The following is an 82,989-nucleotide window of genomic DNA, read 5'->3' as shown; positions in this document are numbered from 1 at the left end:
CGGCCGATTCCGGCTCCGGCGGATCGGGTTCCAGCAATGTCGGCGGCACCGGATCGAGCGCGAGCGAGCTGATCAACGCGGCCCTGTGCACCCTCAAGGGCGGCAAGTGGGTCCCCCTGATCGACATTTGCCTCTAGCAGTCCGCTAGCGGTAAGCCCCACCGCTACCCCGGCCGCCGATCGCACACCGCGATCGGCGGCCTCTGCGATCCCAGATCGCCGTAATTGCCTTGTGGCACAGCCATTCCGGGATATTTTGCCCCTAATGTTGGGGGCACTATTTGAAGCATTAACGCTTCACAAATCTGTACAGTGCGACACACCACTCCCCCTGCAAGGAGAGCACTTGTCGAAATCCACTGTCGCACAGCAAATCCCGCGAATAGCGCTGGCTGTGTTCGCCCTCACCGCCGCACTGTCCACGGGTACCGCACAGGCCGACCCACTCACCCTCGATCAGCCCGATCCGGCCGCATCGATCGCGAGCACCGATAGCGCGGGGAGCGGCTCGGGGACGGGCTCGGTCGCCACGCCCGGGGCAATCCTCGCCAGAATGGCCTGCGACCTCTCCGGAGGCTACAACCCTCCCTACATCGAGGAAGCCGGCTGCGACTACAGCGGTCGGTATGGACAGTCGACCGGTTCGGCGATGAATACGACTCGCGCCCTGGGCGAACTGCCGCACTCGCTGTTCTGCTCGCTCAGCGCAGGTGTGTCCGAAGCCGATTGCATGCCCCCACTGCTCGGCGACTGACCCCCGCTATACGATCCGGCCGGTCACCATGGTGACCGGCCGGATCAGTTCGTCCTACAGCAGTTCTCGCTCAGTAGCGGTAGTGCTCGGGCTTGTACGGGCCCTCGACGTCCACGCCGAGGTACTCGGCCTGGTCCTTGCTGAGCTTGGTGAGGGTGCCGCCCAGGGCCTCGACGTGGATCTTGGCGACCTTCTCGTCCAGGTGCTTGGGCAGGCGGTAGACCTCATTGTCGTACTCCTCCGGCTTGGTCCACAGCTCGAGCTGCGCGATGACCTGGTTGGAGAAGGAGTTGGACATGACGAACGAGGGGTGGCCGGTGGCATTGCCCAGGTTCAGCAGGCGGCCCTCGGACAGCACGATGATGGCGCGGCCCGAATCCGGGAACGTCCACAGGTCGACCTGCGGCTTGATGTTCAGCCGGTGCGCACCCGAACGCTCCAGGGCGGCCATATCGATCTCATTGTCGAAGTGCCCGATATTGCCCAGGATGGCCTGGCCCTTCATCGCCTTCATGTGCTCGAGGGTGATGATGTCCTTGTTGCCGGTCGAGGTGATCACGATGTCGGCATCGGCGATGGCCTGCTCGACGGTGACGACGTCGAAGCCGTCCATGAGCGCCTGCAGCGCGTTGATCGGGTCGATCTCGGTGACCTGCACGCGCGCGCCCTGGCCCTTGAGCGATTCGGCACAGCCCTTGCCCACATCGCCGTAGCCGCAGATCAGCACCTTCTTGCCGCCGATGAGCACATCGGTGCCGCGGTTGATGCCGTCCACGAGGGAGTGCCGGGTGCCGTACTTGTTGTCGAACTTGCTCTTGGTGACCGAGTCGTTGACATTGATGGCCGGGAAGGGCAGCTCACCCGCGGCGGCGAACTGGTACAGCCGCAGCACACCGGTGGTGGTCTCCTCGGTGACGCCCCTGATGCTGTCGGCGATCACGCTCCACTTGGCCTTGTCGGTCCCGAGGCTCGCGCGCAGCAGGTTCAGGAACACCTTGTACTCGGCCGAGTGGGTCTCGTCCTCGGGCGGCACCACGCCGGCCTTCTCGAACTGGGCGCCGCGCAGCACCAGCATGGTGGCGTCACCGCCGTCGTCGAGAATCATGTTCGCCGGTTCGCCGGGCCAGGTGAGCATCTGCTCGGCGGCCCACCAGTACTCCTCGAGGCTCTCGCCCTTCCACGCGAACACCGGAATGCCCTGGGGCTCTTCCTCGGTGCCGTGCGGGCCGACGACGATGGCCGCGGCGGCGTGGTCCTGGGTGGAGAAGATATTGCAGGAGGCCCAGCGGACCTCCGCGCCGAGGGAGACCAGGGTCTCGATCAGGACGGCGGTCTGCACGGTCATGTGCAGCGAGCCGGAGATACGCGCACCGCGCAGCGGCGCCACGTCGGCGTACTCGCGGCGCAGTGCCATCAGGCCCGGCATCTCGTGCTCGGCGAGCCGAATCTCCTTGCGGCCGAACTCGGCCAGCGAGAGGTCCGCCACCTTGTAGTCGATCCCGTTGCGGACGTCGGGGGTCATCATGCTGGTCACTGCGGTCGTCATCTGCCTCTCGTGCCTCTCCTGGTCGGCCTGTCTTCCGCAAGCAAGGCTAGTCGGTGCCGCGCGGACGCGACACCGCGACGCAAGCCTCGCACCCCCCGGAGGCGAGAGCCCCAGGGTTGCCGACCTATGCGGCAGCCGCCATCCCGTCGCCGTGCCGCGCCAAAATGCGGTCGCGTTTGCGCGGCTGGATATTGGCGCGGCTGATATCGCCGCTGTAGTGCGACACCACCCGCTGATCCATCACATTGCGCCACAGCGGCGGGAAGAGCGCCAGCAGAATCATGGTCGCGTAACCGGCTGGGAGCTGCGGTGATTCCTGGGTGGAGCGCAGAGTCTGGTACCGGCGTCCAGGATTTGCATGATGGTCGCTGTGCCGCTGCAGATGGAACAGGAAAATATTGGTGACCAAGCGGTCGCTGTTCCAGCTGTCGCTCGGCGAGCACCGCGCCCACTTGCCATTGGCCCGCCGGCGCCGCAGCAGTCCGTAGTGCTCCACATAGTTGACCGTCTCGAGCAGTGCGGCGCCGATCACGGCCTGCAGCAGCAGATACGGCAGAATGCGCCAGCCGAAGCCGCCGACCAGCCCACCGAAGAGCACCACCGTCATGGCCCATGCCTGCAGGACATGATTGTGGATGCTCCACCAGCCCTGCCCTTTTCGGCGCAGCCGGTCACCCTCGAGCCGGATAGCCGAACGGAAGCCACCGATCACACTGCGCGGCAGGAATTCCCACAGCGTCTCGCCCATGCGGGCACTGGCCGGATCCTCCGGAGTGGCGACGCGGACGTGATGGCCGCGATTGTGCTCCACGAAGAAATGGCCGTACGCCGACTGCGCGAGAGCCACTTTCGAGAGCCACCGCTCCATCCTCTCGACCCGGTGCCCGAGTTCGTGCGCGGCATTGATACCGATTCCGCTGACAAACCCGAGAGTTGCTGCGAGCCCGAGCTTGTCGATGACGGACAGCCCGGTACCCGCCCACATGACGGCCGCGATGTACAGGCCGGTCAGCTGGACGGGAAGGAACAGATAGGTGCACCACCGGTAGTACCGGTCGTTGGAAAGTAGTTCGTAATCCTCATCCTTCGGATTGGTGCCGTCTTCCCCGACGACCCAGTCCAGGACGGGTATGACAATGAGAACGATGATCGGTCCGATCCACCAGAACACCTCGAAGCGGGTCCAGTAGACCAGCTGCGACGGCAACAATGCACTCATAGGAGCGATCAGCCCCAACACCCACAGGTGACGTTTGGGATCCGGCGAACCCGACCGTTTGCCGACCAATTGCAAGTTTGCCCCGCTAATTAGATACCTCAGAACTTCGCAGGTAGATATGTACAGACTCTATCCCCGTTACAACAGCCGTTCGACGCCAAAGGTGGCAACTGTTACACCATGGGCCGGTACCGGTCTGGCAACCGGCCCTGTGATGACGGTCACCGCATATCTCAGGCAAACCGGTGGTGAATCGGAGCTCAGTGCAACCACAAATAACGCACTTGCGGTCGTCCGGTGCGACCGTAGTCCGTTCGCCGTTCCACCACGCCGTCTTCGGCGAGACGCTCCAGGTATCGCCACGCGGTAACCCGCGAAACGCCGACGACGCACCCAGCCTCCCCCGCCGACACCCCTGCGGGCGCCGCGCGCACCGCCCGCGACACCTCCTCCATCGTCTGTGGCGCAATACCTTTCGGCGAGGTAGCCCGTTGATCCGGGGTACGCAGCATGCCGAAGGCGCGGTCGATCTCCTGCTGCGAGATCGCCGCCTCGCCCGCCGGTAACGCCGCCCGATATTCGAGATAGCGCTCGAGCTTCTCGCGGAATGCCGAGAAGGTGAACGGCTTCAGCAGATACAGCACCACTCCGTGTGCGACGGCGGCGCGCACCATGGCGAGATCGCGCGCGGATGTGACAGCAATGACATCGGGGCGCGGCCGCAGGCCGGCCAAAGCCGCTGCGACCGCAAGACCGCTCATATCCGGTAAACCGATATCCATCAACACCAGATCAATGGACTCGTTACTCTTCTGTGATCTTCCGGCGGCGGTCAGGGCGTCCCGCCCGGTGTGCGCGACGCCCGCCACCTCAAAACCGGGCAGTCGGTCCACGTAGGAACGGTGCGCCTCGGCAATAGCCGGATCGTCTTCCACGATCAGGACTCTGATCACCGGTACCTACTCCTCACCCGAACCCGCACCCATACCCTCGGCCTGCCGCACCTCGACCGGGCACGGAAAGCGCACGATAACAGCCGCTTCGGGCTCCCGCCTCGCCCGCAGCTCCCCGCCGTACCGCGCCACCAGCCGCCGCACGAGTGCCAGACCCAGGCCGTGATGGTCGGTCTTGGTGGAATAGCCACGCTCGGTCGCCCGGCTGAACAGCTCCTCGGACATGCCCGGACCACTGTCGGCCACCCGGACATACAGCTCGGCATCGTCGCGGCGGACGGTGACCTCCACCCAGGCGTCCTCGTCCCGCCCGACGGCATCGAGGGCGTTGTCGACGAGATTGCCGAGCAGGGTGACCATTTCGTGCGCGGTGAGCGGATCGGTGGAGTCCAGCAGGGTGTCACCGGTGACGGTGAGCTCCACGCCGTATTCGGCCGCCTGCTCCACCTTGCCCAGCAACAGGGCGACCACCGCCGGTTCGGCGACCGCACCGGCGAGCCGGTCGATGAGCGCCTGCGAGAGTTCCAGCTCCGCGGTGGCGAAGACGACCGCCTCCCGGGACCGGCCCAGCTCCACCATGGTGACCACGGCGTGCAGGCGATTGGCGGCCTCGTGCGCCTGGGCGCGCAGTGCGTCGGCGAAACCGCGCACCGAGTTCAATTCGCCCAGTACGTCCCGTAATTCGGTGTGATCGCGGAGCGTGAGCACCGTGCCCATGCGGCGACCGCCATGTTCGACCAGATCCTGATTCACCACCAGCACCCGTTCCGGCGTCACATGCATTTCGTCGCGCACCACCTCCGAGCCCAGCCGTTGCAATGAGATCGGCAGATCGGCCCGAAGCACCGGACCGTCCGGCAGTTGCAGCAGCCGCCGGGCCTCGTCATTGACCACCTCGGCATGCTCACCCGACTTGTCGAAGACCAGCAGGCCCTCGTGCACGGAGTGCAGCACGGCATCGTGATGCTCGTAGAGCGTGCGCATTTCGGCGGGAGCCAAACCGAGGGTCTGCCGCAACAGCCTGCGGCGCAACAGCAGTGCGCCCAAGAGCGCCAGCACGAGTCCGGCTCCGGCCACGGTCAGGATGGCCGGTAGCTGCGCGCGCACCTGAGCGCCGATGTGGACGCGGGTGATGCCCGCCGACACCAGCGCAACAATGCTGCCGTCGGCATCCCGGACCGGGGTCACCGAGCGAATGGACGGGCCCAGCGTTCCAGCGAAGGTCTCGGTGAAGGTCTCCCCCGCCAGCGCGCGATCGATGGTGCCGCTGAACGGTTTACCGATGCGGTCCGGATCGGTGTGCGTGTAGCGGGTGCGGTCGGGGGCCATGACCACGATGAAATCGACGCCGGTGCTCTTGCGAATGCTCTCGGTCACCGGTTGCAACAGCGCCGTCGGATCGGGACTGTGCACTGCGGTCAGGGTCGCGGGCGAGCGGGCGACCGCCACCGCGATATCGATGACCTGCGCCCGGGTGGCGTCGTCCTGGGCGTGCCGGGTCTGCAGCACCACCAGCGCGGTGCCGACGCCGATGACCACCGCCAGCACCGCCAATTGCACCGCGAACACCTGCCCGGCGACCGAGCGCCCGCGCCGGCTCCGCGCCCCACGCTCCGTTCTACGACCGATCACTGCGCCTCCGTGCCGTGAACAAAACTTACGCAACAGTGACCGGCGTCACCGCTCGGGCTCATCATTCTTCACGAACCGGCGTGAGCGGGCTCACACCGGGATGATGGAGAGGCTTCAATGAGTACAGCGACGAGAACATCGAGCGATACGCCGGCCGCGCCGCGCCGCGATCGCACCCACTGGTTGTATCTGGCCGTCATCGTGGCGGTGCTGGCCGGCATTCTGGTCGGCTGGCTGGCACCGGGTTTCGGCAAATCGGTGGGCGAGCTCGGCACCCTGTTCGTGAACCTGATCAAGATGATGATCTCACCGGTCATCTTCTGCACCATCGTGCTCGGCATCGGATCGGTGCGGGCGGCGGCCCGGGTCGGCAAGATCGGCGGCATGGCCATCGGCTATTTCCTGATCATGTCGACGGTGGCCCTGGCCATCGGCCTGGTGGTCGGCAATCTGCTGCATCCCGGCAGCGGACTCGATATCGCCGCGCACGCCAAGGAGTCGGTCCAGTACGCGAAGGATGCCCAAAGCGCGGGTGGCACCTGGACTTTCGTCAAGGACATCGTCCCGACCACCCTGGTCTCGGCGCTGACCGGCGGCAAGGTACTGCAGACGCTGTTCGTCGCACTGCTGGTCGGCTTCGGCATCCAGGCCATGGGCAGCACCGGTGAACCCCTGCTGCGCGGTGTGGCACTGCTACAGAAGCTGGTGTTCCGAATCCTGACCATGATCCTGTGGCTGGCGCCGGTCGGCGCGTTCGGCGCCATCGCGAATGTGGTGGCGCGCACCGGACTCGACGCGGTGAAACAGCTCGCACTGCTCATGGTGGCGTTCTATCTCACCTGCGCGGTCTTCGTTTTCGGCATCCTCGGGGTGCTGCTGCGCACGGTCGCCGGCGTGTCGATCTTCAAGCTGGTGCGGTACCTGGCCCGCGAATACCTGCTGATCGTGGCCACCTCCTCCTCGGAGTCCGCACTGCCGCGGCTCATCGCCAAGATGGAGCACCTGGGCGTGGAACGCACCACGGTGGGAGTGGTTGTGCCGACCGGATATTCGTTCAATCTGGACGGCACCGCCATCTACCTGACCATGGCCACCCTGTTCGTCGCGGACGCCATGCACAAGCCGCTGTCCTGGACCGAACAGCTGGGGCTACTGGTCTTCATGATCGTGGCGTCCAAGGGCGCGGCCGGTGTCACCGGTGCGGGCCTGGCCACGCTCGCCGGCGGACTGCAGAGCCATCGCCCCGAACTGCTCGACGGTGTCGGATTGATCGTCGGCATCGACCGCTTCATGTCGGAAGCCCGTGCGGTGACCAACTTCTCGGGCAATGCGGTGGCCACGGTGCTCATCGGCACCTGGACCAAAACCATCGAACCGGACCGGGTGCGCGCCGTCCTCGACCGGAAGCTGCCGTTCGACGAAACCGCCATGGTGGACGACCATCCGGCGACCACGGGAACCGAAACCCCTGCCGCCGCAACGACCGCCGACCCCACCGCCGTACCGGTCCAGAAGACCCCGGTTCCGGCCTGAGCCACCTGAATCCGGACCCGCTGCCGCGTAATGCCCTTGCGCCGCAGCGGGTCCGCTGCTGTCAGCGCAGTACCGCGCCGATGCTCAGCGTGGCGGCAATGGCATTGGCCAGCTCCGCGCCCTTCACTTCGAAATGGCGGGAGTAGTAGGTCAGATGCTCGGCGTGCTCGTGGAAGTGGTGCGGGGTGAGCACCGCCGAGAACACCGGCACATCGGTATCGAGTTGCACCCGCATGAGCGCGTCCACGACCGCCCCGGCCACGAAGTCGTGGCGGTAGATGCCGCCGTCGACCACGAGGGCGCAGGCGGCGATGGCGGCGTACTCGCCACTGGCCGCCAAACGCTTGGCCTGCAGGGGGATTTCGAACGCACCGGGTACTTCGATCACATCGACATCCGGGTACCCGTGCTCGGCGAGACCGGCGCGGCAGGCTGCCACGGACTTGTTCACGATCTCGGCGTGCCAGCGTGCGGCAACCACTGCGATCCGACCAGCCGTCGCATTGGTGGGTGACATGACTATCTCCTGTTCGCGTTGTCACCCAGGGCATGACGACGCGAACGCGCCGATCCGCGAGGGCGGAGCGGCGGAACCGTCGCGTTCTCTTTCATCCGGACTGTGACCGTCGGCTCCGGATTCACACCGGATCTGCTGACCCGAGCGGTCCGTGAACCGCTCGGCGCTCGCGGGCTCGTGCGCACCGGATAGGCCGGACGCCATGACCGCCGGTGGGGATTTCCACCCCGCCCTGAGAACGTCTTACGAATCGGACTCTAGGCGCTCGGCGGGGTGGAATCAATGTGAGCCGGCCCCGGTATCCGGTGACCGGTCACCACCGTCAGCGCAGTAGGACGTCCGAGTCCGCCGGCAATCCGCCCACCGGCCACCAGCGCAGATCGGTGGATTCCGAACTACGCACGGGGACGGCGTCTTTCGGCGCCTTGATCTTGAACAGCAGATCCAGGTGCCGGGTCGGGACGCCCAGCGAGCAGGTGATCGGGTGCGCCTGCGCGCCGTACAGCCCCGGTTCGAGGGTGAGGTCCGCGATCCCGGATTCCTCGATGGCCTCCCGGAACGCGGCCGCCGCCACCGACTCGTCGGACTCCTCGCAGTGCCCGCCCAGCTGGATCCAGCGACCCACGCGCGGATGCAGCGTCAGCAGCACCTCGGACTCGTCGTGCGAGAGCACGATCGCCGAAGCGGTGATATGCCCCGGCGCATGCTCGCGCAGGCAGCCGCGCGGCGCGGAACCCAGGAACGCGAGCATGGCCTCCCGCAGCGACTGCTCCGGACCCGCTGCCGGAGACCAGGTTTCGAGCAGCTCCAGCGCCGACGCGTGCAGGGACTCCGCACTCATGACGGCCCTCCCACCGCACCGAGTCGGGCAACGCTGACCCGGGCTCGCCTGCCTCGAATGCCGTCGGCCACGGCCACGCGCACAGCTCCACCAGCCCAATGCCCGGCTCGCGATTCACCACGGGTGCCGTCGGCCACCGGCGCGCTCACAGCTCCACCAGCCCAATGCCGGGCTCGCGAGCCTCTCGGGGCGCGAGCGGCTCGAGCGGGTGGCCGATCGCAATGGCTCCCAGGGGATTCCAGTCCTCGGGCAGACCCAGCACCTCGCGGGTGATGTCGGGCGCGAAGATGGTGGAGCCGATCCAGCAGCTGCCCACCCCCTTGGTGGCGAGCGAGACCAGCAGGCCCTGCACCGCCGCGCCCACCGCGACATTGAACATGGTGGATTCATTGGCGCGGCGGCGCGCATCCGGATAGTCGTGTGCGCCGTCGGGCACACAGAACGGGATGATCACCTCGGGTGCGTCGAAGAGGATGCGCCCGCGGCCGACCCGCTTCTCGGCGCGCTCGTGCGACAGACCGTCGGCGGACAGATCCGCATGCCACTTCTCCGCCATGGCCTCGAGCAATTGATCGCGCAGGCCGCGCTTGCGCAACCAGACGAACCGGACCGGACGGGTGTGATGCGGCGCGGGCGCGGTGAGCGCCTCGCCCACGGCGGCCCGGATGACCTCGGGATCCACTGGGGTTTCCGCGAATTGGCGCACCGAGCGGCGCATCAGCAGTGCCTGGCCGCGTCCGAGCTCGATGGCCTCCTCGGTACCCAGCCAGAAAAGATCATCGACCCCGCGGCGCGGCAGATCCGCGGCGGTGGAGCCGTCGTCGGTGTACCCCAGCCCGCGCACCACCGCGACCGGCACCGCACCGAGCTTGCCTTTCACCAGGTCCGCGGCGGCCGCCAGTTCATCGGCGATCGCGACCAGGGTGACGTGCAGTTCATTGCCCTGCCCGTCGATCGCGCCGTCGTAGTCGTGCAGCACCCGCAGCCCGGAAGAGCCGATGGCGGCATCGATCTGGCCATTGCGCCAGGCGCGCCCCATGGTGTCGGTGATGACCACGGCCACCTGCACGCCGAGGCGTTCGGCCAGGGCGGCGCGCAGGGCCTTCGCGCTGGCATCGGGATCGACCGGCAGCAGCACCAATTCGCCCCGCTCGACATTCGACCCGTCGACCCCGGAGGCGGCCTGCACGATGCCCAGCCGGCTCTCGGTGATGAGGGTGCGGTTCTTGCGCGCCAGCACCCGCACGGCCTCCTGCAGCACCAGCTCGCGCCGGGCCGCATCACGCTGTTCGGGATCGGCCGGGGCCGCGACGATGCGCCCCTCCACCTTGGACACGATCTTGCTGGTCACCACCAGCACATCGCCGTCCTGCAGCCAGGGCGCCTGTGCCGCAATGTGTTCGGCGATATCGTCGCCGGGCCGGAATTCCGGCAGCCCGAAAATCGGCCGAATGCTCAGCTCCCCGCCCGATGCGTGATCGGGCATCGCTACCTGATCGGGCAGCGAGGCGTTCGGTTCGGTACTCACGAATTCACTCCCAGCACTCAAGGTTTCACGCCGGCGATGTCCAGGGCCTCCCGCACCATTTCGGCGGTGGCGGCGGGGTCGGACATGAGCAGGGGCACACTGCGGACCTCGACGCCGGGGACGTCGGCGGTATCGGTGCTGTGCACCAGCCACCCGTCCAGAATGCCGGTGGCGGTGCGGGCGCCGTAGTAGTTGCCGACCGCTTCGGCGGTGGTTTCCACACCGATGACAGAGAGGCATTCATCGGCCATGCCGCGCAACGGCTTTCCACCGACCACCGGAGAAAGACCGATCACCTTGGCATCGGTGGTGCGCAGCGCACTGCGAATACCGGGCACCGCGAGGATCGATCCGACGCTCACTACGGGGTTCGAAGGAGCCAGTAAAACGGCGTCCGCGGCCGCTATGATTTCGGTCACACCGGGGGCGGGTTTTGCTTGGTCTGCCCCAATAGTCACGAATCCATGGGTCTCAACGTTCGCCCGGTAGCGCACCCACCACTCTTGAAAATGGATCGCGCGACGTTCGCCAGGGTTCTCCGGGTCCGCGATAACGACGTGAGTTTCAGACCTGTCGTCGGTGGCGGGCAGCAGCTTCACACCGGGTTGCCACCGGTTGCAGAGGGCCTCGGTCACCGCCGAAAGGGGGTAACCCTGACGCAACATTTCGGTGCGAATGAGGTGGGTGGCGATATCGCGATCACCCAGGCCGAACCAATCGGGCTGAGCGTTGTATTTCGCCAGCTCGTCCTTGGCGTTCCAGGTCTCGTTCGCATGGCCCCAGCCGCGTTCGGTATCTATGCCGCCACCCAGCGTGTACATGCAGGTGTCCAAATCCGGGCAGATCCGTAGGCCGTGCATCCAGACGTCGTCGCCGACGTTCACAATCGCCGTTACTTCGGCGCCGGGGACCAGCTCGCGCACGCCCTGCAGGAACCGCGCGCCGCCCACTCCGCCGACCAATACCGCGATCCGCAGACCGGTGCCGGGGGCGGTGTCCGCTTGTTCTCGAGTCACATCCGCACAGCCTATGCGTTTCGGGTGCGAAGTTGCCTCACGGGATATTTGCTGTGAATTTGCTGTTTGATCTGCGGATACCTTGCCGAAGCGGGTCGCAGATGGTAACGGAATAGCTTCGGCAGCTTGACCACCACCGCGCCCGGCGTGTCTAATCACAGGCATGTCATTCCGGGTCCGCGCGAGAGCTCAAGGCGCGGACGGCTTTTCGAACATGCGTTCGTATCATCGGAGTGGCGAACAGCTCGGGGATGGCCGCGGGACTACGTCGCGGTGTTGGGCCGTCGGTGGGATCGGTTCCGACGGATTAATCATTCTGCGCTAACACACAGTGAGGAGGCGGAGCGATGGCCGATGAGCTGGCCCCGTCGAATTTTCCAGGCGGTGTATCGCAAACCGATTCCACAGCTGGCGCAGCACCTGATTTCTGCGCCGACACATGGAACGGACTCGAGGGGGGTGAACCGATGACGATACGGCCGGGGGGCGGCCAGTGGGCGCGGGCGCAATATCAGCCCGAACCACCACGCCTGAGCCTGATCGTCACGGGCACTGATGAAGCGTTCGACAGTTTTTCACGCGGCGGTCGCGCGATGACCGAAGCCGAGCAGTGGCAAGAACGGGCGCTCTGCGCACAGACCGATCCGGAGGCGTTCTTCCCCGAGAAGGGCGGCTCCACCCGCGAGGCCAAGCGCATCTGCATGGGCTGCGAAGTCCGCGACGAATGCCTCGACTACGCCCTCGCCAACGATGAGCGCTTCGGCATCTGGGGCGGCCTCAGCGAACGCGAGCGGCGTCGCCTGAAGCGCGGCATCATCTAGCTCCCCCGCCTCCCCGGAACTTCAGCGCCTGAGTGAGAGCCGCCGGCCGTACCATTCGCGTGCCGGCGGCTAGGCGCCGAAACCATTTCGGGGGTACCCCGGGAGTTACCCCGACCTCACGAAATCTGTTGTGGCGGTTGGGAGAGCTTCATTCCTCGGGTTCGGGGTCGATCACATCCGGATCGACTCCGAGGTAGGTGGCGATCTGCTGGACGAGAACTTCGCGCAGCAGGTCCACCAAATCGTCGGGATCACCGGCCCGTAGTTCCAGCGGTTTGCGGAACAGCACCACGCGGGCCCGGGTCGCCTGGCCGTAACGGTCCACCCCTGCCGGGATGAGGCGCGACAGGGGCACCGGGCCGTCGGCAACGACCTCGTCCGGCCAGGTCACCGAATCCGGGTGCAGCGGACGAATTTTCGGCACATCGTCCACGGCGATATCCAGCTTGGTGAGCTGGTCGTGCCAGCGACTCTCCAGGGGCGCGAACGCCTCCAGCACCAATCGGTCGAACTGCTGGCCGCGGGTGCGGCGGGCAGGCACCGTCGGCGGCAGCATCGGCCCGCGCACACCCCGCCCGCGGCGGATGACCGACCGCGCGGTGGGCGGTCGCCTCTTACGTGAACGGGTCATGACACGAATCTAGCTCCAATCGATCGCCCGGCCTGCGTCGGCGCGTGTCGCGAGTGGACCGTGCACGGTTCGGATCGGGGTGAGGACCGCCACGTTGAGCGTGTCTATCCCCCTCGGAGCGCCAGGAGGGTTACCCTGCATGGCGTGATTCCCATGCGTCGTTGCTGCCGTCCAGGTTGCAAGAATCCGGCTGTTGCGACGCTCACCTATGTGTATTCGGACTCGATGGCGGTGGTCGGTCCACTCGTCACGGTCGCCGAACCGCACTCCTGGGATCTGTGCGAAACGCACGCCTCCCGGATCACCGCGCCGAAGGGCTGGGAGCTCGTCAAGCACGAGGGCGGGTTCTCCTCCAGCACCCCCGACGACGATGATCTGACCGCACTGGCCGAGGCCGTCCGCGAAGCCGGATTACGGCGCCGCACACCGGAACCCGATCCGCGCGGCTACTCGGACTATCCGCCCTCCCAGCAGCGCCCCAATCGCACCGGCAGACGCGGTCACCTACGTGTCCTACCGGACCCGCCCAACTGAGTGTCAGCTCCTCGGACATGCGCAGCAACGCCGAATTCACCTTGCAGGACACAACTACTAGTGTGTTCGGCATGACAGAGCCACGCTCCGCCGAGTCCGTAAATGCAGTCATCAAGGCATATGACGTCCGCGGGGTGGTCGGCGAACAAATCGACGCGGCATTCGTCACGGATGTGGCCTCCGCCTTCGCCCGGCTGATGCGCGCCGAGGGCGCGAAGCAGGTCGTGATCGGCCACGATATGCGCGACTCCTCCCCCGAACTGGCCGCCGCCTTCGCCGACGGCGTGCTCGCGCAGGGCCTCGATGTGGTCCAGATCGGCCTCGCCTCCACCGACGGTCTGTACTTCGCCTCCGGCCATCTCGAATGCCCCGGCGCCATGTTCACCGCCTCGCACAATCCCGCGAAGTACAACGGCATCAAGATGTGCCGGGCCAAGGCGCTGCCGGTCGGCCAGGACACCGGGCTGCGCACCATCGCCGACGAGGTCATCGCCGGCGTACCGGCCTACGACGGCCCGCGCGGTACCGCCACTGAACAGGATCTGCTCGCCGCCTATGCGGCCTATCTGCACAAGCTCGTCGATCTGAGCGACTCGCGCCCACTGCGCATCGCCGTGGACGCGGGCAACGGCATGGGCGGCTTCACGGTGCCCGCCGTGCTGGGCACGCTGCCGCAGTACATCATCGAGCCGCTGTACTTCGAGCTCGACGGAAATTTCCCCAATCACGAAGCCAATCCGCTGGATCCGAAGAATCTGGTGGATCTGCAGGACTACGTCCGCAAGACCGGCGCCGATATCGGCCTGGCCTTCGACGGCGATGCCGACCGCTGCTTCGTGGTGGACGAGAAGGGCGACCCGGTGTCGCCGTCCGCCATCACCGGCCTGGTGGCCGAGCGCGAACTGGCCAAGGAGCCGGGCGCGACCATCATCCACAATCTGATCACCTCGCATTCGGTGCCCGAGCTGGTCGCCGAACTCGGCGGCAATGCGGTGCGCACCCGGGTCGGCCACTCGTTCATCAAGCAGCAGATGGCCTCCACCGGCGCGATCTTCGGCGGCGAGCATTCCGCGCACTACTACTTCCGGGATTTCTGGGGCGCCGACTCCGGCATGCTGGCCGCCCTGCACGTGCTGGCCGTACTCGGCTCGAAGGATCGGCCGATGTCCGAGCTCGCCTCCGCGTATGCAACATATGCGGCCTCCGGAGAGATCAACTCCACAGTGGCTGATGCGAAGGAGCGGACCATGGCGGTGCTCGAAACGTTCGGCAAACGGGCTCAGTCGGTGGACCGCTTGGACGGAGTAACCGTGCAACTGCCCGACGGCGCTTGGTTCAATCTGCGTGCCTCCAATACCGAACCGCTGCTGCGGCTCAACGTCGAAGCCCGATCGCAGGACGAAGTAGACCAACTCGTCACCGAGATCCTGAGCATCGTCCGCGCCTGACTGGAATAGTGGAATCACAGAGCTTGGATTCACCAGCGTCTGGTGACCCGATGAGGGGAGGTGGCAACGCCCGATGATCGCTGGGACACCTGTACTCGACCTCGATGACGTCGCCTCGCTGGAAGCGGCCGACGCCGGGGGAACCTTGCGTTCTGCCGCATCCGGCGGCGCGCTGGTACGCGCGACCGCCGCGGCATTGGCCGAGAACGCGCTGACACGGCTCACGGATCTAAGACCGCGCAGTCTGGTCATGCTCTCCGGCAGTGGGCGGGCCGCCCGCGCCGCCGGACTGCTGGTGGCCGCACTCGGGGATCGGACGAGCATGCCGCTGGTGGCGGTCACCTCGATTCCGCCGTGGGTCGGACCGCTGGATGTGGTGCTGGTGGCGGGCGACGACGCCGGCGATCCGCGCCTGGCCGAGGCCATCGATTTCGCGGTGCGCCGGGGTGCGGAGGTCGTGGTCGCCGCTCCCGACGAGGGACCGCTGCGCGCCGCCGCCGCCGGCCGCGCGACCATGCTGCCGCCCCGGGTGCGGGTACTCGACCACAATCGGCTGCTGCGCTATCTGGCCGTCGGCATTGCGGTGCTGGCCGCCGTCGACCCCGGTCGCACCGGGCCGCTGCTACCGGAATTGGACGCGCTCGCCGATCTGCTCGATGCCGAGGCGCTACGGGACGGTCCGCAGCACGAGGCGTTCCACAATCCGGCCAAGACCCTCGCCACGCGCATGCAGCAGCGCAAGCGCATGGTGCTGTCCGGCGATTCGCCCGCCGCCGCGATCCTCGCCGAACACGGCTCCGAAGTGCTGCTGGCCGCGGCCGGGCAGATCACCGCCGCTGCCAACCTGGCGGAAACCGTTGCAGCGCATGGTCGACTGGTGGAAGCTGCAGGCGTGTCCGTACCCGGTTTCGATCCGCTCTTCCATGACGAGCAATTGGACGGCCCGGCCCCGGTGGAGCAGGTGCGGATCTTCGTACTGAGCGCCGACCTGGACCAGGTGGCCGCGCGGCGACGACTCGCGGTCTTCGGTTCCGATGCCGGGCTGGTCGATGTCGACCTGGTGAATGTGGATGCGGAAGCCGCCGCCGTGCATGCGCTGGAGGCCGGTCAGCCGGTGCCACCCACGCGCGGTGGTGAGCTGGAACAGCTTGCAGTGCTGTCGCTTCGGCTGGAGATGTCGGCCGCGTATCTGCGACTACTCTCGCGTCCGGCCTCGACCCAGGGACGCTACGACGGGGGACGTTACTAGTGCTCGAACTCGTTGGTGCGCTGCGCTCCTACGCCTGGGGCTCGCGCACCGCGCTAGCTCAGTTGTGCGGACGACCGGTTCCTTCCGCACATCCGGAGGCCGAACTCTGGTTCGGCGCACACCCCGCCGACCCCGCACAGGTGCGGATCAACGGGCACAGCCGATCGCTGCTGGAGGTGGTCAGCGCCGACCCGCAACGCGAACTCGGCTCGGTCGCGGGCGAATTCGACGGGCGACTGCCATTCCTGCTGAAAATCCTCGCCGCAGAGGAACCGCTGTCGCTGCAGGCGCACCCCAGTCTCGAACAGGCGCGCAACGGTTTCCAGCGGGAGAACCGCGCCGGCATCTCGCTCGACTCCCCCATGCGCAATTACCGCGACGAGAACCACAAACCGGAACTCGTGGTGGCGCTGGACCGGTTCGAAGCACTCGCGGGCTTCCGCGATCCGCTGCGCACCGTGCGGCTGCTGCGGGCGCTGGAGGTGCCGGAGCTCGAGTCGTTTGCGGGACTGCTGGCCGCCCAACCGGATTCGGCCGGGCTGCGCACTCTGTTCACCACCTGGATCGCGCTGCCGCAGGCGAGCCTGAGCATGCTGCTGCCCAAGGTGCTGGACGGCTGTGTGCACTACCTGTCCGAACGCGATCCCGGAGCCAATGGTTCGCGCCGGGAATTCACCGCCGAAGTGCGGACCCTGCTGGAACTGGCGGAGGCCTATCCCGGTGATGCCGGGACGCTCGCCGCGCTGCTGCTGAACCGGATCACCCTCGAACCCGGTGAGGGCCTGTTCCTGGCCGCCGGAAACCTGCACGCCTACCTGCGCGGCGTCGGCGTGGAGATCATGGCGAATTCCGACAATGTGCTGCGTGGCGGCCTGACGCCCAAGCACGTGGATGTGCCGGAACTGCTGCGCGTGCTGGATTTCGAACCCCTGGATCTGCCGATCATCGAGCCGGAACTGCTGGGCGACGGTGTTTTCCAGTACCACACGCCCGCACCCGAATTCGCGCTCAGCCGCTACGAACTGACACCCGGATCGGAGCCGATTCCGGTGCCGCGCTCCGGGCCCGGCATCGTGCTGTGCACACACGGCACGGTGCGGCTGTTCCTCGGTGGACAGGAGCTGCGGGTCGAATGCGGCCATGCGGCCTGGATTTCCGCGGCGGACGGCGATATTCGCGCCCAGGCCATCGGGGATGCGGCGCAGCTGTTCTGCGCGACGGTCGACGAGGACTGAGCCCGGCCTGGGTAGGCTGTCCCACCAAGCACGTTTTACGACAAAACGGACAACGGTTCGGAGGGACGGCACATTGTCAGCGGGTGGCGGTAAGAAGGCGATCCTGGCGGCGCTCAGCGCCAATGCCGGTATAGCGGTGGCGAAGTTCATCGGCGCGGCCATTACCGGATCGGCGTCCATGCTCGCCGAGGCCGTGCACTCGGTGGCGGACACCTCCAACCAGGGTCTGCTGCTGCTGGGTCAGCGGCGCGCCGCACAGCAGGCCGACCAGCTGCACCCGTTCGGCTACGGCCGCAATCGCTACTTCTACTCGTTCGTGGTCGCGCTGGTGATCTTCGCGCTCGGCTCGGTGTACGCGATCTACGAGGGCATCCACAAGATCGAGCATCCCGAGATGCTGTCCAACGCGTTCGTGGCCATCGCCATCCTCGGCTTCGCCATCGTGCTGGAGGGGTACAGCTTCACCACCGCCATGCGAGAGTCCAAGCCGCTCAAGGGCGATGCGAGCTGGTGGCGGTTCATTCGCAACTCGCGCAATCCCGAGCTGCCCGTGGTGCTGCTGGAGGACACCGGCGCGCTCATCGGCCTGATCTTCGCGTTCGTGGCCATCAGCCTGACCGAGCTGACCGGCGATCCGGTGTGGGACGGTATCGGCACCCTGGCCATCGGCATCCTGCTCGGCATCATCGCCGTCATCCTCATTGTCGAAATGCAGAGCCTGCTGATCGGTGAGGGCGCGACGCCGGAAGAGGATCGCGCCATTCGCGCCCAGCTCGTCGACGATCAGCGCATCGACAGTCTCATCCATCTGCGCACCCAGTACCTCGGCCCCGAGGAGATGCTGGTGGCCGCCAAGATCGCCATTGTCCCCGGTCTGGAAATCACCGATATCGCGGCCGCCATCGACGCCGCGGAAGCCCGTGTCCGCGCGGCGGTTCCGGCCGCCCGCGTCATCTATCTGGAGCCGGATCTCTACCGCACCCAACCGGCCTAGGACCAACCGAGTCGATCACTGCGTGGAATCGACGATGAAACTTCGATTCAGACCGAGCAGCACTCGGTCCGCCGTAAGCAACCGCAGCATCTCGACCTGCGCCTGCGCGACGATCAGTCGATCGAATGGGTCATGCCGCACAAGTTCCGGAAACTCGCGAATCCCCTCGGCGTGCTCGCCTGTAACGTCGAGCACAGCCAGGCCCTGTGTGCCGATCACCTCGGTGAAGTTGGCCGGGATCTTTAGTTTGCCGAGCATCGCTTTGATGGTCAGCTCCCAAATCGTCGCGGCGGATACGTAAACCTCGGTGGCCGAACTGATCATCCGTCGTGCATGCTCGCCCAGCCGCGGATTGTCGTCGAGCAACCACAGTGCCGTCTGACTATCAAGCAGAAGCATCGGCATCATCCCCATAGAACATCCGCTGAATGTCGGGGTCGATGCCGAATGCGCTGTCGTCGTACGCTAGTTGGCCTTTGAGACCGCCGAATGTCACCGGTGTCCCCCCATGCGGAACCAGATCGGCGATCGGCTTGCCGGCCTTGGAAATCACGATGCGTTCCCCCTTCGCTACACGTTCGAGAAGCCGGGATAGGTGTGTCTTGGCCTCATGAATGTTTACCTGCGTCATCACCCAAGGATAGTGGACTAAGTCTAGTCCAGTCCACTATTGCCCGGGTGCGATCCAAGCAATTCCAGCGGGTCGGTGTGGACGCCGAATTCACGGCGGAGGGCGTGGCGGGCGGCGTAGTAGCCGTTCATACCGTGCACGCCGGGGCCGGGCGGGGTCGCCGAGGAGCAGAGGTAGACGCCCGGGATCGGGGTGCGGTACGGGTTCCAGCGCGGGGCGGGGCGGAAGACGGTCTGGCGCAATGTCATTGCGCCGGCGGAGATATCGCCGCCGACGTAGTTGGCATTGTGCGCCGGCATGGTGGCGGCGGTCTGCACATGGGTGGCCAGGATGAGATCGCGGAAACCGGGGGCGAAACGTTCCACCTGCGCGGTGATGGCCTCGGCCATATCCCGGGTGGAACCGTTCGGGACGTGGGCGTAGGTGTAGAAGGTGTGCTGCCCGGCGGGGGCCCGAGTGGCGTCGACCACGCCGGGTTGGATGGCGAGCACGTACGGGCGGTCCGCGTGTTGCCCTGCGGCCACGGCCTTTTCGGCGGCGACCGCCTCGGCGCGGGTGCCGACCAGGTGCAGGGTACCCGCTCGTTCGCAGCCGCGCGCCTGCCACGGCACCGGGCCGGAGAGCGCGAAGTCGACCTTGCAGGCCGCGCCGCCGTAGCGGAAATTTTCGAGTGACCCGGCGTATCGGCTCGGCAACCGGTCGGCGGCGATGCGCTGCAATTCGGCGGGCGCCAGATCGAGCAGAACGGCGCGCACCTCACCGAATTCGTCGATGGAGTCGATCCGATGTCCGGTGCTGATGCGCCCGCCGTGCCGGCGCAGATCGGCGGCGAGCGCATCGCTGATGGCCTGACTGCCGCCGCGCGGGACGGGCCAGCCGCGCACATGCGCGAGTGTGCCGAGCAACATGGCGACCCCGGCGCCCGGAATGCCGCGCGGTGGCCGAATGGCATGTGCGGCAATGCCGGTCAGCAGGGCAGGGGCGATCTCCTCACGAAAGCGCAGATTCCACAGGGGCGTCGACTGTTCGACCAGACGCCGGGCGAAGCGCACACCCACCATCGGATCGAGTGGCGGATGCCGCAGATCCGACATCCCCAGTGCGACCAGGCCCTCCCAGTCCCGCACCAGCGGCCCGAAGAGCCGCCGCCAGGAACCGCCGTCGCGACCGAGCCCGTCCACCGTCTGCTCGAGATCGCGCCATGCCAGTCCGGCGTGCCCGCCGTCGAGCGGATGCGCATAGGACACCTGCGGTGCGAGCAGGTCCACCCCGTGCGCGGCCAGGTCGAAGGCGCGGAAGAACGGCGACGCCACCGCCATGGGATGCGCGCCCGCGCACAGATCGTGCCGGAACCCCGGCAGCGTGACCTCTCCGGTCCGGCAGCCGCCGCCGATCGCGTCCGAGGCCTCGTAAACCTGCACGTCGAGCCCCGCCCGGGCCAGGATCACCGCCGCCGCAAGCCCATTGGGCCCCGATCCGACCACCACCGCGTCAGCCATGATCACAGCCTAGGCGCGGTCGGCGCCGGTCCGGCCCGCTCGGGCTCAGCGCACCCATTGGGCGACAAGAATTTCCAGTCGCTGAGCACGAAAGTCGGGCCGCAGCCGACCGCCTCGATCCAGCGTGGCCAGGCCGTGCAGGGAGCTCCAGGCGACCTCGGTGAAGGTTTCGACATCGTGCGGTGCGGCGAAGGGCGCGAAGGTCAGGGCCAGTTCCATGAAGGCGTCCTTCAGCGGCTGCCCGGCCTCGTCCCCGAATTTCAGGTTCGTGCGCAACAGGAACATCGCGTCGTAGAGGGCGGAATTGTCGCGGGCGAAGGCGAGATAGCCCTCGGCGACCGCGGTCAGGGCTTCCTGCGGCGTGGCCGCGGCTTCCCGGATCGCCCTGGTCGCCACGGCGAATTCACCGATGCCCTGTTCGGCGACCGCGGTGACAATGGCCTCCCTGCCGGAGAAGTGGCCGTAGAGCACGGGCTGGCTGTATTCGATGGCCTCGGCCAGGCGGCGAATGGTGACCGCGTCCCAGCCTTCGGTTTCGGCCAGCCGGCGGGCGGCATCGATGATCCGCTGATGGCGTTCGGCGCGTTCGCGTTCCTTGCGTGTCTGAATTGCGCTCATGAACAAATCCTAGCATCGCTAGACAAACTACCCATGCATGCTTTAGCGTTGTGCATATCAGTTAGCGGCGCTAGATTTTGGAGCACAGATCATGACCATGAACCGCATCGCCACCGCCCTCTCCCTCATCGGCGCGGCCTTCATCATCTATGTCGGCATCAGCTACGTCCTCGCGCCGGAGACCACCGCCTCCGGCTTCGGGCTCCCGGAATGGCCGCACGGCGACGCCGGCGCCTTCCTGAACCTCAAGGGCATTCGCGATATCACCTCCGGCATTGTCATCCTCGCCTTGCTAGCCGCCCGCCAGCGCTTCGCCTGGCCATCACCATGCTGGTCGCCGCGCTCACCCCACTCGGCGACATGATCACCGTACTGAGCCACCACGGTTCCACCGCAACGGCTTTCAGCGTGCACGGCCTCACCGCCGCCCTGGTCGCCCTCACCGGCTTCCTCCTGCTCCGCGAGCACCGCACCGCCACCGCCGCTCTCACTGCCGCCGCGAGTGTGAGCCCCGCCACTGTCCGCTGAACTCGGCGGACCCGCCCAACGAGAGAGCCGCCCCGGTAGCACCGGAGGCGGCTCTCTCGTTGCAGGACAGGCGATATCAGTCCAGCAGGCTCGCGAGGAAACCGATCCGGACGGCCAGGGCCCGCCGCGCCGCAGGCGTTTTCGCACCCACCGCGTCGTAGTTGTGCGGCAGCCCGGGCCATAGGTGCGATTCCACGTGGGTTCCAGCCGTCACCAACCGGCGCGCGTAGTCGAGGGCTTCGTCGCGGAAGATATCGAGGTCCCCGACCTCGATGAAAGCTCTTGGCAACTCGGCTAATTCGGTCGCCCGCGCCGGAGCCGCGTACGCGGGCACCGCATCGGTGCCCGCGAGATCACCGAGCCGTGCGCGCCACGCCGTGCGATTGAACTCGTAGGTCCAGGTGCTGAAGGGCGCAATCGCAGGATCGGACACGGTATTCCGATCGTCCAGCATCGGGCAGACCAGCAATTGCAGGGCCAGCGCCGGTCCGCTCCGATCCCGCGCCAGCAGCGCGACGCCCGCGGCGATACCGCCACCGGCGCAGTCGCCCCCGATCCCGATCTGCTCGGGATCGATCCCCAATTCTGTTGCGTGCTCGGTCAACCAGACCAGCACCGCGTACGTGTCCTCCACCCCGGTCGGATGCGGATGCTCCGGCGCGAGCCGATAGTCGACGGCCACGATCTGAATCCCGGCCTCGGCCGCGTAGTAACGGCACAGCCGCTCATACCCGTCGAGCGTCCCGGAAATCCCGCCGCCCCCATGCACATACAGCAGCGCCCCGGTCGACACCTCGCCCGCCCGGCGATACACCCGGACCGCAATCTCGTAGCCATCCCCCGCGACCACCGGGTGCTCCAACACGGTGACGTCCGCTCCGGCCGGTGCAACCACCCCATGCGTCAACGCGTCAACCATGGCCCGTATCTGCCGATAGTCCGTCGCATCCACAGCGGGCGAACTGGTCGCCCACCCCTTGACCGCCGCTGCGACTTCCGGATCAGGCCACAATGTCATGACCCCAGTGTTATCGCCGCAACCCTCCAGACAACATCTGCCCCACCCTTACGGCGCGCCGCCCACCCGCGATCAGTTCTGAGCGCGCCGTCTCCGCGTGGCGCGAGTCAAGTCCAGATCAATCTTGAACGGCTCGTCGAGCTGAAGGCGATCGTGGTGAATTCCAGTGAGCGAGTAGACCTTCGATGCCAGATCGAGTTCATAGGTGTAGAAAACAGCTCGGTCGTTGACATTCTCGACCCGCCAGAGGTGCGGAATTTTGGCCTCCGCATACAACTGCGGCTTGCGCTTACGGTCGCGCTCCACCGAATCCGGTGACATCACCTCGATCACGAGGACAACATCCTCGGGATGGTAAGTGGTCTGATCAAGACCGGCATCAGCCTCAGCTCGCGCGACAAGAATGTCGGGTTCAGGGCGTTGACGCGGGCCGAGGGTCACCGTCATCTCACGGCTCACCTCTAGATCCTCTGGAGCCTGCTCATTCAATTCCTGGTCGAGAAAGTTGATGACGAGCATATGGAACTTCGCCTGCGGGCTCACGAAAACGAGACTCCCGTCGATCAGCTCGGTGTGCGAGGGCAGATCGTGCATACGGTCGAGGTCTTCCGCGAAATACCCCTCGGGCGGCGGCACCGGCCAGCCCGGCACCGGACGATCGCTCGGCGGCAACGGATCGGCAGTCATCTGTCCTCACTCCACGCAGGTGATCGGGTGACAGGCCCAGTATGGCACCGCAGCGACGGTACTCGGTGGTCAGCGTGTTTCGGAGGCGAATTCGCCGGACCTGATCGCGGCCCAGGCGTGTTGTCCGTGTCGATTACGCGAATCAGCCGCCCCGGGGTGGGGGCGGCTGATTCGTAGTGTGGTTGTCAGACGTCGGTGGAGAAGCGGATCCCGCCGTCCGGGATGTCCACGCCGGGCCAGACTCGAGCGCCGCGCAGGAGTTCACAGCGGGCGCCGATGCTCGCGCCGTCGCCGATGACGCCGTCGCGGACGAGTGCCCGGGGACCGATGCGAGCGCCGAAGCCGACGATCGAACGTTCCACCGTCGCACCGGCTTCCACTCGGGCGCCGTCGAAAAGGATTGCGCCGTCGAGGCGGGCGCCAGCGCCGACCTCGGCCCCGCGACCCACTACGGTGCCGCCGATGAGCAGTGCGCCGGGCGCCACACCCGCGCTCGGATGCACGAGGGATTCGCCGCGCTGCCCGGGCAGAGCGGGCGAGGGCGCGATACCGCGCACAAGATCGGCGGAGCCGCGGACGAAGTCCTCGGGGGTGCCCATATCGCGCCAGTAGGAGGTGTCCACATGGCCCTGGATGTGCGCGCCCTCGGTGAGCAGCGCCGGGAAGACCTCGCGTTCCACCGAGACCGGGCGGCCCGCGGGAATCTTCTCGATGTATTCGCGGCGGAAGACGTAGCAACCGGCATTGATCTGGTCGGTCGGCGGATCCTGGGTCTTCTCCAGGAATGCGGTGACACGGCCGGTCTCGTCGGTGGGCACGCAGCCGAAGGCGCGCGGATCGCCGACCCGCACCAGGTGCAGGGTGACGTCGGCCTTGCTGGCGTGATGGGTCTCCAGCACACCGTTGAGGTCGGTGCCGCCGAGCACGTCGCCGTTGAACACCATGACGGTGTCGGCCCGCAGTTTGGGCAGCACATTGCGAATACCGCCGCCGGTGCCCAGTGCTTCGGTCTCGGTCACGTACTCGAGTTCCAGCCCGAGCTCCGAACCGTCACCGAAGTGATCCTCGAACACCTCCGCCTTGTAGGAGGTACCGAGTACGACGTGCGTGATGCCGGCCGCGGCAATGCGGGCCAGCAGATGCTGCAGGAACGGCAGACCGGCCGTCGGCAGCATCGGTTTGGGAGCGGACAGGGTCAGTGGCCGCAGGCGGGTGCCCTGGCCTCCGACCAGGATTACCGCATCAGTCGACCCGGCAGTACTGCCGCTGTTCGCCATTCTCTCCCCTGTTGTCAGTTGGTAGCAGCGTCCGCCTGATCGCGTTCGCGCAGTGCGGATCGAACCGCAAGCCTGCAGCGGATCGCAAGTCCGGCCTTCAGCGCGCCGCGCAGTGGAGCCTGCCACCAGTGCGGATGCCGATCTGCCTGGAAACGGTAGGCGCTGGCGTGGTGGGCCGGCAGCATAGTCTCCGGATGGCGTCCGGCGGCGTGTCCCTTGGCGTGCGTGACCTCAGCGGACGGCACGAAAACATTGTGCCAGCCCGCCTTGCCCATGCGATCACCGAAGTCCACATCCTCCATGTACATGAAGTACCGGGAGTCGAATCCGTCGATGGCGTCGAAGGCCGCGCGGCGTACCAGCAGGCAGGAGCCCGACAGCCAGCCGACGGTGCGCTCGGAGATCTGCTCGTTCTCCTGGCGGTAGCGGCGGGTCCAGGGGTTGCCCGGCCACACCGTGCCGAGGATGGCGTGACCGGCGCCGTCTGCCAGACCCGGCACCTTGCGCGCGGACGGGTAGACGCTGCCGTCCAGCTCGAGGACCTTCGGTCCCAGGGCTCCGGCGCGCGGCCAGCGGCGAGCGGCGGCCAGGAGTTCATCTATCGAATCGGTACCCCAGCGAATATCGGGGTTGACGATGACGATGAATTCGATGTCCGGGTCGATCTCGGTGACAGCGCGATTGATGGCGCCGCCATAGCCGATATTGCCGCCGGTGCGCAGCAGCCGGACATTGGCATTGGCTTCGGCGACCAGCTCCGGCACGCCGTCCACCGAGCCGTTGTCGGCAAGGATGACCTGCGGCTTCTCGCCGGTCGCGGTGGCTAGCGTGCTGATGAAGTGTTCGAGGTGCTCACCGGGCGAGTAGGTCACCGTGACGACGGCCAGTGACGGTCGTCCGACAGAATCCGAGGGGCTCACGGGCGCTCAGCCTAGTCGGAGATGGAAGCGAGTGCGTCGTTCAGCGCCTGCTGCCACTCCCGCAGGGGGCTGAGCCCGGCCGATATCCACGATTTGCCCGAAAGAACCGAATATGCCGGGCGCGGAGCGGGTCTCGGGAAATCCACCGTGCCGCAGGGCAGTACACGCTCCGGATCGGCGCCGACGCCGGCGAATACGGCCTGCGCCAGATCGAACCAACTGGCTTGTCCGGCATTGGTGGCGTGCAGAATTCGCGGAATCTCGCGCCGCCCCGCGGAATCCGAGGAGTCGGACTGCGTCGAATCCGGCAGCCGCCCAGCCAGCTCCAAGAGCCCCGCGGCCAGATCCGGTGCGTACGTTGGCGATCCGATCTGGTCCGCGACGACCTTGACGGTGTCCCGTTCGCGCTCGAGCCGGCGCATGGTCGCGACGAAGTCGGAGCCCTCACCGGTGTAGACCCAGGCGGTACGGACGATCCGGGCATTCGGGGACAGATCGAGTACGGCCTGCTCACCAGCTAATTTTGAGCGACCGTAAACGGTGGTGGGACCGGCGAGATCGTTCGGCTCGTACGGACGCTCGGCATTGCCCGGAAAAATGTAATCGGTGGAGACGTGCACAAGGTCCGCGCCGATCGCGGCACAGACTGCGGCGAGCACGGCCGGACCACTCGCATTCACCGCGAAAGCCGCCTCGACATCGGTTTCGGCCTGATCCACGGCAGTGTAGGCAGCGCAGTTCAGCACCACATCACCCGGATTCAGCACGGCGCGAACCGCTTCCAGATCGGTGATGTCGAGGTCACCGCGACCGTAGCCGCGGGCATCGGGCGCCAGGCGCAGCAGTGCCCGGCCCAACTGTCCCCGCGCACCCGTCACCACGAGCCGCGCGGAGACGGGATCCAAGGAGGCGGAAGTCACGGCGGTCAGTGTGGCATGCCGGACACAGTGGTCCTGCACCTCGTTCTCCACCTGCGGTAATGCCCTGCGCACCGGCAATGCGGCACGACTCACTGAGCGTCGGCTACACGGACATGTCCGGCCGCGCGTCTAGCCTGCCTATGGGGGTATTCCAACGATGCCACCCCGATTGCGGGGTGTACTCGGCCGAACACTGGAGAGGAAGCAGGGGTTGCCGGACACCACAAGGGCATCCGCGCCGCTACCTTCGCGCCGCCCCGCGGCGCCGGGGTCGTGGGTGGCGCGGCATCGCGCGAATCCGCTGCGCGCGTTCGCGGCCGCGGCGGCGGTGCTGGTGCTGGTGGTCACCGGGCTGGGCTGGCACAGCGTGGATCAGCTGGTGTCGAGCATCGAGCGGATCAGCGATCTGGGCCTGGGTGGGGGCTCGGACGGCGCGGTCGACATTCTGATGGTCGGCATCGACGCCCGCACCGATGCGCACGGCAATCCGCTCTCCGACGATGAGCGTGCCATGCTGCACGCGGGTGACGAGGTGGGCCTCAATACCGACACCATCGTCTTGATCCGGGTGCCCAACAACGGTCAATCGGCAACGGCCATCTCGATTCCCCGCGATTCCTACGTGGACATTCCGGGGCTGGGCATGGGCAAGATCAACTCCGCGTTCGGCGTGACCAAATTCAACGAGCAGCAGAAGCTGATCGACAAGGGCGTCACCCCGGCCGAGGCGGAGACCCGTTCCACGCTCGCCGGGCGGCAGGCGCTGATCAAGGCGGTCACCAATCTGACCGGTATCACCGTCGACCATTACGCCGAGGTGGGTCTGCTCGGTTTCGTACTGCTCACCGATGCCGTCGGCGGTGTCGATGTCTGCCTGAACAATCCGGTGTACGAGCCGATGTCCGGTGCGGACTTTCCGGCGGGACCGCAGAAACTCAATGGCCCCGAGGCTTTGAGCTTCGTGCGCCAGCGGCACGAACTGCCGCGCGGCGATCTCGACCGCATCGTGCGCCAGCAGGTGTACATGGCACAGCTGGTGCATCAGGTGCTGAGCGCCAAGGTGCTCACCAATCCCGGCCGGCTGAAGGATCTCAGTGATGCGGTGGGCCGCACCATCGTGCTCGACGACGGCTGGGATGTGCTGTCGTTCCTGCACGAGCTGCAGGATCTGTCCGCCGGGCAGGTGAAGTTCGAGACCATTCCGGTCAAGGATCTGAACGGCTGGACCGAGAACGGCGAATCGGTGGTGCGCGTCGATCCGGTCGCGGTGCAGAAGTATGTGGCCAAGACCATCGACGGTGATCCGCAGGAGACGACCGGCGGTGTCGATCCGTCGACCGTCACCGTGGATCTCTACAACGCGAGCGGTACCGGCGGGCTGGCCGGGCAGGTGGGGCAGGCGCTGGCGGGCAAGGGTTTCCACACCGGCACGGTGGACAATTGGGTGGGCGGGCCGATTCAGAGCAGCCGGGTGCTGGCGGGCAGCAGCAGCGATGCGAACGCGCGCGCGGTGGCCTCGGTGCTGGGCGGACTGCCGGTCATCAAGCAGGACGGGATGCCGGAGGGGGCGGTCCGGGTGGTGCTGGCGAGTGACTACGCTGGTCCCGGTTCGGCGACCGGCAGCCAGCTGGACTTCACGGGTACTTCGACCACCATGACGCCGGTCCCGCCAGCTCCACCCATCGATGCCGGTAAGAACGGACCGAAATGCGTGAACTGACCGAGACCCTCACCGAAGCGGTACTCGACCCCATCCTCGCCCGCGATCCCGCGGGCCCGCGCATCACCTATTACGACGACGCCACCGGCGCCCGGATCGAGCTATCGGGGCTGACGCTGACCAACTGGGCGGCCAAGACCGCCAATATGATTCGCGACGAATTCGGCCTCTCCCGCGGTTCGCGGGTGGCGGTGCTGCTGCCCGCGCACTGGCAGACCGCCGCGGTCCTGCTCGGCTGCTGGTGGGCCGGTGTCGAAGTGGTGCTGCACGCGGACCCGGACGCCGAGCTGGCGCTGGTGACCGCCGATCGCATCGACGAGGCGGGCGATATTCCGGAGGTAGCGGCGCTGTCCCTGGACCCGATGGGCCTGCCGGTGCGCGAGCTGCCGATCGGCGTCACCGATTACGCCACCGCGGTGCGGGTGCACGGCGATCAGTTCCGCCCCAGCGGCATCGGCTGTGCGCTGGACGGAATGTCGGTGTCGGAGGTATTCGAAGAGGCGCGCAAGTCGGCCTCCCGCCAGGGCTTCACCGCCGAGGACCGGGTGCTGTCGAGCACTTCGTGGGAAACCCCGGCCGAATTGATCGACGGCCTGGTCGCCGTCCTGGCCTCGGGCGCTTCCCTGGTGCAGGTCGCCCACCCCGACCCCGCCACCCGCGAGCGACGAATCGCCTCGGAAAGAGTCACCGCGCTGCGTTAATCTGCCTCCGCTTCGCTCCGGCGGGTTCGCGGCCTTGTTACCCGGGCCTTCCCTCCTCCGCTTCGCTCCCCCGCTACGTCAGTCCAGACCCGGGCGGGCCGCGAACTTGGGGCGGGGGCTCCTACTGCGGTAGGAGGTGCGGTTCCCCCTTCGGGACCTTTTTCCCCGCAACGGATTTCCGTACGGTGGAATGACCCGACGACAAGGGAGTCAGCGATGATGAGCCCGCGGTACTGGTTTCGATGGGTTGTGGAGCAGGGCACGCCACGGTACGTGATCCGGGTGCGGGCCGGGCGCGGCGATCCGTTCGCGCAATTGGTCGGCAGCGCCGGTGGATTGCGAGACCCGTACCCGTACATCGAGGAGATACGCGAGCGCGGGCGACTGGTGCACAGCCCGATCGCCTGGGCGACCGCCGATTACGAGCTGAGCCGAGCCATCCTGCGTGACAATCGGTTCGGCATCTTCGGCGCGCGGGGCTTCGAGATGCCGTCGGCGGCGCGGCGGCGGATCGATGCGGCGGCGCTGCCGCCGAATCCGGTGGAGCCGCCGTCCATGCTGGTGCTCGATCCGCCGGAGCACACCCGCATGCGCAAATCGGTCTCCGCCGCGTTCACCCCGCGCGCCATCGGCCGATTGCGCGATCGGGTGGAGTCGGTGACCGCCGAACTGCTCGAGGCGCTGCCCGCCGATGGGTCCGCCGATCTGATCGAGAACTACGCCGCGCAGGTGCCGATCGCCATCATCGCCGAAATGCTGGGCTTCCCACGCGAATCCAGCCCGCAGTTCCTGGAGTGGGGTGATGCGGCGAGTCCACTGCTGGACTTCGGTATTTCCTGGCGCACCTGGCAGCGCGCCGCGAAGGCCATGTTCGCCATGGACGGCTATCTGGACAACCACCTCGCCCAATTGCGCCGGGAGCCGGGCGAAGACATCCTGAGCAGTCTGGTCACCGCCGGGAATCTCGACGATCAGGAGCTCAAGGCCACCGCGAGCCTGCTCATGGGCGCGGGCTTCGAGACCACCGTGAATCTCATCGGCAATGGCGTGGTGCAGCTGCTCGCCCATCCGGAGCAGCTGGCGCGGCTGCGCGCGGAACCGGAGCTGTGGCCGCAGGCGGTGGAGGAGGTGCTCCGCTTCGACGCACCGGTGCAGATCACCGCGCGAATCGCCCTGTGCGATATCGAGATCGGCGGCGCCTCGCTGCGCAAGGGCAGCGTGGTCGTCACCTCGCTGGCCGGTGCGAATCGTGATCCGAAGGTGTTCGAGGAGCCCGATCGCTTCGATATCACGCGCCCGAATGCCAAGGAGCACTTGAGTTTTTCCAGCGGCATCCACACTTGCCTGGGCGCGAGCCTGGCGCGCATGGAAGCCACCTATGCGCTGCGCTCGCTCTTCGACCGCTTCCCGGAAATGTCCCTGGCGGGCGCCCCGGAGCGGCGGCCGCTGTACACCCTGCACGGCTACTCGCGCATGCCGGCGAATCTGGGGAAGCGGGCGACTGCCGCGGTCTGAGCCGTAGCGCCGTTCACCCGGATACACTGCACAGCACCGGGATTCACTGCGGCAGGTGGGATCCACTGCGGCGGTGCGGGATCCACTGCGGTAGTGGATCCCGCACCGATCTCAGTAGAAGCCGACCACCTGGTCGCCCCAGACCGAATTACGGTCGCGGTCCGGATCGTCGACGATCCGGTCGACATTGTCGATGACCAGCGTATTGCGCGCCGCCGTCGTATAGGGCGGCCAGTGCTTGGACCCGTCCAGGGCCGCGGGCACACCGTGCGCGCCGAATGCCGTCCAGCGCCGGATCATTCGGCCCGAGACCTCCTGGGCGACCTTGCGGCCGCCGAGCCAGAAGGTCGGATCGTGCTCGAAGGAGCCGAAATTGCCGAATACATAAGGCAATTCGGTGGCATGACCGGCGCCGACCCGGGCCGCCTTCAACATCGGGGTGGCATGGTCGAAGCGGTACACCCAGGTCGGTGAATGCGCGGAGTGCGCCTCCGCCACCCAGCGGGCGGGCATGCGGAAGGCGGCATCGGTCGACATGCTCAGCGCACCGCGCGGGGTGCTGACGGTATAGGCCGAGGCGATCTCGGCGATCCGTTCCGGCGACAGTCCGGGATGCTCCGCGGCCACGCCGAGCAGCATGGCGTTCACCGCTTCGGGCGTGACCGGCATGATGGGCGAGCGGAAGAGGCGGAACATCGAGGCCTCGTCCTTATTGGTGCCGATGATCAATGGCACCCGGTGCGAGCGGCCCTGCTGGAAGCGTTCGGACGGGTAGCCGGGCAGCAGATCGCCGTCCACCACCGGCACCGCAGCCAGGCGGCCCGGCTCCTTGGAGGGCACCTCGTCGAACAGAATGCCGGCCGCGGCGATGATCTGTTCGATGGGCAGGTGCAGCAGTTCGGAGGCCCGCTGCGTGGGCAAATCCAGTAGTTCGAGGTAGCGGCGGGCCACACCGGCGGCCCGGTCCTGACCGAAAACCGTAGTGGCGGGCGGCGATTGGGCAATGGCCCGATGGAACAGCCCGGCCGAGAGCGGTGAGGTGAGCAGCGCGGTCACGCAACCGGCACCGGAGGACTCACCGAAGAGGGTCACGCTGCCCGGATCGCCGCCGAAGGCCGCGATATTGTCGCGCACCCATTCCAGGGCGAGGATCTGATCGCGCAGGCCCAGATTGGTGGTGAACTCTGCGCCTAGCGCGGACAGATCGAGGAAGCCGAGCGCGCCCAGCCGGTAGTTCACGCTGACCACGATCAGATCGCCGGTCTCGGCCAGCCGGAGCCCGTCGTAGATGGCCTGCGCCGCGGTGCCCAGGCAGAACGCGCCGCCGTGCAGCCACACCATGACCGGCCGGGGTTCCTCGCTGGGGGTGGCCGGCGCCCACACATTGAGCCAGAGACAGTCCTCGCCCATGTGCAGTCCGGAATCCACCGGTACGAAGCCCGCGCTCTGCGGTGCGATCTCGCCGAATTCGAGGCAATCGCGCACCCCGTCCCAGCGCTGCGCGGGTTGCGGGGGCCGGAACCGGTTCGGACCGGCCGTGCTCGCGGCGTACGGAACCCCACGCCAGACGTCGATCGAGCCCTGCCGGCGACCACGGACGTCGCCGTATTCGGTGCGGGCGATCGGTTGGGTGCCCTCGTCCGGCAATGTGTCGAATACCTGAGTGCTCACAGGCCCACCTCCTCGTACTCCGTAAATCGAGGGTACTGGGTGCGGCGATACAGGCGGCGACACCCGCGTCGCGCGCGGCGTCGCAGGTCCCGGCCGGGTGGTCTACCCTGAGCGCGTGCCGAGCTATGCGTACCGGTGCCGCAGTTGCGGCGATACCTTCGAGATGTCCCGCCCCATGGCGCAGGCGTCGGATCCCGCCGACTGCCCGCAGGGGCATGCGGACACCGTCAAACTGCTGACCACGTTCGGAACGGTGGGTCGCGGCGGCAGCGCGCCGATCGCACCGGCTATGCCCTCGGGCGGCGGTTGCTGTGGTGGCGGGGGCTGCTGCTGAGTCGGACCGGCTGCACTAGTCGTTCTGGTCCGAGTGGCCCAGCGAGCGATCGGGGGCGACCCGGTCCCGCACCCGCTGCTTGAGCACGGGGATTTCGGGAAAACCGCCGTCCGCCTTGCGATCCCAGATCTGTTCGCCGTCCACAGTGATGCGGAAGACGCCGCCCTCGCCGGGGATCAGCGCCACCTCCGAGAGGTCGGTCGCGAAGGTGGTCAGCAACTCCTGAGCCATCCAGCTCGCGCGTAGTAGCCAGCGGCACTGAGTGCAGTATTCGATCGCGACGCGGGACATACCGGCACCTTACCGCGGGTGGCTCGCAGGGACCTCCGGGCGGCCGTTCATCCGGGCCGAAGTCAGTTTATATACAGCGAATTCCACAGTGCGGTCAGGTTTTTCGTATTCCGTAACAGTCAAGTGCCAGCAAATCTCGTCGTCCTGTACTTGTCGGTGCCCTGCGATAGAAATAGGGAGAACGAACGAAGGGGGCATGATGACCACCGCCTGGACCGCCGAGCAGATCGCGGCGCTGGCTCCGGATGCCGCATCGCTCACCGCCGCACGCAAGCTGCGCGGCAAGTGGAGCGGTGGCGGGCAGCACGACACCGCACTGTGGGGACTGTGCCAGGGCAGCGGCAGCCGCCCGTATCAGACCGTCATCGACACTTCGGGTCCCGCATATAAATGCTCGTGCCCGAGTCGCAAATTCCCGTGCAAACACGCATTGTCACTTTTGCTTTCCTGGGCCGCTGGCGATATCGCCGCTACCGACACCATTGCCGATTTCGCGGCCGAATGGCTGGACGGGCGTGCCGCCCGGGAAGCGAAAAAGTCCGCACCCGAATCGAATTCGCCGCGCACCGGTAATTCCGCCACGGCCGATCAGCGCCGGGCCCGCGTCACCGCCGGCCTCGCCGATCTCGATATCTGGCTGACCGATCAGGTCCGGACCGGCCTGGCGCAGGCCGATCGCTCGCTGACCGCCTTCGAAACCGTCGCGGCCCGCATGGTCGACGCCCAGGCTCCGGGCGTGGCCACCACGCTGCGCCAGCTGCCCCGCGCGGCGGCCCGCTCGGAATGGCCCCAGCTGCTGCTGCGCGAATACGCTCGCCTGCACCTGCTCGCCACCGCGCACCGCCGACTCGAAACCCTCTCCCCCGCACTGCAAGCCAGTGTCCGCACCCATATCGGCTATCCCACTCCGGTGGAGGCGGTCCGCGCCGAACCCGCGCTCCGCGACCACTGGATGGTCGTAGGCCGGCGCACCACCACCGAGGACGGCCTCTACACCCGCCGAGTCTGGTTGCGCGGCCGCGCCTCCGCCCGCTGGGCCCTACTGGTAGACCACCACTACGGCAGCCCCAGCTTCCCCCAGGACACCCCCCTCCCCGGCTTCCAAGTCGAGGCGGACGTCCACTACTACCCCGGCTCCACCCCCCTCCGCGCCCTCTGGGGCGCCCGCCACACCCACCCCGACCCATTCACCACGATCCCGCTTCCCGGCGACACCTGGAATCGCAGCGCCACTTCCGAACTCGGTGCGGAAACAGCACGGGCCGCCGGAAGATCCGACGCGACACCGATCGGCGCCCACGCGACACCGACCCACAGCGCAGGACCGACCGGCACCGCGAACGCCGAGGGAAGCGCCACCGGTCCGGTGGACAACGGCCTCGCGGCCGCCGGTGTAGCAGCCACTACTCCGCAGGCGAAAGCTGTACCCGCAGTGAATGAGTCAGCGCGGCCGGGCGGCATTGCCGCTGCGCTGGAGGAGCAGGCGCGGGCCGTTGGGGCGGATCCGTTCTTGCGGGCGTGGCCGGTGTTGTTGGTGGAGATGGTGCCGGTCCGGGACGAAAGTGGCTGGTATCTGACGGAAGCCGATTCGACGGCGGTGCCGATCGCGGTTGCGGATGGGGAGCCGTGGCGGCTGTTGGGGCTGTCGGGCGGGCATCCGCTGACTGTTGTCGGGGAGTGGACTGCCGACGGGCTGGTGCCGGTCGCGGCACTGTACGGCGGGAATGTGGTGGACATCGGTGTGGCGGAGGGGACCACATACGGTGTGCCGAGCGGGTCGACGCGGTCCGATGCGGGGAGCACGGAACTGGTGTCGGCCGCACTGGTCGGGACGGCTCGGCGGCCGACGAATCGGGCCGGGCTGGCTGCGCCGGTGGCCGCGGCGGCCTTGCGGCTGGCGAGTGATCCGGCAGCCGATCTGCTCGAATCCGCTGCGCTGCAGGATTGTTTCGCACGCGGTGGTGTCAGCACCGGGTCGGTGGAACTGCCTGCGGTCGCGGATGATGACGAGCGCGCTCGGTTGCCGGAGGCGGCTGCGGTCCGGCTCGCGGAACTGCTCGCCGACAATTCGCCGTTCCTGGACGAGTGGCTCGCGATGGTCGGGAAACGAGATTTCCGGGCTCCGGACGCGCTGACGAGCGTGCTGCTCGAGCGTGCGAAAGCGCTTGCGGCACATCGGGAACCGCTGCTGCGGTTGGCCGGGGCGCGGGGACGGTGGCTCGCCGCCCAGCATCCGGGCTGGCGCACGCTGGTGCGAGCAGCGGTGGAAGACGAGTCGGTGTGGTCGCACGGCCGGGCCGCGGAACGGCGAATGTGGCTGGTGCAGTTGCGCCATCGCGATCCGGCGGCCGCGCGGGGGGCGCTCGCCGGTTCCTGGAGCACCGAATCCGGCCCCGGGAAGGTGGAGTTGCTGGCTGCGCTCGCCGACGGGCTCTCGCTCGCGGATGAGGCACTGCTCGAATCGGCGCTGGACGATCGCCGGGCCGAGGTACGCCGCACGGCGGCGGATCTGCTGGGCCGGCTGCCCGATTCGGCTTTCGCACAGCGCATGGCCGAGCGCGCCGGCGCCTGGCTGACTTTCGGGCGGCGACTGCGCCGTCCGGAGCTCACCACCACCGGGCCGGGTGTGCTCGACGACGCCGCCCGCCGCGACGGCATCGGAGATTCCTTCGGCTACACCGCCTATTCCGCCACCGCCTATCGCGCCGACGGCGCACCCGATCTGGCCGCCGAATGGCTGCACCGGGTGGTGGCCGCCACCCCGCTGCGGCATTGGGAGCGGGTCCTCGGCCCGCCCGAACAGGCGGTGCGCACGGCCATGACCGAGACCATGCGCGGCCCCATATTCGCGGGCTGGTCGGATGCCGCACTGGCACAGCGGAATTCGGACTGGGCGCGGGCGCTGTTCGCCTCCTTCGCCGCGCAGGAGGCCGGTGAGTCCGATAGCGAGAAGCTGCGCGAACTCTTCGCCCTGCAACCGCTCGACGATCAGATCCGGCATCTACGCCGACTGGACAGCAGCTGGCTCGCCGAAATCGAATCCCTGCTGCGCGCCATGCGAACACCGTGGCCCAGCCCGATGGCCGAACACGTCCTGCGCCTACTGCTGGACCGCGCACAGCTCTGTGCCGACCGGCCGGGCGCGCCCAGTCTGGTCCCGGGTTCCTACCGCACCCTGTTCCGCGCCGCAGCCGCGCATTTCCCGGTGACCGTCGCCGACATGGTGACCGGTATTGCCCGCAAGTGCGGAGATCCGTACTGGGAGCAGGCCTTCGACCAACTCGCCCACGACCTCATTCAACGTAAGACAATGCTCGAGGAGCTGATGTGAGCACCATTCAGGAGCAGGACGTCCTGCTGCGCCCGCACGCCGAACAGGCCTTCGCCGACGAACTGGCCGCACTGGCCAAATCCGATGATCGCCCGCGCCCGCCCTCCTGGCAGCTGTCGCCATGGGCCGTGGTCACCTATCTGCTGGGCGGCACGCTGTCGGACGGCACCGTGATCAGCCCCAAGTATGTGGGCCCGCGCCGCCTCATGGAGGTCGCGGTCGCCACCCTCGCCACCGATCGGGCGCTGCTGCTGCTCGGTGTACCCGGTACCGCGAAAACCTGGGTGTCCGAACACCTTGCGGCCGCGGTGTCCGGTAGGTCGACGCTGCTGGTGCAGGGCACCTCCGGCACCTCGGAGGAGTCCATCCGCTACGGCTGGAACTATGCGCGCCTGCTGGCGGAAGGTCCGAGCGAGGCCGCGCTGGTGCCCTCGCCGATCATGACCGCCATGCGCGCCGGTTCCATCGCCCGGCTGGAAGAGCTCACCCGCATTCCCTCGGATGTGCAGGACGCGCTCATCACCGTGCTGTCGGAGAAGACGCTCCCGGTGCCGGAGCTGGGCACCGAAGTGCAGGCGGCCAAGGGTTTCAATGTGATCGCCACCGCCAATGACCGCGACCGCGGCGTGAACGAACTGTCCTCGGCGCTGCGGCGACGCTTCAATACCGTGATCCTGCCGCTGCCGGCCGGTGAGGACGAAGAGGTCTCCATCGTCACCCGCCGGGTCCAGCAGCTCGGTGTCGCACTGGAATTGCCCGCCGTGCCGGCCGCCGCCGAGGAGGTGCGGCGGGTGGTGCGGGTCTTCCGCGAGCTGCGCTCCGGTATGACCGCGGACGGCCGCACCAAACTGAAGTCGCCGTCCGGCACGCTCTCCACGGCCGAGGCGATTTCGGTGATCACCAATGGTCTGGCCCTGGCCGCGCACTTCGGTGACGGCGTGCTGCGGCCCTCGGATATCGCGGGCGCGGTGCTGGGCGCGATCATCAAGGATCCGGTCGCCGATTCCGTGGTGTGGACCGAATATCTGGAAGCCGTGGTGCGCCAGCGCCCCGACTGGGCCGACTTCTACCGGGCCTGCCGCGAGGTGAGCTGATGACCACTCTGTCCACCACCCTGGCGGCGGAGACCCGGATCTTCGGCATCCGCCACCATGGCCCCGGTTCGGCGCGCTCACTGCGCCTGGCTCTCGAAAAGTTCTCTCCCGACGCCATTCTCATCGAGGGACCGGCGGATGCCGATCCACTGCTCGGCTATATCGCCGCCGAGGGCATGGAACCCCCGGTGGCCCTGCTCGGCTATCAGCCGGATGAACCCGCCAAGGCCGCGCTGTGGCCCTTCGCGGTGTTCTCCCCGGAGTGGCAGGCCATGCGCTACGGCTCGGAAAACACGGTGCCTGTGGTGGGCTTTTTCGACCTGCCCGCCGCCATGACGCTCGCCCTCGACGACGAGCCCGGCGATCGCAGCGATCCGCTCTCGGAACTCGCCGAGGCCGGCGGTTACGACGATGCCGAGCGCTGGTGGGACGCGATTGTCGAATCCTCCTCGGACGCCGACATTTTCGATGCGGTGAACGAGGCCATGACGGCGCTGCGGGAAACCGCCGATATCGACGAGCACACGCTGCGCCGCGAGGCGCATATGCGGCAGGTCATGCGAAAGGTGCTGAAGGACGGCGCACAGCGACTCGCCATCGTCTGCGGCGCCTGGCACGGTCCGGCCCTGTCCGGCAAGCTCGGCCCGGCAGCCGCGGATGCGCGGATCCTGAAGGGCCTGCCCAGGGGCAAGGCGACGCTGACCTGGGTGCCGTGGACGCATTCGCGCTTGTCGACGGCCTCGGGGTACGGCGCGGGCATTACCTCGCCCGGCTGGTACCACCACCTGTTCACCCAGACCGAGCAGCCGATCGCGCGCTGGCTCACCCGGGTGGCGGGCATGCTGCGCCGGCACGATCTGCCGGTGTCGAGTGCGCACATTATCGAATCGGTCCGGCTGGCAGAGACTCTCGCGACCCTGCGCGGGCGGCCCCTCGCGGGTCTGTCCGAGGTGACCGAGGCGACGCGGGCGGTGCTGTGCGACGGTGACGAGACCCTGCTGCGGCTGGTCAGCACCGAAATGGTGGTCGGTGAGGCGCTCGGCGCGGTACCGGACGGCACGCCGACGGTGCCGCTGGAGGCCGATCTGCGCGCCCAGGTGAAAACCCTGCGCCTGAAGCAGCAGGCCCTGGAGCGCACGGTGGACCTGGACCTGCGCACCGAGAACGGTATGGCGAAATCCCGGCTGCTGCACCGGCTCCGGCTGCTCGGCATCGGATGGGGGCGGCTCACCGACAGCCAGGTACGCAATACCGGCACCTTCCGGGAGACCTGGACCCTGCAGTGGCGGCCGGAACTGGCCATCGCGGTGGTGGAGGCGGCGCGCTGGGGCACCACCCTGCGCATTGCCGCCGAGGCCAAGATCCTCGATGTCGTGGCCGCACCGGATGCCACCGTGGGCACGGTATCGGCGGCGCTGGAGTCGGCACTGCTGGCCGACCTCGGCGGGGCCACAGCAGGGCTCATCACCCGCCTGGAATCGGTTGCGGCACTGGATCACGACGTCACGCATCTGCTGGCGGCGCTTCCGGGCCTGCTGCGCACCCTGCGTTACGGCGATGTGCGCGGCACCGATACCGACGCCCTCACCCGGGTGGCCGACGGCCTGCTGGTGCGCGTGTGCGCCGGTCTGCCCAGCGCCGTGACCGGGCTGGACGGTGACGCCGCCGCCGAGTTGCGCGCCCTCATCGATGCCGTGCATCTGGCGCTTTCCGCCCGCGACAGCGAATGGGCCACCAGCACTTGGCTTTCCGCCCTGCGCACCCTCGCCGACCGCGACGATATCAACGGCTCACTGGTGGGCCGGGCCGTCCGGCTGCTCTGCGACGCCGAACTCATCGACGCCGCCGAATCGGCCCGCCGACTATCGGCCGCGCTCTCGGTGGGCCACAGCGCAATCGGCAAGGCGTCCTGGATCGACGGCTTCCTCGGCGGCCGCGGCCTCCTGCTCGTGCACGACCGAAACATGCTGAGCCTCATCGACACCTGGCTCTGCGCACTGGACGAAGACCAGTTCGTCGCCACCCTCCCCCTGCTGCGCCGCACCTTCGGCGCATTCGATACGGGCGAGCGCCAGGCCATCGGCCAAGCCGTACGCCACGGAGCGCCGACAACCGCGGGCCCAAGCACCACCGAATACAACATCACTCGCGGCGAACTCGCGCTCAGCGCCGCCACTGAAATTCTGGGGGTGGCCGGATGATCCGGCCGAGGAGCAGCACCCCCCGCCCCCGCCCCCGCCATTTCCGCGTGCTTTTGGCGGGAATCCACCGGAATCAACTGAGTCACTGTGGATCCCGGCCAAAAGCACGCCGGGATGACGAGGGAATTCCCGCCGGGGACGGGGGTAGTCCGGCCGAGGGCGGGGGTAGTCCGGCCGGGGACGGGTCGGCCGAGTGCGGGTACATCTTGCGAGATCTGGGAGGAATGCCATGAGCGAGGTCGACGAAATGCAGTCGCGGCGTTGGCGACTGGTGCTGGGCGGTGCTGCCGAGGCCGGGTTGGGTGGACTCGGGGGCGCTGAGGATGTGGCCATGGATAGAGCGCTGGGGGCGCTGTATGACGCTGATGCCCGGGGTGGGGCGAGTGGGCGGCGCAGTGGCGGGCTCGGGGGGTCTGCACCGCAGGTGGCGCGGTGGCTGGGCGATATCCGGCGATATTTCCCGTCGACCGTGGTGGAGGTGATGCAGCGGGATGCGGTGGATCGGTTGAATCTGACCGAATTGCTGTTGGAGCCGGAGCTTTTGGAGGCGGTGGAGCCGGATGTGCATCTGGTCGGCACCCTGCTGAGCCTGAATCGAGTGATGCCCGAGACCACCAAGGCCACCGCCCGCATGGTGGTGGGGAAGGTGGTGCGGGAGATAGAGCGGCGGTTGGCTGCGCAGACGATTGCGGCCGTCGGCGGCGCACTGAATCGAGCGGCACGGGTATCGCGCCCCAAACTGCGGGATATCGACTGGGACCGCACCATTCGCAAGAATCTGGCCAATTACCTGCCGGAGTACCGCACGGTGGTTCCGGAACGCCTGGTCGGCTACGGCCGTAAGGCGCAGGCGGTGCGCCGCGATGTGGTGCTGGCCATCGACCAATCCGGATCCATGGCCTCGAGCGTGGTGTACGCCTCGGTGTTCGGCGCGGTGCTGGCCTCCATGCGCTCGCTGAAGACCTCACTGGTGGTGTTCGACACCGCCGTCGTGGATCTCACCGAGAAGCTGGCCGATCCGGTGGATGTCCTGTTCGGCACCCAGCTCGGCGGCGGCACCGATATCAATCGCGCCATCGCCTACTCGCAATCGCTGATCACCCGCCCCGAGGCCAGCCTCTTCGTCCTGATCTCCGACCTCTACGAGGGCGGCGTCCGCGCCGAAATGCTCCGCCGCATTCGCAGCATGAAGGAGTCAGGCGTCCAGGTCGTAGTCCTGCTGGCCCTCTCCGACGAGGGCGTCCCCTCCTACGACCACGACAACGCCGCCGCCCTGACCGCCCTCGGCGTCCCCGCCTTCGCCTGCACCCCCGACCGCTTTCCCGACCTGCTGGCCGTGGCCCTCGACCGCGGCGACGTACAGGCCTGGGCCCACCTCAACGCGGGCAAGCCGTAACCCCGACCCGCAGACCGAAATCCCCCGAGTTCGCGGCCCGCCCGGTTCTGGACTGAGCGGAGCAATGCCGCGCAGCGGCGAGCGCAGGGAGGGAAGAATCGGGTAGCAGGGCCGCGAACCCGCCGGAGCGAGCGGAGGCAAAACAAACCCAGCTAAGCTACCTGCGGATCTGTCTCGTGGAACGGGGGCTCGTACTTTGCGCACCGGTGATGTATTCGCGGGGTTCGTCGTCGAACGCGAGCTCGGCCGCGGCGGTATGGGGTCGGTGTATCTGGCCCGGCACCCCCGCCTGCCGCGCAAGACCGCGCTGAAGTTGCTGAATCAGGAGATGTTCAGCGACACCGAGATCCGCGCCCGGTTCATTCGGGAGGCGGATCTGGTGGCGCAGCTCGATCATCCGAATATTGTCACGGTCTACGACCGCGGCACCGAGGACGAGCAGCTGTGGATCTCCATGCAATACGTGGACGGTGTGAACGCCTCCACCGTCAAGGCGGGCACGCTGCCGCCGCTGCGCGCCGCGCAGATCATTTCCGAAACCGCCAAGGCCCTCGACTACGCGCACGGGCGGGGCGTCCTGCACCGGGATGTGAAGCCGGCGAATATCCTGCTGGCCCGGTCCTCCAGCAAGGCCGGGGGCGGGGAGCGGGTTTATCTCACCGATTTCGGCATTGCCCGGCTGCGGGACGACACCGGTCATCTGACCCAGACCGGCACGGTGACCGCGACCCTGGCCTACGCCTCCCCCGAGCAGCTGACCGGCGGCGTCATCGACGGCAGTTCCGATCAGTACGCGCTGGCCTGCACGCTGTTCCAATTGCTCACCGGCGTGGTGCCGTTCGAGGGCACCAGCCCGGCCGCGGTGATTCGCGGCCATCTGCAGTTGCCGCCGCCCCCTGCGAGCCCACTACGCACGGAGCTACCCCGGACCATCGACCCGGTGCTCGCGCGGGCGCTGGCCAAGCGCCCGCAGGACCGGTTCCGCTCCTGCGTCGAATTCGCCGCGGCCGTCGAGCACGCCCTGGCCAACCGCCAGGCCGTGCCCCCGCGCCCGCCGACCCCGGCGCATCCGCAGCCGATCGTCGTCGCGCCCAGGCAGCCGACCCCGGCCCGCCCGCAGCCGGTGATTCCGCCGCCGACTCCGTCCACCCCGCGCCCGCAGGTGGGGCAGGTCTCCGGCCCGGCGTATCAGAACCCGGTATCGGGTCCGGCGTATCAGAATCCGGCGCAGACGTCCGGACCGGCGTATCAGAACCCCGTGCAGACATCCGGCCCGGCGTATCAGAATCCGGCGCAAGCCCCGGCATACCAAAATCCGGCGCAGTCCCCCGGGTATCAGAATCCGTCCAGCAGTCCGGCCTTTGCGAACCAGTCGGCGAATTTCTCGTCCGGGCCGCAGCAGCAGCCGACATACTCTGCGCCCGAGAGCAGTTCGTTCCCGGTCGGCTGGATGATCGCGGGTGTCACCGCAATTCTGCTCATCGTCATCGTGGTGGTTGTCACCATCCTGTACTACCGCTGACGCTCCCCGACAATAGGATTCGGCCGGTCACCCCGAGGTGATCGGCCGAATCCTTTGCTAACCAGCAGCTTCCGCCGCGCCTACATATCGGCGATGGCCGCGAGCGGTGGCGTACGCGCCGCACGTATCGCCGGCCACAGCGCCGCGAGCACGCCGACCACCGCGGAGCTCACCATCATGATCACGATCTGCCCCCACGGCACCGCGATCTGCTGCAAGCCGAGATCCCTTAGGGTGCGCAGGAATCCGGCGCCGAGACCGAGCCCGAGCACCACGCCGATCACCGCACCGAAGACCGCTATGAGCATGGATTCCAGATAGATAGTTCGCCGCACCTGTGGTCGCTGCATCCCGACGGCCCGCAGCATGCCGATCTCCCGGCGGCGTTCCACCACCGACAGCGCCAGCGTATTGACGATGCCGAGGATCGCGATCACCACCGCCAGCGCCAGCAGCCCGTACAGGATGGCCAGCATGGTGTTGATCTGCTTACCCTGCGCACCCTTGAAGTCATTGCGGTCCTGCACCTGAACCACGGCCCACTGGTCGACGGCCTTGTTCAGATTGGTCCGCATGACCGTGAGATCCGCACCGGGCTGCGCGGTGATCAATACGATGAAATTGGTGCGGAAGCTGACCGGCATGACCTGGTCGTACAGCGCCATCGGCGCCACCATCGTGCCGAGCAGCTGGGTGTCCTTATAGATGCCGTCGACGACGACCTGGTATTTCTTATTGTCCAGACTGGTCACATCGACGGTCTGACCGACATGCCAATTGCGGTCACCCGCTTCGGTTTCCGACACCATGATGCCGTTGTCGCCGAGCTTGTCGGTGCCCTGTTTCACGTCGTAGCCGAGCACCTTGTCCAGCGGACCCTCGGGCACGGTGCCGAGCAGCTGATCATTGCCGACCTTGAGGGCCACCCCGTGGAACTGCACCACATCCTGCACACCGGGGATCGCCTGCACGGCGGGTCCGGCGGCCAGCGGCACGCCGACGAAGCTGTTCGCCGGTCCCTGCAGGATGAAGTCGGCCTTGACGCCCTTGTCCACCAGCTCGCTGATGCTGGCCTTGGAGGAGGAGCCGAGCATGCCGATGGCAGTCACCAGCATGATCCCCAGTGTGAGCGCGAAGGCGGTGGCCGCGGTGCGGCGCGGATTGCGCAGCGCATTGTTGCGCGCCATCACGCCGACCGGACCGAAGGGCCGCACCAGCACGGCGAGCGCCCGCACCACCGGCTGCGACAGCGCCGGGGAGCCGAGCAGCACCGCGAAAATCAGTGCCAGCGCACCGATTCCGACGGTGAGGGCCGCATTGCCGCCGGCATTGCGCGACCCGAGGTAGACCAGCACCGCACCCGCGACGCCCAGCACCGCACCACTGATGGTGCGCACCCGGCTGGAGTCGGTGGCCGATCCGAGTTCGGCGCGCATGGCCTCCACCGGTGGAATGGTCGCCGCACGGCGCGCCGGAGCGTAGGCGCTGAAAACGGTTACCAGCGTGCCGACGCCGAGCGCCACCAGTACGGTGCGCGGCTGCAGCGACATCGTCCCGGTCGGCAGGCCGAGGTTGAAGGCATTGAGCACTGCGGAGAGCCCGAGGGCCAGCCCCACTCCGGCCGCGAGTCCCAGTGCGCTGCCGAGCAATCCGATGATCAGCGCCTCACCGACCACGGACCGGCCCACCTGCTGCCGGCTCGCGCCGATCGCCCGCAGCAGCGCCAGTTCCCGCAGGCGCTGCGCGACCAGCATGGAGAAGGTGTTGTAGATGATGAAGGTGCCGACGATCAGCGCGATGGCGCCGAAGGCGAGCAGGAAGTAATTGATGAACTTGAGCGCGTCGCCGATCTGCTTCTTCATATCGGCGCGGACCTGATCGCCGTCCTGCACCTTGTAATCGGGGAAGGCCTTGGCGATCTGATCGCGCAGCACATCGGGCTGCACACCGGATTTGGCGGCGATATCGACAAAGGCGACATGCTCACCGTCGGTGAACAACTGCTTGGCCTGAGTGTCTTCGAAGTACAGATTGATGAATCCACCGGTATTGCCCGGCAGGTCGTAGATGCCCGACACCGTGACGTCGATATTGCCCTTCGACGGGACCAGCACCTTGGTCCGATCGCCGACGTGCAGCCCGGCGAGATCGGCGCCGCCCCGGTTGATGGAAATCTCCCCCGCTTTGGCAGGCGGTCCACCGGCGCTGTACTTGTCGGGCGCGGCGACGGACTTGTCCGGCGGCAGGTAGGAGGTGCCGGAAGTCGGTGCGCCGCCGGTCTGTACGGCCTTACCGTTCTCGAGCAGCACTACAGGCCCGTTCACGCCGGGCGCGACCGCGCGCACGTCGTTCATGCCCGCGATCTTGTCGACGGTCTCGTTCGGAATGCCCAGGGACTGCCGCTCTTTCGGGCTCACCCGGACATCGACACCCTTGGCTTGATTGGCGAAGATATCGTCGAACGTGTGCTGCAGGCTGTCGGTGAAAACGAAAGACCCTGCGATGAAGGCGGTTCCGAGCACCACCGACAGCAGGGTGAGCACGAGCCGCACCTTGTGCGCGGCGAGGTTGCGCAAGGCAACCTTGCGCATGGGACTTCCGGACATTAGACCGTCTCCAGGGACTTCATCTTGTCGAGCACGGAATCAGCAGTGGGCGAACGCAATTCGTCGACCACGCGGCCGTCGGCCAGGAAGACCACCCGGTCGGCGTAGGACGCGGCGCGCGGATCGTGCGTCACGATCACCACGGTCTGCCCGAATTCGTCCACGGCCGCGCGCAGAATCGCCAGCACCTCACCGGACGATCTGGAGTCCAGGTTTCCGGTCGGCTCGTCACCGAAGATGATGTCCGGCTTACCCGCCAGCGCCCGCGCGCATGCGACGCGCTGCTGCTGGCCGCCGGAGAGTTCGCTCGGCCGGTGCGTGAGGCGATCGTTCAGGCCGAGCCGCTTGAGCACGGTCGAGAGCCATTCCTCATCGGCCCTGCGGCCCGCGATATCGAGCGGCAGCGTGATGTTCTCCAGCGCCGTGAGCGTCGGCACCAGATTGAAGGCCTGGAAGACGAACCCGATCCGGTCGCGCCGCAGCTGGGTCATGCCCTTGTCGGACAGTTCGGTGAGGTTGGTGTCACCGATGTGCACCGCGCCCGCGGTGGCCTCGTCCAACCCGGCGAGGCAGTGCATGAGGGTGGACTTGCCGGAGCCCGACGGCCCCATGATGGCAGTGAACTCGCCCCTCGCAAATTCGGCCGTTACCCCGTCTAGAGCTCGGACCTGGGTGTCGCCCGAGCCGTAGATCTTCACCAGATCGGTCGCCCGGGCGGCGACCGTGTCAGCGCCCGCGTCGAGGCCGACGGTATCGGAGACATTCGAAGTCATGACGTCCAGTGTGTCGAGGTTCCGCGCCGGACGCCATCCGGGATCGCCCGGAGACCCGCACCCTCATGGATTCCTTAGATCATCCTGAGGGCTGATGATCACCGCATAGGTGCGATCTCACCGGTGGGCACCGGCGCGGAAATGGTCGCGCCGTCCGTCGGGTCATAGGTCTGCTCATCGGTCACGCCGGGCGGGGGCACGTGGTTGGTGATCACCGCGGGCGGCGTCGAGGGAGTCTGCCGGTCGGCGTAGGCGAGGCAACCGGCGACCGCGACCACCGGGACCACCACGATCAAAAGCAGACCCAGCAGACAGCCGCGAAGCTTCGACCGGCGCTTACGCGGTTTGGCCGGTGGCTTCCCGCTGAACACCGTGCGCGCTCCCGGCGGTTTCCCCCCACGCACCGGCCCGCCCGGCGCGGTCAGCCCGCGCGCGGGCGTCACCAAGGCACCGCCGTTCAAAAACTGTCTGGCCGCGGGCTGACCCGTGAACGGAGCGGACATGGCCGCCGTCCGGGGCGGTGTCATCCCGTGCCGAGGCGGCGCGAATTGCCTTGCGGGCGAGCCTGGCACCTCACCGACCTGGGGCGCGCCCGGGCCCGACCAGGCCTGACCGGCCGGTGGCTTGGCCTCGAACCGGCCGCGGCCCGATCCGTTTCCGGCAGGTGCCGCGTTCGGCGGGAGTTGGCGAGTGGGCGCATAACCGGTCGGAGCGGCGAGCGCCTGCTGCGCCGCGACCGCGAACGCGGTGCACGAATCGAAGCGATCCGCGGGTTCTTTGGCCATGGCGCGGGCCATTACCGCGTCGAGGGCCTGGGGTAGCCCCGGGCGTAGCAGGCTGACCGGGGGCGGCGGCTGATTGAGATGCCCCTGCATGATGGCGACCGGATGTTCGGCGGCGAACGGAATATCGCCGGTGAGCAGGCGAAACAGGGTGCACGCCAGAGAGTATTGGTCGCAGCGGTGATCGAGTGGTTTGCCGATCAGCTGTTCCGGGGCCGCATACGCGAGCGTGGCTGTGAAGGAACCGGTCTGGGTGAGTCTGGTGGAATCCTCGCGCAGGCGGGCAATGCCGAAGTCCGCCAGGAAGACCCGCTCCTCGCCCTCATCGCGTTCCAGCAGGATATTGGCGGGCTTCACATCCCGGTGCAGCACACCCTTGCGGTGCGCGAAATCCAATGCCTTCGCGGTATCGGCAATAATCCGGATCGCCTGCTGCGGCGGCAATTCCGTCGCGTTCAGCGAGGACGCGTCCACACCGTCGATATAGCGCATGGAGATCCACAGCCGATCGCCCTCGATACCGCGATCGTAGATCGGCACGATATGCGGATGTTCGAGGCGCGCGATCAGATCGGCCTCGCGCTCGAAACGAGCGCGAACCTCGTTGTCGCCGAACAACTCCCGGTTCAGCAGCTTCAGCGCAGTTCGCCGGGGCAGTCGCGGATGCTGAGCCAGATACACCGACCCCATTCCCCCACGACCGAGCTCACGTTCGATCAGGTAACCCGCAAACGTCTCTCCGCTGCGCAGCACAGTGTTATTTTGCCTTCGCTTCGCTACGGCGGGTTCGCGGCCCCCTTGGTCTCGTTCTTCCCTCCCTCCGCTCCTCCAAGGCGCAGGCCTATGGAGCCGTTCGCTCCCCCGCTCCACTCGGTCCAGAACGAGACGGGCCACGAACCAGCCTGTAATGGGACGAGCCGCGAGCTCGCCATCAGAGCCGAAAGTTGGCGAAGTCGACCCTAGTTCAAAGGTGCGGAGCGCCACCAGGTGAGGACGGCGTCGAGGGTGCCCGCCACACCGTCGGTGTACATGAGGTACTGGGTGCGGTTGTTGTCACCGGTGAAGACGGTGACCATACGCGGCCGGGAGCCGGTGAACTGGTAGTTGGTGTAGGTCTTGCCACCGCTGGAATCGGTGGACTTCTTATCCGGCGAGAGGCCGCTGACCACCGATTGCACCTTGTCCGCCGACGAGTAGGCGTAGATCCGGTAGAACGGATCGTCATTGTTCCCGCCGCCGAAGCAACGCCACTGCGCCGCCCAATCACCGAAATCGGGTTCGCCATCGGACTTGTCCGGCGGACTCTTCGGATCGGCCACCCAGCAGCTCGCACCGTTGTAGCCGGTATCGCCGGTGGCGGTGGCCGGGACCAGATGCGAGAACTGGGCGCTGATCCCGGCCACATCGACCGGTTTACCGGAAGAGCCGCCGGAGGACGCGGAGGTGGGGGCCGCGGAGGCGGACGCGTAAGCGGAGGTCGCCGGCGCTTTGGCGGTGGTCGTCGTGCCACCGGCCTTATTGCTGCCGCCGCTGAGTGCGACCAGCACCACGACGGCGGCGATGGCGAGCACCACAACGCCGATGATCGCGCCGATGATCAGCCCGGTATTGGACTTCTTCGGCGGCTGCGACTGCGGCGAACCGACCGGAGGTCGCATATTCGGTGGCGGGCCGTGCGGAACCTGCCCCGGCGGATTGGCATAGCCGCCGGACTGATTGGCGTAACCACCGGACTGATTGGGGTAGCCGCCGGACTGATTCGGGTAGTTGTACGTCGGCGGGGCGGTGTACTGATTTGTCGGCCGGGCGCCGGAATTGAACAATTGCTGCGGCGGCGGTGTGGCCGTATTCACCTGTGCCGAATACTGATTCGGCGTCACCGTCGGCGCCGATCCGGAGATATTCGGCCGCCCGCCCGTCTGCGTCGGGCTACCCGCGGGCTGCATATGCCCGCCCGAAGTCTGCGTGGGCGCGCCGTTCATGAACCCACCGGTCGGCTGCGCGATCGTCGGGCTCGCGCCCATGACGGGCTGCGGCGGCGCGGTACGCGGATTCACCAGCGGCATGGCCGGCGCGCTGGGCGCGACCAGCGCGCGGCGGGCGGCCGCGGCGAAATCGGCGCAGCTGGGGAAGCGGTCCTCCGGGCGCTTGGCCATGGCCTTGGCCATCACCAGGTCCAGCGAGTGCGGCAGACCGGGCCGCAGGCCGCTCAGCGGCGGCGGGGGCTGCTGCAAATGCCCCTGGATGACTGCGGCCGGATTGGTCGCCGAGAACGGGCCGGATCCGGTGAGCAGCCAGAACAGGGTGCAGGCCAGCGAATACTGGTCGGAAGTGCCGTCCAGCGGGGAACCGGTGAGCTGTTCCGGGGAGGCGTAGGCCAGGGTCGCGGTGAAAGTGCCGGTCTGGGTGAGGTTCTGGCCGTGGTCGTCGCGCAGGCGCGCGATGCCGAAGTCGGTGAGGTAGACCCGCTCACCCTTACCGCCGGTGGACCGCGCCAGCAGAATGTTCGCCGGCTTCACATCGCGGTGCAGCACCTCGTTGCGGTGCGCGTAGTCCAGCGCGTCCCCGGTCTCGGCGACGATCTGCACCGCCCGCTCCGGCGGCAGCGTCTGCGGATTCACGCCGGAGGCATCCACACCGTCGACGTACTGCATGGAGATCCACAGCTGGCCCTCTTCGAGCCCGCGGTCGTAGACGGTGACGATATTGTGGTGATCGAGCTGGGCGACCAGATCGGCCTCGCGCTCGAAACGCGCGCGAACCTCCTTGTCGAACACCATTTCCCGGTTCAGCAGCTTGAGCGCCGTCAGCCGGGGCAGGCGGGGATGCTTGGCCAGATAAACCGAGCCCATTCCCCCGCGCCCCAGCTGCCGCTCGATAATGTAGCCCGCGAAGACGTCCCCGTTGGACAGCATGATCCGCTCCCACTTCCTACCTCACCCGCCGGGACCCACCAGCGCGCGACGTACCGCAATCGATCGGCATGATCGTGCTCGGGCCGATCCGGAAATCACCGAAACCATAGCGCAATCGAGTTCTACAGAACTATCTCCGCGGCTCGCGGAAGCGCAACAGTGGTGAGCACAATCTCTTGTCGGGGGGCGGCGATACGCTGGCTTCCATGCGCATAGGAGCACACGTCCGGCTCGACAGCGATCCCATCGGTTTCGGGGAGAAGCTGGGCGCCGACGTCATTCAGATGTTCGTGGTCGACCCGCAGAGTTGGGACAAACCCCAGCCGCACCCGCTCGCCGAGGAGATCAAGGCCAGCCCCATCGATCTGGTGGTGCACTCCTCGTACCAGATCAATGTGGCCAGCCTGAACAACCGGCTGCGCATGCCCTCGCGCAATGCGGTGGCTCAGCAGGCGAAGGCCGCCGCCGAGCTGGGCGCGTTCGGCCTCGTGGTGCACGGCGGGCATGTCCGCTCCGATGCGGAGACCATCGAGGGAATCCTGAACTGGCGCAAGCTCTTCGAGCGCCAGCAGGACAAGGGCGGCTTCGCGGTGCCGATTCTGATCGAGAACACCGCGGGCGGAAACCACGCCATGGCACGGCATTTCGACGATATCGGGCGGCTGTGGGACGCCGTCGGCGATTTCGGCGCCGGGTTCTGCCTGGACACCTGTCACGCCTGGGCGGGCGGCGAGGAACTACTCGGCATCGTTGACCGGATCAAGGCGATTACCGGGCGCATCGATCTGGTGCATCTGAACTCCTCCCGCGACACCTTCGATTCGGGTGCGGACCGGCATGCGAATCTGGCCGACGGCACCATCGATCCGCAATTGCTGGTCGAGGTATGCAAGGCGGTGGACGCTCCAATCATTCTGGAGACTCCCGCCGACGGTGTGCCCGAGGACCTGGCGTACCTGCGCGAGCAGGTGGGATAACCCGCCCCAAAGGTTCGTGGCCCGTCTCGTTCTGGACTGAGTGGAGCGGGGGAGCGAAGCGGAGGAGCGGAAGGAGGGAAGAACGAGACTCCAGGGCCACGAACCCGCCCGGAGCGAAGCGGAGGGCAATTAAATACAGCTGCGTGTAAACCTGTTTCGCCAACGGGGCCGGTGGTGTGCTCGAACGAAGCAATCGTTCGAGCGAAAGGCCCAGTATGTCCGTCGATTACGCCACCACCGCCACCGTGGTGAAGCTCGGCAGCAAGATCGGTGCGCGCATCGACGGCGTCCGTCTCGGAGGCGAGCTGGACTCCGAAACCGTGCAGGTCATTCAGGATGCGCTGCACAAGCACAAGGTCATCTTCTTCCGCGGCCAGGAGCATCTGACCGAGGACGGCCAGTACGAGTTCGCGCAGCTGCTGGGCGCACCCACCACCCCGCACCCGACCGTCACCTCGAAGGGCGTCAAGTCGCTGCCCATCGATTCCGAGTACGGCCGCGCCAACAGCTGGCACACCGATGTCACCTTCGTGGACCGCATTCCGAAGGCGTCCATCCTGCGCGCGGTGCACCTGCCCGCCTACGGCGGCTCCACCACCTGGGCCTCCACCGTCGCCGCCTACGAATCGCTCCCCGTACCCCTCAAGGCGCTGGTCGAGAATCTGCGTGCCCGGCACACCAATGCCTACGACTACGCCGCCGACCGCAGCGATTCGCACGCCCCGAACGATCAGGGCAAGGCCTACCGCGCGGAATTCGAGTCCACCTACTACGAGACCGAGCACCCGGTGGTGCGCGTGCACCCCGTGACCGGCGAGCGCGCCCTCCTGCTCGGCCACTTCGTGAAGAACTTCGTCGGCCTGACCGCCGCCGAATCCCAGGCCCTGTTCCAGCTGCTGCAGGCCCGGGTCACCAAGCTGGAGAACACCACCCGCTGGAACTGGCAGCTCGGCGATGTCGCCATCTGGGACAACCGCGCCACCCAGCACTACGCCATCGACGACTACGACAGCCAGCCCCGTCGCCTGACCCGCATCACCTTGGCCGGCGACATCCCCGTCGACATCCACGGCGAGCAGAGCACCATCATCACCGGCAACGCCGAGCACTACTCCATCGTCGAGAAGGTCGCCCCCCGCGCCGCCTGACAAAACCCTTTTCCGGGTGCGGTGCACGTGCGCACACCGCACCCGGGAAGCCCGGCCGGTGCGACACACCCTCAACATCTCAACTGTCGCACCGGCCTTTTCGCGCAAACCAGACCTCGCCTCCAGCCCGCTGCGGAGGTAAGGCGGGTACAGCTCCCGGCGTGCCCAGGGTTGCGCACTTTCCCTCGGTCACAGTTCGCACACCCCTTGTCGCTGCGCCACACCCTTTGTACGGGCTGTGCCACCCACAGACGGGCTGTGCGATCGATGCGTACAACCGTGTTGGACTACACACACGGTGAACCAGCGCCATCGCCGGTCCCCTTTGACCGATTCCGTCAGCGTCCTGCCGGTCGGTGGGCAACGACGCGCGTGGCTTCACGTGCCGCACACGGAATCTCGCGCTGTCTCGTGCGCGCCGGGCCAGTTCGTGCGCGGCGGTGGGGTGCGCGGCCGGGGAGCGTGGTTCGGGGTGGGGCAGAATTGCGGGCATGGAGATTCGGCCGCTCGATGGGGTGCAGGTTCTGGAGTTGGGGAACTATGTTGCTGCGCCTACCGCGGGGCGGATTCTCGGGGACTTCGGGGCGGAGGTCATCAAGGTCGAGCGGCCGAAAACCGGGGACGAGCTGCGGAATTGGCGGCTGTACGGCGGCGACACCTCGATGCTCTATCGGACGGTGAATCGGAACAAGAAGTCGATCACGCTGGATCTGCGCACCGAGGCGGGGCGCGCGATCGTGCTGGATCTCGTCAAACAGTGCGATGTGCTGCTGGAGAACTTCCGGCCGGGGATGCTGGAGAAGTGGGGGCTCGGGCCGGAGGCGCTGAACGAGGCCAATCCGGATCTGGTGATCACCCGCATCTCCGCGTACGGGCAGACCGGTCCGCTGGCGCAGCGGCCCGGATTCGCCGCGGTTGCCGAAGCGGTCGGGGGACTGCGGGAACTCGTGGGCGATCCGGATCGGCCGCCGGTGCGGGTGGGCGTCTCCATCGGGGATTCGATCGCGGGTATCTACGCGGCCTTCGGGACGGTCATGGCGCTGTTCCAGCGCGAGCGCGCCGGTGATCGAGTTCCCTTGGACCAGCGCATTATCGACGTGGCACTGAACGAGTCGATCCTGTCCGTCATGGAGTCGCTGGTTCCGGACTATCTCGCCTACGGCATCAATCGCGAGCGGGTAGGCGGGCGAATGGAGGGCATCGCGCCCAGCAATGCGTACCCGTGCAGTGATGGCAACAGCATCATTATCGGCGGCAATGGCGATGCCATCTTCCAGCGCTATATGCAGGTGATCGAACGGCCCGATCTGGCGGCCGACCCTGAGCTGCAAGACAATGCGGGCCGCTGGCGCCATCGCGATCGGCTGGATGCCGACATTGCCGACTGGACGCGACTGCGCACCCCGGGCGAGGCGCTGCAGCTACTGGAGGCCGCCGCTATTCCGTGCGGGCCCATTTACACCGCCGCCGATATCGTCGCCGACGAGCAGTATCGGGCGCGCAATATGATTCAGCACTTCCCGGTCGACGTGGGCGAGGACGAGCCCAAACAGGTCGGCTTCACCGGCATCGTCCCGGTGATCGGCGGGCAGTCGCTGCCCATTCGCAATGTCGGCCCGGATCTGGGCGAGCACACCCGCGAGGTGCTGTCCGGCCTGCTCGGCATGTCCGACAACGACATCGACGCGCTGGAGGGCCGATGACCATCTCCACCGCGCTGCTGCGGGACGTGACCCTGCGCGACGGATTGCAGTTGACCGGCAAGGTGCTGCCCACCGAACGCAAGGTCGAGATCGTGCGCGAACTGCTGGCGCTGGGTGTGCCGGAGCTGGAGATCGGCTCCATGGCGCGGCCGGATCTGGTGCCGCCCATGGCCAATACGCTCGAGCTGGTGGCCGCGCTGACCCCCGAAGAGCTGCGGCGCTGCTGGGTGTGGGTGGCCACGCCTCGGCATGTGGAGAAGGCCGCGGCAGCGGGTGTACGGAATTTCCAGTACTGCTTCTCGGTATCGGATGCGCACAACAAGGCCAATATCGGCCGCACCACCGAGGACAGCCTGGCCGCCATGCCGGAGGCCATCCGTTTCGCGCAGGCGGCGGGCGGGCGCATTCAGCTCTGCCTGGCAACAACTTTCACCTGCCCGTTCGAGGGGCCGATCGATCCGCAGCGGGTGCTGGCCATCGCACGGGATCCGCGCACCGCGGGCGCGGCCGATATCGTGCTGGCCGATACGCTCGGCCAGGCGCATCCCGGTCAGGTATCCGCGCTGGTGACAGCGGTTGTCGCCGAAGGCCGCTGGGGCACGGCGGAACACCGGATCGTCTTCCACGGGCACGACACCTGGGGCATGGGCGTAGCGAATTCGCTCGCCGCGCTGACCGCGGGCGCGAATGTCGTCGACGGGTCGCTGGGCGGCTTGGGCGGCTGCCCGTTCGCGCCCGGCGCATCGGGCAATACCTCCAGTGAGGATCTGCTGTTCGCCACTCGACCGGAATGGTTCACGCCGGATTCGCTGGCCACGCTGGTGCCGATTTCCGAACGCTTGCTGGCCGAACTCGGGGAACCGAATCGGTCGCGCACCATCGAGGGCAGCCGGTCCGAGGCTGCCGCTTTCGAATGGGTTATTCGCAGGCAGCCCTGAGGTTTGTCCCTTTTGCGTGTTTCATTGCCGGCATTCGAATAAGCATTTGCCAAACAATTGCCGCCCGGAATGGCTCAGTGACTGTCGCGGGACATACCGTCCGCACGCAGCTTGAGCAGAATCAGGCCCGCGGTACAGGCGAGAATCAAGCCGGCGACCGCGATTTCGACGCGTAGACCAGCGATCCCGAGGACAGCACCGGTGACTCCGCCTAGGAAGATCAACCAGGCGACAGTGCGGGCCAGAATTGCCGACGATCTCAGCGACTGTGTCGCCGGCTCCCCGGACTGCGCGACTGCGCGCAGTGGGGATGTCGAGAATGCACCCATCATCCACTCCTCGATGACGCCCACCGAGTTCGGCGAATCAACGGCGCGTCTCTCGGCAAATTTCGGGCGTCTCACGTGTAACTTTGGACACACATTACGGCTCGGCAACGAAAAGTCCACACGACACGTGCGTGCAACACGCGCACTTTACTGATTCGATATCTGAATTACTGCTGTTTGAGATATAGTCGTGCCTTGCGGAATCGTCTGTGAAGCCACCGGATCGAACCGACCACCCGCCTGGCCCCGCGCCCCCTCCTCCGTTAGGGTGAGCCCACTCGAGACGAAACAGGAGTGCCCTTAATGGACGGCAGCAACGTCGGCGCGGATAAGCGCGGCGACACTCCGCGGCGGCGGATACCCGCCCCCGTGGCCGGTGCCGCAGCCGCCGTCGGCGCGGTGTCGCTCGGCCTCGTTCTCATCGGCGCGTGCGGCCTCGGCAATCAGGACGTGTACGTCGCACCCCCGGCGCTGAACGCGGATCTGCAAGCCGCACCGGAGACTTCGAACTCCGGCACCACCACCCCCGTCGTGATCATCCCGCCCTCCCCCACCTGGCGGGTGGCCACCGAACAGTCTCCCCGGCACTCCGCCCCGCCGTCCGTGACGACAGACCCGGACGATCCGGGAGCCGACCCGTCGGCCCCAAGCACCTCTCGCGCCACCACCACCCGGTCCACGACCACCCGCCGGTCCACGACCACCACCGAACCCGCCGCTCCCACAACGGAACCCACGCGGGCCACCATCGCCACCACCGAACCCGCCGTCGCGGCCGTCCCGACCACCGACCGCCCCGACGACCAGTCCATCGGCGGCCAGTAGCGAACTCGCCTCGTCATCCCGGCGCGCTTTTGGCCGGGATCCACTGGAACCTGTTGGCACGCTTCCGGTGTGGATCCCGGCCAAAAGCATGCCGGGATGACGAGGGCAGCACCTACGCCGACGAGGGCAGCGCTCGCGCCTACGCTCGGGAAATAGTTCGCGCCCCGGCCCAGGGCTGGGACGGGGCGCGAAACTTGTTGGTACGGGTCAGAACTCGACCAGGGTGTAGCCGGCTACGCGGGCGGTGAGCACGCGCAGGTGTTCCAGATCGCCGCCCAGGGTGCGGGCGATGGCGGTGAGGCGGGCCACGTAGTGGCTCACCGGATATTCGGTGGTGATACCGATACCGCCGTGCATCTGGATCGCCTCCTGGCCGATATGGCGGGCCGACCGGCCGACCTGCAGGCGGGCGCGCGCGGCGACCACCGGATCGGTGACATCGTCCACCAGAGCGGCACTGGCGTAGAGGCTCATACTGCGCGCCAGTTCCAGGGAGACATACATATTGGCCGCACGCTGGCTCAAGGTCTGGAACTTCGACAGCGTGACGCCGAACTGCTTGCGCGTCTTCAGATATTCGGTGGTGAGGCGCAGCGCCTCCTCCATCGCCCCGAGCGATTCGGCACAGAGCGCGGCCTGCGCCTGCGCGGTCACCGCGGCCAGGGCGGCCGCGGCGTCGGCATTCTCGCCGAGCAGTTCCGCGGGGGCGGAGGTCAATTCGACCTGAGCCCCGCGACGCCCGTCGAAGGTGCGGAACGGCTTGCGCACCACACCTTCCGCAGCGGCCGCGACCAGGAAGAGGCCGAGGCCGCCGCCTGGGAGCTGAGCGCTGACCACGAGCTCGTCGGCGCAATCACCGTGCGGGACCGGATTCTTCACGCCGGTGAGCACGTAGCCGCCACCCTGCGGAACCGCCGTGGTGGCGAGTTCTGCTGCGGGCCAGCGGGTTCCGGGCTCCTCGTTCGCGAAGGCGAGCAGCTTGGTACCGGCTACCAGCTCGGGCAGCAGCCGCTGCTTCTGCGCGGCGGTTCCGGCGGCGACGATCAGCCCGCCCGGCACCAGGACGGCATCCAGAATCGGTTCGGGCGCCAGCCGGCGGCCGACCTCCTCCAGTACGACCATGACCTCCACGGGCCCCGCGCCGACGCCGCCGTCTTCCTCGCTGAAGGCCAGTCCCAGCACGCCGAGTTCGGCGAGCTGATTCCAGACGTCACGATTCCAGCCGAGCTCGGTATCGGTGACCTTCAGCCGGGTCTCCGGGTCGTAGGCACGGCCGAGCAGATCGCGGACCGTGTCCCGCAGCATGACCTGTTCATCGGTGAGTTCGAAATCCATGGCGGCAGCTCACAATCCGAGGATGGTGGAGGCGATGATGGTGCGCTGCACCTCGCTCGAGCCTCCATAAATGGTGGTCTTGCGGTAATTCAGATAGCCGGGGCCACTGCGCTGCGCCCAATCGGGCGAGGCAATGTCATCGGCCTGTACCGGCAGTGCGTCCGGACCGGCGATATCCAGCAGCAGTTCGGTGGCGGCCTGCTGCAGCTCCGAACCCTTCAGCTTCAGCACCGAGGAGGCCGGATTCGGTTTACCGTCGCTCGGCTGCGACACCACCCGCGCGAGAGTGAGCTCCAGCGCGAGCAACTCGTTCTCCAGCTCCGCGATGCGCGCCGCGAAGACCGGATCCTCCAGCAGCGTGCCCGCACCCGACTTGGTCTGCGCGGCATACTCTTTCGCCACACCCAGCTTGACCTTGGTGCGACCGACACCGGTAATGCCGGTGCGCTCGTTGCCGAGCAGGAACTTGGCGTAGGTCCAGCCCATGTTCTCCTCGCCGACCAGCTGATCGGCGGGCACCCGGACATTCTCGAAGAAGACCTCGTTGACCTCGTGATGCCCGTCGATCAGCTTGATCGGGCGCACGGTCACGCCGGGCGACTTCACGTCGAAGAGCAGCATCGAGATACCGGCCTGCTTCTTGACGGTCGGATCCGTGCGCACCAGGCAGAAGATCCAGTCGGCGTACTGCGCCAGCGTGGTCCAGATCTTCTGACCGTTGACGATGTAGGAGTCGCCGTCGCGGACCGCGGTGGTGCGCAGCGAGGCCAGATCCGAGCCCGCGTCCGGCTCGGAAAAGCCCTGGCACCACCAGATGTCGAGATTCGCGGTGGGCGGCAGGAAGCGCGCCTTGAGCTCTTCGGAGCCGAACTGCGCGATGACGGGGCCGATCATCTGAGCATTGAAGGTGAGCGGCTCCGGAACCGACGCCAGCTGCATCTCGTCTTCCCAGATGTGCAGCTGCATGGGCGACCAGTCGCGGCCACCCCACAGCGACGGCCACTTGGGCGTGGCGTAGCCGTTCTCGTTGAGGATCCGGTGTGTGCTGACGATGTCCTCGCGGGAGAGTTCGCGGCCGTACTTGACGCGGTCGCGGATCTCCGCCGGGATCTTGGTCCGGTAGAACTCGCGCAGTTCATCCCGGAATTTCACCTCGTCAGGTGACAGGGCAAGTTTCATCGCATCTCCCAGCGTCGCTGTCTTATCGACTCCAAACCTACCCCCCGGTAATACGGGACCTGTCGGCTGGATCACACCGACGCGCCGCCTCGCCCGACGGCTCACAGCGAGAGCTGGTACGTTGCCGAGAAGATCCGGCGTGCTCGTGCCGCATTCCACGGCGAAAAGCAGCGGCCGGACATCGATTCCGGTATCCGAGACAGTTCGCAGGAGCATCACGAGTGAACGGCAGGACCCTTTCCCGGCGGGCCGCATCGGTCGCGGCCATCGCCGCCACGGCAGTTCTCGGCGCGACCAGCACCGCCGGCGCGGAGCCCCCCGCGCCCGCCGATTCGCCGGTCGACACTGCGATCACGCATCTCACCGACGCGGCCGGACCGGATCAGAACGCGCTGGCCGCGGTGAACACCACCGCAAAGGCCGCGGAACTGATCTCCGCCGCCAAGCTGACCAATATCGCCTTCACGCCCTTCGGCTATCAGGCGCCCACCCTCGGCTGCGGCTTCAATCTGCCGTTCACCATGACGGTCGCCTCGGCCGAATCCGGTGAGGCCGGTCCCGACCGCGGCATCGCCGGTCCGCCCGGAACACTGCGCTTCCAGGCCACCCCCGCCACCATCGGCATGCCGCTGGCCTCCGGGCTGAGTGTTGTCTGGCTGAATGTGGCCAATGGCCGCAGCGGCATCAATGCCCTCGACGATCAGACCGATTACAACCTGCCGGCGCTGTCCAAGACCGTCGACTCCGGACCCGGCACCGTCGTCGCCTCATTGTGGGGCACCATCGACTATCCGGGCTCACGCTGCCTGGTGCTGCCGACCGTGGGTCTGTTCACCGTCGCCGATCTGCCCAAGGATCCGCCGCCGGCGAGCGTGCCGACCACACAACCCAATGCCGCGGCGCCGCAACCCAATGCGGCGACTCCCCAGCCGAACACCGATCCGAGTGCTCCGGCCGCCCAGCCGAATGTCGCCACCACCGCACCCGATGTCCCGGCCGATGTTCCGGCCACGCAGCCGAACGTCCCGGCCACCCAGCCCAGCTCCCCGGTCATAGTCGGATCCAGCGAACCCCACTGACCTGAAAAACAGACTCGCGCCCAGGCTCAGCAGCCTGGGCGCGAGTGTTCAGCCCGGATCACGCGGTGAGCGCGGCCGGAATACGTTCGCGCCCTGACCTTCTCGCCCGCACCGGCGCACGAGGAGCGGGTGCGGTGGAAACGGCAGGGCGCGAAGCGATTACGAGCGGGGCTTGCGGCGGGTGGCGTCCGGACGCTTGAACTCACGGTCCACCGGGCGGCGCGGCGCGCGGCTCATGGCACGCGGTCCGGGCGCACCCGAATCCAGCTGGAGCTGAATGAGCTGACCGCTGATTCTGGTGCGGCTCAAGGCATTCAGGGTCTCCTGCGAGAGATCGGCAGGCAGCTCGACCAGGCTGTGGTCGGGGCGAATGCTGATATGACCGAAGTCGCTGCGGCGCAGGCCACCCTCGTTGGCAATGGCGCCCACGATCGCGCCGGGAGCCACCTTGTGGCGCTTACCGACCTCGATGCGATAGGTGACCAGCTCCGCGCCGGTATTGCGGTGCAGGCTGGGCCCGCCCTCACGGGGGCGGCGCTCACGCGGCTCCCGATCGTTGAACGAACGCTCACCGCGCTCGGCCCGCTCACGACGCGGGGCCGGCTCCGGATCGGGCTCCATGAAGAAGTTATTGCCGTCGTACGAGCCGATCGCCAGCGCGGCCGCGATATCCACCAGCGGGATATTGTGCTCGCGCTCGTAATCCTCGATCAGCTTGCGGAACAGCGGCAGGTTCGACGAGGCGAGGTTCTCGGTGATGGTGTCACCGAACTTCGCGACACGCTGCGCGTTCACATCGTCCACACTCGGCAGCTGCATTTCGGTGATCGGCTGGCGGGTGGCGCGCTCGATCGCGTCCAGTAAACGCCGCTCGCGCGGGGCGACGAACAGCAGCGCCTCACCGGAGCGGCCCGCGCGGCCGGTGCGGCCGATGCGGTGCACGTATGACTCGGTGTCGTGCGGAATGTCGTAGTTGACGACATGCGAGATGCGGTCCACATCAAGGCCACGCGCGGCGACATCGGTGGCGACCAGGATGTCGATCTGGCCGTTCTTGAGCTGACCGATGGTGCGCTCACGCTGGGTCTGCGCGATATCACCATTGATGGCGGCGGCGGAATACCCACGAGCGCGCAGCTTTTCGGCGAGCTCCTCGGTGGCCTGCTTGGTGCGCACGAAGATGATGATGGCCTCGAATGCCTCGACCTCGAGGATGCGGGTCAGCGCGTCCAGCTTGCGCTGGTACGACACCGATACGTACCGCTGACTGATGGTGGGGCTGGTCGAGGTCTTGGTCTTGACCGTGATCTCGACCGGATCGTGCAGGTACTGCTTGGAGATCTTGCGAATCACCGGCGGCATGGTCGCCGAGAACAGCGCGACCTGCTTCGTGTCGGGCGTGTCGCGCAGGATGCGCTCCACGTCCTCCTGGAAGCCCATCTTCAGCATCTCGTCGGCCTCGTCGAGGACCAGGTACTGCAGCTCCGTCAGATCGAGGGTGCCGCGCTCCAGGTGGTCGATGACACGACCCGGCGTGCCGACCACGACATGCGCGCCACGGCGCAGGCCGGACAGCTGCACGGCGTAGTTCTGGCCGCCGTAGATGGGCAGCACGTTCAGACCCGGAATGTGGGTGGCGTACCGGCCGAACGCCTCCGCGACCTGTATGGCCAATTCGCGTGTCGGCGCCAGCACCAGCGCCTTGGGCGCCTTGCCGGTCAGATTCAGCCCCATCAGGATCGGGATGGCGAAGGCGGCGGTCTTACCGGTGCCGGTCTGCGCGAGACCCACCACGTCCTTGCCGGCCAGCAGCGGCGGAATCGTCGCAGCCTGAATAGGCGACGGCGATTCGTAGCCGACATCGGCGATGGCCCGCAATACGCGGTCATCGATACCGAGATCAGCGAAGGACGGGCCGTTCGCGTCCCTCTCGTCGTCAGTGGGAACGCTGTCGGCCGGTGAGGTACTCATTGACCAGGAGTTTACTGCCTTGCCCTGGTCGGTCCGACCATCGGGTGAATAGGCTGGAACTCGTGCAACCGGACAACCCGCCCTCGGCCGTCGCCGCGACCCCCGTTCTTTCGGCATCCGGGCTCGGCCACGCCGAACCCGGGCCGGTCCGCAATTACGTAACCGGCACTGCCGCAACGACAGAACCAGGCAGTTCGGGGGCAACGACGATCGCCGTTCACGAACCTGCCGCCGAACCGGAACTCGTCGTCGGCGTGGCGGACGGCGGGGTCGTCGACATCGCCGTCGTGCAGTTCGCGCCCGGCACCGACACCGTGGCCAATCTCACCACACTGCGCGAAGAGGTACGGGCCGCAGCGGCACTCGGTGCCCAGGTGGTGATCGCCCCCGAATACTCCATGTTCTCGGTACTGCACCTGGACGAACGCGCCATCCCCGCCGCCGAACCCCTCACCGGGCCGTGGGTGAGCGGATTGCGCGGAATCGCAGCCGAATTCGGGGTGCACCTGGTGGCCGGAGTGATCGAAACGCCCGGTGGCGACCGCCCCGCCGACCGCGTCTACAACACCCTCGTCGCCGCCTCCCCCGACGCCGAATTCGCGGCCGTCTACCGCAAGGTTCATCTCTACGACGCCTTCGCCTCCCGCGAATCCGACATAGTCCTGCCCGGACCGCTCGACCAAACCCCGACCTTCACGGTCAACGGGGTCATCTTCGGTATGCAGACCTGCTTCGACCTGCGCTTCCCCGAAGGCATTCGGCGCATAGCCGCCGCCGGAGCCCATGTCCTGCTGCTGCCCGCGCAATGGATTCCGGGCCCCGGCAAGGTCGACCAGTGGACCACCCTGCTCCGCGCCCGAGCCATCGAAAACACCATCTACGTCGCCGCCGCCGACCAGGCCGCCCCCCGCGGCTCCGGCGCCTCCATGGTCATCGCCCCCACCGGCGCCATCCTCGGCGAACTCGGCGACCAGCCCGGCATAGCCACCGCCCGCATAGACCTCGAACACCTCCACGAAGTCCGCACCACCAACCCCAGCCTCGCCCTCCGCCGCTACGGTGTTTGATTGCCCTCCGCTTCGCTCCGGGCGGGTTCGTGGCCCCTTTGTCTCGGTCTTCCCTCCTCCGCTTCGCTCCCCCACTACGTCAGTCCAGACCGAGACGGGCCACGAACATAGGGGCACTGTCGTAAAGGTGGGGTCTTGAACAGCATTCGAGCTGTTCGGCAGGCCGTTGCGGGGCCGCGACTAGACTGGGGGCAATGATCTATCCCGATCGGGGGGCTGCTGGGCGGGCGCTGGGCGGGGTGCTCGGGTACCTGCGTGGGGCGGACCCGCTGGTGTTGGGGTTGCCTCGGGGCGGGGTGCCGGTGGCGGTGGCCATTCGGGAGGTGATCGGCGGGGATCTCGATGTGCTGCTGGTGCGCAAGCTCGGGGTGCCGTGGCAGCCGGAGCTGGCCATGGGGGCCATCGGGGAGGACGGGGTGCGGGTGCTCAATGTCGACGTGGTGCAGCACACCGGCGTCACGCCGGAGCAATTCGCCGATGTCGAAGATCTGGAGCGGGTCGAACTCGAACGCCGCCGCCAGGTGCTGCGCGCCGAACCGCCCATTCCGCTGAAGGACCGCACCGTGCTGATCGCCGACGACGGCATGGCCACCGGCGCGACCGTCGCCGCCGCCTGCGAGGTCGCCCGCATGCACGAACCGCGCCGCCTGGTGGTCGCGGTGCCGGTCTCCTCCGCCGAAGCGCTGCACCGCATTCGAGCTCTGGCCGACGAAGTCGTCTGCCCGCTGGTCCCCCGCTCCCTGGGCGGCGTGGGCGGCGTCTACCGGGACTTTCACCAGCTCACCGACGAAGAGGTCGTGCAGCTCCTCCACCCCGCCCCACCCGAGAACTGACCGTTCGTCGAAGCGCCTCCGGCCCCGACGGTTCGAGATCACCGGCCAACACCCCGTGCCCGCGGTCAGAGCCTGCCGACCACCGAGCGAACCCAGTCGGCGATATCCGCGGTCACCTCCGCATGCACCGGCTCGTGCAGCAAATCGTGCCCCGCATCCTCGTACTCCCGAAACTCGGCCGCCGCACGCCGCGCCCACTCCCGCACCGGCTCAACCGGAGTCCGCCGATCATCCACCCCGTGCACGAACAACACCGGAATCCCCTCCGGCAGCACCGCTTCGCGCCCGTCCCCGATGCCGCCGCCCGGCAACGTCGGAACGCTTTCGCCGCCTGCAAGATTCGAGGCATGGTCCCCGCGAGCAGCCGAAGCATGTCGGCGAGGGTCCACTGCGCTGCCTCGGGCGGAGTTCGGGGGTCGGCCTTCGAGTACGGCTTTGGGGGTGCCACAGAGGATCAGGCCTGCGAGTTGCGAGGTGGAGGGGAGGGCGGCGACGGCGGTGGCTGCGCCCAGGGAGTGGCCCATCAGGAAGTGCGGGGGCTGGGCGGGGAGGAGGGTGAGGAAAGCCAGGGCGTCAGCAGCGAGTTCGGGGAGGGTGCCGGGGCGGTCGGGGTTGCCTTCGCTGAGGCCGTGGCCGGAGGTGTCGAGGGTCCAGAGTTCGATGCCTGCGGGGGCGAGAGCGCGGGCGAAGCGGTGGTAGTGGCCGCTGTGCTGGCCGGTTCCGGGGAGGAGGGCGAGGGTTGCCGTGGAGTGGTCGACGGGCCAGTGGCGGTAGTGCAGCCGCCCGCGGGCGCCCTCGAAATACGGCATCCGGCGATTGTCGCAAACACCCGCACGACGGCGCGCAAAGCCCGGCGCGAATGACGACACGCCGGGATGCCCGATGGGCTTTCCGGCCTCCGAGCGGGGCATGAGCACTTGCGCGGGACCGGTGCCCGCACGAGTCGTGTTGTCTCCCAACATCGCCCGCAAACCGGGGCTGACGTGCGGCTGTGGCGGGATAGGCGGGGGCGGCACGCAGAAGCGACCTGGCAACACCCCTCGATGTAGGGAGTCACTACGCTGTTGCGCGACTCGGCACGCAATGGCGCGCGTCCGGGTCGCGGGTGTCGGCGGAGAGACACAGGAGGGCCGCGATTGATTCTGTTCGGTGATCGTGTCGTGTGCAGCACCGGTGACCTGGTGTCGGCGGCGCGTTGTGAGTTCGCGCTGCTGCGCGCGCTCGACGCCGAACTGGGGCTGGTGACGTCGATCGAATACCCGGCGCCCGGTGTACTGGCGCATGCCTGCGATCCGGCGGTGGAGTATCGGCTCGCGGACCTGCGCGACCGGTTCGGTGCGGGCGTGGTGCGGGTGCGCGTCCGAGACCATGCCGATCCGGCGGCGACCACCGCGGCGCTGCACGCCGCGCACGAGCAGACCTTCGCCGCGCTGCGCGCGAACGCCGACGCGGTCGCGGGAGCCGTCGTCTTCGACGGGGCCTTCGCCACCCGCTGCGACTTCCTGGTGCGCGACGGCGCCCCGGAAACCCACGACTACCTGCCCGCCGCCGTCGCCACCCGGCACACCCGCCTGCCCGCCCTGCTCACCCTGGCCGCGACCGCGGATGCACTGCGCGGCAACGGCTTCCGGCCCGCATCGCAGGCCCGGCTATGGCTGGACGGCGTCGCGACCACGCATTCGCTCGCCGATATCGCCGTCGTCTACCGGGCCCGCCGCGACCGCCTGAACCACATTCTGGAAGCCAAACTCGGTGAGCTGCTGCCCGTGCAGTGGGGTGACCGCCGCTTCCTCGCCTGCGGTCACTGCCGGGCCTGCACCGCCGAACTGGAATCCCGCCGCGATCTGCTCCTGGTCGCCGGTATGCGCGCCGCCACCCGTGCCCAACTCCGGGATGCCGGCATCACCACAGTGGACCGCCTGGCCGCCGCCGACGCCACCGTGTCCGGTGTTCCCACACCAGCTTTCACCGTCCTGCGCCGCCAAGCCGAACTCCAGCTCGAGCGCGAGCACACCGGCCACCCCACGCACACCCTCGTCGATGCCGGTGCGCTGGCCGCACTCCCCCAGCCCAGCCGGGGCGACCTGTTCGTCAGTGTGAGCGCACCCGATCAGATCGAGGTGTGGTCCAACTGGTCGGCAGATGGCGTGCACGCCTTCACCATTCGCGGCGAGAATACGAGCGCCCTCGGCGATACCGCTGCGGCACAGGATGTCCCGTCCTGGGACGACGATGCCGACGCCCTACTGGACTTCCTCACCGAACGCCAGTGGGAACATCCCGACTTGCGCATCCACCACTACCGCGGTGAACTGCGCCCCCTGCTCAGCACAATCGGCGAACGCTACCCCGACGGCGAAGACGTAGTGGCCGAACTCCTTCCGGCCCTCGTCGACCTGTACCCCATCGTGCGCGCCGCCATGATCGTCGGCGAACGCTCCTACGACGTCCGCCAGCTCCCCCCGAACCGGGCCACAGGTGTGGACACCGCCACGAGCGATCCGAACACGCCGTACGCGAGCTACCTCGAAGGCACTACGAGCACCCCTGCGAACCACACTGAACACGGGCTCGCCGATTCTGGGGCCGCATCCACAGGTAGTTCCGAAGCGTCTACTGCCCGCGCGGCCACAGCCACCGCGATCAAGCCGCGCGCACCCTGGACCGCGGCAGCAACCGCGATCGGTGCAGCGGGCGCCAGCACGATCAGAGCGACGGTGAGCTGTCCTGAGGCTGCTGCGAATACCGGGCCGGGAGCTGTGCTGCGACTGCGGAATTGGCTGATCGAGTTGGCGCAGGAGCACGGGGTGCAGCCTGCTCGGCGGCTGTCGTACGACTATTGGGAGACCGGGCCCGACGAGGTGGAGGCGGCGCTGCGGGAGTTCGCCGACACCGGGTATCGCGATGGGCGGGAACGATCTTCGGCGCAGGTGACGGCGGCGTTCACCGCGGCCGCGCTGGGTTATCACCGGCGGGAGCGGCAGCCGCTGCGGTGGGCGCACGATGACCGGCTCGACCACCCCGTGGAGGAGTGGGCGGATACGCCGGGCGTTCTGGTCGCCGACTGGGGCACGGTGGATACCAACTGGCACAGCACCGGTCAGCGCCCCATGCGCCGATACCTCACGCTCACCGGCAGACTCGGCACCGGCAATGCGCCGCCGCCGGGCACCCGGGTGCTCACGCTGTACGACCGTCCCGTCCCGGGCATGACCGCCATGCCGGGCCGGCGCGCCGCCGCGCACGCCACCGTGCTCGGCTGCTCACTGGACACCAATTTCGAGGATGTGGTCCGGGTGGTGGAGCTGCTGCCCGACAGCTGTGAGCCCTACGACGAGCTGCCCACCGCGATCGTGCCCTGTCCGCCCGGCCGCAACGAGTACCTGGAGGAGAACCTCGAAGATATTGCGCACCAGCTGCTGGTGACGCTGCCCGAGGTGCCCGAGACCGCGATCTTCGATCTGCTCGGCGGGCATCCGCCGCGACTGCGCGCGGGCAAGGCGCTGCCGGAAGTGTTCGGCGACAATGCCGCCGCTGTCACCGCCGCCATTCTCGAATTGCAGAATTCGTATGTGGCGGTGCAGGGCCCGCCCGGCACCGGCAAGACCGATACCACCGCCCGCGTGGTGGAAAGGCTTGTGACACGGTACAAGTGGCGAATCGGAGTGGTCGCGCTCTCACACGGCGCGGTCGAACACGTACTGGACGCGGTGGTGCAGGTCGGCGTGCTCCCGGAGCTGGTCGCCAAGGCCGATACCCAATCGGTGGCGCCGGAGTGGCTGCCCATCGACGCGTCGAAGTACGGCCGCTTCCTCGATAATGCCGTCAATGGTGGTGTGGTGGGCGGACTTCCGAGCGATTTCGCCGATCCGGAACGGATCTCCCGCGACAGCCTGGACCTGCTGGTGATCGCCGATGCCGGGAAATTCCCGCTGGCCGATGCCGTCGCGGTCGCGGTCTGCGCCCGAAACCTGCTGCTGATAGGCGATCCCGCACCCGGCGCCGGGCAGGGCATGCATCCGGCGCCGGTCGACGAATCGGCGCTGGGCCGGCTGGTCGGCGCACATCGCACCCTGCCCGCCGTCTTCGGCTACTTCCTGGATCGCACCTGGCGCATGCATCCGCGCATGTGCGGCCCGGTCTCGCGGCTGCGCTACGACAATCGCCTGCGGTCCAATGAAACCGTCACCCTGGCAAGGGAACTCAAGGGCATTGCGCCCGGCGTGCGCACCGTGACCGTCGAACACCACGGCAACAGCACCGAATCCGCCGAAGAGGCCCGCGAAATCGTCCGCCAGGTTCGTAATCTGCTCGGCCTGCCGTGGCAGACCGGCGCGGTCACCCGCCCCCTGCATCCGCACGACATTCTGGTCGTCGCCCCGTATCACGCTCAGGTCGCGCGCATCCGAACGCTACTGTCCCGCGCCAGGATCGAAGATGTCCTGGTCGGCACCGCCGATCACTTCCAGGGCCGCGAAGCCGCCGTGGTCCTGGTCTCGATGACCACCTCGGCCCCCAAGGACGCCCCGCACGGCATCGGCACGCTGCTGTCCCGCCACTGGCTGACCAGCGCCATCTCGCGCGCCATGTGGTCGGCCATCATCATCCGCTCACCGCTGCTCACCGAATACCTGCCCGCCACCACAGCAGAACTCTCCGACCTGGCGGCAGTGCTGCAGCTCGACCGCGTCTGACTTCGGGAACGAAAGCATCCCCCGTCATACCGGCATGCTTCTGGCCGGGATCTCCCCCAGCACAGTAGATTCCGGCCAAAAGCGCGCCGGCATGACGGGGATGACTGCTCGGACAGGCGATCAGCCGAAGTTCTGGCCTTCACCGCGGTAGGTCGGGACTTCGATGCGGGTGCCGTCGGCGTCGACCAGGTTCACCTGATTGAAGCGCTCGCAGAGTTCGCCGGCTTTGGCGTGCCGGAACCACACCCGGTCGCCGATGGCGAGGCCGCCGGCTCCGGTGAGCGGGGTCTGCACTTCGCCCGCGCCCTCGGTGCCGATCAGGCTCAATCCCTTGGGCCACACAGGTTTCGGCACTCGGGAGGCACCGGTCGGACCGGAGGCGATGTAACCGCCGGAGAAGACGGTGGCGATACCCTCGGCGGGGTGGCGCAGCACCGGCAAGGCGAAATACATCGCCGGGCGCGGAGCCAGATTGCGGTAGCCGTCGAAGAGGGTCGGCAGGTAGAGACCGGACCCGGCAGTCACCTCGGTGACATTCGAGTCGGAGATGCTCACCTCGATGGAGCCGGTACCGCCGCTATTGACGATCTCCAGCTCACCGACCTCATTGCGCACAGCGTCCAGCACCTGCCTGCGGCGACGCCCGATTTCGAAGGCGGAGGCCTTCTTCACCAGTCGCACAGCGGGATTCGTATCCGGCAGCCCGGCGATCTGCGCCTCGTAGGTCATGACGCCGACCACGGTGAAACCACGGCGGCGGGCGGTAGCGGCCAGGCGGCCCGCCTGTTCGGGCGTGCGAATGGGCGAGCGGCGCACGCCGAGGTGCAGCGGCCCGATGCGCAGCGAGGCGTCCACGTCGATACACACACGGGGAGCGACCTTTTCACCGACAGCGGTGCGAATGAGGTCGAGCTGATCGACATCGTCGATCATAAGGGTGATGGAATCCAGCAGCACCGGATCCGCGGCCAACTTGGCCAGCGAGCCGCGATCGGTGGTCGGATACCCCAGCAGAATATCGCGGGCGCCCAGCCCTGCCAGCCAGAGGGCTTCCGCGAGCGAGTAGCCCATGATGCCGGCGAAGCCGCCGGACCTGGTGAGGTCGCTGCCGAGCACCTCCTGGAGCACGGCGCGGCAGCGCACGGATTTACTGGCCACACGCACGGGGACCCCACGCGCACGGCGAACCAGATCGACGGCATTGGCGCGCAGTGCGGCCAGGTCGAGGGCGGCCAGCGGCGGATCCAGTTCGGCGGTGGCCACGTGCAGGCCGGAAATCGGCGACGTTTCGGTCACCAGGTCATTCGACCACGAAACTGGTCATACGTCCAGCAAATGGGCGAACGCACAGGAACTTCGAATCGGGCCCGTCAGAGGTCGACAGCCTTGGTGGACACGTACGACACCAGATCGTCCAGCACAACCAGCGATATCTCGTCGTCGCAATCGGCCAGCCAGCGCAACACCATCCCCTGAATGACAGCCACCAGATAGGCGGCGATCGCATCCACCGGTTCCAGCCACTGCGTCCCCGAACGCTTGGAACACATCTCGAGGAACTCGGTGACGTCCGCATCGAGCCCGCGGAACATGGCCGAGGCCTGCGGATCCGGCACACAGACACCCCCACCGCCTTCCCAGCGGCGGCGCAGAATGACCAGCGTGGACTCGTAGGCCCGAATCTGCCGCTCGGGTGAGGACTTCAGAATCGGCCACAGGGCGCTCACGCCCGCATGCAGCAGCACTCGTAACGCGCGACTACCGGTGATATCGAGCGATGCCGCCGCCTTCTCGATGGCTTCTGCCATGGCCGGACGCAATCCGACCTGGACGATTTCTCCACTAGCGCTCAACTACAACTCCCTATAGCGAAAGAACTCACGCAACTAGGCTGCGGAGCTCGCTCAACGGGTTTGCAGATCAGCACTGACCCCCGAGCAGGACCCGGCGTACCCGTTCAACAGGTATCAACGATACGTCGTTTTCTGGGTCCATGACCAGCTTTGATAGCCGATTTCGTACCGTAGGAATGTTTCGTTACCTAATCGGAACTCGCTCGCGATCGAATAGGAATCGCTGAATTCCTAGATCGCCCGGTAAATCGGACATTAGAACCGATTGGTATTTTACGGACTTCGGTTCACTCAAAGATACCGACTGTGCCCGAGCCCACATGACCGAACCGCATGCCGTATGCGCAACGCGCCGCTCACGACACGGAATTCACATCCGGTGAGCGGCCAGGACACCTCCCGTTCGGACGCCCACCGATAGCCTGTCGGGGTGACTTCAGCGCGGCACGATCCGTTCCTGCTCACCGGCACCTTCAACTTCCGCGATGTGGGCGGGGCCCGCACCACGGCCGACAACCACATCCGCAGTGGAGTACTGCTGCGCTCGGCCCAGCTCAGCAGGCTCGACGAGGACGGGCGCGCCCGCCTGCTCGAACTCGGCGTCACCGACGTGCACGATCTGCGCGGGCACGCCGAAATCGACTACATCGGCCATGACGCGCTCCCGGACCGGGTCCGCCTGCATGTGACGCCCTTCGACTCGCGCATCGGCGAGACCCCGCCGAACGAAGCCCGCAATCCGGCCACCGCCGGCCTGCACATGGTGGAGGTCTACCGACTCTTCCCCGCCATGCCCGAGGCGCACACCGCCATCAAGGCCCTGGCCGACTCCGCCCTCACCGGCACCGCGCTCGTGCACTGCGCCGCGGGCAAGGACCGCACCGGCTGGGCAGTAGCCACCCTGCTGCGCGCCGTCGACGTCGTCGAGGAAGACGTCTACGCCGACTACCTGCTCAGCAATGACGCCGTCCCCACCCTGCGCGCCTTCATGGCCACCGAATCGGACGAAGAAATCTCCGACGACCTGCTCGGCGTCCGCGCCGACTACCTCGACACCGCCACCGCCACGATGAACGAGACGTACGGCAGCCTCGACGGCTACCTGGCAAGACTCGGCATCACCCCCGACCAGCGCGAAGCCCTCCGCACCCGCTTCGTCGAATGAGCCATTGACCCAAGGCGTTTCGGCGCCACCCGTCTTCCCGGCATGCTTTTGGCCGGGATCCACACCCACGGTGCATGCGCAGCCAGCGTGGATCCCGGCCGAAAGCGCGCGCCGGGATGACGAAGGCCTGCCGAAATTCCGGGCGGGCCGCTAGTCGGCGGGGGCGCGGCGGACCAGGCCGTCGGGGTCGATGCTGACGTGGTTGCCGGTGTGGAACCAGGGGCCGGTGAAGCGGGATTCGGTGGTTTGCGGGTCGTTCCAGTAGCGGGGGGCGACATTCGGGCCGCGGCAGAGCAATTCGCCGCGGCCGGTGTCGGCGCGGGGTCCCCAGAGGGCGAGTTCGGTTCCGCCGAAGGCGAATCCGAGGACGTCGCGGGCGGCGGCGCCGTCGTCTCGGGCCAGGCCGATGCCGCTGGTTTCGGTGGCGCCCCAGACCGACCACTGGCGGGCCTCGGGGAAGATTTCGCGGAGGGTGGCGGCGACCGAATCCGAGGCGGCCGGATCGGCGGCGGCGAGTTCGGCGCGATGCCCGGCGCTGCAGACCTGACGGACGTGATCCAGGCGCAGACCCGCAAGTTCCGGCAGCAGGCCCGCAAAAATTCTGGGAGTGGCAGAAACCATGTCTATGCGTTCCGCGACAAGGGTTTCCGCAACGGCCGCCCGGTCCGGGACCAGGACCACGGTGCCCCCTACCGCGAAGGTCGGCAGCAGCTGATCCACCACACCGCTGGCGTGCGCCAGCGGCAGCAGCACCAGATTGCGCAGGCCCTCGGTCGGCAGATCCAGCGCGCCAACCACGGATCGGATTGCGGAGAGCAGGTTTTCGTTGGTCAGCTCCACACCGCGCGGGCCGGTCTCGGCGCCCGGGCTGGTGTAGCAGAGCAGGGCCAGTTCACCCAGTGACGCACCATCGTCGATGAACGCCGCGCCATCGGGCAGCGCATCCAGATAACCGGCCGCGCTACCGCCGCCGTCCAGGATGTAATCGGCGGCGGCATCGCGAATCACGCGCTCCGCCACCGCATCCGGCAGCCGGTCGTGCACCAGGACCGGCACCGCGCCGGACAGCAGTGCGCCCAGGAAGGCCTGCACCCAGCGCACGCCCACCGGCATTCGTACTGCGACCCGGTCTCCGTAACCGATTCCGTGCTCCTGCAATCCTCCTGCTATCCGGGAGGCGGAGTACCAGAGTTCGCGATAGGTGAGGCGGGGGCCGCCGATCTCGACCACCGCCTCCCTGGAGGCGAACGTGTGCACCTGGATATCCAGCAGCTCGGTGAGCGCCGGAGTCAGGTTCCCGTACCGCAGCACGCCATCGGCGCCGCGCGCAAGAGGGTTGGCGCACCAGGCATTTCGCGAGTGCGGGTATTCGACCAGTAACTGCGACATCCGTCCCTCCGAGCGCCTCGAGCCTGCAGGCACCAGTGACTATATGATGCACATCACATGTTTGGGCGGATTGTCGGCAAACGTAGTCGAGCCGTCACGGCACGGAAACGACCCAGGCGGTACGGAAGACGGTTCAGCGACCGGTGTAGGTGGCCTTTCCGGGGCCGACCTCGAGGAAGCTCTGCACCGCGTTCTGCAGGTCCTCGGTGGCGAAGAGCTGGCCCGATACCTGCGGCGTCACCGAATCCGCATGCGCCACACCACCGGAACGCCACGCACCGATGATCTCCTTGGTCGCGGCATGCGCACGGGTCGGTCCGTCGGCGAGTCGCGCCAGCAGTGCGCGCGCGGCCGTGTCGACGTCCTCGTGCACGGCATTCACCACACCCCAGTCGGCCATGGTCGCCGCGTCGTACAGATCACCGGTCATGACGAATTCCCGGGCGCGACCGGAACCGGCCCGCTCGGCCAGCCGCTGCGGGCCGCCCATGGACGGGGTCAGGCCGACCACCGTCTCCACCAGACCGAACTTCGCCCGGGGCGCGGCCAGAATGATGTCGCAGGCCAGCGCGATCTCGAAGGCCGCGGTGAGGGTCAGGCCGTGCGCGGCGAAGATGACCGGGCAGGGCAGCGACTCCAGCGGATGGATGATGCGCGCGAACAGCGTCTGCCACAGGTGCGCACCCTCCGCCATCGACAGCCCGTCGAAGACGTGCACATCCACACCGCCGGACACCAGCTTGCCCTCGGCGCGCAGCAGCACCGCACGCGGCGGCTCGGCGGCCAGCTCCTCGATATCGGCGGCGATCGCCTCGAACAACGCCTTGTCGAAGAGGTTCAGCGGCGGGTGGGCGATGGTGAGGATCGCGGCCTGCGCACCCCCCTCGGTGACGATGCGTTCCAGGCGGGTGGGCTTCGTGTCGGTCATCAACTGAATGTATGCGCAGTCACTTCACCGGAACAGAGCGGGCTTGCCACCGACGCGCGCCGCCGACCACCGCAGTACGGCACCGGATCTGCGAGACTGGGCCGGTGACCACGTCGAAATCGGAGAACGGCAGCTACGTCGAACCCGGCGAGTTCAAACGGGACACGAACTACATCACCAGCCGCATCACGGCCGACGGGCGCGACGGATATCCGGTCGAATCCGGCCGGTATCGGTTGATCGCGGCGCGCGCCTGCCCCTGGGCCAATCGCACCATCATCGTGCGCCGGCTGCTGGGCCTGGAATCGGCGCTGTCCCTGGGACTGTGCGGGCCCACGCACGACAAGCGCAGCTGGACCTTCGATCTGGATCCCGGCGAGGTGGATCCGGTGCTGGGGATTCATTTCCTGCGCGATGCGTACCTGGCCCGGTATCCGGATTATCCGCGCGGCATCACGGTGCCCGCCGTCGTGGATGTTTCGACCGGGCAGGTCGCCACCAACGACTACGCGCAGATGACCCTGGACTTCTCCACCGAGTGGGCCGAATTCCACCGGCCCGGCGCACCTCGGCTCTATCCCGAGGATCTGCGCGAAGAGATCGACCTCGTCAATCGGCGGGTCTACACCGAGGTCAACAATGGCGTCTACCGCTGCGGATTCGCCGGTGACCAGGACGCCTACGACGCCGCCTACGACCGGCTCTTCACCGCTCTCGACTGGCTCACCGAACGACTCTCGACGCAGCGATACCTGTTGGGCGACACCATTACCGAAGCGGATGTGCGGCTGTTCACCACGCTGGCCCGCTTCGATCCCGTCTACCACGGGCACTTCAAATGCAATCGGGAGAAGCTCACCGAAAACCCGGTGCTGTGGTCCTACGCCCGCGACCTCTACCAGACACCGGGGTTCGGCGACACGATCGACTTCACGCAGATCAAGCAGCACTACTACATCGTCCATGCGGACATAAACCCCACGCGGATCGTCCCCAGGGGCCCCGACCTGGCCAACTGGCTGACCCCGCACGGCCGGGAAGCCTTGGGCGGCAAGCCCTTCGGCGACGGCACCCCTCCCCCGCCGCCGCTGCTCACCGAGCGCGTCCCCACGGGTCACGCCCCCAGCTGACCCGAACGCCGGTGGCGGGCTGCCCCGTCATCCCGGCATACTTTTGGCCGGGATCCACACCCGCAACGCCCCAACAGGTTCCGGCGCAAGGCAGTTCAGTGGGATTGGGCGCCGCGGTAGGTGCCGAAGCTCCAGTAGACGCCCTCGAGGTCGCGGCAAGTGAAACCTCGGGATTCGTAATCGGTTTCGTCGGTGAGTTCCCTGGTGATCTCGGCGCCTGCCGCCTTGGCTCGGGCGTAGAGGCTGTCGGGATCGTCGAGGGCGATGTAGATGGAGCCCGCGCCCGGAGACTGGCAGGACTGGGCCACGCCCTCGCGGACGGAGCCGAGCATGACGGCGCCGCCACCGGGCCAGGCGAGCTCGGCGTGATCGACGACGTCGCCCACGCCGTAGCTGGCGGTGGTTTCGAAGCCGAAGGCCTGCTCCAGGAAGCGGATGGCGGCACGGGCGTCGCGGTAGACCAGGGTGGGCCACACGACCGTGGCGGTCTTTACTGAGGATCTCGTATCTGTCATGAGGTCAGCCTCCTACTCCGGTGGGTTGTTGGTCTTGGACGAATGGGAACTCCTCGCGTTCCCGCCAGACCGACGGCGGCAGACCGGCCAGTTCACGCCATTCGCGGGCCATATGCGCCTGGTCGTAGTACCCGCAGAGCGTCGCGGTCTCGGCCAGCGACGGCGGTTCGGGGCGGCGCATCATCGCGTGGGAACGTTCGAAGCGCGCGATGCGCGCGACATCCTTCGGGCTCACCCCGAGTTCGGCGGTGAAGCGATTAACGAGATGCCTTCGGCTCCAACCTATTTCGTTGGCAACCGCGGCCACCCGCACCATGGTTTCGGGGCCGGAGAGCAGATCCCAGGCGTGCGTGAGCTCCGGATCCCAGGACACCGGCAGCACCCGTCGCAGCAGAATTTCATCCAGAATGGCGAAACGCTCGGGCCAGCCCGGGGCGGTCCCGAGTCGTTCGCGCAGCTCCCCGGCACGCGCACCCAGTACCTCCCCCAGATCGACGATCCAGGAACCCAGCGCCGCGGCCGGAGCGCCGAACAACGCCCGGCAGCCCTGCGGCGTCAACGCCAGTTGCACCCCGTACTGGTAACCGTTGTGCGCGATCACGCACGGGCGAGTGCTCAGCCCGCTGGCCAGCATTTCCCAGCTGCCGCCCGCCTGCTCCGGATGCGAGGAAACCGGCACCTCGATGGGCTCGTCGATGGTGATGATCACCGTCACCCCGGAACCGGGCATGCCCACATGCGTTCCCGGCGCGAAGCCGAGCAACCGGTAGCCCTCGTAACTGAGGACATAGGGGCGCAGCTGCGGATCCGGTATCCCGCTCGCGCCTTCGGACACACCTGCCACAACGTCCACGGTAAGCTCCCCCGCCTCTCCGCGCCTCTTGTCGGCCGTTGGGAGCCCCGACAGTTTCGCTCCGGACCGGCGGGAGGATGCCGAGCACGTTCTGGGTGTTCCCCGGGAGTTGCCCAACACTCGCCGAATCGGTTGTCACGAGAGGAGGCCCACAGCGCAAGCGGCCGGGGTTGTGATCTGGAACCGGCACGTCTCGCCGATCGTTGAAGCGGTGCAATAGAGTTTCGGTCGGAGGACCGCGCGAAGTTAAGGGGTGTGTCGATGTTCAAGGCCGGGTTCGAGAAGGCGGTCGTCTCGCTCCTCGACAATGGGGCGCAGGTGCAGGGGCCCGCTGTCACGAAGTACGTACAGCGGCTGCGGGACACCCATCCCGGGGAATCCCCTGCCGAGATCGTGACGCGCATCGAGAAGCTCTACCTGAACACCGTGACCAGCAGCGGCACCGCGGTCGGCGCGACCGCCGCGATTCCGGGGGTCGGCACCGCCGCCTCGCTTGCGGCCATGAGCGCCGAGACCGCGTTCTTCCTGGAGGCGTCGGCGGTGTACACGCTCGCCGTCGCGGCCGTGCACGGCGTCGCCCCCGAGGACCGGGAACGCCGCCGGGCCCTGGTGCTGGCGGTGGTACTCGGCGAGACCGGCATGGAGATCGTGCAGAAGAGTGTCGCCGGCTCCGCCAAGAATTGGGGCGGACTGCTGGCCACCGGCAAGATCCCCGGCATCGGCGCGCTGAACGACACGCTGCTCAAGCGATTCCTGACACGATTCCTCGCCAAGCGCAGCGCGCTCATGGTCGGCAAGATCATTCCGGCCGGCATCGGCGCGGCCATCGGCGGATTCGGCAACCGGGCGCTGGGGCACCGCCTGATCGACAACGCCCGCAAGGCATTCGGCGCACCGCCGCAGACCTGGCCGCGACCGCTGGTGATCGATGCCGACCCGCTGCCCGCCGTGGAAGCCGCACCCCGGATTCCGAAGCAGTGACCCAGGCCCGCCCGCTCGCCTTCGCCGCCGCCGGGCTGAGCAAGACCTTCGACACCGTCACCGCGGTTGACGACGCGAGCTTCGTGGTGCCCGCGGGCAAGGTGGCCGCGCTGGTCGGCCCGCGCGGTGCGGGCAAGACCACCGTGCTGCTCATGCTGCTGGGCCAGCTGACACCCACGTCCGGCACCGCTCGCGTCGGTGGACCGGGGTCCGGCGCCCGGCAGGGACGACAGTCGGTGGGCGCGGTGCTGTCACCGCGCGGTCTGCATCCGGCGCGGACCGTGCGCGGGCAATTGCGCGTGTTCGCCGCTGCCGCAGGCGCTTCCGGGGCCCGCGTGGACGAATTGCTCACGCTGACCCGGCTCGATGCGGTGGCAGACGAGCGCATCGGCGGTCTGCCGGTCGGCGCGCAGACCCGTTCGGCGCTGGCCATCGCCCTGCTCGGCAACCCGCCGCTGCTGATCCTCGACGACCCCGTCGAGGGCCTCGACCCCGGTGAAAGCGCCTGGCTCACCGAATATCTGAACGCGCACGCTCACCGCGGCGGCACCGTCCTGCTGACCTCCCGCACGCTGAGCGCCGCCCTGCCCATCGCGGACGAGCTGATCGTCCTCGATGCCGGCAAGGTCACCTATCAGGGCAGCCCGGCCCGGCTGCGCCGCAGCCACCCGGATCGCCTGCTGGTCAAGGCCTCCAGCCCGATCGCGCTGGCCACCACCCTGGCCGCCCAGGGCTTCACCGACGCCGTCATGCGCCCCGACGGCCGTCTCGCCGTCGCCGAAGCCTCACTGGCACAGCTCGAATCGGCCGCCGCCGCTGCCCGGGTCCAACTCACCGAAATCACCCCCGAACACATTCACCCCGACCAGGTCCTGGCCGCCCTCACCCGCCCCACCCCCACCTCCTACCCTGCCCCGGCGATGTACGGGATGCCGCGTTGAGCGCACTCCGGCGCAACCCCGAGCCACTCAGCGGCGGAACGGCTACCGTCCGGGCCGGGTCGACACCGCATGTCCCCGGTCAACGGAATACATTGCGACACTCCCGGACCCGCGGAGCACTGCCGCTCCGGGCTTCCGGCGGGTTGTGGATAGTTCGGGCCGATCGGGGTCCGGCCGCGACCAGTGGCGCGCGGCCGAGTCCGGCTGATACGGGTCGAATCTCATATGCCACTCCGATCGCGGTTGCGGCCCTCGGCGGCACGATTCCCACGGCGGCTGATGGTTTGCGACGAAAGGACCTTCGATGATTCTGACCGCTGTGCCGGATTCCGTGCTGCGGGCGGCGAATTCGGAGGTGCGCAAGGTGACCTCGCTGCGGATGAACCGGAGGCTGGCCGCGGTGGCGGCCGGGGTCGGGTTGGTGGCGTTCGCGGTGCTGGGGATGGTTTTCCAGGAGGCGGACGCCAGCCATAAACACACGTTCATCGGAGCGGTGGGGTGGGCGGCGGTCGCGGCGGCGGGGGCATTGCTGCTCGCCGTGGTGCTGGCCGCGGCGTTCGGGGCGGTGTCGTCGGGTTCGGAGTATCGGTACGGAACGCTGGCGGTGAACGCGCAGTTCACGCCGGACCGGAATCTGCTGCTCGGCTCGAAACTCGCGGTGGCAGGCGGATTTTCGCTGGCCGTCGTGCTGGTGATGGAGATTCTCGGTGGGGCCGCCCTGGCGCTGTTCGGGCGGGATCGGGTGCAGCTCGGCGGCGAGTTGTTCGCCGTTCTGGGCGGCGCGGCACTGGCCGCCGTGTGCTGGTCCGTGATCGGCGCGGCGCTCGGATTCATCCTCCGGTCGCCGGTGCAGGCCATGGTCGCCATGCTCGGCGTAGTCATTATCGAGCCGCTGGTGTGGCTGACCGCCCGTGCGGTGGGCTTCGCCGGATTCGCGACGCTGCTGCCGCTCTCGGCCACCGTGGGCACCATGACCGACGGCAGCTACGCCAAGAGCGACTTCATCGCCCCCACCCCGGCAGCCATTGCGGTACTGATCCTTTGGACGGCGGGCGCGGTCGCGGCCGCGTGGTGGATCCTCACCACCCGCGACCTCTGACCCGCTCGACTCAGTCGGCGGTGCGGTCGGCGAAGAGCCGGCGCCAGACCTCGTGATCGGTACGCGGACCGCCGGGGGTATCCGCGCCGTACTTCGCGATCAAGCCGGGTAGGTCCAGCGGGGTGGTGGGCGCGGCCATATTCGTCAGCTCCGCCTCGACGGCGGAATCCGGCACCAGCCAGCAGACCTCGAATTCGATGCCGTCCGGATCGGCGGCGTAGAGCGCCTTGGTGGAACCGTGATCGGAGGCCCCGCGCAGCACACCCGCCGTGGTCAGCGCATCACGCATGCGCTGCAACTCCTCGAGCGTGTTCACCTCCCAGGCCAGGTGGTACAGCCCGATACGCCCGGTGCGGTGCTCGACCGACGGGTCCGGGGACTGGAACAGGCCCAGATCATGATCATTGGCCGACCCCTCCGCCTGCAGGAACACCGCGCCCGGGAAACCACCGGGTAGCCGCCGGAAACCCAGCACCTCGCCGTAGAAGGCTGCCGAGCGCTCCACATCGGAGACGAACAGAACAGCATGGTTGAGACGCTGGATCGGCATGGGTGCGGCTCCAATTCGAGTTGTCGTGGTGCTGTCCAGCGGACCACGCGCGCACCGCCGGGCACAAGCCGACGTCCCACTTCGCACCCGACTCGCGATGTGTGTCGGTGGTCGGGAACAAACTGGGGGGAGGGTCGTCGTTACGGCTTTAGGTGAGTGCGATGAAGGTGGATGAGGCCGGGGTGGAGAAAACAGGGGCGGACCAGGCGAGATCAGCAGAGTCGGAGGCAGGCGCCCCCGGCTGGCTGCGACGGCTCTGGGAGCGATGTCGGCAGCACCCGTGGTTGCTCGCCGGGATCGGCGCGGCGGTGCTGGTGGGCGCCACGGTGGAGGTCACCGGGCCGCTGCTGGCCAAGCGCGCACTCGACGGAGCCACTGCCGGAAACAGCGGAATCATCACCGCCATGGCCTGGCTGCTGGGCATGCTGGCGGTGGGCCGGTTCCTCGCCTCCTACGGGCGGCGCATGGCCGCCGGGCGGCTCGCCCTCGATGTGCAGCACGAACTGCGCGTGGATCTGCTCGCGGCACTGCAGCGCCTGGACGGCCGGGGGCAGGACGCACTGCGCACCGGGCAGGTCGTCTCCCGATCGATCAGTGATCTCACCCTGGTACAGGGCCTGCTCGCCATGGGACCGTGGTCCGCGGTGGCGGCTCTGAATTTCGTGCTCGCCGCCGGCATCATGCTGTGGCTGTCCCCGCTGCTCGCCCTGACCGCACTGCTGGTGGTTCCGGTGCTGGCCGTGGTCGTCTACCGGGTGCGGCCGAAGCTGTACGCGGCCACCTGGTCGGCACAGCAGCGAGCGGCCGATGTGGCCCAGCATGTGGAGGAAACCATCACCGGAGTGCGCGTGGTGAAGGGCTTCGGGCAGGAAGCCCGCATGGTGGATCTGCTGGAGCGGCAAGGCAAACGGCTCTATGCCGAGCGCATGCGCGCCGCCCGCATCGACGCCCGCTTCGGGCCGACCCTCTCGGCCATCCCGCAGGCCGGGCTGGTGGCGGTGATTGCCGCGGGCGGTGTGCTGGCCCTGCACGGCGCCATCGGGCTCGGCACCTTCCTGGCCTTCACCGCCTACGTCTCGACCATGACCAATGCCACCCGCACCGTCGCCATGGTCGTGGTGATGGCGCAGTTGACCCGCGCCGCGGCCGAACGCGTGCACCAGGTGATCGACAGCGCGCCCGAGCAGACCGATCCCGCGCATCCGGTGGCGCTGCCGGATGGGCCGCTCGGCATCGAAATCTCCGACCTGACTTTCGGATTCGACCCGGATCGCCCCATTCTGGACGATTTCGATCTCACGGTGGCGCCCGGTGAGACGGTGGCCGTCATCGGCCCGGCCGGCTCCGGCAAATCCACGCTGTCGCTGCTGCTCCCCCGCTTCTACACCCCACAGTCGGGCCGGATCTCCCTGTACGGCAAGGATTCCCAGGCGGATATCGCCGACCTGCGCGCCACCGACCTGCGCGCGGCGGTGGGCGTGGTCTTCGACGAAGCCTTCCTGCTGTCGGACACCATCACCGCGAATATCGGCCTCGGCAATCCGGATGCCACCGAGGCCGAAATCCGCACGGCCGCAACCCGAGCCGCCGCCGACGAATTCATCGAGGCCCTCCCCCAGGGCTACGACACCGTGGTCGGCGAACGCGGCCTCACCCTCTCCGGCGGCCAGCGCCAGCGCATCGCCCTGGCCCGCGCCCTGCTCGCGAACCCCCGCATCCTCATCCTGGACGACGCGACCTCGGCCGTGGACGCCCTCACCGAAGCCGCCATCTTCGCGGCCCTCCCCACCGACCAGGCCCGCACCACTCTGATCCTGGCCCACCGCGAATCCACCCTCACCCACGCCGACCGCATAATCCGCCTCCCCGGACCCACCGCACGCACGCTGCCTGCCGGGAATCGGCCCGCGGCATCCGGCGACGTCGAACGCTCGGCACCGGAAAGACGTTCATCCGACCAGGCTCTTGCCCATGGCGGGACCGTACCGGACTCGGGCGCAACACAATTCGCGACTCAGATGTCGAACGGGCATGCCGCGCAAGGCGGCGGAGCCGAGCGGACGACGCAGGACGGGAGTGGCTCCGGGGCGGAGCTGGATCCCGATACGCCGGCCGAGGTCCGGCGGGTGTTGGCACGGCTGGCTGCCGCGACCGAGCAGCCGGAGTTGGACGGGCGGGAGTTGCGGGAGGCCGATCCGGAGTTCCGGCTGGGGAAGGCTATGCGGGCCGTGCGGTGGCTCGTGGTGGCGGCGGTGACACTGCTGGCGGTGGATGCCCTTGCCGGCGTGGCGTTTCCGTCGATTGTGCGGTATGCCATCGACGCCGGTGTGACCAGGCACGATGGCGGAGCGCTGGTGCGCGCGGCCGTGATCGGGGCGGTGCTGGCCGGGGTGGGATGGCTGGCCGCTTCGACGGCGCTGGTGTGGGGTTCGCGGGCCGGCGAGCGGATCCTCTTCGGGTTGCGGGTGCGCAGTTACGCGCATCTGCAGCGGCTCGGGCTGGACTACTACGAGCGCGAACTGTCGGGGCGAATCCTGACCCGCATGACCACCGATATCGACGCCCTCTCCACCTTCCTGCAGACCGGCGTGCCGGATGCGCTGGTGAGCCTGCTCATGCTGGTGGGCATCGCAGTGGCACTGCTGGTGATCGACGCGCAGCTGGCCCTGGTGGTGTTCCTGTCGCTGCCGCCACTGCTGTTGGCCACCTGGTGGTTCCGGCGCGCCTCCGATGCCGCGTACACCGAATCGCGCGAGCATGCGGCCACCGTCAACGCGGACTTCGCCGAGAATGTGGCGGGACTGCGTGTGGTGCAGGCCAATCGGCACGAACAGTTCTCCTCCGAGCGCTTCGCGCAGTACTCGGACCGCTACCGGATCAGCCGCATGCGGGCGCAGCGGGCGATCTCGGTGTTCTTCGCCTTCGTCGGCTCGTGGGCCGATATGGCGCTGGCGGTCGTGGTTTTCACAGGTGCGCATGCGGTCGCGAACGGCACTACGACAGCGGGCACCCTGGTGGCCTTCGTGCTGTACCTGGAGTTGCTGTTCGGCCCCATCAGTCAGCTGTCGCAACTCTTCGACGGCTATCAGCAGGCCCGAGTCGGGTTGCGGCGCATCGGGGATCTGCTCGCCACCCCGTCCTCGATTGCCGCCGACGCCCCCGATGCGGTCACCATCGAGGGCAGGCTGCACGGCGAGGTGGTCTTCGACAAGGTGCGATTCAGCTATCCGGGCACCGATACCCGGGCCCTCGACGGGGTCAGCCTGCGCATTCCGGCCGGCACCAGCCTGGCACTGGTCGGCGCGACCGGCGCGGGCAAATCCACCATCGTGAAACTCCTGGCCCGGCTCTACGACATGCCCTATGACGGAAATCACGATCATGGGCGCCCGGTCGGACAAGTCGCAATAGCCGATTCGCATGACGTTCACCGCATCGGCGTCGAACACGGCGAAATCCGGGTGGACGGCGTCGATATCCGCGACTACCGGCTCACCGACTACCGATCACGGTTGGGTGTCGTGCCTCAGGAAGCTCACTTATTCACAGGTGACATCGCCAGCAACATTGCATTCGGCAAACCTCTTGCGAAGGCAGCGGAGATCGACGCCGCGGCCGCGGCCGTCGGCGCGCTGACGACCATCAACGCTTTACCGCTGGGAATGCGGCAGCCGGTGGGTGAACGCGGTCGCGGGCTTTCCGCCGGACAGCGGCAGCTGATCGCACTGGCACGAGCGGAACTGGTGCACCCCGATCTGCTGCTGCTCGATGAGGCAACTGCGGTGCTGGATCCCGCCGCCGAGGCATCGGTACTGGTAGCGAGCGAATCTGTGACGCACGGACGGACCGCGGTAATCGTCGCGCACCGCCTCGCCACCGCCGCGCAGGCCGATCTGATCGCCGTCGTCGAACACGGCAAGATCGCCGAAATCGGCACTCATGAAGAACTGCTATCAACACGCGGCGGGTACTCCCGCCTGTGGGCTGCGGCGCAGGCTACGGAAGGAATATTCTCAGTCGAGGACGAGTCGTCACAAGGGAGCGTGTCCGCTCGGTGGTAGTCCATGCCCATGGGCTTACCGGGGTGGGCATATCCTCAGAGGGGGC

At 67.5% G+C, this 82,989-nt stretch carries 70 protein-coding genes and 1 riboswitch; of the genes, 34 read left to right on the top strand and 36 right to left on the bottom strand.

The window, feature by feature from the left end:
• Nucleotides 1-345 precede the first annotated feature (345 nt).
• Entirely contained in the window at nt 346-753 is a 408-nt protein-coding gene (locus JWN03_RS19640) for a hypothetical protein (protein WP_297616799.1), read from the top strand.
• Between the two features lie 70 nt (nt 754-823).
• Here the strand turns inward: JWN03_RS19640 and ahcY are convergent, their stop codons facing one another.
• The 4 genes from ahcY to JWN03_RS19620 form a co-directional block, all read right to left on the bottom strand.
• Nucleotides 824-2,299: an adenosylhomocysteinase gene (gene ahcY / locus JWN03_RS19635; RefSeq protein WP_297616797.1), complete on the bottom strand. Its 1,476-nt coding sequence runs from the start codon at nt 2,297-2,299 to the stop codon at nt 824-826.
• A 124-nt stretch (nt 2,300-2,423) separates the two neighbouring features.
• A complete protein-coding gene (locus JWN03_RS19630; protein WP_297616795.1) occupies nt 2,424-3,518 on the bottom strand; it encodes an alkane 1-monooxygenase in 1,095 nt (364 codons plus the stop codon).
• Nucleotides 3,519-3,778: 260 nt separating this feature from the next.
• The gene (locus JWN03_RS19625) at nt 3,779-4,471 is read right to left on the bottom strand and encodes a response regulator (RefSeq protein WP_297616792.1); all 693 of its coding nucleotides are present in this window, start codon (nt 4,469-4,471) and stop codon (nt 3,779-3,781) included.
• A 6-nt stretch (nt 4,472-4,477) separates the two neighbouring features.
• The gene (locus tag JWN03_RS19620) at nt 4,478-6,103 is read right to left on the bottom strand and encodes a sensor histidine kinase (protein WP_297616789.1); all 1,626 of its coding nucleotides are present in this window, start codon (nt 6,101-6,103) and stop codon (nt 4,478-4,480) included.
• A gap of 117 nt (nt 6,104-6,220) precedes the next feature.
• Here JWN03_RS19620 and JWN03_RS19615 point away from each other — a divergent pair, with 117 nt between their 5' ends.
• Nucleotides 6,221-7,636 carry a cation:dicarboxylate symporter family transporter gene (locus JWN03_RS19615; RefSeq protein WP_297616786.1) on the top strand — a complete coding sequence of 472 codons (1,416 nt, stop codon included), beginning with the start codon at nt 6,221-6,223 and terminating at the stop codon, nt 7,634-7,636.
• A 61-nt stretch (nt 7,637-7,697) separates the two neighbouring features.
• Here JWN03_RS19615 and JWN03_RS19610 read toward each other — a convergent pair whose 3' ends face one another.
• The 4 genes from JWN03_RS19610 to cofD form a co-directional block, all read right to left on the bottom strand.
• Nucleotides 7,698-8,153 carry a 6,7-dimethyl-8-ribityllumazine synthase gene (locus tag JWN03_RS19610; RefSeq protein WP_297616783.1) on the bottom strand — a complete coding sequence of 152 codons (456 nt, stop codon included), beginning with the start codon at nt 8,151-8,153 and terminating at the stop codon, nt 7,698-7,700.
• A gap of 79 nt (nt 8,154-8,232) precedes the next feature.
• Nucleotides 8,233-8,397: riboswitch (FMN riboswitch) on the bottom strand.
• A gap of 78 nt (nt 8,398-8,475) precedes the next feature.
• Nucleotides 8,476-8,994: an NUDIX hydrolase gene (locus JWN03_RS19605; RefSeq protein ID WP_297616780.1), complete on the bottom strand. Its 519-nt coding sequence runs from the start codon at nt 8,992-8,994 to the stop codon at nt 8,476-8,478.
• 145 nt (nt 8,995-9,139) lie between these two features.
• A complete protein-coding gene (locus tag JWN03_RS19600) occupies nt 9,140-10,480 on the bottom strand; it encodes a coenzyme F420-0:L-glutamate ligase (protein ID WP_297616842.1) in 1,341 nt (446 codons plus the stop codon).
• 59 nt (nt 10,481-10,539) lie between these two features.
• Entirely contained in the window at nt 10,540-11,499 is a 960-nt protein-coding gene (gene cofD, locus JWN03_RS19595) for a 2-phospho-L-lactate transferase (RefSeq protein WP_297616839.1), read from the bottom strand.
• A gap of 632 nt (nt 11,500-12,131) precedes the next feature.
• Here cofD and JWN03_RS19590 point away from each other — a divergent pair.
• A complete protein-coding gene (locus JWN03_RS19590; RefSeq protein ID WP_297616836.1) occupies nt 12,132-12,359 on the top strand; it encodes a WhiB family transcriptional regulator in 228 nt (75 codons plus the stop codon).
• Between the two features lie 148 nt (nt 12,360-12,507).
• Here the strand turns inward: JWN03_RS19590 and JWN03_RS19585 are convergent, their stop codons facing one another.
• On the bottom strand, nt 12,508-12,990 hold the full coding sequence (locus tag JWN03_RS19585) for a metallopeptidase family protein (RefSeq protein WP_297616778.1): 483 nt from the start codon (nt 12,988-12,990) through the stop codon (nt 12,508-12,510).
• A gap of 153 nt (nt 12,991-13,143) precedes the next feature.
• Between JWN03_RS19585 and JWN03_RS19580 the strand changes: the two genes are divergently transcribed.
• The 5 genes from JWN03_RS19580 to JWN03_RS19560 all read left to right on the top strand — a co-directional run bounded on the left by JWN03_RS19580 (nt 13,144) and on the right by JWN03_RS19560 (nt 18,450).
• Nucleotides 13,144-13,524, top strand: a complete 381-nt coding sequence (locus tag JWN03_RS19580) for a DUF3499 domain-containing protein (RefSeq protein ID WP_441343024.1) — start codon at nt 13,144-13,146, stop codon at nt 13,522-13,524.
• Nucleotides 13,525-13,595: 71 nt separating this feature from the next.
• The gene (locus JWN03_RS19575) at nt 13,596-14,972 is read left to right on the top strand and encodes a phosphomannomutase/phosphoglucomutase (RefSeq protein WP_297616772.1); all 1,377 of its coding nucleotides are present in this window, start codon (nt 13,596-13,598) and stop codon (nt 14,970-14,972) included.
• A gap of 73 nt (nt 14,973-15,045) precedes the next feature.
• A complete protein-coding gene (locus JWN03_RS19570) occupies nt 15,046-16,221 on the top strand; it encodes a tobH protein (protein WP_297616769.1) in 1,176 nt (391 codons plus the stop codon).
• Nucleotides 16,221-17,456, top strand: a complete 1,236-nt coding sequence (gene manA / locus JWN03_RS19565; protein ID WP_297616766.1) for a mannose-6-phosphate isomerase, class I — start codon at nt 16,221-16,223, stop codon at nt 17,454-17,456. The genes JWN03_RS19570 and manA overlap by 1 nt, the downstream gene beginning before the upstream one ends.
• Before the next feature lie 73 nt (nt 17,457-17,529).
• Nucleotides 17,530-18,450 carry a cation diffusion facilitator family transporter gene (locus JWN03_RS19560; protein WP_297616763.1) on the top strand — a complete coding sequence of 307 codons (921 nt, stop codon included), beginning with the start codon at nt 17,530-17,532 and terminating at the stop codon, nt 18,448-18,450.
• Nucleotides 18,451-18,465: 15 nt separating this feature from the next.
• Here the strand turns inward: JWN03_RS19560 and JWN03_RS19555 are convergent, their stop codons facing one another.
• From JWN03_RS19555 to JWN03_RS19540, 4 genes are read right to left on the bottom strand one after another with little or no spacing between them, the layout of a single operon-like run.
• Nucleotides 18,466-18,864, bottom strand: a complete 399-nt coding sequence (locus JWN03_RS19555) for a type II toxin-antitoxin system VapC family toxin (RefSeq protein WP_297616760.1) — start codon at nt 18,862-18,864, stop codon at nt 18,466-18,468.
• Complete coding sequence (locus JWN03_RS19550) at nt 18,836-19,081, bottom strand: type II toxin-antitoxin system Phd/YefM family antitoxin (protein ID WP_297616757.1); 246 nt, start codon at nt 19,079-19,081, stop codon at nt 18,836-18,838. Before JWN03_RS19550 ends, JWN03_RS19555 begins: the two co-directional genes overlap by 29 nt.
• 23 nt (nt 19,082-19,104) lie before the next feature.
• Nucleotides 19,105-20,580 (bottom strand): phytoene desaturase family protein, encoded by a 1,476-nt coding sequence (locus tag JWN03_RS19545; protein ID WP_297616754.1) that lies wholly within the window; start codon nt 20,578-20,580, stop codon nt 19,105-19,107.
• Between the two features lie 45 nt (nt 20,581-20,625).
• A complete protein-coding gene (locus JWN03_RS19540; RefSeq protein WP_297616751.1) occupies nt 20,626-21,198 on the bottom strand; it encodes a TetR/AcrR family transcriptional regulator in 573 nt (190 codons plus the stop codon).
• Between the two features lie 91 nt (nt 21,199-21,289).
• Here JWN03_RS19540 and JWN03_RS19535 point away from each other — a divergent pair, with 91 nt between their 5' ends.
• Complete coding sequence (locus tag JWN03_RS19535; protein ID WP_297616749.1) at nt 21,290-21,562, top strand: DUF4267 domain-containing protein; 273 nt, start codon at nt 21,290-21,292, stop codon at nt 21,560-21,562.
• Nucleotides 21,559-21,726, top strand: a complete 168-nt coding sequence (locus tag JWN03_RS19530; RefSeq protein WP_297616747.1) for a hypothetical protein — start codon at nt 21,559-21,561, stop codon at nt 21,724-21,726. Before JWN03_RS19535 ends, JWN03_RS19530 begins: the two co-directional genes overlap by 4 nt.
• 76 nt (nt 21,727-21,802) lie before the next feature.
• On the opposite strand, the gene JWN03_RS19525 is transcribed toward JWN03_RS19530, so the two are convergent.
• From JWN03_RS19525 to rfbD, 5 genes are all read right to left on the bottom strand, one after another.
• A complete protein-coding gene (locus JWN03_RS19525; RefSeq protein WP_297616745.1) occupies nt 21,803-22,744 on the bottom strand; it encodes an alpha/beta hydrolase in 942 nt (313 codons plus the stop codon).
• 72 nt (nt 22,745-22,816) lie between these two features.
• Nucleotides 22,817-23,431, bottom strand: a complete 615-nt coding sequence (locus JWN03_RS19520; protein WP_297616743.1) for a Uma2 family endonuclease — start codon at nt 23,429-23,431, stop codon at nt 22,817-22,819.
• Between the two features lie 185 nt (nt 23,432-23,616).
• Nucleotides 23,617-24,708 (bottom strand): NDP-sugar synthase, encoded by a 1,092-nt coding sequence (locus tag JWN03_RS19515; protein WP_297616740.1) that lies wholly within the window; start codon nt 24,706-24,708, stop codon nt 23,617-23,619.
• A 14-nt stretch (nt 24,709-24,722) separates the two neighbouring features.
• Entirely contained in the window at nt 24,723-25,628 is a 906-nt protein-coding gene (locus JWN03_RS19510; protein WP_297616737.1) for a glycosyltransferase family 2 protein, read from the bottom strand.
• 11 nt (nt 25,629-25,639) lie between these two features.
• Nucleotides 25,640-26,557, bottom strand: a complete 918-nt coding sequence (rfbD, locus tag JWN03_RS19505) for a dTDP-4-dehydrorhamnose reductase (RefSeq protein ID WP_441343023.1) — start codon at nt 26,555-26,557, stop codon at nt 25,640-25,642.
• A 148-nt stretch (nt 26,558-26,705) separates the two neighbouring features.
• Between rfbD and JWN03_RS19500 the strand changes: the two genes are divergently transcribed.
• The 3 genes from JWN03_RS19500 (at nt 26,706) to JWN03_RS19490 (ending at nt 30,484) form a co-directional block, all read left to right on the top strand.
• Nucleotides 26,706-28,268, top strand: a complete 1,563-nt coding sequence (locus tag JWN03_RS19500; protein WP_441343022.1) for an LCP family protein — start codon at nt 26,706-26,708, stop codon at nt 28,266-28,268.
• A complete protein-coding gene (locus JWN03_RS19495) occupies nt 28,256-28,969 on the top strand; it encodes a TIGR03089 family protein (protein WP_297616734.1) in 714 nt (237 codons plus the stop codon). Before JWN03_RS19500 ends, JWN03_RS19495 begins: the two co-directional genes overlap by 13 nt.
• Nucleotides 28,970-29,188: 219 nt before the next feature.
• Entirely contained in the window at nt 29,189-30,484 is a 1,296-nt protein-coding gene (locus JWN03_RS19490) for a cytochrome P450 (RefSeq protein WP_297616828.1), read from the top strand.
• Nucleotides 30,485-30,595: 111 nt separating this feature from the next.
• Here JWN03_RS19490 and JWN03_RS19485 read toward each other — a convergent pair whose 3' ends face one another.
• Entirely contained in the window at nt 30,596-32,155 is a 1,560-nt protein-coding gene (locus JWN03_RS19485; protein ID WP_441343021.1) for a carboxylesterase/lipase family protein, read from the bottom strand.
• Between the two features lie 115 nt (nt 32,156-32,270).
• Here JWN03_RS19485 and JWN03_RS19480 point away from each other — a divergent pair, with 115 nt between their 5' ends.
• Nucleotides 32,271-32,489, top strand: a complete 219-nt coding sequence (locus JWN03_RS19480; protein WP_297616731.1) for an FmdB family zinc ribbon protein — start codon at nt 32,271-32,273, stop codon at nt 32,487-32,489.
• A gap of 15 nt (nt 32,490-32,504) precedes the next feature.
• Here JWN03_RS19480 and JWN03_RS19475 read toward each other — a convergent pair whose 3' ends face one another.
• A complete protein-coding gene (locus JWN03_RS19475) occupies nt 32,505-32,780 on the bottom strand; it encodes a SelT/SelW/SelH family protein (RefSeq protein ID WP_297616728.1) in 276 nt (91 codons plus the stop codon).
• A gap of 196 nt (nt 32,781-32,976) precedes the next feature.
• On the opposite strand from JWN03_RS19475, the gene JWN03_RS19470 reads away from it, so the two are divergent.
• The 5 genes from JWN03_RS19470 to JWN03_RS19450 all read left to right on the top strand — a co-directional run bounded on the left by JWN03_RS19470 (nt 32,977) and on the right by JWN03_RS19450 (nt 42,324).
• A complete protein-coding gene (locus JWN03_RS19470; protein WP_297616725.1) occupies nt 32,977-36,111 on the top strand; it encodes an SWIM zinc finger family protein in 3,135 nt (1,044 codons plus the stop codon).
• Nucleotides 36,108-37,205 (top strand): ATP-binding protein, encoded by a 1,098-nt coding sequence (locus tag JWN03_RS19465; protein WP_297616722.1) that lies wholly within the window; start codon nt 36,108-36,110, stop codon nt 37,203-37,205. The genes JWN03_RS19470 and JWN03_RS19465 overlap by 4 nt, the downstream gene beginning before the upstream one ends.
• Nucleotides 37,205-39,406 carry a DUF5682 family protein gene (locus JWN03_RS19460; protein ID WP_297616718.1) on the top strand — a complete coding sequence of 734 codons (2,202 nt, stop codon included), beginning with the start codon at nt 37,205-37,207 and terminating at the stop codon, nt 39,404-39,406. The genes JWN03_RS19465 and JWN03_RS19460 overlap by 1 nt, the downstream gene beginning before the upstream one ends.
• A 229-nt stretch (nt 39,407-39,635) precedes the next feature.
• A complete protein-coding gene (locus JWN03_RS19455) occupies nt 39,636-40,802 on the top strand; it encodes a VWA domain-containing protein (protein ID WP_297616716.1) in 1,167 nt (388 codons plus the stop codon).
• A 196-nt stretch (nt 40,803-40,998) separates the two neighbouring features.
• Nucleotides 40,999-42,324, top strand: coding sequence for a serine/threonine-protein kinase (locus tag JWN03_RS19450; protein ID WP_297616713.1), 1,326 nt, complete (start codon nt 40,999-41,001; stop codon nt 42,322-42,324).
• Nucleotides 42,325-42,404: 80 nt separating this feature from the next.
• Here the strand turns inward: JWN03_RS19450 and JWN03_RS19445 are convergent, their stop codons facing one another.
• The 4 genes from JWN03_RS19445 to JWN03_RS19430 all read right to left on the bottom strand — a co-directional run bounded on the left by JWN03_RS19445 (nt 42,405) and on the right by JWN03_RS19430 (nt 49,400).
• A complete protein-coding gene (locus JWN03_RS19445; protein ID WP_297616710.1) occupies nt 42,405-44,915 on the bottom strand; it encodes an ABC transporter permease in 2,511 nt (836 codons plus the stop codon).
• A 14-nt stretch (nt 44,916-44,929) separates the two neighbouring features.
• Entirely contained in the window at nt 44,930-45,703 is a 774-nt protein-coding gene (locus JWN03_RS19440) for an ABC transporter ATP-binding protein (protein ID WP_297616707.1), read from the bottom strand.
• Between the two features lie 98 nt (nt 45,704-45,801).
• Entirely contained in the window at nt 45,802-47,238 is a 1,437-nt protein-coding gene (locus JWN03_RS19435) for a serine/threonine-protein kinase (RefSeq protein WP_297616704.1), read from the bottom strand.
• A gap of 206 nt (nt 47,239-47,444) precedes the next feature.
• Complete coding sequence (locus tag JWN03_RS19430; RefSeq protein WP_297616701.1) at nt 47,445-49,400, bottom strand: serine/threonine-protein kinase; 1,956 nt, start codon at nt 49,398-49,400, stop codon at nt 47,445-47,447.
• 206 nt (nt 49,401-49,606) lie between these two features.
• Between JWN03_RS19430 and JWN03_RS19425 the strand changes: the two genes are divergently transcribed.
• The 4 genes from JWN03_RS19425 to JWN03_RS19410 all read left to right on the top strand — a co-directional run bounded on the left by JWN03_RS19425 (nt 49,607) and on the right by JWN03_RS19410 (nt 54,166).
• The gene (locus JWN03_RS19425; RefSeq protein WP_297616698.1) at nt 49,607-50,377 is read left to right on the top strand and encodes a deoxyribonuclease IV; all 771 of its coding nucleotides are present in this window, start codon (nt 49,607-49,609) and stop codon (nt 50,375-50,377) included.
• Between the two features lie 215 nt (nt 50,378-50,592).
• Nucleotides 50,593-51,525 carry a TauD/TfdA dioxygenase family protein gene (locus JWN03_RS19420; RefSeq protein WP_297616694.1) on the top strand — a complete coding sequence of 311 codons (933 nt, stop codon included), beginning with the start codon at nt 50,593-50,595 and terminating at the stop codon, nt 51,523-51,525.
• Between the two features lie 491 nt (nt 51,526-52,016).
• Complete coding sequence (locus JWN03_RS19415) at nt 52,017-53,228, top strand: CaiB/BaiF CoA transferase family protein (RefSeq protein WP_297616691.1); 1,212 nt, start codon at nt 52,017-52,019, stop codon at nt 53,226-53,228.
• On the top strand, nt 53,225-54,166 hold the full coding sequence (locus JWN03_RS19410; protein ID WP_297616689.1) for a hydroxymethylglutaryl-CoA lyase: 942 nt from the start codon (nt 53,225-53,227) through the stop codon (nt 54,164-54,166). Before JWN03_RS19415 ends, JWN03_RS19410 begins: the two co-directional genes overlap by 4 nt.
• A 74-nt stretch (nt 54,167-54,240) precedes the next feature.
• Here the strand turns inward: JWN03_RS19410 and JWN03_RS19405 are convergent, their stop codons facing one another.
• Complete coding sequence (locus JWN03_RS19405; protein ID WP_297616686.1) at nt 54,241-54,495, bottom strand: hypothetical protein; 255 nt, start codon at nt 54,493-54,495, stop codon at nt 54,241-54,243.
• A 303-nt stretch (nt 54,496-54,798) separates the two neighbouring features.
• Here JWN03_RS19405 and JWN03_RS19400 point away from each other — a divergent pair, with 303 nt between their 5' ends.
• Nucleotides 54,799-55,320 carry a hypothetical protein gene (locus JWN03_RS19400; RefSeq protein WP_297616683.1) on the top strand — a complete coding sequence of 174 codons (522 nt, stop codon included), beginning with the start codon at nt 54,799-54,801 and terminating at the stop codon, nt 55,318-55,320.
• A gap of 207 nt (nt 55,321-55,527) precedes the next feature.
• Here the strand turns inward: JWN03_RS19400 and JWN03_RS19395 are convergent, their stop codons facing one another.
• Together JWN03_RS19395 and JWN03_RS19390 are read right to left on the bottom strand one after the other, a co-directional pair.
• Complete coding sequence (locus tag JWN03_RS19395; protein WP_297616680.1) at nt 55,528-56,655, bottom strand: acyl-CoA dehydrogenase family protein; 1,128 nt, start codon at nt 56,653-56,655, stop codon at nt 55,528-55,530.
• 9 nt (nt 56,656-56,664) lie between these two features.
• Nucleotides 56,665-57,834 carry an acyl-CoA dehydrogenase family protein gene (locus JWN03_RS19390; RefSeq protein WP_297616658.1) on the bottom strand — a complete coding sequence of 390 codons (1,170 nt, stop codon included), beginning with the start codon at nt 57,832-57,834 and terminating at the stop codon, nt 56,665-56,667.
• Nucleotides 57,835-58,055: 221 nt separating this feature from the next.
• On the opposite strand from JWN03_RS19390, the gene JWN03_RS19385 reads away from it, so the two are divergent.
• Nucleotides 58,056-58,913: a hypothetical protein gene (locus JWN03_RS19385; protein ID WP_297616655.1), complete on the top strand. Its 858-nt coding sequence runs from the start codon at nt 58,056-58,058 to the stop codon at nt 58,911-58,913.
• A 159-nt stretch (nt 58,914-59,072) separates the two neighbouring features.
• On the opposite strand, the gene JWN03_RS19380 is transcribed toward JWN03_RS19385, so the two are convergent.
• Nucleotides 59,073-60,884, bottom strand: coding sequence for a DEAD/DEAH box helicase (locus JWN03_RS19380; protein ID WP_297616652.1), 1,812 nt, complete (start codon nt 60,882-60,884; stop codon nt 59,073-59,075).
• 254 nt (nt 60,885-61,138) lie between these two features.
• Here JWN03_RS19380 and JWN03_RS19375 point away from each other — a divergent pair, with 254 nt between their 5' ends.
• The gene (locus JWN03_RS19375; RefSeq protein WP_297616822.1) at nt 61,139-61,951 is read left to right on the top strand and encodes a carbon-nitrogen hydrolase family protein; all 813 of its coding nucleotides are present in this window, start codon (nt 61,139-61,141) and stop codon (nt 61,949-61,951) included.
• A 194-nt stretch (nt 61,952-62,145) separates the two neighbouring features.
• Entirely contained in the window at nt 62,146-62,784 is a 639-nt protein-coding gene (locus JWN03_RS19370; RefSeq protein WP_297616648.1) for a phosphoribosyltransferase, read from the top strand.
• Nucleotides 62,785-62,849: 65 nt separating this feature from the next.
• Here JWN03_RS19370 and JWN03_RS19365 read toward each other — a convergent pair whose 3' ends face one another.
• A complete protein-coding gene (locus JWN03_RS19365; RefSeq protein ID WP_366914450.1) occupies nt 62,850-63,746 on the bottom strand; it encodes an alpha/beta hydrolase in 897 nt (298 codons plus the stop codon).
• 174 nt (nt 63,747-63,920) lie between these two features.
• Here JWN03_RS19365 and JWN03_RS19360 point away from each other — a divergent pair, with 174 nt between their 5' ends.
• Nucleotides 63,921-67,478 (top strand): AAA domain-containing protein, encoded by a 3,558-nt coding sequence (locus JWN03_RS19360; protein WP_297616644.1) that lies wholly within the window; start codon nt 63,921-63,923, stop codon nt 67,476-67,478.
• A 120-nt stretch (nt 67,479-67,598) separates the two neighbouring features.
• Here the strand turns inward: JWN03_RS19360 and JWN03_RS19355 are convergent, their stop codons facing one another.
• Both JWN03_RS19355 and JWN03_RS19350 read right to left on the bottom strand, forming a co-directional pair.
• Nucleotides 67,599-68,774: an alanine racemase gene (locus JWN03_RS19355; RefSeq protein WP_297616641.1), complete on the bottom strand. Its 1,176-nt coding sequence runs from the start codon at nt 68,772-68,774 to the stop codon at nt 67,599-67,601.
• A gap of 74 nt (nt 68,775-68,848) precedes the next feature.
• Nucleotides 68,849-69,331, bottom strand: coding sequence for a TetR family transcriptional regulator (locus tag JWN03_RS19350; RefSeq protein WP_297616637.1), 483 nt, complete (start codon nt 69,329-69,331; stop codon nt 68,849-68,851).
• Nucleotides 69,332-69,761: 430 nt separating this feature from the next.
• Here JWN03_RS19350 and JWN03_RS19345 point away from each other — a divergent pair, with 430 nt between their 5' ends.
• Nucleotides 69,762-70,496 (top strand): tyrosine-protein phosphatase, encoded by a 735-nt coding sequence (locus JWN03_RS19345; protein ID WP_297616634.1) that lies wholly within the window; start codon nt 69,762-69,764, stop codon nt 70,494-70,496.
• Nucleotides 70,497-70,646: 150 nt separating this feature from the next.
• Here the strand turns inward: JWN03_RS19345 and JWN03_RS19340 are convergent, their stop codons facing one another.
• The gene (locus JWN03_RS19340) at nt 70,647-71,885 is read right to left on the bottom strand and encodes a class I adenylate-forming enzyme family protein (RefSeq protein WP_297616631.1); all 1,239 of its coding nucleotides are present in this window, start codon (nt 71,883-71,885) and stop codon (nt 70,647-70,649) included.
• Between the two features lie 133 nt (nt 71,886-72,018).
• Entirely contained in the window at nt 72,019-72,813 is a 795-nt protein-coding gene (locus JWN03_RS19335) for an enoyl-CoA hydratase/isomerase family protein (protein WP_297616629.1), read from the bottom strand.
• A 104-nt stretch (nt 72,814-72,917) separates the two neighbouring features.
• On the opposite strand from JWN03_RS19335, the gene JWN03_RS19330 reads away from it, so the two are divergent.
• A complete protein-coding gene (locus tag JWN03_RS19330; protein WP_297616626.1) occupies nt 72,918-73,943 on the top strand; it encodes a glutathione S-transferase family protein in 1,026 nt (341 codons plus the stop codon).
• Nucleotides 73,944-74,038: 95 nt separating this feature from the next.
• On the opposite strand, the gene JWN03_RS19325 is transcribed toward JWN03_RS19330, so the two are convergent.
• Together JWN03_RS19325 and JWN03_RS19320 are read right to left on the bottom strand one after the other, a co-directional pair.
• Nucleotides 74,039-74,458, bottom strand: coding sequence for a VOC family protein (locus JWN03_RS19325; protein WP_297616623.1), 420 nt, complete (start codon nt 74,456-74,458; stop codon nt 74,039-74,041).
• 4 nt (nt 74,459-74,462) lie between these two features.
• Nucleotides 74,463-75,302 carry a helix-turn-helix domain-containing protein gene (locus JWN03_RS19320; protein WP_297616817.1) on the bottom strand — a complete coding sequence of 280 codons (840 nt, stop codon included), beginning with the start codon at nt 75,300-75,302 and terminating at the stop codon, nt 74,463-74,465.
• 270 nt (nt 75,303-75,572) lie between these two features.
• Between JWN03_RS19320 and JWN03_RS19315 the strand changes: the two genes are divergently transcribed.
• The 3 genes from JWN03_RS19315 (at nt 75,573) to JWN03_RS19305 (ending at nt 78,332) form a co-directional block, all read left to right on the top strand.
• The gene (locus JWN03_RS19315) at nt 75,573-76,292 is read left to right on the top strand and encodes a hypothetical protein (protein ID WP_297616620.1); all 720 of its coding nucleotides are present in this window, start codon (nt 75,573-75,575) and stop codon (nt 76,290-76,292) included.
• The gene (locus JWN03_RS19310; protein WP_297616617.1) at nt 76,289-77,233 is read left to right on the top strand and encodes an ABC transporter ATP-binding protein; all 945 of its coding nucleotides are present in this window, start codon (nt 76,289-76,291) and stop codon (nt 77,231-77,233) included. The genes JWN03_RS19315 and JWN03_RS19310 overlap by 4 nt, the downstream gene beginning before the upstream one ends.
• 304 nt (nt 77,234-77,537) lie before the next feature.
• Nucleotides 77,538-78,332 carry an ABC transporter permease subunit gene (locus JWN03_RS19305; protein ID WP_297616614.1) on the top strand — a complete coding sequence of 265 codons (795 nt, stop codon included), beginning with the start codon at nt 77,538-77,540 and terminating at the stop codon, nt 78,330-78,332.
• 10 nt (nt 78,333-78,342) lie between these two features.
• On the opposite strand, the gene JWN03_RS19300 is transcribed toward JWN03_RS19305, so the two are convergent.
• The gene (locus JWN03_RS19300) at nt 78,343-78,882 is read right to left on the bottom strand and encodes a VOC family protein (protein WP_297616611.1); all 540 of its coding nucleotides are present in this window, start codon (nt 78,880-78,882) and stop codon (nt 78,343-78,345) included.
• Between the two features lie 161 nt (nt 78,883-79,043).
• Here JWN03_RS19300 and JWN03_RS19295 point away from each other — a divergent pair, with 161 nt between their 5' ends.
• Nucleotides 79,044-82,943, top strand: a complete 3,900-nt coding sequence (locus JWN03_RS19295; protein ID WP_297616608.1) for an ABC transporter ATP-binding protein — start codon at nt 79,044-79,046, stop codon at nt 82,941-82,943.
• Nucleotides 82,944-82,989 lie beyond the last annotated feature (46 nt).

It is taken from the genome of Nocardia sp. (assembly GCF_025465275.1).
Lineage (GTDB): Bacteria > Actinomycetota > Actinomycetes > Mycobacteriales > Mycobacteriaceae > Nocardia.
Note: the sequence above shows the minus strand (reverse complement) of the source record. Positions and strands in the feature narration are given on the sequence as shown.

What these genes read in the sequence shown, in the direction of transcription:
- JWN03_RS19430 (WP_297616701.1), bottom strand. Translation starts at nt 49,400, where the DNA reads ATGCTGTCCAACGGGGACGTCTTCGCGGGCTACATTATCGAGCGGCAG.
- JWN03_RS19515 (WP_297616740.1), bottom strand. Translation starts at nt 24,708, where the DNA reads ATGGCGAACAGCGGCAGTACTGCCGGGTCGACTGATGCGGTAATCCTG.
- JWN03_RS19535 (WP_297616749.1), top strand. Translation starts at nt 21,290, where the DNA reads ATGACCATGAACCGCATCGCCACCGCCCTCTCCCTCATCGGCGCGGCC.
- JWN03_RS19300 (WP_297616611.1), bottom strand. Translation starts at nt 78,882, where the DNA reads ATGCCGATCCAGCGTCTCAACCATGCTGTTCTGTTCGTCTCCGATGTG.
- JWN03_RS19395 (WP_297616680.1), bottom strand. Translation starts at nt 56,655, where the DNA reads ATGGATTTCGAACTCACCGATGAACAGGTCATGCTGCGGGACACGGTC.
- JWN03_RS19295 (WP_297616608.1), top strand. Translation starts at nt 79,044, where the DNA reads ATGAAGGTGGATGAGGCCGGGGTGGAGAAAACAGGGGCGGACCAGGCG.
- JWN03_RS19545 (WP_297616754.1), bottom strand. Translation starts at nt 20,580, where the DNA reads ATGGCTGACGCGGTGGTGGTCGGATCGGGGCCCAATGGGCTTGCGGCG.
- JWN03_RS19365 (WP_366914450.1), bottom strand. Translation starts at nt 63,746, where the DNA reads ATGTTGGGAGACAACACGACTCGTGCGGGCACCGGTCCCGCGCAAGTG.
- JWN03_RS19605 (WP_297616780.1), bottom strand. Translation starts at nt 8,994, where the DNA reads ATGAGTGCGGAGTCCCTGCACGCGTCGGCGCTGGAGCTGCTCGAAACC.
- JWN03_RS19440 (WP_297616707.1), bottom strand. Translation starts at nt 45,703, where the DNA reads ATGACTTCGAATGTCTCCGATACCGTCGGCCTCGACGCGGGCGCTGAC.
- JWN03_RS19420 (WP_297616694.1), top strand. Translation starts at nt 50,593, where the DNA reads ATGTCCGTCGATTACGCCACCACCGCCACCGTGGTGAAGCTCGGCAGC.
- JWN03_RS19520 (WP_297616743.1), bottom strand. Translation starts at nt 23,431, where the DNA reads ATGACTGCCGATCCGTTGCCGCCGAGCGATCGTCCGGTGCCGGGCTGG.
- JWN03_RS19315 (WP_297616620.1), top strand. Translation starts at nt 75,573, where the DNA reads ATGTTCAAGGCCGGGTTCGAGAAGGCGGTCGTCTCGCTCCTCGACAAT.
- JWN03_RS19615 (WP_297616786.1), top strand. Translation starts at nt 6,221, where the DNA reads ATGAGTACAGCGACGAGAACATCGAGCGATACGCCGGCCGCGCCGCGC.
- JWN03_RS19580 (WP_441343024.1), top strand. Translation starts at nt 13,144, where the DNA reads ATGCGTCGTTGCTGCCGTCCAGGTTGCAAGAATCCGGCTGTTGCGACG.
- JWN03_RS19575 (WP_297616772.1), top strand. Translation starts at nt 13,596, where the DNA reads ATGACAGAGCCACGCTCCGCCGAGTCCGTAAATGCAGTCATCAAGGCA.
- JWN03_RS19540 (WP_297616751.1), bottom strand. Translation starts at nt 21,198, where the DNA reads ATGAGCGCAATTCAGACACGCAAGGAACGCGAACGCGCCGAACGCCAT.
- JWN03_RS19455 (WP_297616716.1), top strand. Translation starts at nt 39,636, where the DNA reads ATGAGCGAGGTCGACGAAATGCAGTCGCGGCGTTGGCGACTGGTGCTG.
- ahcY (WP_297616797.1), bottom strand. Translation starts at nt 2,299, where the DNA reads ATGACGACCGCAGTGACCAGCATGATGACCCCCGACGTCCGCAACGGG.
- JWN03_RS19525 (WP_297616745.1), bottom strand. Translation starts at nt 22,744, where the DNA reads ATGACATTGTGGCCTGATCCGGAAGTCGCAGCGGCGGTCAAGGGGTGG.
- JWN03_RS19425 (WP_297616698.1), top strand. Translation starts at nt 49,607, where the DNA reads ATGCGCATAGGAGCACACGTCCGGCTCGACAGCGATCCCATCGGTTTC.
- JWN03_RS19405 (WP_297616686.1), bottom strand. Translation starts at nt 54,495, where the DNA reads ATGGGTGCATTCTCGACATCCCCACTGCGCGCAGTCGCGCAGTCCGGG.
- JWN03_RS19390 (WP_297616658.1), bottom strand. Translation starts at nt 57,834, where the DNA reads ATGAAACTTGCCCTGTCACCTGACGAGGTGAAATTCCGGGATGAACTG.
- JWN03_RS19370 (WP_297616648.1), top strand. Translation starts at nt 62,146, where the DNA reads ATGATCTATCCCGATCGGGGGGCTGCTGGGCGGGCGCTGGGCGGGGTG.
- JWN03_RS19570 (WP_297616769.1), top strand. Translation starts at nt 15,046, where the DNA reads ATGATCGCTGGGACACCTGTACTCGACCTCGATGACGTCGCCTCGCTG.
- JWN03_RS19460 (WP_297616718.1), top strand. Translation starts at nt 37,205, where the DNA reads ATGACCACTCTGTCCACCACCCTGGCGGCGGAGACCCGGATCTTCGGC.
- JWN03_RS19400 (WP_297616683.1), top strand. Translation starts at nt 54,799, where the DNA reads ATGGACGGCAGCAACGTCGGCGCGGATAAGCGCGGCGACACTCCGCGG.
- JWN03_RS19305 (WP_297616614.1), top strand. Translation starts at nt 77,538, where the DNA reads ATGATTCTGACCGCTGTGCCGGATTCCGTGCTGCGGGCGGCGAATTCG.
- JWN03_RS19325 (WP_297616623.1), bottom strand. Translation starts at nt 74,458, where the DNA reads ATGACAGATACGAGATCCTCAGTAAAGACCGCCACGGTCGTGTGGCCC.
- JWN03_RS19410 (WP_297616689.1), top strand. Translation starts at nt 53,225, where the DNA reads ATGACCATCTCCACCGCGCTGCTGCGGGACGTGACCCTGCGCGACGGA.
- JWN03_RS19550 (WP_297616757.1), bottom strand. Translation starts at nt 19,081, where the DNA reads ATGACGCAGGTAAACATTCATGAGGCCAAGACACACCTATCCCGGCTT.
- JWN03_RS19475 (WP_297616728.1), bottom strand. Translation starts at nt 32,780, where the DNA reads ATGTCCCGCGTCGCGATCGAATACTGCACTCAGTGCCGCTGGCTACTA.
- JWN03_RS19335 (WP_297616629.1), bottom strand. Translation starts at nt 72,813, where the DNA reads ATGACCGACACGAAGCCCACCCGCCTGGAACGCATCGTCACCGAGGGG.
- JWN03_RS19340 (WP_297616631.1), bottom strand. Translation starts at nt 71,885, where the DNA reads ATGTCGCAGTTACTGGTCGAATACCCGCACTCGCGAAATGCCTGGTGC.
- JWN03_RS19490 (WP_297616828.1), top strand. Translation starts at nt 29,189, where the DNA reads ATGAGCCCGCGGTACTGGTTTCGATGGGTTGTGGAGCAGGGCACGCCA.
- JWN03_RS19585 (WP_297616778.1), bottom strand. Translation starts at nt 12,990, where the DNA reads ATGACCCGTTCACGTAAGAGGCGACCGCCCACCGCGCGGTCGGTCATC.
- JWN03_RS19415 (WP_297616691.1), top strand. Translation starts at nt 52,017, where the DNA reads ATGGAGATTCGGCCGCTCGATGGGGTGCAGGTTCTGGAGTTGGGGAAC.
- JWN03_RS19630 (WP_297616795.1), bottom strand. Translation starts at nt 3,518, where the DNA reads ATGAGTGCATTGTTGCCGTCGCAGCTGGTCTACTGGACCCGCTTCGAG.
- JWN03_RS19590 (WP_297616836.1), top strand. Translation starts at nt 12,132, where the DNA reads ATGACCGAAGCCGAGCAGTGGCAAGAACGGGCGCTCTGCGCACAGACC.
- JWN03_RS19610 (WP_297616783.1), bottom strand. Translation starts at nt 8,153, where the DNA reads ATGTCACCCACCAATGCGACGGCTGGTCGGATCGCAGTGGTTGCCGCA.
- JWN03_RS19600 (WP_297616842.1), bottom strand. Translation starts at nt 10,480, where the DNA reads ATGCCCGATCACGCATCGGGCGGGGAGCTGAGCATTCGGCCGATTTTC.
- JWN03_RS19445 (WP_297616710.1), bottom strand. Translation starts at nt 44,915, where the DNA reads ATGCGCAAGGTTGCCTTGCGCAACCTCGCCGCGCACAAGGTGCGGCTC.
- JWN03_RS19555 (WP_297616760.1), bottom strand. Translation starts at nt 18,864, where the DNA reads ATGGGGATGATGCCGATGCTTCTGCTTGATAGTCAGACGGCACTGTGG.
- JWN03_RS19530 (WP_297616747.1), top strand. Translation starts at nt 21,559, where the DNA reads ATGATCACCGTACTGAGCCACCACGGTTCCACCGCAACGGCTTTCAGC.
- JWN03_RS19495 (WP_297616734.1), top strand. Translation starts at nt 28,256, where the DNA reads ATGCGTGAACTGACCGAGACCCTCACCGAAGCGGTACTCGACCCCATC.
- JWN03_RS19380 (WP_297616652.1), bottom strand. Translation starts at nt 60,884, where the DNA reads ATGAGTACCTCACCGGCCGACAGCGTTCCCACTGACGACGAGAGGGAC.
- JWN03_RS19470 (WP_297616725.1), top strand. Translation starts at nt 32,977, where the DNA reads ATGATGACCACCGCCTGGACCGCCGAGCAGATCGCGGCGCTGGCTCCG.
- JWN03_RS19500 (WP_441343022.1), top strand. Translation starts at nt 26,706, where the DNA reads ATGCCACCCCGATTGCGGGGTGTACTCGGCCGAACACTGGAGAGGAAG.